The 115343-nt window shown below is 63.6% G+C and carries 97 protein-coding genes, 3 tRNA genes and 2 pseudogenes (1 of these 102 running past the window's edge); 51 read left to right on the top strand and 51 right to left on the bottom strand.

Annotated features, from left to right (window positions below; translation table 11 throughout):
• Positions 1-2151, bottom strand: the 5' portion of a protein-coding gene (ftsH, locus tag ZBI01S_RS06510) for an ATP-dependent zinc metalloprotease FtsH (protein ID WP_066058065.1). 15 nt of this gene lie to the left of the window's left edge; 2151 of the gene's 2166 nt are visible here — the first part of the coding sequence; the start codon lies at positions 2149-2151; the stop codon falls past the left edge of the window.
• A 297-nt stretch (positions 2152-2448) separates the two neighbouring features.
• Here ftsH and ZBI01S_RS06505 point away from each other — a divergent pair, with 297 nt between their 5' ends.
• Positions 2449-3900 (top strand): ribonuclease catalytic domain-containing protein, encoded by a 1452-nt coding sequence (locus ZBI01S_RS06505; RefSeq protein WP_083524579.1) that lies wholly within the window; start codon positions 2449-2451, stop codon positions 3898-3900.
• 36 nt (positions 3901-3936) lie between these two features.
• Here ZBI01S_RS06505 and hpt read toward each other — a convergent pair whose 3' ends face one another.
• The 3 genes from hpt to ZBI01S_RS09845 form a co-directional block, all read right to left on the bottom strand.
• Positions 3937-4563 (bottom strand): hypoxanthine phosphoribosyltransferase, encoded by a 627-nt coding sequence (gene hpt, locus ZBI01S_RS06500; protein WP_066058059.1) that lies wholly within the window; start codon positions 4561-4563, stop codon positions 3937-3939.
• A 205-nt stretch (positions 4564-4768) separates the two neighbouring features.
• Positions 4769-5827, bottom strand: coding sequence for a tRNA lysidine(34) synthetase TilS (tilS, locus tag ZBI01S_RS06495; RefSeq protein ID WP_083524577.1), 1059 nt, complete (start codon positions 5825-5827; stop codon positions 4769-4771).
• A 9-nt stretch (positions 5828-5836) separates the two neighbouring features.
• Complete coding sequence (locus ZBI01S_RS09845) at positions 5837-6001, bottom strand: hypothetical protein (protein WP_159421434.1); 165 nt, start codon at positions 5999-6001, stop codon at positions 5837-5839.
• Between ZBI01S_RS09845 and ppa the strand changes: the two genes are divergently transcribed.
• Positions 6000-6488 carry an inorganic diphosphatase gene (gene ppa, locus ZBI01S_RS06490; RefSeq protein ID WP_066058053.1) on the top strand — a complete coding sequence of 163 codons (489 nt, stop codon included), beginning with the start codon at positions 6000-6002 and terminating at the stop codon, positions 6486-6488. The genes ZBI01S_RS09845 and ppa overlap by 2 nt on opposite strands.
• A 201-nt stretch (positions 6489-6689) precedes the next feature.
• Here ppa and ZBI01S_RS06485 read toward each other — a convergent pair whose 3' ends face one another.
• Complete coding sequence (locus ZBI01S_RS06485) at positions 6690-8072, bottom strand: M23 family metallopeptidase (protein ID WP_159421433.1); 1383 nt, start codon at positions 8070-8072, stop codon at positions 6690-6692.
• 382 nt (positions 8073-8454) lie between these two features.
• Here ZBI01S_RS06485 and ZBI01S_RS06480 point away from each other — a divergent pair.
• The 4 genes from ZBI01S_RS06480 to ZBI01S_RS06465 all read left to right on the top strand — a co-directional run bounded on the left by ZBI01S_RS06480 (position 8455) and on the right by ZBI01S_RS06465 (position 9485).
• Positions 8455-8527: transfer RNA gene (locus tag ZBI01S_RS06480), tRNA-Glu, on the top strand.
• A gap of 54 nt (positions 8528-8581) precedes the next feature.
• Positions 8582-8655, top strand: a tRNA-Asp gene (locus ZBI01S_RS06475).
• A 58-nt stretch (positions 8656-8713) separates the two neighbouring features.
• Positions 8714-8789: transfer RNA gene (locus tag ZBI01S_RS06470), tRNA-Phe, on the top strand.
• Between the two features lie 267 nt (positions 8790-9056).
• A complete protein-coding gene (locus tag ZBI01S_RS06465; protein WP_066058047.1) occupies positions 9057-9485 on the top strand; it encodes an OsmC family protein in 429 nt (142 codons plus the stop codon).
• A gap of 267 nt (positions 9486-9752) precedes the next feature.
• Here ZBI01S_RS06465 and ZBI01S_RS06460 read toward each other — a convergent pair whose 3' ends face one another.
• The 3 genes from ZBI01S_RS06460 to ZBI01S_RS06450 form a co-directional block, all read right to left on the bottom strand.
• On the bottom strand, positions 9753-10466 hold the full coding sequence (locus ZBI01S_RS06460; RefSeq protein ID WP_066058044.1) for a potassium channel family protein: 714 nt from the start codon (positions 10464-10466) through the stop codon (positions 9753-9755).
• Positions 10459-11886 carry a TrkH family potassium uptake protein gene (locus ZBI01S_RS06455; protein ID WP_159421432.1) on the bottom strand — a complete coding sequence of 476 codons (1428 nt, stop codon included), beginning with the start codon at positions 11884-11886 and terminating at the stop codon, positions 10459-10461. The genes ZBI01S_RS06460 and ZBI01S_RS06455 overlap by 8 nt, the downstream gene beginning before the upstream one ends.
• 131 nt (positions 11887-12017) lie before the next feature.
• A complete protein-coding gene (locus ZBI01S_RS06450; RefSeq protein WP_066058039.1) occupies positions 12018-12854 on the bottom strand; it encodes an SDR family oxidoreductase in 837 nt (278 codons plus the stop codon).
• 237 nt (positions 12855-13091) lie between these two features.
• Here ZBI01S_RS06450 and ZBI01S_RS06445 point away from each other — a divergent pair, with 237 nt between their 5' ends.
• Positions 13092-13826, top strand: a complete 735-nt coding sequence (locus tag ZBI01S_RS06445) for a hypothetical protein (protein WP_159421431.1) — start codon at positions 13092-13094, stop codon at positions 13824-13826.
• Positions 13827-13860: 34 nt separating this feature from the next.
• On the opposite strand, the gene ZBI01S_RS06440 is transcribed toward ZBI01S_RS06445, so the two are convergent.
• Positions 13861-14373 carry an MmcQ/YjbR family DNA-binding protein gene (locus ZBI01S_RS06440; protein ID WP_245610561.1) on the bottom strand — a complete coding sequence of 171 codons (513 nt, stop codon included), beginning with the start codon at positions 14371-14373 and terminating at the stop codon, positions 13861-13863.
• Between the two features lie 322 nt (positions 14374-14695).
• Between ZBI01S_RS06440 and ZBI01S_RS06435 the strand changes: the two genes are divergently transcribed.
• The 7 genes from ZBI01S_RS06435 to ZBI01S_RS06405 all read left to right on the top strand — a co-directional run bounded on the left by ZBI01S_RS06435 (position 14696) and on the right by ZBI01S_RS06405 (position 25047).
• A complete protein-coding gene (locus tag ZBI01S_RS06435; RefSeq protein WP_066058034.1) occupies positions 14696-16177 on the top strand; it encodes an amino acid permease in 1482 nt (493 codons plus the stop codon).
• Positions 16178-16396: 219 nt separating this feature from the next.
• Positions 16397-18715, top strand: a complete 2319-nt coding sequence (locus ZBI01S_RS06430) for a hypothetical protein (protein WP_066058031.1) — start codon at positions 16397-16399, stop codon at positions 18713-18715.
• Positions 18716-19172: 457 nt separating this feature from the next.
• Positions 19173-20312, top strand: a complete 1140-nt coding sequence (locus ZBI01S_RS06425; protein WP_066058116.1) for a thiamine pyrophosphate-dependent enzyme — start codon at positions 19173-19175, stop codon at positions 20310-20312.
• 11 nt (positions 20313-20323) lie between these two features.
• Positions 20324-21355 carry an alpha-ketoacid dehydrogenase subunit beta gene (locus ZBI01S_RS06420; protein ID WP_066058112.1) on the top strand — a complete coding sequence of 344 codons (1032 nt, stop codon included), beginning with the start codon at positions 20324-20326 and terminating at the stop codon, positions 21353-21355.
• A gap of 34 nt (positions 21356-21389) precedes the next feature.
• Entirely contained in the window at positions 21390-22838 is a 1449-nt protein-coding gene (locus ZBI01S_RS06415; protein ID WP_066058028.1) for a dihydrolipoamide acetyltransferase family protein, read from the top strand.
• 77 nt (positions 22839-22915) lie between these two features.
• A complete protein-coding gene (locus ZBI01S_RS06410) occupies positions 22916-24163 on the top strand; it encodes an SPFH domain-containing protein (protein ID WP_245610560.1) in 1248 nt (415 codons plus the stop codon).
• 2 nt (positions 24164-24165) lie between these two features.
• Positions 24166-25047, top strand: a complete 882-nt coding sequence (locus tag ZBI01S_RS06405; protein ID WP_066058025.1) for an aspartate dehydrogenase domain-containing protein — start codon at positions 24166-24168, stop codon at positions 25045-25047.
• 154 nt (positions 25048-25201) lie between these two features.
• Here ZBI01S_RS06405 and ZBI01S_RS06400 read toward each other — a convergent pair whose 3' ends face one another.
• Positions 25202-27412, bottom strand: a complete 2211-nt coding sequence (locus ZBI01S_RS06400) for a YhgE/Pip domain-containing protein (RefSeq protein ID WP_066058022.1) — start codon at positions 27410-27412, stop codon at positions 25202-25204.
• The gene (locus tag ZBI01S_RS06395) at positions 27409-28083 is read right to left on the bottom strand and encodes a hypothetical protein (protein ID WP_066058019.1); all 675 of its coding nucleotides are present in this window, start codon (positions 28081-28083) and stop codon (positions 27409-27411) included. Before ZBI01S_RS06395 ends, ZBI01S_RS06400 begins: the two co-directional genes overlap by 4 nt.
• A gap of 231 nt (positions 28084-28314) precedes the next feature.
• Between ZBI01S_RS06395 and ZBI01S_RS06390 the strand changes: the two genes are divergently transcribed.
• From ZBI01S_RS06390 to ZBI01S_RS06375, 4 genes are all read left to right on the top strand, one after another.
• A complete protein-coding gene (locus ZBI01S_RS06390; RefSeq protein ID WP_066058016.1) occupies positions 28315-28887 on the top strand; it encodes a TetR/AcrR family transcriptional regulator in 573 nt (190 codons plus the stop codon).
• Positions 28888-29011: 124 nt separating this feature from the next.
• Positions 29012-29896, top strand: a complete 885-nt coding sequence (locus ZBI01S_RS06385) for a 3-hydroxyacyl-CoA dehydrogenase (RefSeq protein ID WP_066058012.1) — start codon at positions 29012-29014, stop codon at positions 29894-29896.
• A 271-nt stretch (positions 29897-30167) separates the two neighbouring features.
• The gene (locus tag ZBI01S_RS06380) at positions 30168-32426 is read left to right on the top strand and encodes an MMPL family transporter (protein ID WP_083524574.1); all 2259 of its coding nucleotides are present in this window, start codon (positions 30168-30170) and stop codon (positions 32424-32426) included.
• Between the two features lie 156 nt (positions 32427-32582).
• Positions 32583-33734 carry an FUSC family protein gene (locus ZBI01S_RS06375; protein ID WP_066058009.1) on the top strand — a complete coding sequence of 384 codons (1152 nt, stop codon included), beginning with the start codon at positions 32583-32585 and terminating at the stop codon, positions 33732-33734.
• Between the two features lie 197 nt (positions 33735-33931).
• Here ZBI01S_RS06375 and ZBI01S_RS06370 read toward each other — a convergent pair whose 3' ends face one another.
• A complete protein-coding gene (locus ZBI01S_RS06370; RefSeq protein ID WP_066058006.1) occupies positions 33932-35068 on the bottom strand; it encodes an FAD-dependent oxidoreductase in 1137 nt (378 codons plus the stop codon).
• A gap of 420 nt (positions 35069-35488) precedes the next feature.
• On the opposite strand from ZBI01S_RS06370, the pseudogene lipB reads away from it, so the two are divergent.
• Both lipB and lipA read left to right on the top strand, forming a co-directional pair.
• Positions 35489-36094: pseudogene (gene lipB, locus ZBI01S_RS10125) on the top strand (lipoyl(octanoyl) transferase LipB); the annotation flags it as partial.
• A gap of 150 nt (positions 36095-36244) precedes the next feature.
• Positions 36245-37318, top strand: a complete 1074-nt coding sequence (gene lipA, locus ZBI01S_RS06365) for a lipoyl synthase (RefSeq protein WP_066058109.1) — start codon at positions 36245-36247, stop codon at positions 37316-37318.
• Positions 37319-37440: 122 nt separating this feature from the next.
• Here lipA and ZBI01S_RS06360 read toward each other — a convergent pair whose 3' ends face one another.
• Positions 37441-38484 carry an FUSC family protein gene (locus ZBI01S_RS06360; RefSeq protein WP_066058003.1) on the bottom strand — a complete coding sequence of 348 codons (1044 nt, stop codon included), beginning with the start codon at positions 38482-38484 and terminating at the stop codon, positions 37441-37443.
• Between the two features lie 94 nt (positions 38485-38578).
• Here ZBI01S_RS06360 and ZBI01S_RS06355 point away from each other — a divergent pair, with 94 nt between their 5' ends.
• On the top strand, positions 38579-39445 hold the full coding sequence (locus tag ZBI01S_RS06355; protein WP_066058000.1) for an aminotransferase class IV: 867 nt from the start codon (positions 38579-38581) through the stop codon (positions 39443-39445).
• 158 nt (positions 39446-39603) lie between these two features.
• Here the strand turns inward: ZBI01S_RS06355 and ZBI01S_RS06350 are convergent, their stop codons facing one another.
• Positions 39604-42009 carry a DUF7937 domain-containing protein gene (locus ZBI01S_RS06350; protein WP_159421430.1) on the bottom strand — a complete coding sequence of 802 codons (2406 nt, stop codon included), beginning with the start codon at positions 42007-42009 and terminating at the stop codon, positions 39604-39606.
• A gap of 155 nt (positions 42010-42164) precedes the next feature.
• Entirely contained in the window at positions 42165-42296 is a 132-nt protein-coding gene (locus ZBI01S_RS10170; RefSeq protein ID WP_281173238.1) for a hypothetical protein, read from the bottom strand.
• On the opposite strand from ZBI01S_RS10170, the gene ZBI01S_RS06345 reads away from it, so the two are divergent.
• Together ZBI01S_RS06345 and recQ are read left to right on the top strand one after the other, a co-directional pair.
• A complete protein-coding gene (locus tag ZBI01S_RS06345; RefSeq protein ID WP_066057994.1) occupies positions 42295-42594 on the top strand; it encodes a rhodanese-like domain-containing protein in 300 nt (99 codons plus the stop codon). The genes ZBI01S_RS10170 and ZBI01S_RS06345 overlap by 2 nt on opposite strands.
• 136 nt (positions 42595-42730) lie before the next feature.
• Complete coding sequence (gene recQ, locus ZBI01S_RS06340; protein ID WP_066057991.1) at positions 42731-44536, top strand: DNA helicase RecQ; 1806 nt, start codon at positions 42731-42733, stop codon at positions 44534-44536.
• A 56-nt stretch (positions 44537-44592) separates the two neighbouring features.
• Here the strand turns inward: recQ and ZBI01S_RS06335 are convergent, their stop codons facing one another.
• From ZBI01S_RS06335 to ZBI01S_RS06310, 6 genes are all read right to left on the bottom strand, one after another.
• Positions 44593-45006, bottom strand: coding sequence for a hypothetical protein (locus tag ZBI01S_RS06335; protein ID WP_066057988.1), 414 nt, complete (start codon positions 45004-45006; stop codon positions 44593-44595).
• Between the two features lie 90 nt (positions 45007-45096).
• Positions 45097-45969 (bottom strand): KPN_02809 family neutral zinc metallopeptidase, encoded by an 873-nt coding sequence (gene ypfJ, locus ZBI01S_RS06330; protein WP_066057985.1) that lies wholly within the window; start codon positions 45967-45969, stop codon positions 45097-45099.
• Between the two features lie 190 nt (positions 45970-46159).
• Positions 46160-48226 (bottom strand): acyl-CoA dehydrogenase family protein, encoded by a 2067-nt coding sequence (locus ZBI01S_RS06325; protein WP_066058106.1) that lies wholly within the window; start codon positions 48224-48226, stop codon positions 46160-46162.
• Positions 48227-48587: 361 nt separating this feature from the next.
• Positions 48588-49793, bottom strand: coding sequence for an ABC transporter permease (locus ZBI01S_RS06320; RefSeq protein WP_066057983.1), 1206 nt, complete (start codon positions 49791-49793; stop codon positions 48588-48590).
• Between the two features lie 2 nt (positions 49794-49795).
• Entirely contained in the window at positions 49796-50713 is a 918-nt protein-coding gene (locus ZBI01S_RS06315; protein ID WP_066057980.1) for an ABC transporter ATP-binding protein, read from the bottom strand.
• 188 nt (positions 50714-50901) lie between these two features.
• Complete coding sequence (locus ZBI01S_RS06310; protein ID WP_066057977.1) at positions 50902-51303, bottom strand: response regulator; 402 nt, start codon at positions 51301-51303, stop codon at positions 50902-50904.
• 209 nt (positions 51304-51512) lie between these two features.
• On the opposite strand from ZBI01S_RS06310, the gene ZBI01S_RS06305 reads away from it, so the two are divergent.
• Genes ZBI01S_RS06305 through ZBI01S_RS06295 form a run of 3 tightly spaced genes read left to right on the top strand, consistent with a single transcriptional unit; the run spans position 51513 to position 54933 of the window.
• Positions 51513-52211, top strand: coding sequence for an ECF transporter S component (locus ZBI01S_RS06305; RefSeq protein ID WP_159421429.1), 699 nt, complete (start codon positions 51513-51515; stop codon positions 52209-52211).
• Positions 52208-54031, top strand: a complete 1824-nt coding sequence (locus ZBI01S_RS06300) for an ABC transporter ATP-binding protein (RefSeq protein WP_066057972.1) — start codon at positions 52208-52210, stop codon at positions 54029-54031. The genes ZBI01S_RS06305 and ZBI01S_RS06300 overlap by 4 nt, the downstream gene beginning before the upstream one ends.
• Positions 54028-54933 carry an energy-coupling factor transporter transmembrane component T gene (locus ZBI01S_RS06295; RefSeq protein WP_083524573.1) on the top strand — a complete coding sequence of 302 codons (906 nt, stop codon included), beginning with the start codon at positions 54028-54030 and terminating at the stop codon, positions 54931-54933. The genes ZBI01S_RS06300 and ZBI01S_RS06295 overlap by 4 nt, the downstream gene beginning before the upstream one ends.
• 201 nt (positions 54934-55134) lie before the next feature.
• Here ZBI01S_RS06295 and ZBI01S_RS06290 read toward each other — a convergent pair whose 3' ends face one another.
• From ZBI01S_RS06290 to ZBI01S_RS06280, 3 genes are all read right to left on the bottom strand, one after another.
• Positions 55135-57297, bottom strand: coding sequence for a lamin tail domain-containing protein (locus ZBI01S_RS06290; RefSeq protein WP_083524572.1), 2163 nt, complete (start codon positions 57295-57297; stop codon positions 55135-55137).
• A gap of 214 nt (positions 57298-57511) precedes the next feature.
• Positions 57512-59158, bottom strand: coding sequence for a DEAD/DEAH box helicase (locus ZBI01S_RS06285; RefSeq protein ID WP_066057967.1), 1647 nt, complete (start codon positions 59156-59158; stop codon positions 57512-57514).
• A gap of 445 nt (positions 59159-59603) precedes the next feature.
• Positions 59604-62975, bottom strand: a complete 3372-nt coding sequence (locus ZBI01S_RS06280; protein WP_066057964.1) for an efflux RND transporter permease subunit — start codon at positions 62973-62975, stop codon at positions 59604-59606.
• A 105-nt stretch (positions 62976-63080) separates the two neighbouring features.
• Between ZBI01S_RS06280 and ZBI01S_RS06275 the strand changes: the two genes are divergently transcribed.
• From ZBI01S_RS06275 to ZBI01S_RS09840, 3 genes are all read left to right on the top strand, one after another.
• Entirely contained in the window at positions 63081-63377 is a 297-nt protein-coding gene (locus tag ZBI01S_RS06275; RefSeq protein WP_066057962.1) for a hypothetical protein, read from the top strand.
• A gap of 156 nt (positions 63378-63533) precedes the next feature.
• Complete coding sequence (locus tag ZBI01S_RS06270) at positions 63534-64055, top strand: fluoride efflux transporter FluC (RefSeq protein ID WP_066057959.1); 522 nt, start codon at positions 63534-63536, stop codon at positions 64053-64055.
• Complete coding sequence (locus ZBI01S_RS09840) at positions 64052-64441, top strand: fluoride efflux transporter FluC (RefSeq protein ID WP_066057955.1); 390 nt, start codon at positions 64052-64054, stop codon at positions 64439-64441. Before ZBI01S_RS06270 ends, ZBI01S_RS09840 begins: the two co-directional genes overlap by 4 nt.
• 10 nt (positions 64442-64451) lie before the next feature.
• Here ZBI01S_RS09840 and ZBI01S_RS06260 read toward each other — a convergent pair whose 3' ends face one another.
• Together ZBI01S_RS06260 and ZBI01S_RS06255 are read right to left on the bottom strand one after the other, a co-directional pair.
• The gene (locus ZBI01S_RS06260) at positions 64452-64937 is read right to left on the bottom strand and encodes an NUDIX hydrolase (protein ID WP_245610558.1); all 486 of its coding nucleotides are present in this window, start codon (positions 64935-64937) and stop codon (positions 64452-64454) included.
• Positions 64938-64984: 47 nt separating this feature from the next.
• Positions 64985-66133: a flavin-containing monooxygenase gene (locus ZBI01S_RS06255; protein ID WP_066057952.1), complete on the bottom strand. Its 1149-nt coding sequence runs from the start codon at positions 66131-66133 to the stop codon at positions 64985-64987.
• 431 nt (positions 66134-66564) lie between these two features.
• Between ZBI01S_RS06255 and ZBI01S_RS06250 the strand changes: the two genes are divergently transcribed.
• The 3 genes from ZBI01S_RS06250 to ZBI01S_RS06240 all read left to right on the top strand — a co-directional run bounded on the left by ZBI01S_RS06250 (position 66565) and on the right by ZBI01S_RS06240 (position 67842).
• On the top strand, positions 66565-66783 hold the full coding sequence (locus tag ZBI01S_RS06250) for a DUF3073 domain-containing protein (protein WP_066057948.1): 219 nt from the start codon (positions 66565-66567) through the stop codon (positions 66781-66783).
• Between the two features lie 75 nt (positions 66784-66858).
• Positions 66859-67239, top strand: coding sequence for an SdpI family protein (locus ZBI01S_RS06245; RefSeq protein ID WP_066057945.1), 381 nt, complete (start codon positions 66859-66861; stop codon positions 67237-67239).
• Positions 67240-67326: 87 nt separating this feature from the next.
• Positions 67327-67842, top strand: coding sequence for a ferritin (locus ZBI01S_RS06240; RefSeq protein ID WP_066057944.1), 516 nt, complete (start codon positions 67327-67329; stop codon positions 67840-67842).
• A gap of 148 nt (positions 67843-67990) precedes the next feature.
• Here ZBI01S_RS06240 and purM read toward each other — a convergent pair whose 3' ends face one another.
• Together purM and ZBI01S_RS06230 are read right to left on the bottom strand one after the other, a co-directional pair.
• Positions 67991-69094 (bottom strand): phosphoribosylformylglycinamidine cyclo-ligase, encoded by a 1104-nt coding sequence (gene purM, locus ZBI01S_RS06235; protein WP_066057941.1) that lies wholly within the window; start codon positions 69092-69094, stop codon positions 67991-67993.
• A 60-nt stretch (positions 69095-69154) separates the two neighbouring features.
• Positions 69155-69979, bottom strand: coding sequence for a tyrosine-protein phosphatase (locus tag ZBI01S_RS06230; protein WP_159421428.1), 825 nt, complete (start codon positions 69977-69979; stop codon positions 69155-69157).
• A 230-nt stretch (positions 69980-70209) separates the two neighbouring features.
• On the opposite strand from ZBI01S_RS06230, the gene purF reads away from it, so the two are divergent.
• Complete coding sequence (gene purF, locus ZBI01S_RS06225) at positions 70210-71667, top strand: amidophosphoribosyltransferase (protein WP_066057934.1); 1458 nt, start codon at positions 70210-70212, stop codon at positions 71665-71667.
• Positions 71668-71774: 107 nt separating this feature from the next.
• Here purF and ZBI01S_RS06220 read toward each other — a convergent pair whose 3' ends face one another.
• Both ZBI01S_RS06220 and ZBI01S_RS06215 read right to left on the bottom strand, forming a co-directional pair.
• Entirely contained in the window at positions 71775-72185 is a 411-nt protein-coding gene (locus tag ZBI01S_RS06220; RefSeq protein WP_066057931.1) for a hypothetical protein, read from the bottom strand.
• A 198-nt stretch (positions 72186-72383) separates the two neighbouring features.
• On the bottom strand, positions 72384-72836 hold the full coding sequence (locus tag ZBI01S_RS06215; protein WP_066057928.1) for a sterol carrier family protein: 453 nt from the start codon (positions 72834-72836) through the stop codon (positions 72384-72386).
• A 31-nt stretch (positions 72837-72867) separates the two neighbouring features.
• Here ZBI01S_RS06215 and purD point away from each other — a divergent pair, with 31 nt between their 5' ends.
• The gene (gene purD, locus ZBI01S_RS06210; protein WP_066057925.1) at positions 72868-75084 is read left to right on the top strand and encodes a phosphoribosylamine--glycine ligase; all 2217 of its coding nucleotides are present in this window, start codon (positions 72868-72870) and stop codon (positions 75082-75084) included.
• Positions 75085-75336: 252 nt separating this feature from the next.
• Here purD and ZBI01S_RS06205 read toward each other — a convergent pair whose 3' ends face one another.
• Positions 75337-76635 (bottom strand): AI-2E family transporter, encoded by a 1299-nt coding sequence (locus ZBI01S_RS06205; RefSeq protein WP_066057920.1) that lies wholly within the window; start codon positions 76633-76635, stop codon positions 75337-75339.
• A 257-nt stretch (positions 76636-76892) separates the two neighbouring features.
• On the opposite strand from ZBI01S_RS06205, the gene purS reads away from it, so the two are divergent.
• The 5 genes from purS to purL all read left to right on the top strand — a co-directional run bounded on the left by purS (position 76893) and on the right by purL (position 82322).
• Positions 76893-77261 (top strand): phosphoribosylformylglycinamidine synthase subunit PurS, encoded by a 369-nt coding sequence (purS, locus tag ZBI01S_RS06200; protein WP_083524571.1) that lies wholly within the window; start codon positions 76893-76895, stop codon positions 77259-77261.
• 2 nt (positions 77262-77263) lie between these two features.
• Positions 77264-77956 carry a phosphoribosylformylglycinamidine synthase subunit PurQ gene (purQ, locus tag ZBI01S_RS06195; RefSeq protein WP_066057919.1) on the top strand — a complete coding sequence of 231 codons (693 nt, stop codon included), beginning with the start codon at positions 77264-77266 and terminating at the stop codon, positions 77954-77956.
• Between the two features lie 163 nt (positions 77957-78119).
• Positions 78120-79343 (top strand): DMT family transporter, encoded by a 1224-nt coding sequence (locus ZBI01S_RS06190; RefSeq protein WP_066057916.1) that lies wholly within the window; start codon positions 78120-78122, stop codon positions 79341-79343.
• A gap of 55 nt (positions 79344-79398) precedes the next feature.
• The gene (locus tag ZBI01S_RS06185; protein WP_066057913.1) at positions 79399-79857 is read left to right on the top strand and encodes a DUF3817 domain-containing protein; all 459 of its coding nucleotides are present in this window, start codon (positions 79399-79401) and stop codon (positions 79855-79857) included.
• Positions 79858-80018: 161 nt separating this feature from the next.
• Positions 80019-82322 (top strand): phosphoribosylformylglycinamidine synthase subunit PurL, encoded by a 2304-nt coding sequence (purL, locus tag ZBI01S_RS06180; RefSeq protein WP_066057910.1) that lies wholly within the window; start codon positions 80019-80021, stop codon positions 82320-82322.
• 341 nt (positions 82323-82663) lie between these two features.
• Here the strand turns inward: purL and ZBI01S_RS06175 are convergent, their stop codons facing one another.
• The 8 genes from ZBI01S_RS06175 to ZBI01S_RS06140 form a co-directional block, all read right to left on the bottom strand.
• The gene (locus ZBI01S_RS06175) at positions 82664-82867 is read right to left on the bottom strand and encodes an antitoxin VbhA family protein (protein ID WP_066057908.1); all 204 of its coding nucleotides are present in this window, start codon (positions 82865-82867) and stop codon (positions 82664-82666) included.
• A 218-nt stretch (positions 82868-83085) separates the two neighbouring features.
• The gene (locus ZBI01S_RS06170; protein ID WP_066057904.1) at positions 83086-84003 is read right to left on the bottom strand and encodes an AAA family ATPase; all 918 of its coding nucleotides are present in this window, start codon (positions 84001-84003) and stop codon (positions 83086-83088) included.
• Positions 83996-85432: a TnsB C-terminal domain-containing protein gene (locus ZBI01S_RS06165; RefSeq protein ID WP_066057901.1), complete on the bottom strand. Its 1437-nt coding sequence runs from the start codon at positions 85430-85432 to the stop codon at positions 83996-83998. Before ZBI01S_RS06165 ends, ZBI01S_RS06170 begins: the two co-directional genes overlap by 8 nt.
• A gap of 9 nt (positions 85433-85441) precedes the next feature.
• A complete protein-coding gene (locus ZBI01S_RS06160; protein WP_047253623.1) occupies positions 85442-86008 on the bottom strand; it encodes a recombinase family protein in 567 nt (188 codons plus the stop codon).
• A 68-nt stretch (positions 86009-86076) separates the two neighbouring features.
• Entirely contained in the window at positions 86077-86274 is a 198-nt protein-coding gene (locus ZBI01S_RS06155) for a hypothetical protein (protein WP_005053846.1), read from the bottom strand.
• 15 nt (positions 86275-86289) lie between these two features.
• Positions 86290-86610 carry a DMT family transporter gene (locus ZBI01S_RS06150; protein ID WP_066057899.1) on the bottom strand — a complete coding sequence of 107 codons (321 nt, stop codon included), beginning with the start codon at positions 86608-86610 and terminating at the stop codon, positions 86290-86292.
• Positions 86610-86957 carry a DMT family transporter gene (locus ZBI01S_RS06145; protein WP_066057897.1) on the bottom strand — a complete coding sequence of 116 codons (348 nt, stop codon included), beginning with the start codon at positions 86955-86957 and terminating at the stop codon, positions 86610-86612. Before ZBI01S_RS06145 ends, ZBI01S_RS06150 begins: the two co-directional genes overlap by 1 nt.
• A gap of 2 nt (positions 86958-86959) precedes the next feature.
• A complete protein-coding gene (locus tag ZBI01S_RS06140; RefSeq protein ID WP_066057894.1) occupies positions 86960-87490 on the bottom strand; it encodes a TetR/AcrR family transcriptional regulator in 531 nt (176 codons plus the stop codon).
• Between the two features lie 294 nt (positions 87491-87784).
• On the opposite strand from ZBI01S_RS06140, the gene ZBI01S_RS06135 reads away from it, so the two are divergent.
• The 6 genes and pseudogenes from ZBI01S_RS06135 to ZBI01S_RS06115 all read left to right on the top strand — a co-directional run bounded on the left by ZBI01S_RS06135 (position 87785) and on the right by ZBI01S_RS06115 (position 92280).
• Positions 87785-88135: a YciI family protein gene (locus tag ZBI01S_RS06135; protein WP_159421427.1), complete on the top strand. Its 351-nt coding sequence runs from the start codon at positions 87785-87787 to the stop codon at positions 88133-88135.
• Positions 88132-89340 carry a sigma-70 family RNA polymerase sigma factor gene (locus tag ZBI01S_RS06130; RefSeq protein ID WP_110477052.1) on the top strand — a complete coding sequence of 403 codons (1209 nt, stop codon included), beginning with the start codon at positions 88132-88134 and terminating at the stop codon, positions 89338-89340. The genes ZBI01S_RS06135 and ZBI01S_RS06130 overlap by 4 nt, the downstream gene beginning before the upstream one ends.
• 141 nt (positions 89341-89481) lie before the next feature.
• Positions 89482-90081, top strand: a complete 600-nt coding sequence (locus ZBI01S_RS06125) for a recombinase family protein (RefSeq protein WP_066057884.1) — start codon at positions 89482-89484, stop codon at positions 90079-90081.
• A gap of 1 nt (position 90082) precedes the next feature.
• Positions 90083-90253, top strand: a pseudogene (locus ZBI01S_RS10185) (helix-turn-helix domain-containing protein); the annotation flags it as partial.
• 156 nt (positions 90254-90409) lie between these two features.
• Entirely contained in the window at positions 90410-91471 is a 1062-nt protein-coding gene (locus tag ZBI01S_RS06120; RefSeq protein WP_306301614.1) for a TnsB C-terminal domain-containing protein, read from the top strand.
• Positions 91468-92280, top strand: a complete 813-nt coding sequence (locus ZBI01S_RS06115; protein WP_066057879.1) for an AAA family ATPase — start codon at positions 91468-91470, stop codon at positions 92278-92280. The genes ZBI01S_RS06120 and ZBI01S_RS06115 overlap by 4 nt, the downstream gene beginning before the upstream one ends.
• Positions 92281-92381: 101 nt before the next feature.
• Here the strand turns inward: ZBI01S_RS06115 and ZBI01S_RS09565 are convergent, their stop codons facing one another.
• Positions 92382-93131, bottom strand: coding sequence for a formylglycine-generating enzyme family protein (locus ZBI01S_RS09565; protein ID WP_083524570.1), 750 nt, complete (start codon positions 93129-93131; stop codon positions 92382-92384).
• Between the two features lie 197 nt (positions 93132-93328).
• Between ZBI01S_RS09565 and cmtR the strand changes: the two genes are divergently transcribed.
• The gene (cmtR, locus tag ZBI01S_RS09560; protein WP_083524569.1) at positions 93329-93697 is read left to right on the top strand and encodes a Cd(II)/Pb(II)-sensing metalloregulatory transcriptional regulator CmtR; all 369 of its coding nucleotides are present in this window, start codon (positions 93329-93331) and stop codon (positions 93695-93697) included.
• Positions 93694-95634, top strand: coding sequence for a heavy metal translocating P-type ATPase (locus ZBI01S_RS06105; RefSeq protein ID WP_066057873.1), 1941 nt, complete (start codon positions 93694-93696; stop codon positions 95632-95634). The genes cmtR and ZBI01S_RS06105 overlap by 4 nt, the downstream gene beginning before the upstream one ends.
• A gap of 455 nt (positions 95635-96089) precedes the next feature.
• Here ZBI01S_RS06105 and lplAB read toward each other — a convergent pair whose 3' ends face one another.
• The 10 genes from lplAB to ZBI01S_RS06055 all read right to left on the bottom strand — a co-directional run bounded on the left by lplAB (position 96090) and on the right by ZBI01S_RS06055 (position 110018).
• Positions 96090-97142: a lipoate-protein ligase LplAB gene (gene lplAB / locus ZBI01S_RS06100; RefSeq protein ID WP_066057870.1), complete on the bottom strand. Its 1053-nt coding sequence runs from the start codon at positions 97140-97142 to the stop codon at positions 96090-96092.
• Positions 97143-97158: 16 nt separating this feature from the next.
• Positions 97159-98166 (bottom strand): alpha/beta fold hydrolase, encoded by a 1008-nt coding sequence (locus ZBI01S_RS06095; protein WP_066057867.1) that lies wholly within the window; start codon positions 98164-98166, stop codon positions 97159-97161.
• Positions 98167-98168: 2 nt separating this feature from the next.
• On the bottom strand, positions 98169-99407 hold the full coding sequence (gene rocD, locus ZBI01S_RS06090; RefSeq protein ID WP_066057863.1) for an ornithine--oxo-acid transaminase: 1239 nt from the start codon (positions 99405-99407) through the stop codon (positions 98169-98171).
• 217 nt (positions 99408-99624) lie between these two features.
• The gene (locus ZBI01S_RS06085; RefSeq protein ID WP_066058098.1) at positions 99625-100704 is read right to left on the bottom strand and encodes a 2,3-butanediol dehydrogenase; all 1080 of its coding nucleotides are present in this window, start codon (positions 100702-100704) and stop codon (positions 99625-99627) included.
• 385 nt (positions 100705-101089) lie between these two features.
• Positions 101090-105652, bottom strand: a complete 4563-nt coding sequence (locus ZBI01S_RS06080; RefSeq protein WP_066057860.1) for an aldehyde dehydrogenase family protein — start codon at positions 105650-105652, stop codon at positions 101090-101092.
• Between the two features lie 127 nt (positions 105653-105779).
• Positions 105780-106691 carry a uroporphyrinogen-III synthase gene (locus ZBI01S_RS06075; RefSeq protein ID WP_066057857.1) on the bottom strand — a complete coding sequence of 304 codons (912 nt, stop codon included), beginning with the start codon at positions 106689-106691 and terminating at the stop codon, positions 105780-105782.
• A gap of 8 nt (positions 106692-106699) precedes the next feature.
• Positions 106700-106972, bottom strand: a complete 273-nt coding sequence (locus ZBI01S_RS10120) for a DUF3618 domain-containing protein (protein ID WP_066057854.1) — start codon at positions 106970-106972, stop codon at positions 106700-106702.
• Complete coding sequence (locus tag ZBI01S_RS06065) at positions 106965-107498, bottom strand: phage holin family protein (protein ID WP_066057851.1); 534 nt, start codon at positions 107496-107498, stop codon at positions 106965-106967. The genes ZBI01S_RS10120 and ZBI01S_RS06065 overlap by 8 nt, the downstream gene beginning before the upstream one ends.
• A gap of 120 nt (positions 107499-107618) precedes the next feature.
• Positions 107619-107933: a hypothetical protein gene (locus tag ZBI01S_RS06060; RefSeq protein WP_066057848.1), complete on the bottom strand. Its 315-nt coding sequence runs from the start codon at positions 107931-107933 to the stop codon at positions 107619-107621.
• Between the two features lie 114 nt (positions 107934-108047).
• Positions 108048-110018, bottom strand: a complete 1971-nt coding sequence (locus tag ZBI01S_RS06055; RefSeq protein ID WP_066058095.1) for a M13 family metallopeptidase — start codon at positions 110016-110018, stop codon at positions 108048-108050.
• A gap of 405 nt (positions 110019-110423) precedes the next feature.
• Here ZBI01S_RS06055 and ZBI01S_RS06050 point away from each other — a divergent pair, with 405 nt between their 5' ends.
• The 4 genes from ZBI01S_RS06050 to ZBI01S_RS06035 all read left to right on the top strand — a co-directional run bounded on the left by ZBI01S_RS06050 (position 110424) and on the right by ZBI01S_RS06035 (position 114924).
• Positions 110424-111914, top strand: a complete 1491-nt coding sequence (locus ZBI01S_RS06050; RefSeq protein ID WP_245610556.1) for an MATE family efflux transporter — start codon at positions 110424-110426, stop codon at positions 111912-111914.
• 120 nt (positions 111915-112034) lie between these two features.
• A complete protein-coding gene (gene nucS / locus ZBI01S_RS06045) occupies positions 112035-112730 on the top strand; it encodes an endonuclease NucS (RefSeq protein ID WP_066057845.1) in 696 nt (231 codons plus the stop codon).
• Between the two features lie 278 nt (positions 112731-113008).
• Positions 113009-114094, top strand: a complete 1086-nt coding sequence (locus ZBI01S_RS06040; protein WP_066058092.1) for a glycosyltransferase family 4 protein — start codon at positions 113009-113011, stop codon at positions 114092-114094.
• A gap of 56 nt (positions 114095-114150) precedes the next feature.
• Complete coding sequence (locus ZBI01S_RS06035) at positions 114151-114924, top strand: HAD hydrolase-like protein (protein WP_245610555.1); 774 nt, start codon at positions 114151-114153, stop codon at positions 114922-114924.
• A gap of 21 nt (positions 114925-114945) precedes the next feature.
• Here ZBI01S_RS06035 and ZBI01S_RS06030 read toward each other — a convergent pair.
• The coding region (locus ZBI01S_RS06030) for a hypothetical protein (RefSeq protein ID WP_222822372.1) at positions 114946-115343 on the bottom strand (398 nt) is incomplete at its 5' end.

Below are 115343 nucleotides of genomic sequence, written 5' to 3'. Positions count from 1 at the left end.
GTCGCCGTTGAACATTTGTGGCCCGGCAGGCCCGTCGTTGTTCGTGGGCGCATCCGTACCTGGACCATCAGCAGTGGGACCATCAGCAGTCGGGCCGCCAGCAGGATCAGTCGGCAGGCCACGGTTAGGGTCAGCAGGCAGACCAGCCTCTGGACGTCCCAGTCCCGCATCCGGGGTACCGGCACCGTCACCAGGCTGTTCCGGCGTGCCAGCATGCGAAACCGGCGTCTCAACACCACTTGCCGGCAGATGCGGCTTCAACTCAACCGGCGGACGCGAGCTCACCGGACGCTCCGGCGACGACAGCCACTGGCCGCGTTCCGGGAGCTTCTCGATGTCGGCGAAGATCTCGGCAAGGCGGTCGTGACCGATCGTCTCAACCTCGAGCAGCTCGGCAGCAAGACGGTCGAGCACGTCACGGTTCTTGTTGAGCACCCACCACGCTTCCTGCATCGCGTTCTCGAGCAGCGCCAGCACCTCACGGTCCACGACGTGTGCCGTCTCGTTCGAGTACGGCGAGCCCTGCGAACGCGAGTATGGCGAGTCACCCTCGTTGTCGCCAAGCTTGATGGCACCAACGATGTTCGACATACCGTATTCGGTGATCATCTTGCGGGCCGTCTTGGTGGCCTTTTCGATGTCGTTGGATGCGCCGGTGGTCGGGTCGTGGAACACGATCTCTTCGGCGATGCGGCCACCCATGGCGTAGGTGAGCTGGTCGAGCAGCTCGTTGCGAGTGACCGAGTACTTGTCTTCGAGCGGCACGACCATCGTGTAACCGAGTGCCTTACCTCGCGGCAGGATCGTGATCTTCGTTACCGGGTCGGTGTGGCGCAGGGCCGCGGCCGCGATGGCGTGACCGCCCTCGTGGTACGCGGTGATGAGCTTTTCTTGGTCGTTCATGACGCGGCTGCGTCGCTGCGGACCCGCAATAACGCGGTCGATCGCTTCGTCAATCGCACGCGCATCAATGATCTGCGCGTTCATGCGAGCGGTGAGCAGCGCGGCTTCGTTCAGCACGTTGGCGAGGTCAGCACCGGTAAAGCCCGGGGTCTTGCGGGCAACAACCGACAGGTCGACGTCCTTGGCGATCGGCTTGCCCTTGGCGTGCACCTGCAGGATGCGGCGACGACCCTCGAGGTCGGGAGCGTCGACACCCACCTGACGGTCAAAACGTCCGGGACGCAGCAGCGCTGCATCCAGCACATCGGGACGGTTCGTGGCAGCGATCAGGATCACATTGGTGTTGGCGTCGAAGCCGTCCATCTCAACCAGCAGCTGGTTGAGGGTCTGCTCACGCTCATCATTACCGCCACCCATGCCGACGCCACGCTGGCGACCAACAGCATCGATCTCGTCAATGAAGATGATCGCGGGCGCGTTTTGCTTCGCCTGTTCAAAGAGGTCGCGCACACGGCTGGCACCGACACCGACGAACATCTCAACGAAGTCCGAGCCCGAAATCGAGTAGAACGGCACACCGGCTTCACCGGCCACGGCCTTGGCAAGCAGCGTCTTACCGGTACCCGGAGGGCCGTACAGCAGCACACCCTTCGGAATGCGGGCACCGACCTGCTTGAACTTCGCGGGCTCCTTCAAGAAGTCCTTGATTTCGGCGAGTTCTTCGAGCGCCTCGTCGGCACCAGCAACATCGGCGAACGTCACCTGTGGGTCTTCCTTCGAGACCAGCTTGGCGCGCGACTTACCGAACTTCATGACGCCACCGGCGCCACCGCCCTGCATGCCCGAGAGCATGATCCACAGGAAGAATCCGATTAGCACCAGCGGGAAGAGCAGGGTCAGCGCGGTCGACAGCCAGTTTGGTCCCGGTACTTCGTCGTTGAAGTGGCCCGAAATCGCGGCCTTATCGACGGCCTTCACGACCGTGTCAGCACGCGCATCCACAAAGTAGAAGTGCAGGCGCTCGCCGTATTCTTCGTGCGGCTTCTCGAGTTGCACGTTGACGCGGTTGTCGCCGGCGACAATCGTGACGTCCTTGAGCTTTTGATCCTTGACGACGGCGAGGCCCTGCTCGGTCGTCACCTCGGTGTCGCCCTGCTGGTTAATCAGGCTGAACCCAACCGCAATCGCGATCACAGCGAGCAGCACGAGCACAATCGGGCTCTTGAAGAGTTTCTTAACGGTGTTCATGAACGCGAGCTCGCGGCCTTTCGTCGTTCTGCCAAGACTTGCAGCGCGGCCGGTTAGGGCAGCCCCTTGCGGTATGGCAGCAGGATGCATCGGCACTGCAGGCGCGCGCCGCCAGGAACTCGACGCATCCGCAGCGCTTGCGACACCCGAAGCTACTTGCACAACGGGTTCCGCACACGATGCGACTTCGCACACAGTGCAATTCCCGAAATCCTACCGCCGGCCGCTTATAAACGGGCAGGATTCGACCTGGATGCGCTAAGGGCGAACGACGGTAGCGGGCGATAAGCTCAGCCCATGAACTCAGGGGAAATGCACAACGTTCAATCGCTCCGCGAACTCTTTGAACTTCCCGCAGATTTTCCGCCCGCAGTCACCGACGCCGCCGCCAACGCCACCGACCGGTTCGCACGCGATCGCGTCGATGCCCGCGACGTCGAATTCGTGACCATCGACCCACCGGGATCGCTCGATCTCGACCAGGCCGTATGCATCCAGCGCACCGAAACCGGCTACCGCTGCAACTACGCCATCGCCGATGTCGGCGCGTTCGTCGCACCCGGCTCCCCCATCGACCTCGAGGCCAAGCGCCGCGGCCAAACCATCTACCTGCCCGACGGCAACGTGCCGCTGCACCCGCGCATCCTCTCGGAAAACAAAGCGTCACTGGTCGCGGGCGAAGACCGCCCCGCCATCTGGTGGCAGGTCGAGACGGATGCATCGGGTTCGCTCACGCAGGTACGCGTACGTCGCGCAATCGTGCACGTTCGCGAACGCCTCGACTACCCCACCCTGCAACAGCAGCTCGACGCCGGCCAGCCGCTGCACCCCGCAATCGCGCTGCTGCCCGAGTGGGGACACCTGCGCGAACAGCAAGCACACGACGCCGGGGCCATCGAGCTGCAGCTGCCCGAACAAGACCTCGAACTCATCGACGGCGAATGGCAGCTTCGACTCGAGCCACGCACCCAAATTGACGGCTGGAACGCCCAATGTTCGATCGCCACCGGCATCGCCGCCGCGCACATCATGCTCGCCGCAAACGTGGGCCTGCTGCGCACGCTGCCGGCACCGGATGCGGACACGATCGCGACGTTCCGCAAGGTCGCGCGGGCGCTCAGCGTTACCGTCACCGACGACGCGACGCCCGGAACAATTCTCGATTCCCTCGAACCGGGCTCCCCCGAATCGCTCGCACTGAACGCTGCCGCAACGAAGCTCCTGCGCGGCGCCGGATATGAAGCGTTCGACGGTGCACCGCCCGCAACCGCTTGGCATGCCGGGGTCGCCGCCAGCTATGCACACGCAACCGCACCGCTGCGCCGCCTGGCCGACCGCCACGTCAACGAAATCTGCGTCGCCGCATCCGCCGGAGCCTGGGTGCCGCTGCAGCACGAACCCGACAACGCACCGACGCTCGATGCCACGGCCGTACCCGCGAGCATCCGCGCCGAACTCCCCGAACTCGCCGGCATCATGCAAGCCTCAGGCAAGCGCGCGAGCGATGTCGACAACACCGCCATCAACCTCGGCGAAGCGGTCGCGTTGCAGCACCGCGTGGGCGAGACGTTCACCGCTGCGCTACTTCGCCCGGCCGACGGCAACCACGATGCCGAAATCTATGTGATGACCCCGCCGGTCATCGCCCAGTGCGCGGGCGATGTGCCCGCGGGCGAGCTCGTTAAGGTCACGCTCACCGTCGCCGAGCCTGCCAAACAGCGGGTGCGATTCCGTTACCCGGCCAGCTAGTCACCCAACGAGCGGGCACCGGGCCAGCTAAGCGCCCTAGTTATCGTCGCCGAGCCCGGGCGTTACGACCTTGCGAGCCGGTTCAACCGGCCCCGAAATCTCGTCGTCGCTGCCACCAAAGGCCGAGGGCTTCAGCACTACGACATCGGACAGGTTGCGATAGCGCTCATCGTGGTCGAGACCGTAACCGACGACAAACTCGTTCGGCACGTCAAACCCGATGTAGCGCACCGGCACATCCACCTTCAACCGCTCCGGTTTGCGCAGCAGCGTGCAGATCTGCACCGATGCCGCACCGCGCGATTCGAGGTTCTGCTTGAGCCAGCTCAGCGTCAGACCCGAATCAATAATGTCTTCAACGATCAACACGTCGCGGCCGCTGAGGTCGGTGTCGAGGTCCTTCAGAATTCGTACCACACCCGACGAAACCGTGCCCGAACCGTACGACGAAACCGCCATCCAGTCCATTTCGAGGTCGATCTGCAGTTCACGAGCGAGGTCGGATACGACCATCACCGCGCCCTTGAGCACACCGATCAGCAGCGGCTTGCGGCCTTCGTAGTCGCGTTCGATATCACGGGCGAGCTCCGCGATACGGTCCTTAATTTGCTCGGCAGTGAGCAGTACTTCTCGAACATTTTCAGAAATTACACTGGCTCGCACGGCAGTCCTTTCGCCCGGGTGACCCCTCGACCACATCGAGGGCACGGATGCGACACCTCAAGTCGAGTATCAAGCTCGCGCGACCATTTCGGCCGCTTTCGCCGGCACCCATATAGGTGTTCGCAACCTGCATTCAAATGTAACCGCATTTGCCACCAAGAGTCCGCCCATTTGCGCAGAACCTCGGGGATGCGCTCGCGACCGGCTACTCGGCTGCGGTCGCTTCGGGTTCGCTACCGGATGCATCCGGTTCGTCGTCGTGTTCGTCGCGCCCCGCAGCCCCAAAGAACAGGCGCCCTGCGGTGCGCTCCACCCGGATTCCGGGCAGATCGATCGGGCCTTGGCCACGCCACTCGGTCGCAAGTGAGGCGACCGCCATGGTGTGCGCACGCGAAAGCGAGACGCCAAAACCCTGCTCGGCAACGGCGCGGCAGATGCGCTGACGCAGCGCGGCGGGCTGTGTTACGAGACCGCCAACGTCGAGGGTGACGCGACCGTCCGCATCCGTACCAACGATTTCTTGCGCCCATTCGAGCGCGAGTGCATCGAGCGTTTCGGAGTCTTCGCGCAGTGTCGTTGCGGTGCGCGCGAGCGCCTCGGCGATGCCCGGGCCGAGTTCGGATTCGAGCAGCGGCATCACGTTCTTGCGGATGCGGACCCGCTTGTAGCGCTCGTCGTCGTTCATCGGGTCGTGCCAGGCGTCGAGCCCCTGATCGGCACAGGCCTGCTCGGTTTCGCGGCGGCGAATACCCAAAAGCGGGCGGATCAGCGCGTCGTTAACGACCGCCATGCCGTGCAGCGACTTGCCCCCGGAACCGCGGGCAAGGCCCAGCAGCACCGTTTCAGCCTGGTCGTCGAGCGTGTGGCCGAGCAGCACCCACGACGCGTCGAGTTCGTTACGCACGCGGTCGATGGCCGCATAGCGAACGGCACGGGCGGATGCTTCTGGTCCCGCACCGTCGTCGGTCACGTCAACCGTTTCGATCACGACCGGGTCGAGACCGAGTTCACGAGCTTGCGCTGCGGCACGCTGTGCCTGCGCAGCCGATCCCGGCTGCATTTGGTGATCGACGATGACCGCACCCGCGCGCATCCCCGCACGCGGCAGTTCAAACGCTGCCGCTGCAGCCAGCGCCAGCGAGTCAGCACCGCCCGAGAGCGCAACAAGTACCAGGTCGTTCTCGGCCGCAACGCCACGGACGGCGTTACGCACGGCGCGACGAATATCAGCTACCGGTGGAGTCAGTCGAGGTCGATCAGTCACCCCGCCAGCCTAACGGTTTTGCCCGGCTGGCGGCAGGTACTCGCGACCAACGGCACCGCGAACGGCGCCCGCATCCAGCGCCCAAGTTGCTGCACCTATAGGCGCTACGCTAGGGGACGTTGCAGCCACGAGCTGCGCACGCATCCCCGCAATCTGTTTATAAGGAGCACTCATGGGCACCTACGATGTCGTCATCGAGATCCCCCGCGGCAGCCACAACAAGTACGAGGTCGACCACGAAACCGGTCGCGTTTACCTCGACCGCGTGCTGTTCACGCCATTCGTTTACCCGGTTGACTACGGCTACTTCGAAGACACCCTCGCCGACGACGGCGACCCGCTGGACGCACTCGTGCTGCTCGAGTACCCGGTATTCCCGGGCGTAGGCCTCAAGGTCCGCCCCGTTGGTGTGCTGCGCATGGCCGACGAAGCCGGTGGCGACGACAAGATCCTGTGTGTTCCACACAAGGACCCTCGTTTCGCGCACATCCAGGAGCTCGAGGACGTGCCACAGAACACCCGCGACCAGCTCAAGCACTTCTTCGAGCACTACAAGGACCTCGAGCCAGGCAAGTGGGTCAAGGTCGAGGCTTGGGGCACCGCCGCCGAAGCTGACGAGATCATTCAGCGTTCGATCGCCGCGTTCACACCAGCCGAGTAAAACTCACCCCAGCGCAGGTCGAGTATCCGGCCGCATGCGGGTCGCGTAACGGCTAACGCATTCCGGATGCCCGGGGTCGCGCAAGTGCCCCGGGCATTTTCGTGCGCAACCACGCGCATCCGCACGAGATGCGGGGAAGCAAACGGGGGATGCGCATAGCTGCGCATCCCCCGTTACTGCTTGTGCTGTCGTGACCGCGGATTAGTAGTACATGCCGCGGTTGCCCAGCCAGATCAGCGGATCAATCGGAGTACCGCCCTGCTGGATTTCGAAGTGCAGGTGGCAACCGGTCGACGGGCCGGTCGTGCCGGCGTACGCAACGACCTGACCAGCAGAAACGTGTTCGCCCGGGTACGCCGCGAAACCGCCATCAGAGATGTGAGCGTTCATAAATACCGAGCCTTCAGCATCCTCATAGATGAGCATGTTGCCCCAACCATCGAGGTAGCTAGCGAGCGTTACGACGCCGTCGGTAACCGCATAAATTGGTGCCCAACACGTGCCTCCGGGGACGGTCAGGTCAATGCCGGTGTGCATCTTCCAGTAGCCGTAAACCGGGTGGAGTCGCGGGCCGAAGTAGTCGGTGATCCAACCGGCAGGGTCCATTGGATAGGCGTAGGCGCCCGTGGTGACGCTGCTGTCGCCACCGCCGTCACCTGACGGGGCCGGTGGTGCGTATCCGCCGGATGCGGCCGCTTCTTCAGCGGCCTTGCGGGCAGCTTCTTCAGCGGCCTTGCGGGCTTCTTCTGCCCGGCGACGCCGCTCTTCTTCTTGACGCTTGCGCTCTTCTTCGCGCTTGCGTTCGCCCTCTTCGTAGTCGGCCTGAACGACATCGCGGCGCTCCATCAACGGCACGAGCATCGCTTCGAGCTCCGAACCCTTGTTGATCTTCTGGTCGCGCTTTGTCTGCAGGTTCTGCTGCGCGGCAACAGCGGCTTCATATGACGACTGCGCTTCAGCTTCGAGCTGCTCGAGTTCGGCGAGCGCATCTTCGGCCTGCGCCGAAAGCTGGTCAGCGTTGTTTCGGGCGCTCAGCGCCTCTTGGTACACCTCGCCGTTGTGTGTACCCAGCTTTGAAATCGTCGACATGCCACGCAGGAACTGATCGGCGCTTTCTGGCTGCGCGAGTAGCTGCACGGTCGGGTCTGACGGCACGCTGTTCGCCATGGCTGCGGCGTAGGCACCGGCCTCAGTCTCGGCCTCTTCTGCCTTAGCGCGAGCTTCGTCGGCCTGGGTCTGCAGTGTGTGCACCTGCGCGCGTTGTTCAGTCGCGGCACTCTGCGCTGCGGCATAGGTTTGGCCTGCCGCGTCAGCTTCCTTTTCTGCCTGCGCAACCTGCGACTTGAGATCTTCGATCTGCGACTTGATGTCAGCGATCAGCGCGTTCTGTTCGTCAACGTCACCCTGTGCTGCGACGACGTCATCCCAGGTGGCGTAGTCCTCGAGTGGTTTGGCCGAGGCCATCGTGCCAGGAGCGAGGACACCGAATACGAGTGCGCCGGCGACGACCGTCAGCAATCCCGATCGCTTTGGCGCGCGCCGACGGAAAGTCGATCGTGCGCCGCGGTTCGCGGTGGTTGCCATGAACATTCTCGTTTCTGTCGCGGACAGTATTCGTCGCGAAAACCAGGATGTGGATGTCTCGCACACCACTTTGACCACAGTTTTCACATTGATAACTCTGGAAACAGTACCGAGGATGTTGCGATTTTGTAACCCTCTCGCGCGGATTTACCGGCTTTCCCAGCCTTTTTCGTCACGATTGCACCCCACCGAGACGCCGCATTCGCCATTTATTACACACGTGCGCGTGCGCGACACACCGAAGTCGAGATTTCTCATGACCCGGCACTTGCCAGTGTTTTAGCGGGATACGCGGGGTCGCGAAATGTTTTTCGTCATCCGACTTGCGCGGCACCCCGGTTTACACATAAGCTCTTTCCTCGGCGGTTCTACCGTTCAGCTCGGCCCCATCGTCTAGAGGCCTAGGACACCGGCCTTTCACGCCGGCAACACGGGTTCGAATCCCGTTGGGGTCACGGTGGCAACATCGTGGAGAAGCTGATAAGTTAAACCGTCGAATAAATTCATAAGGCCCTGTAGCGCAGTTGGTTAGCGTGCCGCCCTGTCACGGCGGAGGTCGCGGGTTCAAGTCCCGTCAGGGTCGCGAGTGCATCGCCCTCGTCCTCGGATGAGGGCGTTTCGCTCAGTAGCGACAGCTGCTTGGCTCTGTAGCTCAGTTGGTAGAGCGTTCGACTGAAAATCGAAAGGTCACCGGATCGACGCCGGTCGGAGCCACCACCACACCCCTTGCTTAGGCAAGGGGTGTTTTGCGTTTCCGCTGCTGGCTTCGCGCACACCCTCATCCCCGAGCGCACACCACGGCGTCGTTTGACTCATCAATTTCTGCCAAACGCGCACGGAAACGGAGAAACCGCATCGGATTGATGAGCGAAACGACGTCACGCAGCGTCACACGGCGACGCATGCCGAAACACAACTCGCGCTCCCCCGCATCCCGCACCTAACGTCGTCGACCACACCCGAACCACGACGAACGGAGCACACATGTCGACCTACCGAGTAACCGCATCTGCCACGACCCCGACCCAGATTGAAGTTGCGGCCCGCCAGTTTCGGTTCCTTATCGACGAACCGGCCGACCTCGGTGGCAAGGATGCGGCTCCCAACCCGGTCGAGTACTCGCTCGCGGCGCTGCTGGGTTGCTTCAACGTGGTCGTACACCTCGTCGCCCGCGAGCGCGGCGTGACCGTCACGAACTGCAACCTCTCAGCCGAGGGCGACCTTGACCCGGCGAAGGTGCTCGGTCAGCAAACGGATGCGCGCGCCGGCTTCCAGCAGATCCGCCTGCAGGTTGCGCTCGAGACCGACGCTGATGCGGCAACTAACCAGCAGATCATCGACGAAGCCAAGGGCCGCTGCCCGGTTGGCGACAACCTCGCAAACGCGACCCCGCTCAAAATCACCCTGGCCTAGGTACGGCACCGAACGCATCCGAACCGGCCAGACCTGCCAATTCACAAAGCGGCCAATTCACTATGCGGCCAATTCACGGGCCCGCCAATATCGGCCACAACGCACGAGGCCTGCCCGCGTTGTGGCCGATATTGCACGCTATTCGCAGCACAAACTGTGCAAAGCAGGCCTCAACGGCCGGTGGGATGCGGCAGGCCGATGGGGTGCGGCAGGCCAGTGGGATGCGGCAGGCCGGTGGGTGCGGCACGCCGGCCGCGCGCAAGTGCGCTACGCGTCGAGTTCGCTGTCTAGGTCGTCGGTTCGGGGCAGGCGCGCGAAGTTGTCGGCGTTACGCCGGTTGCCGGCCACGAGAATGTGGTCGCCGCGACGCAGCGCCGTTTCGGGCAACGCGATCTGCCAGGGTTCCCCCGGGTGGCGCATGCCGGTAATGTGCACTCCGTAGTTTCGACGCAGCCGCAATTCGCCGATCGGTGTTCCAATCGCAAACTCGGGTGCGAGCTGCTGCGTGATGACAAAGTCACCGGCGAACTCGACATACTCTTCGAGCGTGCCGCGCAAGAGGTGCGCCGTGCGCCGCCCCATATCGGTTTCGGGCTTCACCACGTGAGGGACACCGAGTTGCTTCAGGATCTCGGCGTGCTGGTCGCTCACTGCTTTGGCCCAGATGTTCGGTACCCCGAACTTCCGCAGCAGTCCGGTAACCAAAATGCTCGCTTCGATGCTGCCACCAATCGCGACCACCACGGTTTCAAATTCGTGCACCGAGAGCTTCCGCAGCGTGACTTCCTGGGTAGCGTCGCCCCGAACGACGTGAGTGACGCTGCCGTCCATCGCCTGCACAACATGGTCATCGGGATCGATCCCCAGTACTTCAACACCGTCTTTCATGAGTTCGGTGGCAACTGCGGTACCAAACCGTCCGAGCCCAATGACACACACCGCATCTTGAATACGGATTGTTCCTTGCCGTGAATTACGCAATGATCGGCCTTTCTTCTGGAAGTTCATATGGCAACGGGCGCACTGCCGGCACCAAGGCCGCCGCAATCGTCATTGGCCCAAGTCGGCCAATAAACATCAGCAACGTGATCGCGATCATTGCCACTGGCGGCAGATCGCCCGTGATGCCGGTACTGAGCCCAACGGTGCCCCAGGCACTCGTGACTTCGACCCCCACCTGTTCGATGGTGAACGGGGTGACGACGAGCAGCAATAGGGTGACCGCGACACAGAGCCCGAGGGCGGTAACGCCAATCGCCGCGGCACGGCGAACAACCGCATCGTGGATGCGCTTACCAAAGAGGTGCACGCTGCCGTCGCCTCGGATGACGGCAACGATGGCGGCGGCGATAACCATGAATACGGTGATCTTGATACCGCCGGCGGTTCCGGCAGGGCCGCCACCGATGAACTGCAGCACATCAACGATGAGCAGGGTTTCGGGATGCAGTGCACCGAAATCGATGGAGTTGAACCCGGCCGTTCGAGTCTGTACCGATTGGAAGAACCCGGCGAGCATGCGGGTGCCGAAATCGTATTGGCCAAGCGTTTGCGGGTTGTTCCACTCGAACAACACGAAGGCGCCCATACCGACGAGCAAGAGGATCGGCGTGGCGGTGAGCACCATTTTTGCGCTGATCGAGAGCCGGTTCCATTTGGGGCCAAACTTGAGGATCTGCGCGATGACCGGAAAACCAAGACCACCGATGATGATGCACAGTGCGATCGGCAGGCACACCCAGGGTGAGTCGACGAAGTCGACCAGGTTACCTTCAAAGGTCGAGAAGCCCGCGTTATTAAACGCAGAAACGGCGTGGAATACCGCATCCCAAATCGATGCGACCGGGTCAAGGCCGTGCCCGACGACGAATGCCAGGTAGAGCACCACTGCGGCAACCGCTTCGCAAACCACGACGATGCGGATGATCGACAGCAGCACGGCACGGGCATCATCAAAGTCGACCGTGCGCGATTCCGCAGACGCGATCAAGCGCGATTGCAGTCCGAGTCGGCGCGTCAGGGCGATGCCGACAACCGAAGTGAACGTCATCACCCCCAGGCCTCCCAATTGAATGAGGATGAGGATGACGGCTTGCCCAAATCCGGTCCAGGCCACGTGGGTATCGACGGGTGTAAGCCCGGTTACGGTGATCGCGCTGGTCGCGACGAACACGGCGTGCAGCGGGGATGCGGGAGCAGCATTCGAGCTGATCGGCAGCATCAACGCGAGGCTGCCGGCAGTAATGACGGCGATGAACGCCAGGCAGACGGTTTGGGCGGGACTCCAACGCGGCGTATAGCGGAGGCGCCCGTCGCGCTGACGTCGGGGGCGTTTGGACACATTGAGCGTGCGCAGTGGGGCTCGTCGAGGTGACGGCGAACCGATCAACGGTGTAACCACAGCTCGTGAATCTAGCACCGCATGCAATGCCAAGCGAGTGTTTTTTAACGAAATTTCTGCGCCCGTAAACTCGCCAGTTTGCTAACCATAAACGCAGGCTCTAGCGCGGAAAGCGCAGACCACAACGGCAGCTACTGGGCGCCGCCCATCACCTTGGCGAAGTATTCGCCCACGCGCTCGTCGGCCCACGACCAGGCATCTTCGCCGCGCAGCACGACGTCCGACCCACCGTCGCAATAGATGGTCTGGCCCGCGCAGTGCGAGTTTTCAGCGGATGCGAGCCAAATCAGCAGGCTGGCGATCGATTCCGGTGGCTGGTGGTAGTTCAGCGGCATCGGCACGACCGCATCCACGAACGCACGCGATTCGTCGTTCCCGACGAGGTCGGCGGTCATCGGCGTCAGCACAATTCCCGGCGCGACCGCGTTCAGCGGAATCCCGGCACCTGCCCAATCAGAGGCAATCGACTCGCGACGCACCCAGCGCGAGAGGGCGCGCTTTGAAGATGCGTAGATCAGTCCGCCCGCACGCGGGTCTTGCGCCAGCTGCGCCGCAATATCAAGGGATGCGGGTTCATCGCCGGCAAGCATCGCTTCGGTCAGCGGCGTGTGCTGTGGCTGCAGCGACGACATCGACGAGACGACCACCGCGCGGGGTGCGTCCGATTCAGCCAACGCTGGGCGCACGGCTTCGAGGAATTCAACGGCGCCAAAGTAGTTAACCGCGATCGTGGCGGGCACGGGATGCGAGATACCCGCCGACGCAATAACCGCATCCACCTTGCCACCGGTCATGGCCAGCGCATCGGCCGCGGCCTGCTGGCGGCCCGCGGAAGTGCCAAGATCGCATTCGATTTCGGCGCCGCGAAGGTCAACGCCAACCACGACGTTGCCCTGTTCTCGAAGCTGGTCAGCGGCTGCCTTGCCGATTCCCGATCCGGCCCCGGTGATGATGTAGGTGCGTGACATGCTGGTCCTTTCTGTGGCGTGCAGTCGTGATTGCAACGTGGATGCGTCAGCCCGCATCATCCATGCCGCATCTGAGTCACTTCTGGATACGAAAACGACTGGAGCCCGCCACCGACGCCGCGCCGTGTCAATCAACGGAACCCCTCTTGCCCACCAAGACCGACGTGCCATCATGGACGCACCAACGCGCGATACCGACCATCCGCATCCACCCCACTAACAGCGAAGGCTCGACGCATGCAGCCAAACTCCCCCGCTCCCTTGCAAGGCGCCGGCGCCGAATGGATGCGCGAAACGGTTTGGCATCTGCAACAGCACCGGTTGCCACCCGAGCAGATTCAACGCACTATTTCGTTCGTCGAACACACCTGTGCCACGACGCAGTCTTCCCCACGCATGCAGTTCGGCGCACCCAACGACTTTGCTGCCAAAGTTGCCGGCCGCGACGCGAATATGCCGCCAAGCCGCGGCCACGTGATCGCCGAAGCCCTCGGTGCCACTCACGTGCACTACTTGGGCATCGTGTGCACATTTGTTGGCATCTTCGGCGCGGCCGTGTTTGCGCTAACTGCGCGGTCTCTCATCGAAGGCACCGTTGGCGACACGCTACCTTTCCTACTGTCACCCCTAGTCGCGCTAATTGGCATCCTTGCGTTCGTCATTGGCCTGACCAAGCTGCCCGTGCCCTGGATGCTGGCGCACGCTGGGTGGCTCGTTGCCTTCGGCATGGTCTATTGCATCGGGCTGGTTGTTCTCGCGGCTCTCTGGCATTACGCACCCTTCTCATTGCCAACGACCGCAGTGATGTGGACCGGTGCGGCGTTTGGCGCGGGCAGCAGCATCGCAATGATCATTGCTGGCAGGCGGGCACGCTCGCGCGGACAGAAGCACATGTCTACCGAGTTGATTTCAACGGCGTTGATTCTCCCGTTCCTCGCCGTAATGTTGATGATCCTTCCCGGCTTCGACTAGTAGAACGACTCCACTTCGGCCTAGCCCACCCGACCTACGATCCGCGTGGACCGTCAGCGACGGGACCGTCCGTGCGTGGGTCGTCAGCATCGCGACGACCAAAAGTCGCGGGATCAACCGGCCACTTCGAGCGCGGCACGTTTCGCTCCAACACCAGTAGATACGACCCGGTGATCAGGTCTTCGACGAGCGCTTCATCGAGAACGTTGTCGTCGCCGCCCGGCACCACTGCGACCGTGGGGCTGTCGAAACCGTCGAGCGTGATCCAATGCCGTTTGTTCATGTGATAACCGGGGCTGATCTGCGCAAACGATTCACGCAACACGTCCCCTTCGGGCGGTGACACTTTCACCGTCACGATCGGCCGACCGACCAGTCGAGTTGCAAGCATGAAGACTCGATCGCGCACCTTGTAGACGTCCCAGTCCGGCCCGAATGGATGCGTACAGTCGGCGCCCGGAAGTTCACTCGCGCGGGCTGCCGCGACCGCAAACAGCGCCTCGCCCGACAGCATCGCGCTCGATTCGCCGTGTTCACCACCGGACATCCGCGCACCCACCTCAATCGCATCCACAATCCGCAACGTTCGCCGCAACACACCGAAACTTCGCGCATCCCGCATGCCAACGGTAAAACGAATTAGCTGCGCGACATATACGAATGCCTAAAGTTGCACCGCACTGACCCCCAGCGGCTTGTAGGCAACCAAGAAAACACTTGACACGTTTCAACTCGCTACTAGAGTGAATAGCCGGTCCACCGATGCACCAGATTTCGGGGACCACCCCAATCACAACCGTGATTGTTCCCTACATATTCGCGCAACGCAGCGCCAACATCCGCGCGATGCTGCGCACTAATGGAGCCCCGTGAGTACTGCAAAGTCCTCGCCGACGACGGAGTCGACCGGCGACAAAAAACTCAAGAACCGTCACATCACGATGATCACCCTTGGTGGCATCATCGGCGCCAGCCTCTTCGTTGGCTCCGGCAACGTCATCAAGAGCGTCGGCCCGGCAGCACTGTTGTCGTACGCCATTGGTGGCCTCCTGGTCATCCTTGTGATGCGCATGCTCGGCGAGATGGCTATTGCTCGCCCGGCTGTCGGTTCGTTCATGGAATACGCCCGTCAGGGTGTCGGTCCGTGGGCTGGCTACCTCATCGGTTGGCTCTACTGGTACTTCTGGGTTGGCGTGATCGCCTTCGAGGCAGTCGTCGGCGGCGAAACCCTCAATATGTGGTTCCCGATGATCCCGGAGTGGGTCTTCTCGCTCATCTTCCTGGCGCTCTTTACCGGTGTAAACCTGGCTTCGGTGCGCTCCTTCGGCGAGGTCGAGTTCTGGCTCGCCAGCATCAAGGTCATCACCATCGTGGTCTTCCTCGTGCTCGGTATCCTCTTCGCCTTCGGCCTGTGGCCAGATGCCACCTTCTCAATCGGCAATATCGTCAACCACGGTGGCTTTGCACCGAATGGAGTCTGGCCGATCGTGAGCGGTGTCGCACTGGTGATCTTCTCGTACTTCGGCACCGAAATCGCCGTTATGGCCGCTGCTGAATCTGAGGACCCGAAGGGCGGCGTCACCAAGGCCAGCAACACGGTTATCTGGCGCATTATGCTCTTCTACCTGGGCGCAATCTTCATCATCCTGTCGGTCGTGCCGTGGACCGAGCTGCCAGACCCGGACGAAATCGGCCCGTTCGCGTTCGTCTTCGGCAAGATCTTCGGTGGCCTCTTCGGCCCGGGCGCAACCCAGGTTGCCGCGGGCGTCATGAGCGCCGTCATCCTCACCGCTGTGTTCTCGGTACTCAACTCGGGCCTCTACTCGGCCGCGCGCATGTTCGCGGCACTGTCGGATGAGGGTTTGGCACCGAAGTTCATTGGCTCCCGCGCTAGCAACGGTGTGCCCTGGGTCGCTGTGCTTGCCTCGACCTCGGGCGGCTTCCTTGCCGTGCTCGTCAACTTCCTGTTCCCCGACACCCCGCTGTTCACGTTCATCATGAACTCGGCCGGTCTCGTGGCGCTGTTCGTCTACTTCTTCATCGCACTCACGCAGTGGCGCTTGCGCAGCAAGATGTCGAAGCGCGAAGAAGACGCACTCGAGCTCAAGACCTGGGCACACCCGATCCCAGCAATCCTCGTCATGCTCGGCGTGATCGCAATCGTGGTCATCATGTGCTTCACCGAAGACGGGTTCTTGCAGGTGGTCTCGACCCTCGCATCCGTCGCCGTACTCGTCGCATTCTGGCCAATGGCCCGCCGCAACCTCAAGGCTTCGGGTCGCCTCGACCACAAGTTCCACACCGAAGTGCTGCAGACGGTTGGCGACAACCGCCCGCACGAGGGTCGCTAGCACTTCACTCGTAACGGCCACGCCCGTCACTACCGCATCCGGCTCGGACCGCACCCATGCGTGCATCCGGGCCGGATGCCGTTTCTACGGATGCACCCGCGCACCTGCCTGACAACACTAAATCGTTATCGTTTTGCTTCAGCGCACCCCTGGTTATCCCGTCAGATCTCGTTACGCTGGAAAGGTTGCCAATCAAACCGGGCAACGATTGGAACCCACATGATGCACCGTTCTGCTCACCTCAAGCGTCGCGGTTCTTCCGCCCACGCGCTGGTTATTGCGCTCGTTTGCGCAGCGCTCATGTGTCTCGGATTCCCCGCGCCAGCGGCACAGGCAGCCAATGCCACGGTGCAAAATGATGCCCAGCTCAAGGCAGCAATTCGCACGGCCGGCACGACCCCGTCAACGATTACCATCGATGGCACCTTTGCCGGCGGCGCAGTCGTTCCGGCGGGCGCGGACATCACCTTCGTCGGCATCAATGGCGGCACCCTGCAGCAGGGCGGCGGCAATGTGGCGATCGAGGTGGATGCGGGTGGCAAGGCCACTCTCGGCGCGGGCCTGACGGTGCGTGGTAACGATGCCACGGCCCTCAGCTACGGCCTGATTGATGTCCGGGGCGAATTCACCATGCTTGACGGGGCAACCGTCTCGGGCAGCCAAAATCTGGGTGGCGAGACTGGTGCGATCACCGTCGAAGGCACCGACGCACGTTTCATCATGTCCGGCGGCGCCATCCACGACAACCGCGTTAGCGACGACAGTGTTGAGCGCGCAGCCGGCGGCGTCTATGTCGCCCGGGGCGGAACTGCCGACCTGAACGGCGGCGCCATCTACGAAAACGGCACGTCTGCCTACACCGGCAAGACCGGGCTGGTTGCCGGCGGCGTCTTCGTTAACGCCGGCGGTACCGTGAACGTTGCGGGCACCGAGATCTATCAAAACGACGGCCAGCAGGGCGGCGGCATTGCTGCGTACTCCCTCACCAAGCACAGCCCAGCCACCGTGAACCTGCGCGACAACGCCGTCATCTCCGCCAATCGCGCCACGAACGGCGGCGGTATCGCCGCGCTCGGCAACACGCGCGTCACCATGAGCGGTGGCAGCGTCGATGCCAACGTAACTGGCGGCTCCGGCGCCGGCGTCAGCGTGCAGGATCTTTGCTTTGCCGCCGATGATCGGGGCAATAGCAAGGACGGACAGTGCGCCGAAGCATCCGTAGCGCCAAGTGAATGGGCAGCGTCGTACCCGGCCGAGTTCACCATGACCGGCGGCGAAATCCGCGACAACACCGCATCCACAACCGGCGGCGGTATCAGCATTAGCTCGACCAAGGTGACGCTCAGTGGCGGCTCCATTGCCGGCAACTCAGCGACGCTGCAGGGCGGCGGCGTGTACGTCACCAGCGACAAGTACGGTGCCACCATCAAAAACGCTGTCGTCACCAAGAACGCAGCGGCAACGCAAGGTGGCGGCATTTGGTTGGCACCGAGCGGCACCACCGCGCTGAATGCCTCCGGCGGTGTTGCGATCGGCGAGAACAGTGCCGAGATTGCGGGCGATGACATAGCGGCCGAAAACTACGGAACCGCGTTCCACGGCGAGCTCACGACCGGCCCACGAGCCTACGGTGGCGCCGAAGCGACCTGGTACCAGGATGCATCCACGGCACGGTTCGACCCAGCCACCGCATCGGCCTACCCGCCACAGACGTTCGATACCGCCGTGACTATCCACAGCGAACTCGACGCTGATGGTCTTGCACTGGCTTCAGCCCGAGCATCGCTCACGATCTCAGACAATCACGCCGACCGCGGAGCGGGCATCGCAAGCGCCGGTGATATAACCTTCGGTCGCAACATCGACACCACCCTGACGGTGGCATTGACGTGGCAGGACAACCAGGGCAAACCGCTCGCTACCGCAGCCCAACCAGAATCGGTTGAATTGGAACTCATGCAGGTTGTCGACGGTCAGCCACACCGGGTCGACTCCTTCACGGTCGAGCGCGATAGCGACTGGAAGATTGCGCTGCATGAGTTTCCGGTCCAGGATGCAGCACCGCAGTTTGTCGTGTCCGCACCGACGCTCTCGGGTTACGCAACGTCCGTGACCAAGCTGAGCGGCAGTGATGCCAGTGGCTGGACGCTCGAGGCCACGAGTGCGCCAGCCGCCACGGCGACTGCAACGTCAACGCCGAATGCCGCAAGTCCCGCACCTGCCGAACCCTCCGCATCCGCGCCGGTCGTCTCGGTGCCAGCAACTATGGCCCCCACGAAACAACCGGCAGCAACCGCTACAGCGACACCGGGCGAGTTCGGCACCACGTCACCTTCGTCGCCGACTGCTGAGGTCATCCCGCCCAAGCCCAGCCGCAGCAGCGGCACCAATGACGAGTCCGCGGATGCGGATGGGAATCTCCCTGGCACCGGTGCTGACGTCCTGCCGCTCACGATTGGAGCGGTCGCCGTACTGTGTGCAGGTGTTGGATTATCGAGTTGGCACCAGCGCAGTAGAAGTGAAGACAACATCCGTTGACGACGGGAAAACACTCAGCATTTCGCGTAGAACGGTTTTACGTACACGGTTGACAACCACGCACGGCCTCATGCATTGAGCATGGCCCCGATTGTTTCCCGCCGCTGTTTGTGCAACGCCTAACTCGATCACGTTCCCGGAGACGAGTCCGGACACCGTTACAATTCCGGCGCCGACGGCGCACGGTGACGCCAACTCCTCCACCGACGCCGAGCGCGTCAACGCCACGCGACCGACTCGCATCCACTTCACAGCCGGCAAACCGCACCAACTCTTCGATGAGCTACAACCAAAATCTGAATTCGTTGTCGCCGCCCACCAGGATTGCGCAAGCCCGCGTGCATACACTGGCGAAACCGAACGCAACCCAGGAGACGACCACACGGTGACCGAGCAGTCCTTATCCGGCGTACACCCCGCCGACGCCACCGGCGCAGCAGCGGCAGCCGCAGCCAACATCAGCGAGCCGTTCGATGACGCGACCGTACGCATCCTCTCCCCCGAGGGCACCATCAACGCAACCGCCGCATCCGAGCCCTATCTCGACCGCATCCGGCAAGCGCCCGACGAACTGTGGCAAACCGCGTTCCGCAATATGACCCTCGCCCGCGCGTTTGACCGCGAAGGCACGAACTTGCAGCGACAGGGACAGCTCGCACTCTATGTACCTGCCGAGGGCCAAGAAGGTGCCCAGGTCGGCTCGGCCCTCGCTGCCCGACCGCAAGATACGCTCTTCCCCTCGTATCGCGAACACGCTGTCGGCCTCACCCGCGGCCTCGACCTCGTCAACGTCCTCGCACTCTTGCGCGGTTGCACCAACGCCGGTTGGGATCCGGCGACAACCCAGGGCTTCCGCAACTACGTGCTGGTGATCGCCTCGCAAACCCTGCACGCCACCGGCTACGCGATGGGCCAACGCTTCGACGGCAACGTCGGCACCGGCGACCTCGAACGCGACGAAGCCACCATCGTCTACTTCGGCGATGGCGCCACCAGCCAGGGTGACTGCAACGAAGCGCTCGTCTTCGCCAAGAGCTTCGCCACCCCGCAGGTGTTCTTCTTGCAGAACAATCAGTGGGCAATTTCGGTACCGGTTCGCATGCAATCACCGGTACCGCTCTACCGTCGCGCACACGGTTTCGGGATGCCCGGGGTACAGATCGACGGCAACGATGTGATGGCAAGTTTCGCCGTCACCGGCCACTATCTTGACGAAGCCCGGGCCGGTAATGGCCCGGCCTTCATCGAGGCGCTGACCTACCGCATCGGCCCGCACACCACCAGCGACGATCCCACCAAGTACCGCCAGCGCGAAGAAGAAGCGTTCTGGCGCGCGCGCTGCCCGATTGCGCGCCTCGAGGCGTATCTGCGAGCGCAGGGCGAAGACGCCGCATTCTTCGATGATCTGCAAGTAGAAGCCGCCGATTTCGCCGCCGACCTGCGACGCCGCACGCTTGCGCTGCCAGAGCCACAACCGCTCGACATGTTCGCGCACGCCTACGCCACGCCGAACGCCACGATCGACCAGCAGCGTGCGGAGTTCGTCGAGTTCGAGAACTCATTCCAGAACGACACCACCAGCGGAGGCCAGGCATGAGCGCACACGACATGAACCCGGCCACGGAACCGGCAGCCACCGCCACGGCTGCGGTGCCGGCGGCATCCACCGAAACCCTGCCCATGGCGAAGGCACTCAACCGCGCGCTTCGCGACGCCATGACCGAAAACGACCGCTTGATCTGCCTCGGCGAAGACATCGGCGCCCTCGGCGGTGTCTTCCGCATTACCGAGCATCTGCAGCGAGACTTTGGCCCGCAGCGAGTCATCGACACGCCACTGGCCGAATCGGGCTTTATCGGCGCGGCCATCGGCTTGGCCATGCGTGGCTACCGCCCCGTATGCGAGGTGCAATTCGACGGCTTCGTGTACCCGGGATTCGACCAGATCACCTCGCAGCTCGCAAAGATGCCGGCACGCACGGGCGGACGTGTGCGCCTGCCAGTCGTCATCCGCATCCCCTACGGCGGTCACATTGGCGCGGTGGAACACCACCAGGAAAGCCCAGAGGCGTACTTCGCGCACACGGGCGGGCTGCGCGTGATCGCGCCCTCAACCCCGAACGATGCCTACTGGATGCTGCGGCAAGCGATCGAATGCGATGACCCGGTGATCTTCATGGAGCCGAAGGGACGCTATTGGCCGAAAGGTGAAGTCGATTTCACGGCACCCGCCGGCGGCATGGATACCGCCCGCGTCGCGCGCATCGGCACCGACGCGACGCTCATCGGCTGGGGCGCGCAAACCAGCATGAACCTGCAGGCCGCCCAGCTTGCCCAAGAAGAGGGCCGCTCGCTCGAAGTCATCGATGTGCGCGGACTCTCGCCGGTCGATTGGCAGCCGCTGGTTGACTCGGTGAACAAGACCGGCCGCGCGATCGTCGCCCAAGAGGCACCCGGACACGTCTCGCTCGGCAGCGAGATCGCCGCGCAGCTCACCGAACGCTGCTTCTTCTCGCTCGAGGCACCGGTCATGCGCGTGGCGGCCTACGATGTGCCGTTCCCACCGGCACGACTGGAACGTCACTACCTGCCCGATGTTGACCGCATCCTCGACACCGTCGACCGTGCATTCGCGTACTAGCCTCGCCTGATTTACCCCGTACCTAGGAGATTTCGTGACCGCATTCAACCTGCCGGACGTCGGCGAAGGCCTCACCGAAGCCACCATTGTGCAATGGCGCGTAGCCGTGGGCGACACCGTGGCGGTCAACGATGTGCTCGTCGAGATCGAAACCGCTAAGTCGCTCGTGGAACTGTCGAGCCCCTTCGCTGGCACTGTCACCGAGCTGTGCGTAGCCGAGGGCGAAGAAATCGAGGTGGGCACCCGCATCCTCGAAGTTGCCGAAACGGCCGGTGCCGATTCCGGCGCGGCAAGCGATTCCCCCTCGAGCAGTGCGGATGCGACTACGCAGGCATCCGAGTCGGGTGGCGCAAACCTTGTTGGTTACGGCACGGTCGGCGCACCCAGTTCGCGTCGCAGCAAGCGCCGTGCAGCATCGGCACCGCAGTCGACCCCAGCAGCCGCGGCAACACCCCAGGCACCAAACTGCGCGGCCAAACCAGCGGCAGCGGTCTCGGCTCCGGCGGCACCACCCGCATCCACGGCACCTGCTGCACCGAGCGCGCACACCACCGACCGCCAACGCGTCATCGAGGGCCAGGCGCAGATGCCCGCCGGTACCGGTAGTGCCAGTGTCACCGGGCTGCCGGTGCTCGCAAAGCCACCGATTCGCAAGCTCGCCAAAGACCTCGGCGTCGACCTCAACCGCGTACAGCCCTCGGGCAAGTCCGGCGAGATTACGCGTCAGGATGTCGTGCTGCACGCCGAACAGGCCCGCGTCTTCCACAACATCGAAACCCCCGAATGGGGCGACCAACGCGAAGAACGCCACCGCGTTACCGGCGTGCGCAAGCAAATCGCGCAGAACATGGTGCGGTCGATGTTCACTGCACCGCACGTCACGCTCTTCGTCGACGTCGACGCGACGCGCACGATGGAATACGTGAAGCGCCTAAAGGCCTCGCCCGACTACGCCGACACCAAGATCTCGCCGCTGCTGATCGTGGCGAAGGCGGTGATCTGGGCAATCCGTCGCAATCCGACCACGAATGCCACCTGGACCGACGAGGAATACATCGTCAAGAACTACGTGAACCTCGGTATTGCCGCGGCCACCCCGCGAGGCCTGCTCGTACCCAATATCAAGGATGCGCACACACTGTCGATGCGGCAGCTCGCGAAGGCGCTCGAAACGCTGACGATCACCGCGCGCGAGGGGAAGACCACACCGACTGACCAGCAGCAGGGCACGTTCACCATCACGAACGTTGGCGTATTCGGTGTCGACACCGGCACGCCAGTACTGATGCCGGGTGAAGTCGGCATCCTCGCGTTCGGTGCCGTGCGACCAAAGCCGTGGGTCGTCAACGGCGAAGTGCAGGTGCGTCAGGTAACCACCGTGGCCGCATCCTTCGACCACCGCCTCGTCGACGGTGACGTCGCGTCGCGCTTCGTTGCCGACGTCGCCACCATTCTCGAAGAGCCCGCGCTGCTGCTCGACTAGCGCGCTCCACGCGTGCGAGCCAGGCTGTGCGTTTCCTTGGCTTCTTAGACTGATACGCAAACGAGAAAGCAGGCGTGATGAATAACTATCCAGGCACTCCGCAGCAGCCGAACTCCCAGCAGGGTCAGCCAGCACATGGTCAGCCAGCGCAGGGTCACCCCGTACCTGGCCAGCCGGTACCGGGCCAACAAGCGCCCCAGTACGCGCGCGGCCAGCAACCGGCACCAACGCACCGACCGCAATCGGGCATGCCGCCACAGCAGGCCCAGCCACGCCCACACGCACAGCAGCGGCCGCCCCAGCCACCGGCAGCCCAGCCGGCTGCGCCGTCGCCAAATCACGAACCGAACGACAAGCACGCGCTCAACATCCGCGAGCGCCGCGCGCTGTCGATGAACGGCTTTCTCGCCCTCCTACTGCTCGGTGCGGTGTTCATCTACGGCCTGATGTGCATCGTTCAGGGTGCCTCGGGCGTCGACTTCGACACCGACTCCCCCGGCCCAGAATTTGCGCTCGGTGTGCTGCTATCGATCGTGTCGTTCATCCTGATGATGAGCTGCCTGACGATTGTGTCGCCCGGTAGCAGCAAGGTCGTGCAGTTCTTTGGCTCGTATGTGGGCACGATTCGTGCGCAGGGCTTGCGCCTGACGATCCCGTTCTCGAGCCGAAAGTCGGTATCGGTGAAGGTTCGCAACTTCGAGACGAACGTGCTCAAGGTCAATGACGCCGACGGTAACCCGATCAATATCGCGGCAATTATCGTGTGGCGCGTGACCGACACCGCCAAGGCCGTGTTCGCCGTCGAGAACTTCGAACAGTTCGTTGCCACCCAGTCCGAGGCGGCGCTGCGCCACGTCACCGGCAAGTACCCGTATGACTCAACCGAGCCCGACCAGGTTACGCTGCTCGATTCGACGGCCGAGGTCTCCGACCAGATCGCGTCCGAAGTTTCCAGCCGCATCCAGCTCGCCGGTCTTGAGGTTGTCGAAGCGCGCATCTCGGCGCTCTCGTACGCTCCCGAAATCGCCCCCGCAATGCTGCAGCGTCAGCAGGCCGCCGCGGTGATCGCCGCTCGCGAGCGCATCGTGCAGGGTGCGGTTTCGATCGTGCAGGATGCGCTCGGTCAGCTCGAGCAGGACGGCATGACCCACATCACACCAGAGCGCCGCGTCGACATCATTTCGAACATGCTCGTCGTACTGACGTCGGAGACCCGCGTCACGCCGGTCATCAACACCAGCGCCGGGGTTGGCTCGTCTGAATCCCACGCATCATCACAGACAAATTCGGCGCTGCTTGAGCAGCTGCGCAAGTTGGAGGGTTAATCATGCAGACCACACGATCCCGCCCGGTCAAGGTGGCGTTTCTCGGTCACGGCACCATCGCAAACGATTGCAAGCGATTCCTTGCCAATGACCTCGCCCGCGGCGACATCGAGATCATCGGTGCAATCGTGCGTGATCCGGCCAAGTACGAGGCCGATCAGGTTTCGTATCCGATCCAGGATGCATCCGCCCTCGACGAACTGTGTGCGGCGGCAGACATCGTGGTTGAGTGCGCCGGTGTGCCCGCAGCCAGCGAGCTCGGCCCGCGCGTGATTGCTTCGGGCACCGCGCTGCTGCTGTCGAGCGTTGGTTCGCTCGCAACCGCCGAGGTGCTCGAAGCGCTGCTTGCCGGCCCCGGTGAACTTGTCGTCACCAACGGTGCCATTGGCGGGTTTGATGCGCTCGGTTCGGCCGCGCAGGCCGGTGGTATCGACACGATTTCGATCCGCACCTCGAAGCTCGCGAGCGCACTCGTGCGCCCGTGGATGACCGATGACCAGCGTGCCGAGCTCGAAGCGTTGCAGCCCGAACAGGAGCCGATCGAGTTGCTGCACGGCAACCCGGCCGAGGCCATTGCAAAGTTTCCGGCCAATGTGAACATTGCCGTGGCGCTCGCCTGGGCAACCCGCGACTATGTGCCGGCAGATGCGGATGTTGCCGCTCGCGTCGCATCGATGCAGCACTCGCTCGAGCGGGTGCAGGTGCGCATTCTCGCCGATGCCTCGGCGACGCTCAGCTCGCACGAGATTCGCTGCTCGGGCACTGCCGGCGAATACGTGTTCCACTTTCAGAACGCGCCGTCGAAGTCGAATCCGCGCACGAGCGGGTTCACTGCCATGTCGGTGACGCGCGATCTGCGCAATTGGTGCAACGGCAGCCGCTAACGCAGCCAGGCCCCAACTAGAAGGGTTGGGCTACAAGACAGCCAAACGGTCGCTCGAATGCACGTCATTCGGGCGACCGTTTCGCAATTGCCGTAGCAACCGCATCCACCGCAGTTGCCGTCACAGCTGGGCAGCTGGGCATTGGCACAGTTCGCTAGTGGATTACCGGCTCTCGCAAGTCACGCAGCGAGCGGTTATCGCTCTTCTTCATGATGCCGAGCCAGGTCACCAGCAGGGCAACACCCAGCAGCGTCAGCAGCATGCCGACCTGGTGCCACATCACGCCCATATCGCCACCGTAGATCGCCTGCCGCAGCGCGGTGATCGTCCAGCTCATCGGCAAGTAGTCGTGAATGGCCACGATGAATGGCGGTGCGCTTTCGATCGGGAAGGTACCGCCGGCACCACTCACCTGCAGCACGAGCAGCAGCAGGCCGATGAACTGGCCGGTGCTATCGAGCCAGGTGCGCAGGGCTTGGAACAGCGCGGCAAACGTCACCGAGCTGGTCACCAGCACCAGCCAGACAAGCCACGGACGCTCCATGTGCAGTCCAACTGGTCCCGACAGCACGAGCATGAGCACGCTCATCTCGATGAATCCGATTAGGGCGGGCACCATCCAGCCGGCAATCGCGACCGGGAGCGGGTTGCGCATGGCCGTCACGGCACGCTTCGAGAACGGGTTGACGATCATGAAGATCGTGAAGACGCCGAGCCAGGCCGAAAGGCTCAGGAAGAACGGCGCGACACCCTCGCCGTAGCCGGCGGCGGTCGTGAACGCGTCCTTCGACATCACCACCGGTGACCCGAGGGTTGCCGCTTGATCGGCGCGCAGCGACTCTCCCGCATTCGGGAACTTCTCGGCGCCCTCGGCAAGCTTGTCACGAATGGCTTCGGCACCGTCGACGGCGGCCGGCAGCTTGCCCGCAAACTCGTCAAGCTTCGACGCGAGCAGCGCCGTGTTTTCGTCGATTTCGCGGATGCCGTCGGTGAGTTTCGGGGCGGCTTCGGTCAGTTGCCCGGTTCCGTCGGCGAGCTGGTGAGCGCCGTCGTTGAGTCGCGTGATGCCGCCTGCCAGCTGGTCGGCACCGTCTGCGAGACGGTTCGCACCGGCAGCTGCTTGACCCACCGCATCCACCAACTGGTTGGCGCTGCCCGCGAGCGCGTTCGCGCCGTCAGCAACCTGCTGGGCGCCATCGGCGAGCTGGTCGATGCTGTTGAGGCTGTCGTTGACCTTGGTTTTCGCTTCGTCGATGCGGGCGCCGAGCCCGTTGTCGAGGGCGGTTTGGGCTTCGTCGAGCACAGCGTCGACGGTGGCGGGGTCGAGTCCGCGAGCGAGCAGGGCTTCTCGCAGGTCGGCGGCCACCGCGTCCTTCGAACCGTCGAGCGAGGCGAGATCATCGCGGATTCGGTCGGCGACATCGGCGATCTTCACGTTGCCGTCGGCAACCTGCTGGGCGCCATCGGCGAGCTTTTGGGCGCCGTCGGGTAGCGCCGAGACCTTGCTATTGAGTTCGCCCAAACCGTCATTCAGCTCGGATGCACCGGTGGCAAGTTGGTCCGCACCGTTCTGCGCGCTGGCGGTACCGTCGGCAAGCTGCGTCGCACCATCGTGGAGTCGCGTGGCTTGGTTCGGCAGTTCGGCCGTCTCGCTGCGCAGGCGGCTGGTGCCTTCATTGTGGAGCTTGTTCGCACCTTCGGCGAGCTGGCTCGCACCGTCGGTAGCCTTGCCGAGCTTGTCGGCGAGCTGGCTAACGGCATCGGCACCGCGGGTGAACCCGTCGTGCGCGCTGGTGAGTCCAAAGAGCAGTTTCTGTGCGGCTTCTTCGCCGATCCGCGACGAGATCTTACCGATAAGTTCGTCGGCGACCTTCTTCGCGATATCGGTACCGAGGTAGTTGTTCGCGTCGTTCGTGATGACGTCGAAGGCCGCGGTCGTCGGGGTTTCGGTAACGGCGCTGGTGAGGTTTTCTGAGAAGTTGTCGGGGAACGACACGGCGAAGTAGTAGTCGCCGCGTTCGACGCCGGCGCGGGCGGTGTCTTCGTTGACCAGTTGCCAGCCGAGCTTGCCGTCGTTGAGGAGTTCCTGGGCAACTTCGTTACCGAGGTTGGTGAACGTGCCGTCGATCATCGCGCCATCGTCATTGACGACGAGTGCAGCGGGTACGGTGTCGAGGTGGCCCTGCGGATCTTTGTTCGTCCACAGGTAGACGCCGGCGTAGAGCAGGGGTACCGACATGAGCGCGACCAGCGCAAGCACGTTGAACGGTCGCGAGAAGATGCGCACGAGTTCGCTGCGCACCAGCTGCAAGAAGCTCGTGCTGCGAATGAACTGCGCCAGGCGGTCGTGAGATTTCGGATTCATGATTGGGCTCCGAGCCCGGTGTCCGGGCGTAGTTGTGCGTCGGGTTCAGGCGCGAGGTGGATGCGGTCACTTGCGTCGGTTTGTTCGCGCAGGAGTTCTTCGGCCGCGGTCGTACCGGTGATGCAGAGCACACCGATCCCGCGGGCGGCAACGGCCTGGCCGTAGGCGTAGATTTCGTGGGCCGAGCCGCCGTGGCGGTCGGGAGTGGTGAACACGACCGCTTCAATACCGGGGCGCAGCAGCGCCATTTCGGTCAGGGCAATCAGGCGCACCATTGGTGGCAGTTCGATCATGGGCCAGTCGGCGTACTCGCTGATGTCGTGGCGATCGAGAAAGCGGCGGATGCGCGCGGGGGTCGCGACGCGCCCGACGTAGGTGTATTCCTCGGCCAAGGTGCTGCGCAGCGCTACGTATTCGTCGGGAGCGCTGATCGATGGGGCGTCGATGATGGCGACTCGGGACTTGAGCTTGCGGCGTGCGGGACGACCGTTGTAGCGGATGACTCCGCGGCTGGGACGCATTTGTCCGCCGGCGATCAGTGCGAGCACGACCGGCGCCTGGTCAGTTGGGCAGGCCTGCACGGTGACTTTTCCGGTTTCGATGCGGAGGTTGGTGGTGGGCAGGATCGGGCGCCGGCCGCCGACTTCGATGTGTTCGAGTGCGATCTGCACGATGCTTCCCTCCGTTCGTGTACGTGTACTTAGCCGTATGGGCTGGTCAAGACTGCAATCGTATTCTAAACTGACCAGTCAGTGCAATAATCCAAATGGTGGAATACTCCGGGCGCAATCACCCGAGCACCACCATCCACGATTCACCCACCCGACCCCATCCAGCAGGACCCGCATCCAACCCACCGATGCCCGCATCGAGCCCCAGATCACGACCAAAGGACGAACCCAGTGGCACGACCGAACCGCTCCCGCGAACTCATCTTCTCGGCCGCCGTTGAGCTCGCGGCAAACCAGGGCATCTCGGCGACAACGATGGATGCGATCGCCGAGCAAGCCGGTGTGGCAAAGGGCAGCCTGTACTACAACTTCGCGAGCAAAGACGAGCTGTACTCTGCCGTCTTCGCCAATATGCGAGAACAGCTCCTCGAGGCGCTGGCGCAGGCGCGAACGGCCACCGATGATGCCCACACCCCCGCCGCCCGGGCCATCCACGCCATCGTCGGTGCCTTCTTCGAAAACCCGAATGCCGCACGCTTGGCTATCGTCGAACTCATCCGCACCGACCGCGCGTGGGCCGACGATGCCCGATCGCTGCGCACCACGCTCGTTGCCGAGTTCGCGGAGGCCATCCGCGCCACCAAACCCGATCTTGCTCGCGACTTCGACGTGGATGCGGCCGCCGTCGCGCTCCTGGGTGCCGTGCTCATGTCCTCGCTCGACAGCATCGCGTTCCGCACCGACACCTCGAAAGCAACGCTGATCGCATCCATCGAACACCTCGCCCGCCACTGGCTGGCGTAACCAGACTCGGCGCCAACGGACGCTGAGCTACGTGACACCTTCGCCACGCAGGATGAACCTGCGGGCGCAGCTGCCACCCCACCACCCACACCGTCCTGATTCCAGGGCACCAAGGAGGAATCCCATGTCAACCCGATTCAAGAACATCACTGTGCTCGGCACCGGTGTACTCGGCTCACAGATCATTTTCCAGACCGCCTACTCCGGCTTCGATGTCGTTGCCTACGACGTCGCCGACGACGCGATCGCCAAGCTTCCAGCCCGTTGGGAACAGCTCTCGGGTTACTACACCCACGACCTCGGTTCGACTCCCGAGCAGCTCTCGGCTGCGGTAGGCCGCATCCGCGCCACCACCGACCTCGCTGACGCCGTCAAGGATGCCGACCTCGTGATCGAAGCCGTGCCCGAAAGCATCGCCATCAAGCACGACACGTACACGAAGCTCTCGCAGCTGGCTCCCGAAAAGACCGTCTTCGCATCGAACTCGTCGACGCTGCTGCTCAGCGACATGGTGAGCGCGGTAAACCGCCCCGAGAAGTTCGTTGCACTGCACTTTGCGAACAACATCTGGCGCCAGAACATCGCCGAGGTCATGGGCCACGAAGGCACCGACCCCGAGGTCTACGAGGAGCTCGTACGCTTCGCCGAAGCAATCGGCATGGAACCAATCCGCGTGCTCAAGGAACAGCCGGGCTACGTGCTCAACTCGCTGCTCGTACCGCTCCTGAACTCGGCTGCGGGTCTGCTCATTAAGGGTGTCGCCGACTACAAGACGATCGACTTCACCTGGCGCAAGGCCACCGGCGCACCACTGGGCCCATTCATGATCTTCGACATCGTCGGCATGATGACCCCGTACCACCTCGCCATGGCGCGTGCCGAAAACGACCCCGGCCAGGCCGCTTGGGCGAACTACCTCAAGGAAAACTTCATCGACCAGGGCAAGCTCGGTCGTGCCACCGGTGAAGGTTTCTACAAGTACGACGCTGACGGCAACATCGTCGGCTAATTCCGGATGCGGCACCCGGCGCGACGGTTCTTGTAATCGCGCACCGGATGCATCCCCCGCACCTACGGCGGCGGTATCGGGTGTTCTGCCCGGTACCGCCGCCGTACTCATGCCCTCGCGCGAATGACCGCACTCATGGCACGTTGACGGCCGAGGCATAGAATGGAATGAGCCATTGACCTTGTCTCAGGTCCGCTGATTTGGGCCGCTCAGATCACCCAACTCACCGGCGCACGCTGCGCAGTGGCGCGGAGGTTGGGGGCTACTAATCATGTCGGAACAGACGTCCAAGACCCGAAGTACGTCGTACTGGGCGCGCATCATTATTCCCGCGCTGGTGATTCTGCTGTGGCTGGTCACCGGCGCTCTCGGTGGCACGATGTTCGGCCGCGTCGACGAGGTCGCAAAGAACGACCAGACGGCGTATCTGCCCGAACGTTCCGATGCCCTCGCGGTGCAACACCTGCTCGGTGAGTTCAACGGCACCGACTCCATCCCCGCCGTCGTGATCTACACGAGCGACGCCGCCATCGATCAGGCAGACGCCGCGGCGGTTGCAAGCCACCTCGACGCGATCAACATCGATGGCGTCTCCCCCACGTCGATGCCGATCATGCCGTCTGAAGACGGCAAAGCGCTGCAGTCCATCGTGCTCGTCGACAGCGACGCTAAAGTCGCCGATGTCGTGAGCGAGCTCAGCGACTACGTGCAAGCCGACGTTCCCGAGGGGATGCAGGCGTACGTGACCGGGCCCGCCGGGTTTGCTGCCGGTATCGCGCAAGGCCTCGCATCCATCGACGGACTGCTACTGGTCGTTGCCCTCGCGGCCGTGCTGCTCATCCTGCTGGTGGTCTACCGCTCGGCGCTGCTGCCGATTGTGGTGCTCTCGACGAGTATGTTTGCGCTGTGCGTGGCACTGCTCGTGGTCTGGTGGCTGGCGAAGGCCGAGATCGTCACGCTCAGCGGGCAGACCCAGGGCATTCTGTTCATTCTGGTGATCGGGGCCACCACCGACTACTCGCTGCTGTATGTCGCGCGTTTCCGCGAAGCGCTGCGCAGGACGCGCAATATTCGCGAAGCGACCACGAGCGCTTGGAAGGGTGCGCTTGAACCGATCGTCGCATCCGGAGGCACGGTCATCGCCGGTCTTCTGTGCCTGCTGCTGAGCGACCTGAAATCGAACTCGACGCTCGGGCCGGTCACCGCGATCGGCATTGTGTTCGCCATGATCGCCGCGTTGACGCTGCTGCCCGCCGCGCTGCAATTGCTCGGCCGCGCCGCGTTCTGGCCGGTGATCCCCAAGTTTGAACCCGAGGTGGTCGAAGCCGAACACGGCATGCCCACTCGCGGGCTGTGGGCGCGCATTGCCCGCACCGTGCAGATTCGCCCCCGCGTGATCTGGGTAGCGGTGACCCTCGTGCTGCTCATCGGTTCGTTCGGTGTGCTGCAGTTGCGCGCCCACGGTGTGCCGCAGAGCGAGATGGTGACCGGCGAGAACGAGGCTCGCGACGGCCAGATCGCGCTCGGTGAACACTTCCCCGGTGGTTCCGGCAGCCCCGTCTATGTGGTGACCGAAGAGGGCAAGCTCGTCGAAGTCGCACAGAAACTCCTCGCACACGATGGCGTTGACCAGCTCACCGCCGCCTCGAGTGAATCCCCCGCCGGTGTCGTTCCAGTTACCGAAGACGGCCCAGCACCGCTGGATCCACGTATGCCCGACGTGCCACCGCTGACGGTTGTCGACGGCCAAGTGTTGATTCAGGCGACGCTCACTGACCCGGCCGACTCGGATGCCGCATCCCAAACCGTGCGGGACATCACCGCCGAACTCGGCGACACCGCGATGGTTGGCGGCGTGACCGCGACTTCGATTGCGACGACCGATGCGGCCGTGCACGACAGCTACCTGATCATTCCGGTGATTCTCGGCGTGATCATGCTGATTCTGATGGCACTGCTGCGCTCGATACTGGCACCGATCTTGCTGATCGCGACTACCGTGTTGTCGTTCGGCACCGCGCTCGGTGTCTCGGCGCTGGTGTTTAACCACGTATTTGGGTTCTCTGGCTCGGACCCCGCGGTGCCGCTGTACGCATTTGTGTTCTTGGTGGCGCTCGGCATCGACTACAACATCTTCTTGATGACGCGAGTGCGCGAAGAAGCCAAGGAGCACGGCACCCGATCGGGCATTTTGCGCGGACTGGTGATTACCGGTGGTGTGATTACCTCGGCCGGTATCGTGCTCGCTTCGACGTTCGCCGCGCTCTCGGTGGTGCCGGTACTGTTCCTGCTGCAGGTGGCGTTTATCGTTGCCTTCGGTGTGCTGCTCGACACGTTCGTGGTGCGCTCGCTGCTGGTACCTGCGCTCGGCTACGACATTGGCCCGGCGATCTGGTGGCCTTCGCCACTGGCGAAGAAGCCCGACGGCGCGCTGCCAGTGCTCGATGCTGATGCGCCTGATGCTGCCGCAGCCGCAGAGGCTCCCGCCGCAGAGGCGTTCACCGGCGCTGAGTCGAGCAAGACACCGTAATCACTGCCGCACACTCAGAAATCTGCCCCCCTTGTGGGTGGGCCGGAGCCGATCGTTGCTCCGGACCCGCTCACCGGGGGCAAATTTCTTACGGCACCTTTTGGGGACACGGCGAGCACCACCGCGCATGAAACAATTGCGCAGAAAGGAGCGCCGTTGTCGCAGCACACCGAAGCCGCAGGTCCCGCATCCACGCCCGCAACACCCGTCCAGGATTCCCCGTCTCCCGGCGGCACTCCCCCAACGGCACTCGCGAACCGACCGCGCCTGTTCGAAGGCCTGGCGCTCTTTGATGCCTCGCGACTGACCTACGAGGCTGCGGTGCGCGCATCCCTCGGCAACTTCTTGCCGCTGATCACGCTCTACTCACTGGGCCGCATCGACCTCGGCATCTACGCCGCGTTCGCCGCGTTCACGGCGATTTACGGACGCAGCGAACCGTATCGTTCGCGATGGCTGTCGGTCGCAACCGTCGCGGTAACGTGCATCCTGTGCATCATTGCTGGGTCAGCCGTGCAGCTGCTCGGCGCGCCCCTGTGGTTGATGCTCGCCGGTGCCGCGCTCGTCACCGTCATCACGCTGCCCATGAGTTTCGGGATGCAGTGGATTCCGAAGGGCTCGATCTTCTTTCTGTTTGCGTTCCTTGCCTGCGCGAACTATCCGGTGCCCGAAGAAGGACTCGGCCTGGTTGCCATCGTGGCGATTGCCAGTGGTCTGACCAGCTGGTGCATTGTCATGTCGGGCAAGCTGCTGCGGCTGGTGCCGCGCATCGACGCTCGCTTGCGTCCACTGCCTCATGAGCCGGTGCGATCGCTCTCGAGCGCGCTCGCACCCGATGTGCTGCGGCTCACGGCGGCGGCGCTGCTGGGCATGACGGTCGCGGGTGTGGTGGCCTGGTCGCTGAACTTTGCCACGCACCAGTATTGGGCCATGCTCACCGTGGCCGCCATCTTCTCGACACCGAGCGCGATGGTTTCGTTCGAACGCACGATGCACCGGCTCGCGGGCACGCTCGCGGGTGTGGGATGCGCGGCGGCACTGTTCGGCGGCAACCCACCGACGCTCTACGTCATCATTGCCTGCGCGCTGTGCCAGTTCATCGTTGAGGTGATTATTAGCCACCACTACGGTGTCGCGCTCACCTTCATCACGCCGCTCGCGATCGGCGCTTCAAATCTCAATCTCACCTCGGATTGGGAGACGCTGTTTGTGGACCGCTCACGCGAAACGCTGATCGGCGCTGCCTGCGCCGTTGCGATCATTGTGGCCGTGCGCTGGCGGATGCTTCGGCGCGGCGACCTGGCCTAGCACCGCGCAGGCATTGCGCTGAGCAAGCTGGCAGTTCCAGGTCGTCGCCGCGTGCCGCGACTCATCAATACGCCCAATTTCGACACGTTTTCGATGCAAACACCCGGTTCTGATGAGTCGCAGCACACCCGACCACGCGACAGACCCGACTCCGCGGCACCTCACAGCGGAAGCGCGCAGACCCGAAAACGATGCCGTTACTCGACGACCCAGCCGGGGAAACGCGTCAGCGAAAACGCGCGCGGCAACTCGGCTTCGTCGTGCAGAATCTTCGCCACGAGCTCACCGATGGCGTTGCACATCTTGAAGCCCTTGCCCGAAAACGCGCTCGCGACAAACACCCGCTGTCCAGCGTCGAGCCAGTCGAGGATGAACATGCGGTCGATCGCGTACAGCTCCGGGTACACCGCGGTGCGCACCGGTACGGGATGCACATCCTGCAGCACGCGCGTAATGGTCGCTTCGCAGTCGCGCAGGTCGTCGAGCGTTGCCTGCCCGTCGTAGGCGATGCCGTCGAACTCCGCGTCGCGCGGCTCGGTGAGACCCGAGACCTTCACGTGCAGGCCGTCGAGCGTCGGCGCCCCGTAGGCGTGGAAGCCATCGCCCTCACGAATAAACACGGGCATCTCGGTTGCACGGAAGTCTTCGGGAGCGTCGGGCTGGAACCAGGTCATGACCTGCAACCGTGGGCGAGTGTACGGCGCAAGCTGCGGCAGGATGTCCGTTGTGCGGGCACCAGCGGCGACCACCACGCGGTCAACTTCCCAACTATTGCCGTCTTCGGCCCGAATCGTCACACCGTCTTGGTGCGGGATGACTTCGGTCACGGTGGCTTCGATGTGTTGCGCACCGAGGGCCTCGGCCCGGTCGAACGCATCTCGCACGACCAGGTCGGTGCGCACGAAACCGCCGCAGGGGTCGTAGTAGCCAACGTCACCCTCGCAGCTGGTGAACTGTGGGAAACGCCTGTGGAGTTCGTCACCTCGCAACACTTCGTGTTCGATGTTGAACTCGTTGGCGTAGGCCTCGAGATCGCGGGCGTAGTCGCTGTCCTCGGGTACGAGCGCGAGCGCACCGCATTCGCGAAACGCGGTCGGCAGACGCTTATCGAGTTCGCGCCAGAGTTCGTAGGCGCGTTCGATGAGGTGGTAGTACGCGCCGCCTTCGCGGTACAGGCGCCGGAAGAGCCTGGTGTCACCGCCTACGGCCGAGAGGTCATTTGCGACTCCGAAGGCTTCAAAGCCGACGACCTCATAACCTCGCTGTTGCAGTTCTAGCGCGGTAAACGCTCCGACGGATCCGAGGCCAATTACCCCGACCCTCTTGCCAGACATGGAATTTCTCTCCTACGTGCGCTGCAGTTGCGCGAACACGAACCAAGTCTCGCGCGTTGAAATGACGTCCTGCTGCACACTTCTTCGGTACCTCCATTTTTCCATGGATTTTCCACGAAGGTCCTGGACTCCCCGCGATGGGCTCGGACTCCCTTTGATGGTTCAGGCAACACGCGGATGCACGCTGCTCGCTTCGTGCCCAGCACACCAGCAGCCGCATGCGGCCGAAATAGGTAACACTGCATCCGAACGCCATTGTTCAAACTGCAGTGTTGCTGCCACCGTAACAACTTGAAAAAATGAACACCATTTGCCAGTTGTTTGGCGCGCTGACGAGCCGCGCGACGGGTACCGCATCCGTCTCGCACCGCGGCGCCAATCCGATCAGGCGCTCATCTCAACGTCAGTACAATCTGCGTCATGCGTCTGTGCAATTTGTTGAGCGAAGGTCCTAAGGATTTTGCTGAAGTCCTGCAATTTCAGCGCGACACACACGACCAGGTGCATCGCTCGCAACAGCACGACACCATCATTTCGGTCGAACACGAGCCCACGTTCACGACGGGTGTGCGCACCAAACCCGAGCACATTCCCGAAACCGTTGCGCCGGTCGTTCCCGTCGATCGCGGCGGCTCGGTCACCTATCACGGCCCCGGGCAGCTCGTGGTTTACCCCATCGTGCAGCTGCAGCCACCGAAAGACGTGATCGCGCTCACCCGGGCGCTCGAACAGGCCGTCATCGACATGCTTGCCGAAGATTACGGCATCGAATCCACCCGCGTCGACGACCGCTCCGGCGTCTGGATTGTGCGCCCAGGCGAGCAGGATCGAAAGATCTGCGCCATCGGCCTGCGCGTTGCCAGAGACACCACCATGCACGGCATCGCGCTCAACGTCACCACCGACCTCAGCTGGTTCGACCAGATCGTCCCCTGCGGTATCGACGACGCCTCGGTCGCTTCGATGGCGCAGCTCGGGGTGGATGCATCCCTCGAAGCGGTTAATGCGCGGCTCATCCCTCGCATCGACGCACTGCTGCAACCGCTTCGCAAGCCCGAGCGCGTCGCCGATGACACCTTGCCTGCGGTACGGGATGCATCCGCATCCGTTCGCCCGCAACGCACCGGTACCGCAGCCGCAACCGGCACCGAACGCGGTACCGCCCGCGCAACCGCGCTGCCCGCATCCGGCCGACCGCCCCGCCGCCCCGAGCCCGAAACCCGCAAGCTGCTGCGCATCGAAGCCGCCAACGCGCAGGTGCCGATCGAGCAGAAACCCGAGTGGATTCGCACCACCGCGGTTGCCGGCAAGGAATACCAAGACATGCGCGGCCTCGTGCAGGGCAAGTCGCTGCACACGGTGTGCGAAGAAGCCGGCTGCCCGAACATTTACGAGTGCTGGGAAGACCGCGAAGCGACGTTCCTGATCGGTGGCGACCAGTGCACCCGCCGCTGCGATTTCTGCATGATTGCCACCGGCAAGCCCACGTCGTATGACCGGGATGAACCGCGTCGCGTGGCCGAATCGGTGCGCGAGTTGCAGCTGCGCTACGCGACCGTGACCGGTGTCGCCCGCGATGACCTGCCCGATGGCGCCGCCTGGCTCTACGCCGAAACCTGCCGCCAGATTCACGCGCTCAACCCCGACACCGGCGTTGAGCTACTTGTCGACGACTTCCGCGGCTCCGCCTCGGCCTTCGACGAGGTCTACGCCGCCGCACCCGAGGTGTTCGCGCACAACCTCGAGACGGTACCGCGCATCTTCAAGCAGATTCGTCCGGCGTTCCGGTACGACCGCTCGCTGGATGCGCTGCGTCGCGCATCCGAGGCGGGGCTGGTGACCAAGTCCAACCTGATTCTGGGCATGGGCGAGACTCGCGAAGAGATCGAATCGGCCATGCGCGACCTCGTTGACGCGAAGGTCGACATCCTCACGCTCACGCAGTACCTGCGGCCCTCAAAGTTGCACCACCCGATCGACCGTTGGGTGAAGCCCGAGGAGTTCGTCGAGCTGCGCGACCTCGGCGAGCAGCTCGGTTTTGCCGCAGTGATGGCCGGTCCACTGGTGCGCTCGTCGTACCGCGCCGGCAAGTTGTGGGCACAGGCGATGCGTGCGAAGGGCCGCGAGCTGCCCGAACACCTGGCGCATTTGGCGACTGGTGCTCCGGCTCGTCAAGAAGCCAGCAGCGTACTGGCACGGATGCAGCAGCTCGCGCCGACCGCATCCGCAACCATTGCCCAGACAACGTAGTCGCCGCTCCGAATCTCCAAACCGGTGCAGATTTCCGGGGTCAGGGGTGGATACCACCTCGGGCTCGCTGCAGGTGCACCACTTTGGAGATGCACCCCAACGCAACCAGGTATTCCGGGCCGTTAGGCGTCGACGTCGAGTTCAGCCAGCCGTTCGTGGATGCGGCGCAGGTCTTCCATGAGCGATCCGATGAGAATCCAACGGCGACCGCTCGGCGTGCGGAGCTCAAGCGGTGCCGTCAGTGCCGGGATCGCTGAGGTCATCGGCGTCGGATCGATTTCGGCCAGGTGCACCAGCAGCCGCACATCGTGTGCGGCCCGCCGCAGCTGGTCGGTGATGTCGTGCACCATCGGCTCGCGGCAGAGTTCGTCGTCGTAGTGATCGAAGAACGCGCGAGTCATGCCGATGACTTCGGTGGCCATGCCACGCAGGCGATCATCGAGCACGCGCTCAATTTCTTGTAGCTGCGGTTCGTGTTTCGCCGCCCAGAGGTTCATCGAGAGCGATTCGCGCGCGGTCGTAATCGCGGATTGCGCCGACGTCACCATCGGCCGCAGCAGCCGAACCTCAATCAGCAGGCCCTGCAATTGCCCGGGCGTTTGTGTGGATTCCAAGGCGTCCGCGAGCCGCACGAGCGATTCGGCGATTTCACCGCCGAGCATTGCCACGCGTTCGCGAGCCGGTTCAACCTTCACCGGCGGTACCAGCAGCAGGTTTACGCCGAACGCGACCAGCGAACCAATCGCGGTCTCGACCACGCGCGTGACCGCAAACTCCCAACTCCCCGCGCCCATCGCGATCGCCAGCATGGCGCTAATTACCAGCTGGTTCGTCATGCCCACGCTGAGTTTCGCCATCCAGCTCACTGCCACCGCGACGGCAATGATCAGCAGCACCAGCCAGTTCGAAACCGGCAGCACCTGTGCCATGACCGATGCCAAGAGCACACCGGCAACGACGCCGAGGCTTCGCTCCACACCCTTGGCAAACGACTGATTGACGCTCGGTGCCACGATCAGCAGTGCCGCGATCGCCGCGAAGATCGGCATATCGATGCGCAAGATGAGCACGCACAGCGCCCACGACAGCCCGATCGCGATCAGGGTCTTAGCTGCTTGGATGAGCGGCACGCGACTGTTGGCAACAAACGCTGAGGTGATCCGCATGCATTCAGGGTACTTCGGCGGATGCGCCCGGTCGCGCGGGGTTCGCCACCGGCGTTAGCCGTTCGCTCACGTTCCACGGGCGTAGGCTTACAACATGACCACTGCACGACCGGTTCAGATGATTGCACTGCTCGATGGGTCGCTCGTCGACCCGGACGTTCCGCTGCTTCGCGCCGATGATCTCGGCGTTGTGCGCGGCGATGGCGTGTTCGATGTGGCGTTCTGCAGCCACGGCGAGGTGCCAAATCTTGAGGCGCACCTCGACCGTCTCGAAGCATCCGCCCATATTCTCGGCCTGCCGAAGCCCGATCGCGCCGGTTACGCGCGTGCGGTGACGGCGCTTACGGATGCGTGGGATTGGGATGCGAACCCCGAGGCGATCGTGCGCATGGTCGAGACCCGTGGTTCGGAACTCGGCGGCGAGCCCACCTGCTGGGCGATGATGATGCCGCTGGCCGAGTCGATCTATCGCGACCGCCACGAGGGCGTGCGCGTGCTCATCCTTGACCGCGGTTACGAGGCCGAAGAAACGGTCGACCTGCCCTGGTTGCTTCCGGGCGCCAAGAGCCTGTCGTACGGCATCAATATGGCGGCGCAGCGCTGGGCGTTAAACCACGGCGCCGATGACGCACTGTTCGTCACGCCCAACGGTCACCTGCTCGAAGGCCCGACTTCGACGCTGCTGCTCGACCTCGACGGCAAGCTGCAGACGCCGCAGCAGGACGGCATTTTGGCGTCGACGACGCTGCGCCGGTTGATGGATGCGGGTGCTCCCGAAGGCATTACCGTCACGTTTGCCGAGCTCCACCGCGAGGTCCTCGATCGCGTCGACGGCGCCTGGCTGATTTCGTCCGGTCGCCTGCTCGCACCGATTACTTCGGTGGACGGCAAGGCGATCCCGCGTTCGCCAATGCACGCAACGCTTGCGCGCCTGCTGAAGGTGCCTGCACCACGCAACTAGCCGCATCCGGCTGCGGCCGGGTCACCCCGCCATTGCGAAAACATACGAGCGTTCTGCGCTCCGGTCGCGTCTACGACCGGAGCAGACTTCCGCAACTTGTGCGGTGAAACACAAGATGGGGCGGACTGTATCCCAGTCCGCCCCATTCTCGTTGTGCGCTAGTTGACGTGTCCGCGGCTGCGCAGGTACGCCATGACCGTCGGGTCATTGGTGGCTGCGAGCCAGTCGAGCAGGTCCTTGTCGGCGCCCTGTGCCGAGGCCAGGTACGGCCACAGCTCACGGTGCTCCTTCATCGCCGAGAGCTCCGCTGCCGGAGTGTTCGGGTCGAGGGCCTTGCGCGCCATGGCGGCGAGGTCGGGTGCGCCCGCGTCAGCCTGCGGTGCTGCCTCGGCTGCCGGTTCCGGCTGTGCGGCCGGCTGTGCGGATGCAGCTGGCTGTTCCGAGGCCGGTGCTGCAGCTGGTTCAGGCTGTGCAGCAGGTTGTGCGGATGCGGCCGGCTGCGCGGGTGCTTCAGCGGCGGCAGGTGCCTGCTGCTGCAGGAAGCTCGGCTGGTCGCCGGGCAGTTGTTGCGGCTGGCCGTACGGTGCGGCGGCCTGGGCCTCAGGAGCCTGGACTGCCGAAGATGGGGCTTCAGATGCCTGGGCTACCGGGGCCTGCGGCTGACCGTACTGCGTCTGCTGACCGTACTGGGCTTGCTGGCCGTACTGGGCTTGCTGATCCGGCTGACCGTAGCCCTGCGGTGCGGGGTTACCGTGGCTCGGGTGGTCCTGATGCATCTGCGCACCGTTGTAGCCCGGTGCGAACTGCTGCTGCTGCGGCTGGCCGTAGCCAGGCTGACCGTAACCAGGCTGACCGAAACCAGGCTGGCCGTAGCCGGGCTGGCCGTAGCCGGGCTGACCTTTGCCGACGCCCTGAAGCTTCATCGCCGTGCCGGTCGCTGCAAAGTGTGCCTTCATCTGCGGCACCAGCATGACCGCAGCGAGCACAACGAGTGGGAAGAGTACGAAGAAGCCCATGATGTGCATACCAGTGAGGGTGGATGCGAGCGTCATGTTATAGAGGCCGATATCACCCTGCAAAATGATCGCGAAAATCATGACGACAATGCCCAGTGCGGCCATCGCTCCCAACAAGATCACCAGCAGCTGCTGGCTCACCACTGGAGTTTGCTGACCCGAGTTGCCCTTGACCTTGAGCCACGCGAAGATTGCGCCACCGGCGATGGCCAGCAGCAGCACCATGGTGATGATCGTCATCGTGATCGTGCCGCCCTCCATCTTTACGCGGTCACTGATCGGAATGAGTACCGAAATTCCAGCCAGTGCGGAGAGCACTGCGAGCACTGCCGTGACCAGCATCGCGAGTCCAGTTGCGTGGAACCAGTGAGCAGTCGCATCCATTGGCTTGGCCGCACGCTGCATTTCGGGACTCAGTGCAACGGCACCGAGACCGGCGAACATCACGAACGCACCTGGCGTGACGCCCATGAGGAGGAACACGAGAATGTGCAGCGATTCCAGACCGGTCTTCGAAAGGCCGAGACCGAACATGCCGTCGAGCACCCAGGCCAGCAGGATGGCAAGCCCGAGTCCAACCGAAACCAGTCGTGCCGGTTCCGAGCCGAGCAGGAACATAACGGCGAGGGCAATCAGGGCGACGGCGACCAGCACACGCATGAAGATGCCAGTGATTGGTCCGGCAAAGTTGGCGCTCATCATGCCGCCACCGCCCATGTCACCAGTCTGAACAAACATGGCGATGACGCCGATCACGACCAGCAATGCAGCGATGCCGGCGTAGGCAAATCCGAGGCCTCTAACGATCGTTGCAGCGAGACGTGCCGTTGGCGACTGGGGGCCACCCAAGGCGCCGAGCTCGTAGTCACGGGTCTGTGCGTTGATGGCAATCGTGACCAGCGCGACCGCAACACCGCCGCCGAGTCCGGCGAAGTCTGGCGTGTCGAAGATGTCGCTGAACGCAAACACCAGTTCAAAGATCACGTACACGATGACGCTAATGAGCAGCGGCGCCTGCGTGGCGACGCGCACGAGATACACGGTTGCCGGCGGCAGCGGCAGCATGCCGAACCGGGCGAGCAACTGCATAATGCCACCACCTGCGGCGACGATGAGGCAGAACACCGCGCCAAGCACGGTGGCCGAGATGCTCACGCGACCGCCCGTGTTCCAAACCATCATGAGCGCGAGCAGCGGCAGCACAGCACCCGCAATGTCTCGTGCCCAGTCAAGCCACGACGACTTCACGGCCTGACGCTGCGGCGCGGGCTGACCAAACTGCTGCTGGCCGAACTGGCCCTGCTGCGGCTGACCGAACTGGTTCTGACCCTGGTTCTGGTTCTGACCAAACTGCTGCTGACCGTACTGCTGCTGACCCGTCGATGCCTGGCCCATCGGCTGCTGACCGAACTGCTGCTGGTTCTGCTGCTGCGCGAACTGCTGCTGGTCAGCTTGCCCGTACTGCTGCGGTTGGCCGAATTGCTGCGGCTGCCCAGACTGCTCGGGAGCACCCGAGTATCCGGGAGCATTAGCGAAGTTGTCCGTCATATTGTGAGGCTCCTTCTTCAGCGACGGCCAAGCCACCGCGTGTTCGAACGACGTCGTGTAGTTACGAAACGCAACCGACCGCATCCACCCCGAAGTTACCGGCAATACGCACCAGTACCGTGCGGATGCGCGCAGCCACGCACGTCCCTTCGAGGTTATCGGGCGAAGGAAACGTTTTTGGCTTCTGCGGCGCGATCGGCCAAAAATCCGACGAGCGAGCGACCCGCATCCGGCAGCGTCGACCGTTCCCGAGGTTTTTCCGGCCAGCGTTCGTACGATGTGTTCATGAAGACCATCACTGTTCAAGAACTCGGCCAGCTCGGCGAAAACATCACGCTCATCGACGTGCGTGAACCCGACGAGATCGCTGAAGTGCGCGTACCGTTCGCAAAGGTGATCCCGCTGAGCGAGTTCGCTGACCGTGTCGATGAAGTACCGACCGAAGGCGCCTACATCATGTGTCACGCCGGTGGCCGCTCGGCACGCACGGTTACTTTCCTGGAGCAGCGCGGCATCGACGCCACGAACGTTGACGGCGGCATTGCCGCCTGGGAGGCCGCCGGCCTTCCCGTCGAACGCGGCTAAACCGCATCCGCACCGTTCTCCCCCCCGGCCCGACGCACACCGTTGCCGCGGGCTGCCGCCATCGTACGCGCCACCCGGCTTGGTGCGGCGCGACCACCCAAGCTTGACGCTCGCGTAACGAACTAGGCTCGTGCCCATGGCAACTGCGCAGGAACTACTCGAACGCGTTTGGGGATACCCCGAGTTTCGTGGGCAGCAAGCCGAGATCGTGCAGACCCTGATCGACGGTCAGGATGCGCTGGTGCTGATGCCCACCGGTGGCGGCAAGTCGCTCTGCTACCAAGTTCCGGCCCTCGCCCGCGAAGGCACCGCCATCGTCATCTCGCCACTCATCGCGCTGATGCAAGACCAGGTTGCCGCGCTCGAACAACTCGGCGTGCGCGCCGCGTACCTGAACTCGACCCTGCAGCCCGAGGAACGCGCATCCGTCGAACAGCGCTTTGTGCAGGGAAAACTCGACCTGCTGTACCTCGCGCCCGAGCGACTGCGCGCATCCACGCCCCTGCTACAGCGCGGGCACATCTCGATGTTTGCCATCGATGAAGCCCACTGCGTGAGCCAGTGGGGCCACGACTTTCGACCGGACTACCTCGAGCTGAGCGCCCTGCCCGAGTTGTGGCCGAAGGTGCCACGCATCGCGCTCACCGCCACCGCCACCATCGCCACCCGGCAAGAAATCGCGCAGCGACTGCAGCTCGAGAACGCCCGCACGTTCGTGTCGAGTTTCGACCGGCCGAACATCCAGTACCGCATTGTGCCAAAGCAGCGGGCGCGCGAATCGCTACTGTCGTTCATCCGCGCCGAACACGACGGCGACGCCGGCATCGTGTATTGCCTCTCGCGCAAATCGACCGAGCAGACCGCCGAGTTCCTGCGCAATAACGGCATCGACGCCCTCGCCTATCACGCCGGTATGCCCGCCGAACAGCGCGCCAACCATCAGGCACGATTCCTGCGCGAAGAGGGCCTCGTCATGTGCGCCACCATCGCCTTCGGCATGGGCATCGACAAGCCCGATGTGCGATTCGTCGCCCACCTCGACCTACCGAAATCGGTCGAAGGCTACTACCAAGAAACCGGACGCGCGGGACGCGACGGGCTCCCATCCACCGCCTGGCTGGCCTACGGCCTACAGGACGTGGTGCTGCAGCGCCGCATGATTTTCGAGGGCGATGCGAGCGAGCAATACAAGTGGCAGCAGTCGCGGCATCTGGATGCGATGCTCGCGCTGTGCGAGCACGCGGGCTGTCGACGGCAGCAGATTTTGCAGTACTTCGGTGAAGATGCACCCGACCGTTGCGGCAATTGCGACAACTGCCTGCAGCCACCCGAGACGTGGAACGCGACGGTCGCGGCACAGAAACTCTGTTCGTCGATCGTGCGGCTCGAGCGGGCGGGCAACCAAACCTATGGCGCCGGGCACCACATCGACATCTTGCTTGGGCGCACGAATGAGCGGGTGACGCGGATGCGGCACCACGAGTTGCCGACGTTTGGGATCGGTAATGACATGGCTGAGTCGGAGTGGCGGAGCACGATTCGCCAATTACTGGCACTGCACATCGTCGAAGCCGTCGGCGAATACGGTGTGCTCGTGCTTGGCGAACATGCCCCGGCGGTGCTTCGCGGCGAACGCGAACTGCGACTGCGGAAGGATGCCCGCGGCCAGCGTGCCTCGGCACCGAAGCGGCGCGCATCCGAAATCGAATCATCGCTGCAGCCCGATCAGTTGCGCCGTTTTGAACAACTGCGGTCGTGGCGACGCGAAGCTGCCGATGAACAGGGCGTGCCGGTGTATGTGGTGTTCTCGAACGCGACGCTGCAGCAGATGGCGGTCGAGCGACCGTCAACGCTCAGCGAACTTGCCGAGATCTCCGGAGTTGGCCGCGCGAAACTCGAACAGTACGGCGACGAAGTGCTCGCGGTACTTGCCGAGCGGTAATTGCGTGCGGCACAGCGCGGGCTGGCAGCTGCCGGCTAGTTGTCGAGCGCTACCAACTAGTTGACGAGCTCGGAAATCAGGAACCCGAGCATGACCAGGCCGACGATGGTCAGCAGCGCACCGGCCGATACGAGCGCTACGGAACGACGACGCTCACGGTCGTACAGACGCCGGTCAGATGCTTCGCGGTCAATTTCCGGCACCTCCGCCGAAACCGACGACATCGAGGTGTCGTCCATCCACTGGGGTGCGTCTTCAAACGACGCCGCAATGTCGCCATTGGTCGGATCCATGGTGTTCCCAACCGTGCCCGAGTAGCTCGGGGCTCCCGCAGCCTGACGCTCACGACGGTTGCGAAGCAGGTAGACCCCGCCCATGGCAGCCAAAATGATTCCCCCAACACAGATCACGAGCGCGACCATGATGGCGACACCAATCATTCCAGCAGTCATCGTGGCGGTTAGCATCATCCATCCTTCGTCGTACCGGAATGTGCCCAAACGCGGTGCAGCATGGTGTCAATACTAGGCAGTCGCCGGTGTTTGGCGGCGAACTCGGGGTTACAGCTGGTTTGCCGGAACGCTAAACGAGTCGCACTGTTCCACGCCGCCTTCGTAGCCGCGCATCAACCAAGTGGTGCGCTGCTTACTGGTGCCGTGCGTGAACTTCTCGGGCTGAACTTCCATGCCCTGCTGTTCCATGATCGTGTCGTCACCGATCGACTGTGCGGCCGAGATCGTCGATTCGATCTCTTGGCGCGTCGGTGGCTTCATGATCTGGTTACCGTTTGCATCCGTTGCTTCGGATGCGCCGCGCATCCAGGCACCGGCGTAGCAGTCAGCCTGCAGTTCGAGACGGACCAGCCCGCCGGCCGGACCCGCATCCTGCTGCTTGTCGGGCGTCAATGTGCCCGAGAGGTTCTGAATGTGGTGACCCCACTCGTGCGCTACGACATACATCTCAGCCAGCGGGCCGCCCTCGGCGCCGAAGCGCTCAACGAGGATGTCGAAGAAGTCGGTGTCCATGTAGATGCCGGTGTCTGGCGGGCAGTAGAACGGGCCGATTGCGTTCGAAGCAGTGCCGCAGGCGCTGCCGGTCTGGCCGCTGTAGATCACGACGCCCGGATCACGGTACTCGCGTACGCCAACTTTCTGGGCTTCTTTGGCCCAGAACTGTTCGAGCGTTACGGCGGCGCCTTCAATACGGCAGTCGCGGTTCTGGTTCGCTTCGGCACCGGTGCAAACGAGGTTTTCTTCCTCTTGTTGGCCACCCGGAGCCGCCCCGAACATCTGCGTGATGTCAACGCCAAGAAGCTGCGTCGACAGCAGGCCCAGCAGCACGGCTACGAGACCGCCACCGCCGATCGCTGCGCCGCGTCCGGTGCGCTTGCGCACATTGCCGGAGTCGAACTGTGAACCTTCATTGAACGTCATGCCACTAACCTAGCCGAGCATTCCGCCGGATTGCCGATTTCATTGCCAAAGCTTTATGTGGCTGCGTGCCAAGTGATTTCCCCGGATGAAATTGTTGCCGCACAGCGGGTCCGAACCGGATATATCGATGGACTCGCTGTGCAGCAACAATTCCTGCCCGGCACCCCCAGCCGAGGTGCTGCCAGCACCGCTAGCGGCGCTTTGGCCGCGGCTCGGGCTTTGGCATCTGCCCGCTCGCGCGCAGCTGTTCGTAGTGCGCGTGCGCTTCGTCTTGCCACTGCTGTTCGGCACCGGATGCGATGACCGCGCGCAGGTGCTCGGGACCGTACCCAAACGCATCCACGAGTTGCTGTGCCAGCGGACGCAATCGCGAAACCAGCCGGTCGATATACGACCCGACCAGCCGCGCACGCTTGACGGTGAGCCGACCCGAGAGTAGGTACCAGTCGAGGTCGCGGTTGATGAGCCCAAGCCCGTACAGGTCCCGCAACCAGCACATGACCTTATGGTCATCGGTAGTGGCGTCGAACGATTCGAGCTTGCGGGTGAATGCCTCCCACTGGATGAGTTCGGCGTAGCAGCGCGCGGCGCGGATCAGGCGGTCCTGCTGCGAGTTCAGAGCATCGGCGCGCTCGGCCGGGGTCTTCTTGACGAAGCGCGCGAGGTAGGTGCCGATCTCCGCGATCTCATCTTCGACGCGCGCCGCGAGCAGCGCCCGCTGATTGTCGGGTTCGCGCAGCCAGCCGACCGAGCGGGCGGGGTTGCCGAGGTCGGTAGCTAGACCGCCCAGGCGGGCAAGGCCGATCTCGCGGAAGGCGCGGGCTGCGGTCTGCGTGACGACCATGCGGGCGGTTTCGCGCGCATCCGCATCCTTGAATTTCGCTGCGAAATCATCGAGCAGTCGCTTACCGACCAACTGCAACAGCACGTTGTTGTCACCCTCGAACGTCGTGTAGACGTCGAGGTCGTGGTGCAGCCCAACGATGCGGTTCTCGGCCAGGAACCCGGCGCCACCGCAGGCTTCGCGAACTTCTTGCAGCGTGTCCATGCCCTGCCAGGTCGAGAGTGGCTTGAGCGCCGCGGCCAGGGTTTCGAGGTCGGAGCGACGCTCGGGGGTGTCGTGTTCGCCAGAAAACACCGCGTCGAATTCGCGCAGCAACTCGTCGTGCGCGAAGGTCGCCGCATAGGCGGTGGCGATGCGGGGAATCAGTCGGTGCTGGTGGCGGGTGTAGTCGAGCAGCACCGTTTCGCGGCCGCTCTTGGCGTTATCGAACTGGCGGCGCTGGTTCGCATACGTGACACCGATCGACAGCGCCGCTTTCTGCGCAACGGTCGCGGCCCCATCCAACGACACTCGCCCCTGCACCAGGGTGCCGGTCATCACGAAGAACCGACGACCGGGTGACTCGATCGGCGAGGTGTAGGTACCGGCGGCATCGACGTCGCCATAGCGGTTGAGCAAGTGGTCGCGCGGGATACGGACGTGGTCGAAGTGCAGGCGACCGTTGTCGATACCGTTCAGGCCACCCTTGACACCATCGTCTTCGCCGCCGATACCCGGGAGGAATTCCCCGTTTTCGTCGCGAATCGGTACGTAGAACGCGTGCACGCCGTGGTTCATCCCGCGGGTGATGAGCTGCGCGAACACGACCGCGGCGGTGCCGTCCTTGGCAGCATTGCCGAGGTAGTCCTTCCATGCCAGGCGGAAGGGCGTGTTGATGACCCACTCTTCGGTGTGCTCGTCATAGGTCGCAGTCGTAGCGAGCCCCGCGACATTCGAACCGTGACCCGATTCGGTCATGGCGAAGGCACCGGGGACCTCAACCGATAGCGCACCGGGCAACCAGCGGCGGTGATGCGTTTCGGTACCGAGATGCAAGATCGCGGATGCGAACAGGCCGAATTGCACGCCCGATTTGATTTGCAGGCTCGGGTCGGCCAAGAACAGTTCCTGGAACACCGCCAGGTTCGCGCCGTTGTCGGCCGCGCCGCCGAATTCTTCGGGGAACGCGAGCAGCGGGGTGCCTACGCTGACGAGATCACGCAACTGTGCGAGGACACGTTCGCGGTGCGCCTCGCAGCCGAGCGTATCGTCGCGCCAGAAGCGCGAATCGGCAGCGATGTTCCGGCCACGCATCGTGGCATCGGGCCACGAGCCCATCAGCGCGTAGGCGATCTGGCTGTTGTTGATGGCCGCGGTCTTCGGATCCGCGTCAAGCTCCACATCGTCGAGACGGGTGGAGGCGTCAGTGACCATGACGTCGCTGTCCGGTACTGACGAGTCGGGGACGTGTTCCAGGCGGTGTTGCTCGACAGCTCCGTCGGCACGAACCGATTCTGGGGTCGTTTCTTGATTCAAAGCGCCATTGCTCATGCCGGCAATCTAAGAAACCCGACGAGCCCCGTCGAGCGATCTGCGCATCCACTACAACCGCAAGATCGAGCACGGGCCAATTCTCGGAGGCTTGCTACAAACCGACCCGGCGCGAACCTACCAATGCATATAAGGATGCCGCTTCATCAGCTCTGGAAACGCCAACGGCCGTCGGGCGCCACAACCGGGCAGAATCTTCTGCACGGTCACAGCAGCCGACGGCCGCCAGACAGCTAATGGGTCGCTACGACTTGATCGCTTCGATGATCTTGACGCGGCCGGTACGCAGCAGCGAGTTCCGGTACATCCGGCCCGCCAGCATGGTCAGCAGCGCAGCCGAAACCACCAGGATCGCGAGCGCCACGATCGGTTCCCACCACTGGGCGTCACCGAACAGCACTCGCACCGGCATTGCTACCGGCGACGAAATCGGCAGGTAGCTGAGCCAGGTCATGACCGTCGGGTTCGAGGCACCAAGGAACGTACCCATGTACGGCACCATCAGCAGGTAGACGATCGGCGCGGTCGCGCTCGCAACATCTTCTGGTCGACTGAGCGTCGCGCTCACCCCCGCGTACATGGCTGCGTAGAGCATGTAGCCGAAGACCGTCAGCAGAATGTACCAGCCGGCAGCGGGCAGCAGCATCATGGCAAATTCTTGCGCGCCCGAGGCGAACAATGCGACGAGCAGCACCACGGCAATCAGCAGCAACTGACCCACCGCCAGAATGGTGCCCGCGATGATCTTGCCCGCGAGAATCGTGTTCGCCGAAACCGTCGAAACAAGCAGCTCAACGATGCGCGAGGCTTTCTCTTCGACGATCGACTGCGAAAGCCGCTGCGTCGACATGATCAGTGCGCTGAAGAACATCACACCAAAGCCCATGCCGAGCCACATGCGCGCCATGGGATCGAATCCGCTGTTGTCAGGCTGCTGTGCCAAGGCCGTGTTCGGTGCCACGGTGAGCGAACCAACAATTTCGTTCTTGACGTCATCCAGACCAATCACGGTGAGCGGAACTTGCGCATTGAGCGTCGCCGCCTCACCCGACTGTGCATACAGTTCAAGCCCATTGGTTTCTTCGGTGAGGAGCACGACGGCGTCGACATCACCGTCCTTGAGCTGCGTAAGCGCCGATTCGGGCGATTCAACCTTCTTGAATTCAAACGGCAGCTCGTCAGCGCCCGGAAGGCCCTTGATGTCGAGCGTCGTGGCAACTGTATGGTCGTTGCTTTGCCCAGCCAGGCCGCTAAAGAACTCGCCGATGAACTTCTGACCGAATACCACCAGCAGAATCAGCACGACTGATGAAATGGTGCTCCAGATGAATGCCTTCGAGCGCACGGTGCTGAGCAGTTCGCGCTCAGCAATGAGCTGGATGCCCTTCGACACCGAAACGACCGTCGCGTCGCTCTTCGGGGTCGTTGCGGGAGTGGTCGTAGTAGTCATGACTAGCGCACCTCACGGAAGATCTGAACGAGCGGCGTCAGCTCGCGCTGGAATACGGATACCTCGCCGTGCGCGAGCGCTTCGCGGAGCACGTCTTGTGCGCGCTTGGCGCCTGCAGCTTCGGCGGCATCGTCATCAAGCGTCGGGTCAAGCTGGATGCGGATGACCTGTTCACCGTTCTCGCTCGCGACGAGTTCGACGTCGGTCATGCCCTCGAGCCATCCGAGCTGCTGCGCACCGATGCGGTACAGCCCGCGCGAGTGGTGACGCTGGAGTTCTTCGCGCGTGCCCGTGGCACGGATCTTGCCGTCCGCGATGATGACGAGGTCGTCGCTCAGTCGTTCAACCACGTCGAGCTGGTGCGACGAGAACAGGACTGGCACACCGCGGTCCGCGACTTCGCGCAGCACACCGAGCACCGCATCCACCGCAACCGGGTCGAGACCCGAGAACGGCTCGTCGAGAATCAAGAACTCGGGGTTGTGCACCAGCGAAACGCAGATCTGTGCGCGCTGCTGGTTACCCAGCGACAGCGACTCGAGCAGGTCGTCCTTGCGTTCGCTCAGCCCCACAACTTCGAGGAGCTCGTCGGTGCGGCGGCCCGCTTCGGCCTTCTCGACACCGTGCAGGCGAGCAAAGTAGATGATCTGCTCGCGCACCTTCATCTTGGGGTACAGGCCGCGTTCTTCGGGCATGTAGCCGAATCGGGCACGGTCCTGATCCGTCACGGGCTTGCCGTTGAGCAGCGTGACGCCTTCGGTCGGGTGAATCAGGCCGAGAATGGCGCGCATCGTCGTGGTCTTACCGGCACCGTTCGCACCAACAAACCCCGTAAGACGACCGGGCTTGATGTCGAACGTCACGCCGTCAAGGACCTGCCGATCGCCGTACCAGTGGCTAATGCCTTGGATCTGCAGCAATTGAGAGTCTCTCTGTTGTCGGATCGTGGACGGTGGAAAATGCGGCGTATAAACCGATTTCACTCGGAGTCTACACACCCAGTGAAACCCGAAATTGACCCGGCGGCGTCGCGAGTGAATCGTTTAGACATGCCGGCAAGGGTTATACGCCCCGTGCCGATGCACGGTTACCGCGCGAATATGCCGGCTTAACTCGCCGCGCGCATGCTGCGGCGCACCGAATGCCCAACCTGACGAATCGTCTCGATGATTTCTTCTGGTGGCGCGTACTTCGACAGCACCCGAACGCCGTCACTGATGCGCAGCGAATCTACGAGCGGCGCATCCTTTCGGCCCGTCAACAACACGATGTACGGCGCTGGTTCCCGCAGTTCGCGGATGGTCGCGGTAACGTCACGGGCGTCGCCGTCAGTCAGACGCACCGATAGGCACAGCACGTCGGGACGGTGCCTGGCAACGAGCGTCGGCGCATCTGCGAGTGACGCGCCCTGAGCGACGATGCGAATGTCCTCGACTGCCGAAATAATCAGCGAAAACCCCTCGCGAACCAGCGGCTGGGGCTCAACCATGACGACAGTCGTTTGCTGCAACGAAACCTCCGTTACTGGACGAACGTCGTCCTACTTTCGGGTGAAACCTATCGGCGGCGAGTAACGAGTTGTTAGCGAAACGGGAAACCCACGGTGCACAATATGCATTTTCAATCGGATGCGGTGTCTCGCGTTCCGCGTAATTCCACCGTTGATCGCCGGTTTCCAATAGAGCGTGGGCAGCGTTCGCGACTACACTTGCAGGTATCGTGACGTCGCATATCCCGCCCCAAGAACCGTCCAGCGCACCGGCCGCTGCCGCTCGGCTCGAACGCGGTCGACCGCTCAGCACCCGGCTGCTGATGACCTGCGCGGCCATTGGTGTAGCCGGAGGCGTGCTCTTCACCGCCCACGCACTGATCGGCGGCATCGCCGTCAACACGGTGCCGTTCGTATACGGCCTGACGATGGGTATCTATTTCTTGCCGGGCACGCTCGCCCAGGCAATGTTCCGTCGCCCCGGCGTTGCGATGCTGACTTCGGCCCTCGCCGGATTGGTCTCGGCACCGTTTCAGCCGATCCTATTCATGGCGTTTGTGGTGAGCTTGGCCGTTGGCGCGATGCAAGAGGTGCCGTTTGCCGTCGCCCGGTATCGCGTTTGGAAACCGTGGCTCTTCGCCGTTGCCGCCATCGTCCAGGGGCTGCTCGTCTCCGGCGCCGCATTCGGCATCCTGCGCGGTGAGCAGTTCACGCCGCTTGCCGCAGGAATCATCGTTGGCGCGTTCATCATTTCGCCGCCGATGTTTACCGCCGTGGCGCTCTGGTTGGCACGGGCACTCGATCGTGCCGGCGTCGCTCGCGGTCTGACCGACACAGAAACCGACGCGACGACCGACGATTGGGACGACGGCGCTGACGCGACAACCGACGGCGCGCTGCCAGAACCACCGCAGCCAACCGGACGATGACCGCATCCACCCCCAAACCACAGCACAACGCGCCACGGCCCAACGCACCCCAGCCCAACGCATTACGGCCGAACGAACGCGGTCTGCGCGTTAGCGAACTCAGTGTGAAGCACCGCGGCGCGGCCGCCGCAGCTCCAGTGCGAGCCTCATTCTCGGTACAGCCCGGCGAAGCGCTGCTGATCATGGGGCCGAGCGGCTGCGGCAAATCGACACTCGCGATGGCCTGCACCGGGCTTATCCCCAAGGCGATCTGGGCGCAAACTCGCGGTGACGTCACCCTCAGCGGTGCGCCACTCGCCGAGCTTGACGTGCCGCACGCGGCGCAGCACGTCGCGCTGGTAATGCAGGATGCGGACGCGCAGATTGTGGCCGGTACCGTCTACGACGAAGTCGCGTTCGCACCCGAAAACTTTGGGCATCCGGTTGCTGAAATCGAGGCCCGCGTTGCTCGGGCCCTGCGCGCAACCGGGCTTTGGGAACGGCGCGATGACGCCCCCGAGACGCTTTCGGGCGGCCAGCGACAGCGCCTGGCGATTGCCGGCGCACTCGCACAGGGTGCCGAAGTGCTGATCTTGGACGAACCCACCGCCAACCTCGACCCGGCATCCACCGCCGCGGTCTATGACGTGCTCGCCGAACTGCTTGCCACCGGCGACGTGGCGATCGTGCTGGTGGAGCACAATGTCGACCAGGCGCTGCGCATTGCAGACCGCGTGCTGGTGCTCGACCGTGACGGCCGTATGGCCGCGCACGGCACCCCGCAGCAGGTGTTTACCGAGCAGGTTGCGCTGCTGCGCGAACTTGGCGTGTGGCTGCCGGTTGCCACCGAATCGGCGCTGGTGCTGCAAGACGCCGGTTGGCTGGCAGCGGATGCGCAGCTCCCGGTTCACGGCGACCAGTTGCGCACGCTTTTGGGCGCAGCTGCGGCCTCGATCACCGCGGGGCTCCCCTCGATGCCCCGTACCGAACCTGTGGCACCTGCTGCCGACTGCCCCGCCATCGAGGTGCGTTCGCTGACGGTGCGCACCGGCAACCGCACGCGCCTCGACAACGTCTCGCTGCGCATCCCACCGGCCTCGCTCACCGCCGTGGTCGGCCCGAACGGTGCGGGCAAAACCACGCTACTGCAGGCGATCGCGGGCATTACTCCGCCGCCGCGCGGCACGGTGCAGCTCGAGGGGCAGGATGCAGCCACGTTGCGTCCACGCGCGCTTCGCGAACGCCTCGGGTTCGTGTTCCAGAACCCCGAGCACCAGTTCCTCACCGACACGGTGCGCGACGAGCTTGCCATCGAGCTGCGCGCACAGCGACTCGACCGCGCCGAGATCCAGGCCCGCGTCGACGCGTCCCTCGACCGGTTTGATCTGCGCGAACTGGCCGATGCGCATCCGTTTACCCTCAGCGGCGGCCAGAAGCGACGCCTCTCGGTTGCTGCCGCGCTGATCTCGGGCGCCCGCATCCTGGTGCTCGACGAACCGACCTTTGGGCAGGATCGCGCGCGAGCCGCCGAGCTCGTGGCCATGCTGCACGAACTGGTCGACGATGGCACCACCGTCATCCTCGCCACGCACGATCTGCAGCTCGTGGCCGACCACTGCGACCGCGTCGTTGCCATCTCCGACGGCCGCATCATTGCCGACGGCGCCACGGGCACGGTGCTGCGATCGCCAGAGTTCGCGCGCCTTGGCATCGGCCTGCCGCCACTGGCCGAATGCCTGGCCGACGCTACTCCCGCGGTGCTGCGTGAGGTGACGCGTATGTCAGCATTGCGCGCGCTCGTTGGCGCCCCGCCCGCGGGTAGGTCGGGTGGTCGCGCATGATCCGCGAACCGGTAACGCCGAAGCTCAACGCCGCCGAACTCCGCACCGAGCTCAGCACCGAACTCAGCACCGCCGAGCGCGATGCCGCAATCGCCCGCATCGACGCTCGCCTCGACCGCGCAACGCAAGCCGAAGCCTTCGCGCTGCGCTTGCCGTTCCTGCACCGAGTGCATCCCTTCACCAAACTTGTGATGGTCATTCCGGTGCTGGTGGCGCTGTGCTTCGTGCACAATCACGCCATTCCGGCCGCCATTATTGGCATTACCCTGCTGCTCGTGCTCGTAGGGTCGCGGATGCGCTGGCGACAGCGGCTGCTGCTATTGGTACTGGCCCCGCTGCTGGTTGCGATTCTGGCCGTCACCCTTGGCGTGTGGATTCGCCCCGAGCTCGTGGCGAATTCGCCCGAGCTGCTGCGCATTGGCGATTGGCGCTTTTATGCGGGTGCGCTCGCTGAGGGCGCGGCCACGGGGCTTCGCCTCGTGGCGCTCGTGGCGGTGTCGTTCTTGGGCGGCTCAACGACCTCAGGCGGTGACCTGATTCGCGCGATGGTGCAGCACCTGCACCTGCCGTACCGACTTGGCTATGCGGGGCTGGCGGCGTTCCGCTTCGTGCCGCGCTTCCGCACCGAGCTCGCCACGATTCGACAGGCGCAGCGCGCCCGCGGCATCGGGTTCGGACGCGGACCAATCGGCTGGGTACGCAGCCAGCTGGCGACGCTGGTACCGCTACTGGCCGCATCCCTTCGCCATGCGGATCGAGTGGCGTTGGCGATGGATGTGCGCGGGTTCGGTTTTGCGCCCACGCGCACGGAACGCGTTCGCTTGCGTGCCACGTGGCTGGATGCGGTCGTTGCGCTGGGCTATTTGGCCGCGTGTGCCGCCGCGCTGGTGTTGCTCGGTTAATTCCCGTGCCGAGTTGCGGGGTGCCCGGCTGCACACGTGCAGTACGGGCCTGATGCCGCACCAAACGGGCGCGACAGCAACTGGTCTCACACCGTTGCGCTGGTACCGCACCTGCCTGCGCCCCGCATCCGTACGGGTGCCCCATGCCCGGAAAGCAACTGGCCCCCGCCGAAGCGAGGGTCAGTGTGCGTTGCTACCGAACTAGGCGGTTGGGTCGGCGTCGGCTGCGTTGCCTGCCGGGGTGTCGCCTGCCGGAGTGTCGTCGCTCAGATCGTCTTCGTCGTCCTGGCGACCGCGACGGCTGAGCAAGAACAGGCCACCACCGATCACCACGATGGCACCAGCAACAACCAGCATCCAGGTGAGGTTGTCGGCACCGGTCTCGGCCAGGCCTTCGGCAGTGTTCGAGTCGCCTGCTTCTGCGGCTGCAGGTTCGGCGGATGCGGTCGATACTGCAGGTGTCGACTCAACCGGGTTTTCGACCGGAGCCGCGGCGATTTCGCAAGGTACGGCGCCGAGCTTCAGCGCGCCAACCTTGACGCCATCTTCGAACCAGTAGGCCGGGCGGTTGCCGTCGATGCACTGATCGACCGGAACCGTGGCGAAACCTTCGTTGTTGAGCTTCGTCATACTCGCGCTACCGGCGTACTGCTTGACTGCCGGGGTTGCCTCGCCGTTGAAGGTGAGTGCGGCCATGCGGCCCTCGAAGCCGTTGTCGGCCACGACCCAGAGCTGATTGGTGAGGTGGTCGTAGTCGAGCGCCATGGCGCCGCCAAGTCCCGGGTCGATGTCAGCGACGAGTGCTGCGGTGCCATCGGCGTTGAGGGCAAAGGCGTATACGTGACCGTTGGCTTCGAGTGCAACGAAGAACAGACCGTCAGCGGTTGCCTCGGGGTAGGTGGCCGGGTCGTATGCGGCGCCGGTGTTGGCGTCAACAAGCTTGCCAGCGAGAACGTCGTTCGAAACCCACTCGACGGCTTCAATACCGGTGTTGGCTTCAACCGCAGGCAGCTGCGCGGTGAGGTCCCATTCAGCTACGGCGGGCAGGTCGGGACCGGCGGCGTTTGGGTCAACGCGCAGGATCGTGTTCATGTTCACGTCCTTGGCGGCATTGTCGCGCTCGGAGGCGGCGTAGACCATGCCTTGGCCATCGAGCGTGATGCCCTCGGTGTCGGGACCCTTTGCATCCGGGTTGCCCGCATCCTTCGCAAACTGGATGCGCTTGCCCGATTCCCAGCCTTCGGCAGGGGTTACGGTGCCGTCGTCGTTGACGACGAGCTTCCAGAACGTGCCGGTGCCGTTGTCAATCGCCCACAGGTGGCCGTCGGCGTAGTCGAGACCCGAGGAATCTTCGAGGAACATCGGGGTTTCGTCGATAACGGTGATGTCGTCGCCGAGTTCGGGCAGCGGGTCGGTGTTTGGTGCGGGGATCTTTGCAACGCAAACGTTCGCGGCGCCGAGCGTCGGGGTACCGATCTTCCACTTGCCGATGCCGTCTTCGCAGCGCGAGAGCGTCGCATCCGCTTCGCTGCCGTTGTACGAGGCGTGTTCGGTCCAGCTGAATTCGTCGATGACGAGGTCGGTTTCGGTCTCGATGAGGCGCATCGAGTCGCCGCTACCGATGCCGATTGCCGACTCGAACGTGCCGTCGACCCACTGGCCTTCCTGGAACACCTGGCCGGCCGACTTGCTGTCAACCACGAGGAACGCGTCGGGTTCGATGACGGTGCCGGCGGGGAAGCGCCAGCGGTGGTCGTTCGAGTTGTCGCGCAGTTCCGCGCCGGTGAGGTCGATCGACGTGGTGCCCTTGTTGTAGAGCTCAACGGCATCGGCGGGAGCCGAGTCGATCTCGTTGAGCACGACGCCGTCGAGGCTCGAAACCGGCGCGGCCGTGTTGGCTTCACCCTTGGTCGATACGGTCGGCACGATTTCGCCGGTGGCGGGGTCGATGCCGATGGTGTCGGCGGCGTGGCCGACCCACGCGAGCTCGTCTACGAGCGTGCCGTCTGGCGTGTAGAAGCGAACGGTGTCCTCTTTGCCGAGGCCGAAGTCGAAGTGACCGTTACCGGCCTTGTCGAGCTCGTCAAATACAAGGAAGCCGCCGGCCTCGATCGTGGTGCCGTCGGGAATGACGTAGGTGTGCGCATCGTCGTTGTCGCGCAGAATGTAACCGCTGAGGTCAACCGCTTCGGCGCCAGTGTTGTGCAGCTCGATCCAGTCACCGGGTGTGCCACCGTTGGACTCGGCCTCATTGATCTGCACCGTGCCACTCACCGGGGCGGCGAAGGCTGGGGCGGCGAATACGAATCCGCCGCTGAGTAGGGCGGCGGCGCCAACGGCTGCCGTCAATCCGCGAAGTCGCATGCTCGAGTCTCCTTGATATGTAACGAGTCGCTGACAAGACAATCTGAGTCGCCTGCACCAGACCTTACGGACAGGTTAACCAGAGGCAAACTTCAGCATCGGTGGGGATGCTGTGGGCGAACGCCCGTGCGTCGGTGCCGGTTTCGTTTGCTGAGTGGCCTGGTGCTTGGCGCTCCTGGTGCCTGACCGTTTCTGGTGCTTGGCGCTCCCGGTTCTAGCGACCGAACTCATCCAGTTCGGTACCGCCCGGGCTGGCCGGAATCATCGGCACATCACCGAGCTCCGCCAACTCGAGCAGGTCCTGCATCCGCTCGCGGCGCGACGGTGCAACGAGCGTCACCACGGTGCCCGGCTCCCCCGCGCGCCCGGTGCGACCGGCGCGGTGCAGATACGTCTTGAACTTGTCTGGCGGATCCGCCTGCACGACCAGGCGAACATTCGGCACGTGCAATCCGCGCGCGGCCATGTCGGTAGCGACAAGCACCTGCACCTTGCCGGTGGCGAACTTCTGCAGGTTCGCGGTGCGCTTGTCTTGCGACAGGTCACCGTGCAGCGGAATCGAGCGCACCTCGTGTTCCTTCAACGCTTCCACCATGCGTTCCACACCGAGTTTGGTGCGCATGAAGATCAGTACAAGGCCCGGGGTGCGAGCGAGGTGCGCGGTGATCGCGTCCTTGTCGTCGCGCACCACGATGTAGACGCGGTGGTCGATCGTGGGCATATCGTCTTCGATTTCGTACGCGACCGGGCTGGGCAGGTAACGGTCGACGACCTGCCGCACATCCGCATCCAGCGTTGCCGAAAACAGCAGGCGCTGACCGGTATTGCGGGTGCGATCGAGCAGGCGCTCGACCTGGTCGATGAAGCCCATGGCACTCATCTCGTCGGCTTCGTCGAGCACGGTGATGATCACGTGGCTGAGGTCGAGGTAGCCGCGCTGGGCGAGGTCTTCGCAGCGGCCGGGGGTGCCGATCACGATGTCGACGCCGCGTTCGAGGGCGATGAGCTGGTTCTTGTGCGGCACGCCACCGTAGAGCTGCGCGGTGTAGAGTCCGAGCGCGTGGGCCATGGGGCGGATCGTCTTATCGATCTGCACGGCGAGTTCGCGGGTTGGAGCCAGGATCAGTGCGCCCGGTGCGCGGCCTTCCTGCTGGGCGCGGCTGCCGCGCATTAGGAACAGTCGCTGCACGAGCGCGGCGCCGAATGCGATGGTCTTGCCCGAGCCGGTGCGGCCGCGGCCGAGGACGTTGCGGCCGGCAAGGGTGTCGGGAATCGTCGCGACTTGAATCGGGTACGGCTGTTCGGCACCCAAGCCCGCGAGCGCTTCCACGAGTCGCGGGTCGAGTCCAAGGTCGGCAAAGGTGACGCCGTCAACGGCTTCGGCGCTGATCTTGGTGGTGTTCAGGCGTGCGGGTGCGGTTTCGGCATATTGCTTGTGTTCGGGCTTGGCATTGCGGATATTGGCGGTTCGCGCACCGGCCGGTGATGCACCGCCACGTGCCTGCGCACCCCGCCCGTTCCCGGCATGGTTCCGTTCGGCACGCACGCCGCGAGCCGCCTCGCCCCGGCCGGTGCCGCGCTTGGCGTTCGCCGCCCGCCGGTCGGCGTTCGAACCGCGACCCGGGTTGTCAGCTCGCCCACGCGCGCCGCCGCGACCACGGGCTTCCGCCCCGCTGGCGTGTGCGCGACCGCCGCCGGCGCGCTCGCCGCGTGCGTCCTCACTGCGTCCCTGCTGTCCGTCGCCGCCTGCGCTACCGGACTTGCCCCGGCGAGCGCCGGGCCCGAGGCGTTCAAGCTTGCCACCGCGTTTCTTAGAAGGCACGTAGTTGCCCGGTGCCTTGTATCCGCGTGATCTCGCCATGTCTCTTGTTCCCCTCGCCGAGTGAGCGCAAGCGCGCTCGCTACGGCAATAAGCCTACGAGATGGGGGCCGAGCGGCTGCCAAACGCGACGCTGCAGCAACGGCTACGAATCAACATCACAAATAACTTGCTCAAAATCGCGCTTATGTTGCGCTCACAGCACTATGACGACGATTTTGAGCACGTTAATCGCCGCGGTGCCTTGCTCTGGTAATCGCCCTTGGTAGGCACACCCCTAGCCTTGCTCGCGCGATCAGCTGGGTCGATCAGCAGCCCCAGGAAATCTCCATAGTGGTGCAATATTCAGCCCTCGGAGGTGCACAGCACCCCGGCCGCCGCTGAGCTGCACCATGTTGGAGCTCCGAGCTCCGCGTCCGGGCTCCGCACCAGGACCGCGCTGCAGGGAGCGGCGAGACTGCAGGGAGCGGCGAGTCCGGACACCGCGCTACTCAGTCATGCCCGCCTTCACCAATTGCGCTTCAACCCGAGCCTCGCGGCGCGCAGCACGACGCGCCAGGCGACGTTCCACCACCAAGTACAGCGACGGCAGCACGATCAGCGTCAGCACCGTCGACGAGAGCAGACCGCCGATCACCACGATCGCCATCGGCTGCGAGATCACGCCACCGTGGCCGGTGATGCCGGTCGCCATCGGCGTCAGCGCCAGAATCGTCGCGAGCGCCGTCATCACAATCGGGCGCACGCGTCGACTCGCACCGGCAAAGGTGGCGTCGCGCACATCCAGACCGTGAGCGCGGTACTGGTTCACCAGGTCGACCAGCACGATCGCATTGGTGACCACGACGCCGATCAGCATCAGCACACCGATGAGCGAGGCGACACCGAGCGGCACGCCCGAAACGACCTGCATGATGATCGCGCCGGTTGCCGCAAACGGTACCGAGATCATCAGCAGCAGTGGCTGCAGCAGACTCTTGAGCGTCGCGACCATCACGATATAGGTGATGAGCATGGCCGCGAGCAGCGCGTAGCCGAGCTGGGTGAAGGCGCTGCGCTGGTCGGCGGCGCTACCGCCCATCGACGCGCGAGCACCGTCGGCGAAGTCGACATCATCGAGCGCGGCTTCGACCTTGCTGCCGAGTTCGCCGAGGTTTTCGTTGTCGCTCACGACGGTGAGTTCGGTGATGAGCGTGCCCGATTCAGCGGTGAGCTGCGCCGGGCCGTCCTTCGTCTCGACCGTCGCGACCTCAGACAGCGGCACCATCTGCATCCCGGCCTGAATTTCAAGGTTGCGCAACTCGTCAACGCTTGCCGGCGCATCCCCCTCACCCACGAAGTACATCTGCAGCGAGGTTCCCTGAATCATGACGCTGCCAATCGGCACCGGCTGCAGCGCCTGGGCAACCTGTCCCGCGATCATGCCTTCTGAGAGCCCGAGCTGCGCCGCCTTTTCGGGGTCGATGTCGAGGCTCACGAACGGGCGGGTCTCGTCGAGCGAGCTCGTGACCTGCTTAACGTCGTCGAGTGTCTCGAGCTTCTCGGTGGCGAGGGCTTCGGCCGCACGCAGCTGGTCCATCGTCGCGGCTTCGACGCGCACGGTCAGGTCGGAATCAAACTGGCCGCCCTGCGCCACGGCGACTTCGCCGAGTTCTTCGTGCTTGGCGATTTCGTCGAGCAGCTGTTTCTGCACCGCGTCGGGGTCGACCACATCGTTCGTGGTGATCGACCAGCGGATCATCGGCCCGGCCGACGCGAACATGGCCATCGACGGGTCGCTGCCGAAGCTCGACTGCGCGATCTCGATGCCGTCGGTCTGCTCAATGATGTCTTCGACGCCCTTGGCCGCATCCGTCATCGTTTCGAGGGATGCGCCAGGGGTCACTTTTTGCATCAGGTTGAACGTGGTCTGACCAAACGCGCCGAGGAAGTTCGTCTGCATGAGCGGTGCGAGCGCACCGGTACCAACCAGCACGAGCACCGCACCAACGAGCACGAGCGCGGACTTTGCGAGCGCGCCCTTGAGGATCGGTTCGTACAGGCGCTGCAGCCAGTTTCGAGCTTCGCGCTCGGGCGCGGGTTCGAGCTCGCGCGGTTGTTCGGTTTCGGTGTCGGCGGATGCACTTGCACCCGTCGCGGCCGCAACCGTTTCGTCGGTCTCGGCAACCGCATCCGTCTCGTCAACGGTGCCCGTCGCATCCGCCGTATCAGATGCAACCGCCGCGTGCTTGCCCGCCTTGACCTTGCTGCGACCCAAGAACCAGTACGCGAGCACCGGCACGATCGTGAGCGCCACGAACAGCGATGCCAGCAGCGCGATCGAATTCGTCAGCGCAAACGGACGGAACAGCTCGCCGGTGATGTCGCCCACGAACACGACCGGCAAGAACACGGCCACCGTCGCGAGCGTCGATGCCGTAATCGCGGTCGCGACCTCGCGCACGGCCTCGGCAATGACCTGCTTGCGTTCGCCGCCGCGCAGGGATGCGGTTGGGTTGAGTTCCAGGTGCCGGCGAATGTTCTCGACCACCACGATCGAGTCGTCGACCACGCGACCGATCGCGATCGTCAGCGCCGCGAGCGTGAGCATGTTCAGCGAGTAATCCAAGAAGAACAGCGCGATGAACGTCACCAGCAGCGACACCGGAATCGAAATCGCGGTGATGAGCGTGGCGCGGAACGACAGCAGGAACACGAAAATCACCAGCACGGCGAAGCCGAGCCCGAGTAGACCTTCTTGCACGAGCGTGTCGATCGACTGCGTAATGAACGGGGCCTGGTCGGTAACGACGCGCACCTGCACGCCGTCGCCGAGCGCATCCTCAATCGCGGGAATCTGCTCGCGCACCAGCTCCGACACCTCGACCGTGTTCGCCGAGGGGCGCTTGGTGATCGAGAGCGTCAGCGAGTCTTCGCCGTTGACGCGCGAGAACGACTGCGCGGGCTGCAGGTCTTGTTTAATGTCCGCGACGTCGCCGAGGGTGACGATGCCGGATGCGGTGCCGCCAGTTTCCGGGGCGGCTTCGGTGCCCTGCGCTGCTGGGTCCTGCGCTGCTGGGTCTTGGGCTGCTGGGTCTTGGGTCGCGCCACCCTGGGCGCCGCCACCCTGGCCAGCCGAACCGCCACCGACGATCGGCAACTTCGCCAGGTCCTCAGCCGAGTTCAGCACCTGGCCGGTCTCGACCGTCAGCGCATCCTTGCCTTCTTTGAGCTGGCCCGCGGGGATCAGCACACCCGCGTTCTCAAGCGTGTCCGTCACATCCTGCGGCGAGACACCCTTAGCGAGCAGATCATCGTTACGCAGCGTGATCGCAATGCGCTCCTTGCGGTCACCGAAGACATCGGCGCTGCGAACACCGTCGAGCGCACGCAGATCACCGAGCGTTTGTTCGCGCAGGCGCGTCGCGTTCTCGGTCGGATCACCACCGGTCACCGCAAGCTGCAGCACCGGGAAATCATCGATCGACCCCGAAAGCACATTCCACTCGGCGTCATCTGGCAGCTGCGCGTCGATGCGGTTAATGGCCTGCTGCATCCGCTGCTCGGCGTAGACGAGGTCGGTACCGAACTCGAACTCGGCCACCACGATCGAGCTGCTCGCACTCGAGGTCGTTGTCGTCGCCTCGAGCCCCTGCAGTCCCTGCAGCGCGCTCTCAACCTTCGACGACACATCCTTGTCGACAATCTCGGGCGATGCACCCGGGTACGTGGTGATGACCGAAACCCGCGGCAGTGAGATCGAGGGCAGCAGTTCTTGCTTCATCCCCGCCATTGTCAGAGCACCAAAGAGCGCGATGGTAAGAGTCACCAGCGCGATGAGTGCGCGGTTGCCGAGACTGAGGTTTGCAAGCTTGCCCATACAAGCAATCCTGCCATCCAGAAGTAACCAGCCAGGCGTTCCGCCAGCGCGATAGATTGGCCAGGCAGCGGGCGGACGCGCTCGCCACCACAGAACGGAGCCACTATGCCAGGTGCAGAATTCTCAGTTTCGGTACCGGATGCATCCGGTCGCGAATCGCGAGTGCGCATGGTTCGCGCGCGGTTCCGTGCCGGTCGTGGTGGCCCTGCGGCCTGGCAGGTCGAGCGGCCCGAGCATTTGGACTGGACCGCTACCCCGAAGCTGCGGCGGCTCGAGACCGCGGATGACGCTACCGAAGCCGCCGTGCCGGCCGCCGATCCTGCCGACCGCCCTGCATCCGAGCGCGGCACGCAGCCCGAACCCAGCACCCCGGCCCGGCCAAACACCACCCGCCTCGCCTAAGCCTGCCCCAGTTCCAGGCCCAGCGCCGCCCCAGCACCAGAAATTTGTTGCACATATGCCTCGGCAACCCCATATACGGCTTGCCTGCCTGCATATGCAACAAATTTCCAACGCACGCCAAAGGCCGCGTGCGGCCGCACTAGCTAGACTGCGAACGTGACCCACAACCCGACCGCCCCCACGGCGCGCACCCCGCTGCCGCGCCTGCTGCGCAATGCCGGGCTCGTGTTTTTGGGCGGGATGTTCGGGGTTGGGATGCGCGTGGGATTGATCCCGTTCAACGACACGACGTGGCTCAGCGCCACGCTCATCATGAACGCCATCGGTGCCTTTGCCCTCGGCGCGGTCGTCGCCATGGCGCTGCGCAATCTCATCGCGCCCGAACTGCGACTGCTGATCGGTACCGGCGCCATCGGCGGTTTCACCAGCTATTCGGCGCTCTACGCCGATGTCTGGTGGCGCACGCAGGAGCTCCCACTCACCTGGCTGGTGATTGCCATCGTGTCCGTCGCCACCGGCCCGTTCTTCGCCTACTTCGGCTGGCGGCTGGGCGCGCTCGACACCGGAACCACCGCGGCAGCGGCCGACAACCCCGCAACTGGCACCACCGCATCCGCCACCGGAACCGGCACGGGTTCGAGCACAGCAACCGGCACCACAACGGAGCCGCAACAGTGATCCCGTACAGCATTGCTTGGTGGGCGCTCATCGTGGCGCTTGGCGGTCTCGGCGCCGCAAGCCGCTACATCGTCGACACACTGCTGCGCGAACGCGCAAGCACTCCGCCGGCGCTCGCCACCGCCAGCATCAACGCGCTCGGTGCGATCGGTATCGGCATTTTCAGCCAGTTCGCGTTCCAGCAGGGCGTGCAGATCGGCCCAAACGCCTTCACCCTCGGCTTCCTCGGCGGATTCACCACGTACAGCACCGCCATGGTCGACACCCTGCAGCTCTGGCAGCGCGGGCGTCGCGCGGCCGCAATCGGCAACACGCTCGGCCAATTTGTGGGATGCTTCGCCCTCGCGCTGGCGGCGTTCGCGGTCACCGGCGCGCTCACGAATTAGCCGCGACTAGCTACCGCGCAAGCAGCGCCGGGAAAACCTGCGTCGCCAGCAGCGGCGCAATGTCTGCATGCTCCTGGCTCGGATCGGTCCACCGAACTTCAGCGATCTCGGCGGCAGGTTCCGGCAACCCTTCCCGCAAGCATTTCGGATCCGCCGAGTGCACGAACACCGTGCTCGTCACGCGGTGCCCGGCCTCGTTCGCGGCCGCCGCATGAAACACGCCGAGTTGCCACAACTGCGCCGCATCCACCCGCATCCGCAGCTCTTCTTCGACTTCGCGCACGGCGGTCTCGATTGGTGTCTCGCCGGCTTCGGGCTTGCCACCGGGCAGCATGAAGCGGTCGGTGCCGCGCTTACGCACGGTCAGCACGCGGCCTTCGGCGTCGCGAAACACGATGGCGGCAACCACGATCGTGCGCGGGTCGCTCGCGGCAGGTTCAGTCGCCTCAGGCGCAGTGGCAGCGGATGCGTCAGGTCCAGTCAGCGGTTCAGTCACGGTACCTGACGGTAGCCGCCCAAACTGCACCGCACATCCAGCCCGACCTAGTGGTCGGACTCGAGCAGCTCGATCGCATCCTCGCCGATGTTCATCGCCTCGTTGAGCGCGTCGGCCACGTGCATGCCGGGCGAGTACCCGAGGAACGCCACGCGCTCGTTCCGGCGCGACCAACCGGCCGCATCCACCTTGAGCGCGCTACCCGGATCGCGCAGTTTCAACGGTGCGAGATGGCGGGATGCGTGGCGACCGCCGGTTGCCCAAATCACGGCATCGACCGGCTCGCGCTGACCCGAGGCAAACTCGACACCGTGCGCGGTGAACCGGCTGATCGCCCCGAGCGAGTGCAGCAGTCCGCGCCGCCGCGCCTCGAAAATCTCGCGCGTGACCGGAATGCCGCGCACCGAGACATCGCTCGGCAGGTACTTGCCGCGCGACGCCATGCGCTGCACGCGACGAAGCTTCGCATCCGACACCTCACCGACCGTGAGCCGCGGGCGCGGTGCCAGCGAAAGCTTCGGCAGCTCGTGAAAGTCGGGTTCGCGACGGGTCGACCACAGCGTGTCGATGCCAACGCGTTCAAGCTGCAGCAGCAACTCGACCGCAACCCGACCGCCGCCGACCACGAGCACGCGCTTGCCCGCGAGCTCATCAAGGGTGTTGAGCCGGTAAGCGTGGTGCGTCGTGCCGGTGAACTCACCGAGGCCCGCATAGGCCGGAATAAACGGCCGCGACCAGGTCGTCGTGGCATTAATGAGCACCCGCGCGGTGAGCGCACCCGAAGTGTGGCTGAGCCGGTTGTTGTACTCGATGCGGAACAGGTTGTTGCGACGGCTCGTGCGCACTGCGGTGCCGCGAACACCGTGCGCAACAAAGAGGTCGTACGCGTTTTCGTACATGCGCCAGGCATAGGGAACGGCGTCGCGCGCGGGCTGGTTCTGGTCGAGCGAATGGAAACTGACGCCCAGTTCATCCTGACCGGGAAGATCGATCAACTCGCCCTGCTTGAGCGCGCGACCGAGCGTGAGGAACTCCCATCCCTGCTGCCAATAGCCGCCGGGACCGCGGTGACTGTCGATGACCACGAAGTCTTTGAGCGGGGTGAGGCCGAGCGCGCGCAGCGAATAGGCGGCGGTGAGGCCGGAACCACCGGCGCCGATCACCGCGATGTCAATTGGCTGCGTGGTCGTGAGCATTGACAGTCCTTTCGTGCGTCGGCGATAGCGGCGTTGCTGGGCGCTCGATCCATTATCCGTCGCGCACCGGCATTCATTTTCGGGGATGCGGATGCGGGGTTGCTGGGTTTGGTACCGGAACGACTGGGTTTCGCCACAGGGCGCCCAGAAATTTGTTGCAAATACGCCCCGGCACGTGCATATACGGCTTGCTTGCCCATATATGCAACAAATTTCCAACGGCCTGGATGCGCGTGGTGCTGCGCCGATGATTACCACGCGCACACGCGTGGTGCAGCGCCAATATTTCCCACGCGCGAGCGCGTGGTGCTGTGCCAATAATTACCACGCGCCAGCGCGTGGTAAAGTGATTGCCACTGATTTAATCTTGGACATCTGGTGCGCGGTTGAGCATTCGACCGGCACCTTAGCTATTGAGGGGGTTACGCAATATGGGGCGTGGCCGTCAGAAGGCGAAGCACACCAAGGTCGCTCGGGAGTTGAAGTACAACATCCCCGAGACTGACTACGAGAAGCTGCAGCGCGAGCTCCAAAGCAAGCGCGATGCCGCTGCGGAAGCTGACGAAATTTCGAAGTGGTCGGAATACCTCGACGACCCGTATAACGGGTCGGACGACGACAACGACGACTACCAGCTCCGACGCGCGTAACTAACCGCATCCGCGAGCAGCAATCTGCCCGCGAGCCACACTGCTGAGCACGAGCATCGCGAGGAACGAGGACCCGTGGCACTCAACCCACCCGGAATCGCCATCGCAATCGTGCTCGGCCTCTTGCTGCTCGTGGGCAATTTGCTTGCCATATTCGCAACCCGAATGGCCGCAACCGGGCGCATGGACCGCGCCAGCATGGGCGGCATTCGCACCTCATCCACCCGACTCTCCGACGCCACCTGGGAAGCCGCCCACCGCGCCGCACTCCCCTGGGTCTACGTCCTCAACGGCATCGGCGCCGTCGGCGGCGTCGCCACCATGTGCCTCGGCCTCACCGTCATGCCGTTCCTCATCAGCTGCGGCATTTCAGTCGCTTGCACGGCCGCCGGGGCCATCGCCCAGCTTGTCGTCGGTGAGCGCGCCGCATCCCGCGTCGCCGAACAAGCGCAGTAGTCGCACCGCACCGCGAGCACCGCATCCACAAGCACCGCATCCACAAGCACTGAGCACCCTCACAACCGCGCTCGCTAGCGTGAGGGCATGAAGCTCACTGGAAAACTCGAATCCGCATTCAACGACCAGGTCACCCTCGAAACGGTCGCGGCGCTCACCTATGAGCAGCTCGCCATCGATATGGAGGCCATCGACCTGCCCGGTATCGCCTCGTGGTTCCGCGCCCAGGCCGACGAAGAGCGCGTGCACGCTGGCAAGTTCATCGCGCACATGCTCGATCGGGATGCGCACCCTCGCTACGGCAATATGACCGTCGAGGCCGAGACGGTTACGACCGTGCTCGCCGCATTCGAAGCCTCGCTCGCACACGAACAGAAGGTATCCGAAGCTATCCGCGGTCTCTACAAGATCGCGCAAGCTGAAGGCGACATTGATTCGCTGCCGCTGCTGCACTGGTTCATCAGCGAGCAGCTCGAAGAAGAAGCCACCGTGGGCGAGATCATCGGCCGCGTCAAGCTCATTGGCGAAGACGGCACCGGCCTGCTCAAGCTCGACCAAGAACTCGGCTCGCGTCCGGGCGGCGAACTGCCAGCTGCCGAATAACCGGCACCGCGCATCCAACGCACGGGCAAACACCCGCCCAAACCCGAACGAAGCGGCTCGCAGATGCGGGCCGCTTCGTCGTTGTTACCGGATGCGCGATTCGCGCGTTGGGTGCGTGAGGTCGCCAGGTCGCCAGGTCGCTAGTTCGCTAGTTCGCGTAGCTGCCAACCAGGCGCACGGCACCGCCGTCAACGCCCTTAGCGCCCTGCTCGAAGCCAGCGAAGTCGCGCTCGGCCATCGATACCGAACCGGCGAGCCAGGCGTCGTGACCCTCTGCGCGGCAGGCAGCCATCACGGCATCTGCAGCTGCCGCATCCACGACAACGAACATGCCGATGCCAAGGTTCCAAGTGCCCTCAACCGATTCGAGCGATGCGCCCGCGAGGTCGGTGAGTACGCGGAAGACGGGCAATGGCGACCACAGCGCGCGGTCGAGCTCAACCCAGGCGCCCTTTGGCAGTACGCGCGCGAGGTTCGCGGCGATACCGCCACCAGTGACGTGCGACATGGCGTGGATCTTGCCGTCGAGTTCGGGCAGGTTCAGCACGCGAACGAGCTCGCCGGTGTAGAGACGGGTTGGTTCGAGCAGCGCTTCGCCCCAGCTGGTGCCGAAGTCGTCGGCGAACTGTGCGTAGTCGATGCCCTTGTCGGCCAGGATGCGGCGCACGAGCGAGTAACCGTTCGAGTGCAGACCGGATGCGGCCAGCGCGATGATGGCGTCGCCGTCCTTGACGCGGTCGGCGCCCAGCACGCGATCGGCTTCGACAACACCGGTTGCGGCACCGGCGACGTCGTAGTCGTCTGGTCCGAGCAGACCCGGGTGTTCCGCGGTTTCGCCACCGGTGAGTGCGGTGCCGGTTGCGGCGCAGGCGCGGGCGATACCTTCGACGATTGCGGCGATGCGCTCGGGCACCACGCGGCCGCAGGCGATGTAGTCGGTCATGAACATCGGTTCGGCGCCGACCACGACGATGTCGTCAACGACCATGCCCACGAGGTCCTGGCCGATAGTGTCGTGCTTGTCGATTGCCTGGGCGATAGCCACCTTGGTGCCGACACCGTCGGTCGAGGTTGCCAGCAGCGGACGACGCATCTTCAGCATCTTCGAGGCATCGAACATGCCCGCGAATCCGCCCACGCCACCAAGAACCTCGGGGCCGTGCGTTGCCTGTACCGCCTGCTTCATCAGCTCGACGGCGCGGTCACCCGCGCGCGTGTCTACACCGGCCGATGCGTAAAGATCGTCGCTCATGCCGTCAAGCGTATCGGGTTCTGCTGCGTCGAGCAGGATGCGCGTGATCGCTCCGCAGCACTACGGCACGAGCCGCGCACGCAACGTGCGAATCTCGCCGTCGCTGAGCCCCGCATCCCGCAACACCTGCGCCACATCAACCGCGTCGAGCTGTTCGGCAACCGCCGACTCGAGCGTGTGTCCCTGTTCGGCGAGAATCGCGTCGATGTTCGCCGCCTGATTCGGATAGTCGAGCCGCGCAAAGAACGGTGCGAGCTCCCCCGCACTCAGGGCATAGTCGGATGCGATGGCATCGGCGCGCACACCCGCGAGCGCCAGCAGCGCAAAGGTGACCAGGCCGGTGCGGTCGCGGCCGACGGCGCAGTGGTAGAGCACACCGCCCGGTGCCGCGGCGATGACGCGCAGTGCGGCGACCACGCGTTCGGGGTGTTCGCGCAGCACGGGAGCGAAAAAACGCGGGGTGCCCAAGCGGCCTTCGGCGCGCATCCGCTGCCAGAACTCGACGCGGTCGGGGTTGTCGAGCGGCACGCGCACGCCAAATACGCCCTCGGGTAGGTCGGCTTCGCGGGTGGGTGGCACACGATGCGCGTTGGCCGCTTCGTCTTCGGGGCTGCGGGGTACGGGATGCGTTTCAAAATCGTTTCGTAGGTCGACGACGGTCCCCACGCCCGCCTGCGCCATGTCGCGCAGGCCTGCTGGTGTGGCGAAGCGCAGATCGGCCGAGCGCACGTAGCCACCGAATCGGGTGGTGCCACCGCCCGTCAGCGGCAGCCCGCCGAGATCGCGCGCGTTGTAGAAACCGTGCCACAGCACGCGACGTGTACCGTGCGCATCCGGGGCCGCAGGTGCGCCTGGTGCTGTGCCATTCGACTCGAAATCAACCATGCGTTCCATGGTGGCGCGAACGGGTTACGGCAAGACGAGCGGTGCGCGCTGCAGCCACCAACGCGCGCAGCCCGGCCCCGCGCGCTCAGCCTCGCGCACGCCACCCCGTCCATCCAGCAGCAAATCGAAAATACGTCTCGGCAAGCGGCCCGCGCGGTGGCAGAATAGAGGGATGTACTGCGCAGCTCGTTCTGCTGCGCCCGCGCCTCTACGTAAGGAAGCACCCCACTTTGTGCGGCATCGTCGGTCACGTCTCAACTTCTCCCGTTAACCAGCAGGTGTACGACTCGCTGCTTCTGCTGCAGCACCGCGGTCAGGACTCGACCGGTATCGCCACCGCCGAGGGCAAGTTCCTGCACATGGTGAAGGCCAAGGGCCAGGTGCGCGAGGCGTACCGCACCCGCGACATGCGCTCGCTCGCCGGTAACGTCGGCCTCGGCCACGTGCGTTACGCCACGAGCGGCTCGGCCAAGCGCGAAGACGAGGTGCAGCCGTTCTACGTGAACGCCCCGTACGGTCTCGTGCTGGTGCACAACGGTAACCTCACGAACACGCGCGAGCTCACCGACGAGCTCTTCCGCATCGACCGCCGACACCTGAACTCGTCGAGCGACACCGAGATTCTGCTCAACGTGCTCGCCAACGCGCTGCAGGACTCGATCCACGGCAGCGAACTCACCACCGACGAGATTTTTGACGCTGTTGCCACGCTGCACAACCGCGTTGAGGGCTCGTACGCGGCGATCACGCTGATTGCCGGATACGGGTTGCTCGCTTTCCGCGACCCGTACGGTATCCGTCCGCTGGTGCTCGGCCGCCGCGTGGATGAGAACGGTCGCGAAGAGTGGGTCGTGGCTTCGGAATCGCTCGTGCTCGATTCGGGCGGATACGACATCGTGCGTGACGTGCGCCCGGGTGAAGCGATCTTCATTTCGTATGCCGGCGAGATGTCGTCGAAGCAGGTTGTGGAGACCAAGGCGCTGGCACCGTGCTCATTCGAGTACGTCTACCTCGCCCGACCCGACTCGGTGCTTGATGGTATTTCGGTGTACGACACCCGTCTGCGCATGGGCGAGAAGCTCGCGCGCCGCGTCGTCGAAGAAATCTCGCTGGACGAGATTGACGTCGTGATGCCGATTCCAGACTCGGCACGTCCGGCCGCGATGCAACTCGCGCAGGTGCTCAACGCGCCGTACCGCGAGGGCTTCTACAAGAACCGCTACATCGGCCGCACGTTCATCATGCCCGGCCAGAAGGTGCGCAAGAAGTCGGTGCGCCAGAAGCTCAACGCGCTGCCGCGTGAGTTTGCGGGCAAGAACGTGCTGCTGATCGACGACTCGATCGTGCGCGGCACGACCTCGAAGGAGATCGTCGAGATGGCCCGCGCCGCCGGTGCCAAGAAGGTGTTCTTCGCTTCGGCCGCTCCCCCGGTTCGGTACCCGCACGTCTACGGCATCAACATGCCTACGCGCGGCGAGCTGATCGCATCCGGCCGCACGATCGAAGAGGTGAGCTCGGTGATCGGTGCCGACAAGGTGATTTTCTCGACGGTCGAGGACCTCTTCGAGTCGATTACGGCGGGCTCGGACATCACGCAGCTCGACATGTCCTGCTTCACCGGTGAGTGCGTCACCGGCACGGTGACGCCCGAATATCTGGCGTGGCTCGAGACGAACCACACGAGCTAGAACTCCCGAGGGGTGAGACGCCCCGTTGGAAATTTGTTGCGAATAGGGACCGGCACGCTGATATACGGTGTGCCGGTGCCTATTTGCAACAGCATTCTGAACGTCCCTTAGCGGTCGGCTTTCTGCAGCTCGATTTCGCGCTTGTTGCGGCCGATCACAAACTCGATAATCGCGCCGATGCCGATGAACACGATCGCCGACACTGCCGTGACGAACACCAGCAAAAAGCCGAGCACCTGGCCGCGACTGAAGTCCGGGTGCGGCGGGAATGCGTAGGTGAGCACGATCGCGAGCACCACGCCCACGACCACACCGAGCGCCAAGAATCCGCGCATGTTCACGCCGCGGCGAACCGTGGCGGTGGCGTGTTCGGGGAATGCCACCGGTGCCGGTGCGGTTGCGGTCTCGTTGGCGGATTCCGTTGCGGCCGACTCGGATGCGGCTGCCGCGTTGTCCGCTACATATGGCGAGGCCTGGGGGTCAGATTGGCCGGATGCGGCCCCTTGCGCGTTTTCCATACCGCCCATTCTCGCATCCGGTCGCGTTTTCGAACATCGCACCCGCATCCCGGGCGCCTCGCGACCAACTGCTGCTACCTAACCGTCAACATCTGTTGCCTCTGACGACCTTCACGACAAATATTGCTTCGAAGCCGCTGTGGGGCAACAAATTTTGCGGCAACGCCGATGCCACCAAGTCAGGCGAGCGAGTCTCGCCTAGCGAAGCCGGTCGCGCTCAGCTAGGCCGAGCACCGGCACCAGCCCGGTCAGATCAGCGCGCACGCCCGAAGCCTGCACGCGCCCGTCGCCCGCGCTGCGTGCCGCATCCCACGACATCTCGCCAACGGCAAGCGCGAGCCAGGTCGCCGCATCCATCTCAATAACGTTCGGCGGCGTACCGCGCGTGTGCCCTGGCCCTTCGACGCACTGCACCGCGCCAAACGGCGGCACTCGCACCTCAACCGACTTACCCGGGGCAAGGTCGGTAAGCCGCTGCAGCGTGTACCGAACTGCGGTGGCGAGGGTTGCTCGTGGCAAGCGCGCGGTCGGCGATGCGGCAGCCGCACCCGTTTCGGCGGTACGGAGTTCATCGGATTCGAATTCGCGCGTCGCCTGCCACCATGCCGAAAGCGCGGCGATTCCTGCGGCATCGTCGATCCGGACTCGCATGTTTACCTCCTCGGTTCGGTAACCTGTCCTGGTGAAGATTCTGGTACTTGGTTCAGGCGCGCGCGAACACGCCATCGTGCACTCGCTCGCTCAAGAGAATGCACATCAGCTCGTCGTCGCCCCGGGTAACACCGGCATTGCGCGCGAAGCCGAACGGATTCGCATCGATCAATCCAACCCCGATCTCATTGCCGAGTTCGTTAAGGATGAGGCTATCGACTTGGTCGTGATCGGCCCGGAGGCGCCGCTCGTTGCGGGCGTTGCCGACGCCGTGCGCGAGCTCGGTATGCCGGTATTCGGCCCGTCGAAGGCCGCTGCGCAGCTCGAAGGCTCGAAGACGTTCGCGAAGGATGTCATGCAGCGTGCTGGTGTGCCAACCGGTCGTGCCGTGCGCCTCACCGACCTCGCCGAAGTTGCCGCGACCCTCGACCAGTACGGTGCGCCGTACGTCATCAAGGCCGACGGACTCGCATCCGGCAAGGGTGTCATCGTTACCGAAGAACGCGACGCCGCCCTGCGTCACGCCGAAGTGTGGCTGCCACACGGTCCCGTGCTGGTTGAGGAGTTCCTCGATGGCCAAGAGGTATCGCTGTTCTGCATCACCGACGGCGAGACCGTTCGCGCACTGCCACCGGCACAGGACTTCAAGCGACTCAACAACAACGACGCCGGCCCCAACACCGGCGGCATGGGCGCGTACACCCCGGTTCCGTTCCTGATCGACCAGTTCGGTGGCGAGCGCGAGTTCATGCGCACCATTGAGCGCGAGGTTGCGCAACCGATCGTCGACACCATGCGTGCCGACGGCGTCCCGTTCCAGGGTCTGCTCTACTGCGGCCTGATCGTGAACCACAGCGCCATTCGCGTCATCGAATTCAACGCCCGTTTCGGCGACCCCGAAACCCAGGTCGTGCTGCAGCGCCTGACCGAGCCGCTCTCGGAACTGCTGCTCGCATCCGCCAACGGCACCCTCGACCAGCACGCACCCGAACTGTCGCTCAACGACAAGTCGTTCGTCACGGTTGTGCTCGCTTCGGAGGGCTACCCCGAGCAGGTGCGTTCGGGCCGTGAAATCACCGGGCTCGAGGATGCTGAAGCTACTGGCGCGCTGGTGCTGCACGCCGCGACAGCCGAGAACGACGGTGTGGTGACCGCAACCGGTGGCCGCGTACTCAACGTGGTGGCCGGTGCCGAATCGCTGCAGGAAGCGCGACGCAACGCGTACACCGCGATGGACCGCATCCGTCTCGAAGGCGGCCAGTTCCGCACCGACATCGCCCAGGCCGGTGCCGCACTGCAGGACGTCATCCGTGCCCGCACGGGTGCCATGGCTGCAGTTGCCGAGGCTGCCCCGGCTCCGGCGGTAGTTCAGGATGCACCGGCGCAGCTTGACGGTTGGCGTCACGTGTACTCGGGCAAGGTTCGCGAGATTTACGAGTCGGATGCCGACGCATCGGCGCTGCTCGTAGTGGCCAGCAACCGTGTTTCGGCCTTTGACCACCTGCTCGAGCCGGAGATTCCCGGCAAGGGGGCCATGCTGAACGAACTCAGCCGGTTCTGGTTCAGCCAGCTTCCGGTTGCCAACCACCTGCGCGAAGACGCGGGCTGGGATGCGGCGCTCTCGCCTGAGCTTGCGGCTCGCGCCATGCGCGTGGCCAAGCTCGAGATGTACCCGATTGAGTGCGTGGTGCGCGGCTACCTGACCGGTTCGGGCTTCGCCGAGTACGAGCGCACCGGCGCGATCTGCGGTGTGCCGCTGCCTGCCGGAATGCAGGACGGCGACCGCCTGCCGGCACCGATCTACACGCCTGCATACAAGGCGCCGCAAGGTGAGCACGACGAGAACATCACCTATGAGCAGACCGTTGAACTGGTTGGCGAGCAGGTTGCCGCTCGCCTGCGCGACGTCTCGCTGCGCCTGTTCACCGCGGCCAGCACGATTGCTGCCGAGCGCGGCCTGGTGCTCGCCGACACGAAGTTTGAGTTCGGTCACGAGCTGGGCAGCGACGAGGTTGTGCTCGCCGATGAGGTGCTCACCTCGGACTCGTCGCGCTTCTGGGATGCGGCCAGCTACCGCGACGAATCGCTGCCACTGAACGAGCGCCTGGCGTCGTTTGACAAGCAGATCGTGCGTAACTGGCTCAAGGCCAACTGGAACGGTGAGGGTGTGCCACCGGTACTGCCAGCATCGATCGTGGCGCAGACGCAGGCTCGCTACCGCGAGCTCATCGATCGCCTGACGCGCTAGTTCGCTGAGCCTGGCGGGCTGGAACACCACGCGCCAAGCCGCACGCCAAACACGCAGCGGGCCAAATAAACCTAGGGCGGGGACATCACTTGATGTCCCCGCCCTTCGTTTTCCCGGCTGACCCGCGCCCGAACGTGCCGCGACTCATCATTTGGGGCGAAAACCGCCGCATCCGCGCCGATTCACCGCAATTTGATGAGCGGCAGCACGCACCTAAGCGTTTGCGGCGTCGGCCTAGCTAGCAGCGTCTGGCTAAGCGTCGGCAGTCTTCGCGCCCGACTCGGCGCCAACCGTTGTGTCACCACCCGCATCCCGATCAGCATCGGCAACCCCGTCGCCGTCAGCATCACGCTCAAGTTCCGGCAGCGTCTCGTTCCATGCCTTCACCAGCGCCCAGACGATCGCCATCAGCGGCACCGAAAGCAGCGTGCCGATAATGCCGCCGAGCACGGTTCCGGTCATCAGCGCGAGCAGCACCACCAGCTCGTGCAGCTTCAGCGAGCGCCCAAGCACCACCGGCTGCAGCAGGTTGCCCTCAAGCTGGTTCACCACCAGCACGATGACCGCCACGATGACCGCCTCGGTCGGGCCGTTCGTGACCAGCGTCACCGCCGCCGCGATCACGCCCGCAAGCGTTGCGCCCACCACCGGGATGAACGCCAAGATAAACACCACGACCGACAGCGGCAGCGCCAGCGGCACCCCAACGATGAACAGGCCGATGCCGATGAACACCGCATCCACGAGCGCCACGATCACGGTGCCACGCACGTAGCCACCCATCACGGCCACGGCTCGCACACCCATGAGCTCAGCGCGGCGGTGCTGGGCGGCACGAAGCGGGCGAATCACAAACGACCACAGCGTCGGACCGTCCTTCGTAAAGAAGAACAGCACCACCAAGAACAACACCAGGCTGGTAACGAACGAGCCGAACGCGCTCAGCCCCGAGGCGATGCCCGAGCTCACCGAACCGAAGCTGATGTTCTTCGCGCCATCCTGAATCGCGGTCAACGCCTGTCCCATGGCTTCGTCGTTGATCGGGAATTGCGGAAAGGTCTTGTTCCAACCGGCCACGAGCTGCCCGACGCCCTCGGTCGTGGTGCGCACGAGCTCATCCCACTGCATCCGCACCTGCTCGACAACCAGCCAAATCAACCCGCCGAACACGACGACTGCGCCAACAAACACGATCACGGTCGACAGCGTGCGCGGCAGTCCCCGGCGCCCAAGCCACGCGATCACGGGTGCGATGGCCGAGGCGATAATCAGCGCCAGCAGCACCGGGATCACGATGATCGACACCTGCAGCAGACCCCAAATCACCAGGCCACCGAGCAGCAGCAAGATCACGGCCTGCAGCGCCCGGGTTGCGGCGACGCCAAACGCATCGGTCCACAGCTCACCGAGGCGGTTCGGCAGCGGGATGCGGCCTTGCACTTCGGCGTCCCGTTGCAGTTCTGCGTGGCTCGGCGGGCGTTCGGTGGATGCGGTGGGTACCGCAGCGTCGGTCGTTGCGTTGGTTCTGGTGGATTCGGATGCGTGCGTCATGCAGTCCTCATTAATGTCCGCGGATACAGCGGTCGGTCGGGCTGGGGCGCACCTGGTGGCGCGCAGTTCTGGCGCTAAACGTAACCGGTTGCCCTGAACGCGAACGAGCACACCGCATCCGGAACACCGAATTGCGCCGCGAATTGCAACGCGAAACCGGGCAGCAAACATCGGCGGCAAACACGGTGGCACCGCTGCCCTGCGGTGACCGTTAGGATTGACTGCGTACGTCTACGTTTCAGTGACAGGAGTCTCGGATGCCGAAAATCGTCGTCGAGGTAATGCCCAAGCGCGAACTACTCGACCCAGCAGGTAAGGCTGTTCAGCGCTCGCTCGCTGCCGCCGGAAACCCTCACATCACCGATGTTCGCATCGGCAAGCGATTCGAGATCACCAGCGAGGCCGAAGTCACCGCCGAGCTAATGGAAGAAATTGCCGCCATCGCCGACGACCTGCTCTCGAACGGCGTGATCGAAGACGTCATCTCGATCGAGGTCGTTGACGAGGTCGAGATCGACCCGGCCGACACCGAAACGGTTACCGACGACGGCTTCCTGCCCACCGGCGCCGCTAACGACGCACAGGCCGTCGCCAACGAAACAGCCAACGCAGGCGAGCAGGCATAGCCGTGCGCGTTGGAGTTGTTACTTTCCCCGGTTCGCTCGACGACCGTGACGCACAGCGCGCGATCACGCTCGCGGGTGGCGAAGCGGTTGCCCTTTGGCACGCCGACCACGACCTGCAGGGCGTCGACGCGGTAGTGCTGCCCGGCGGCTTTAGCTACGGCGACTACCTGCGCTGCGGTGCCATCGCCTCTCACGCACCGATCATGGCCGAAATCAAAGCAGCTGCTGGCAAGGGTCTGCCCGTGCTCGGTATCTGCAACGGTTTCCAGATGCTCGTCGAATCCCACCTGCTGCCAGGTGGTCTGATTCGCAACGACCACGGCCGTTTCATCTGCCGCGACCAGCGTCTGCGCGTCGAAAACACTGACACCCCGTGGACCCGCGGCTACGAAACCAACGAAGAAATCATCATCCCGCTCAAGAACGGTGAGGGCGGCTTCATCGCCGACGACGAGACGCTCAAGCGCATCGAAGGCGAAGGCCTCGTCACCTTCCGCTACCTCGACGTCAACCCGAACGGTTCGATGAACGACATTGCGGGTCTGCGCAACGAAGCTGGCAATGTTGTTGGTCTCATGCCGCACCCTGAGCACGCCGTTGAGCGCGGCTACGGCCCCGACAACGACGAGCGGATGCGTTCGGGTATCGACGGTCTGCCAATGTTCGCGGGACTCATTCAGCAGCTCGTTTCGTAATTCGTTCGGCCACGTCGCCGAGCGTTTGACATTGCGACATATGACCGCCAGTGGGTACTCCCCTGGCGGTCATATTCGTTCGATAGGTTTGCAGGCATCACCTTGCGGCCAGCGCCGCGGTGCCTGCCAACGTTCAGCCGCTTAATTCGTCGCAGGAGGTCGCATGCGCGAGTGGGACGAGCCCGATCGCTCACACTGGGCAAAACCTCGCGAGCGTCAGCGCGACCACGTTGAGCGCATCAACACCACCGCCATTGGCATGCCGATCGAACCGGCACCCGACGCCGGCGAGCTGCTGCGCGCGATCCCGCCCATCGCATCCACCACGACGCTGATTACGACGTCGCTCACTGCCGAAGAAGCGCATCAGCTGCGCGAGGCGGGGCGGCCGGTTCCGAAAGACATTTTCGGGTTCCTAAATAAGGTGGATGCGCGCCTGGTCGCGTTGATCGGGTCGTTCACGGTTGGGTTTAGCCCGGTATTTATTCGGATGGCCGGGGAAAATACCGCGACCTCGGTGCTGTTCCGCTTTGGGCTCGCGCTGGTTCCGCTGCTGTTCTTGGCGATCTGGGAGCGGCGCCTGAACGGTCCAATGCCGCGCCGGACGCTGCTGCTGCACCTGCTCGGTGGCGTGTTCTTTGGCCTGGATGTGGGCCTGTGGACGCAGGGCGTGATGCTCGCGGGCGCGGGTATTGCGACGGTCGCCGGTAATTTGCAGGTGATTATCGTGCCGCTGATTGCGCTGGTGATTTTCCGCGAGAAGCTCTCGGTGGCGTTCATTGCGGCGATCCCGATCATGCTCACGGGGGTGCTGCTGCTCAGCGGCATTATCGAGAGCGGCGACCTGACCGGCGATGTGTTTATCGGGGTGCTGCTGGCGGTTGCCGGCGGATTTGCGTACTCGGTGTACATCCTGATTCTTGGCCGTGCGCGGGCTGCCGGACACGCGTCGACGCAGGTGTTCTTGGCGACGCTGTCGACCACGATTGTGGGCACGAGCGTCTCAACCGCGTTCGGTGCGCCGAACCTGACGCCACCGATGACGGCGGTGTTGATTCTCGCGGCGACGGCCTTGCTCGGTCAGGTTATTGGCTGGATTGCGACTTCGAATGCCCTGGCCCGACTTGATTCGGCTACCGGCTCGATGCTGCTGCTGATGCAGCCGCTGATTGCGATCATGGCCGGTCTGATCCTGTTGAACGAGCAGATTTCGCTCTTGCAGTGGGTGGGCGTCATCGCAATCATCGCGACGGTGATGTTCATTTCGTTGGCGAGCACTTCGGGTGAGCGGCGCAAGCGGCGGCGGTTCAAGCGGATGCGGGCACACGCGAACCGCACGATCCGCACGTCGAGCGGGCCCTCCGCATCCGGCCGCAAACCGAGCTAGGCACGGCCGGGGCCGAGCACCCCGCGGTGAATACCCCAGCGGTATCCTGGAAGACATGACTCCCGCGCGCCTGCTCCGTACCGCCTCGATTGCCGAAGCCATTACCTGGGCGCTGTTGCTGGTGGCGATGGGGTTCAAGTACCTCTGGGCGCCCGAGATCGGTACGCCGCTGGTGGCGTTTGCCGGAGCCGCGCACGGAACCGTATTCCTCTCGTACCTGTTTTCGGGTGTCGTGATTTCGGCGCACTACCGCTGGCCGCTATGGGCCGTAGTGTGCGGTGGCTTGGCGTCGATTCCGCCGTTCATGACGCTCGCCTATGACTGGTGGATGCACAAGAAGGGGATGCTCGCCGGTGGCTGGGACGACGAGGTCACCGTGACCTGGACTCCCGCTCCGCTGGTCGCGCGCATGGGCGGAGTCGTCCCCTGGGCGCGCCGCCACCCAATCACGCTGAGTGTGATCGCGTTCGTGGTGTTCGTCGTGATCTTTGTGCCCGCGCTCACCCGCGGCTAGTCGCGGCCGGTCGCATCCCGTAGCGGATGCACGTGCACGTGACCGGATGCATCCGGTACCGAACACGGCGAACGTGTACCCCGCGCATCCCCGGTACCCCGCGCATCCCGGTAGACTGACCGCAGACCTTCCGATGTGCCCCCTCAAGTCAGGAGCCCGAGTTGCACGACATTCTCGACACCGTCGAACACGCTGAGCAAACCCCCGAGAAGTCGCAGCCGTTCGAGGCGCTCGGTCTGAAAGCCGACGAGTATGCCAAGATCCGCGAGATTCTGGGCCGCCGCCCAACGTCGGGTGAGCTCGCCATGTACTCGGTGATGTGGTCGGAGCACTGTTCGTACAAGTCGTCGAAGAAGTACCTGCGCGAATTCGGCAAGAAGGTTACCGATGACATGCGCGAGCACCTGCTCGTGGGCATGGGCGAGAACGCCGGTGTGATCGACCTCGGTGACAACTGGGCCGTGACCTTCAAGGTTGAGTCGCACAACCACCCGAGCTACATCGAGCCGTTCCAGGGCGCCGCGACCGGCGTTGGCGGTATCGTTCGCGACATTATTTCGATGGGTGCCCGCCCCGTTGCGGTCATGGATGCGCTGCGTTTCGGTGACATCGACGAGGCCGACACCTCGCGCGTCGTGAACGGCGTTGTCGGCGGTATCTCGTTCTACGGCAACTGCCTTGGCCTGCCGAACATCGGTGGCGAGACCTGGTTCGACAAGACCTACCAGGTGAACCCGCTCGTGAACGCGCTGGCTGTTGGTGTGCTGAAGCACGACGACCTGCACCTGGCGAACGCTCGCGGTGCCGGCAACAAGGTTGTGCTCTTTGGTGCGCGCACCGGTGGTGACGGGATTGGTGGCGCCTCGATTCTTGCGTCGGACACGTTCGATGAGGGCGGCCCAACCAAGCGTCCTGCCGTGCAGGTTGGCGACCCGTTCGCCGAGAAGGTACTGATCGAGTGCTGCCTCGAGCTGTTCGCGAACGACGCCGTTGAGGGTATTCAGGACCTCGGTGCCGCCGGTATTTCGTGCGCCACCTCGGAGCTCGCGGCGGCCGGTGACGGGGGTATGCACATCGACCTCGACTCGGTGCTGCTGCGCGACTCGACGCTGACTGCCGAAGAGATTCTGATGTCGGAATCGCAGGAACGCATGATGGCGATTGTTCGCCCTGAGAAGCTCGAAGCGTTCCTCGCGGTCACCGAAAAGTGGCAGGTTGAGACCTCGGTGCTCGGCGAAGTGAACGACTCGGGTCGCCTGACGATTGACTGGCGCGGTGGCCGCATCGTTGATGTTGACCCACGCACCGTCGCCGTTGACTCGCCCGTTTACGACCGCCCGGTTGCGTACCCGGCTTGGCTCGACGCGCTGCAGGCTGACCGTGCCGAGGCGCTTGCCCGCCCGCAGACCGGTGACGAACTGCGCGACCAGTTCATGCGCATCCTGTCGTCGCCGAATGCGGCCGACCCGTCGTGGATCACCGACCAGTACGACCGCTACGTGCTCGGTAACACCGCGTTTGCATACCCCGAAGACTCGGGCGTGATTCGTGTGGATGAAGCTACCGGCATGGGTGTGGCGGTGTCGCTGGATGCGAATGGTCGCTACTCGCAGCTCGACCCGCGTGCGGGTGCGCAGCTCGCGCTGGCCGAAGCATTCCGTAACGTCGCTACGACCGGTGCCGTGCCGATGGCGGTTTCGGACTGCCTGAACTTTGGTTCGCCAGAGAACCCCGAGGTGATGTGGCAGTTCAAGGAGGCCGTTGAGGGTCTCGCTGACGCTTGCCTCGAGCTGAAGGTGCCGGTGACCGGCGGTAACGTGTCGTTCTACAACCAGACCGGTGATGTGCCGATTCACCCGTCGCCAGTGGTTGCCGTGCTCGGTCGTTTCGACAATGTTGCACGCCGCGTGGCCGGTGCGTGGCAAGACGAGGGCGACAACCTCTACCTGCTCGGCACCACCGCCGAAGAGCTTTCGGGCTCGATGTGGGCTGATGTGATTCACGGTCACCTCGGTGGTCTGCCGCCGAAGGTTGACCTCGCTGGTGAAGCTGCGCTGGCTGGTCTGATGCTCGGTGCTTCGCAGCAGGGTCTGCTGAACGCTGCCCACGACCTTTCTGAGGGTGGTCTGGCGCTGGCGCTGGCCGAGATGTCGCGTTACGGCATCGGTGCGCGCATCGTGCTTGATGAGCTGTGCGAGCGTGACGGTGTGGATGCCGCTACCGCACTGTTCTCGGAATCGACCGCTCGCATCCTGGTCGCGGTACCGCGCGAAGAAGACGTGAAGTTCACGTACATGTGCGAGGCCCGAAACTTCCCGGTGTTGCGCATCGGCGTGACCGACGGTGATGTGCTGGACGTGCAGGGACAGTTTGCGGTGCCGGTTTCGGAGCTTGCCGCTGCTCGCGCAGAGACGCTGCCGAAGCGATTCGGTGAGTTGGTGCGCGATTCGGGCAAGCTCGACTAGTTCGGTGTTGCCCACGGCTCACTGAGCCCGGCAGTTATCAGTTATTGAGTTCGCTGTGTGGCCCGCGATTGTGCGGGCCACACGTGGTTTTCCGTGGGTTCGCACCCATGACAGCCGCTGGGTCACTATCAACGCCAGCAACACAGCCACCACTGCAGGGAGAATAGTCGTTCCGCGCGGGAGTAATGAAACCCACGCTCAGGCCTGCGAGGCTTACACCCGAACAGAAATCCCAACGTGCCAAGCGTGAGTACAACGTACGTCGGAAGCTTAGTTGGGAGAGTTGAACAGAAATCCCAACGGGATGAAGTAATCATCCCAGGCACCGAACTGGTGTGCCCTCATGAACGCAACACGTGCTCGACTGTGGCGCGGTCATACTCAGCTTCGCTAATCTCGCCCCGTACGTAGCGCTCCAACAGATCAACCAGCACTGGATCGGTCATCGTCTGACCGGCCGCACCAAGTACACCATGAACAAAATCAAGGGTGCGCTGGGTGTCCGGCGGCGCCGTATCCGGCTTCACTTGCGCTTTAGGCATCATGGCCTCCTTGTCTCGTGTTAGCTCCAATTTACTTGGCGGTGCATAAACGATCGAGGTTCAGTTTTGAACCGATTAGGTTTTGAGCCGGGGTTTTGAGCCGGGGTTTTGAGCCGGGGTTTTGAGCCGGGGTTTTGAGCCGGGGTTTTGAGCCGGGCTACCCGGCTCAAATTGCGGTCGGGTGTGACTTGCGCCGGTAAATGTCGTGTTTCCCGCGTCGCTTATCGTCCGATGAGGAGTGCTTCCTGGGCGGCGTCGACGGCCTCAGGGATGAGGCGCGTCTGCTTGTTGATCTCGAGTATGCGGTTGATCTGGGTGACGAGCCGGTCGGCGAGACGGAAGTTTCCATTGGTGGCGCGGACGATCGCGGCGAGAGCAGCGGTGTGCGCGAGACCGGAGTCGTCTGGGTCGGGGTCCGGGAGACGCTGCGCGACAACGGCCGTGAGCTCGTCACTGCGTAGCGCCCGGTACTCGTGAGCGAAGCCAATGCGGCTGTAGAGCTGGGGGTATCGGGCGAGCCGTTTCTCGATGCCGGGCATGCCGATGAGGATGACGCCCATCCGGTGGCGGTCGTAAAAGTCGCGGACTTGTTCGAGGCCAGCGGTTTTGAGTCGGTCGGCTTCGTCGATGATGAGCAGTTCGGTGTTCCCACTGTGTTGAGACTCCACGTGCACGAAAGGATCAACGTGCCCGTGCTGGGTATAGTCGATGGCCCAGGAGATCTGCTGGCATGCCCGGGGCAAGCCTTGATCGATCTGCTTGATGGTCGCGGCGACGGTGGGCGTGAAGAACGCCGTGCGACTTCGTTGCACCGCTTCGGGCACAGGTGGCAGTGCGCCTTCGCCGCGGGAAAGCGGGTACCACTGCTCCCACTCGTCAGTGCCTGCGTAGTTGCGGGCGGAGCGTGTCTTCCCAACGCCGGGCGGTCCGTAGCAGAGGCCGATGTAGCGGTGTGATCGGACGGTGTCCGCAAACTCTGTGAACCGTCGGTACTCACGGGTAGTCACGAATGCGGCCAAGCTGTCCGCGTGGGGCGGGGGTGCATCGGTGAACTCGTCGAAATGGCCGTTGAGGAATCGGCGTCCGTCATCGTCAGGCGTGAAGAGAAGAGACCGGGGTTTGCTGTCTGCGTCAGTCACTGGCGTAGGTCCTCAATCCGTGTCGTGCGCGAGGTATCGCGGCCTGGACAGGTGGGTTGCCGAAGGCCGTTGCAATATCAGGTTGGTGGCGAGTGTCTTCGGGGAGGGAGTCTGCGTGAGTCGTGAGCTCCCGGAGTTGCTGTTTCAGGGTGCGACGTCGCGTGTTCCTCGCAGTTTGTAGATCCGCGAAGGAAACAGTCTCCGAGGAGCGTTCGGGGGCAATTGCGCGGCAGAGGAATGCGTTGTCGTGGAAGATTCGTACTTCCCCGAGGTCACGTGGGTCGTACCGCACCGTGACGTCTTCCCCGACGTACGCGGCGAGGACTGGGGAGAAGTATCGGGTGGATGCGAAACGGATCCCGTCACGTTGCACACGGCGGGTTGTCGCTGCGGTGAGTAGAAGCAGATCGATGTCTTCCGGGCGGGCGGGTGTTCGAGGGATGAAACTGTCGCTGCGCCATCGCTCGTGCGGGGCAGCACCCGTCGATGAGTGGATGCGTTCGTTGTATTCGTCGACGATGAATCGCTCGAGAACGTCATCGAGCTGGTGCAAGGTCCACGTTGGCTCGGTGATGGGCGATCCACCGGTGCCGTGCGGGATGAAGCCGGGCAGGTGCGGCAGCAGCTCGGTCGTGATCGTTCGGTAGAACCGTTCGATCTTGCCGCGCCCCTGCGGGACGCCGATCCGTGAGTGAATCAACCGCACGTGCACGTCGAGACAGACGTGTTCGATTCTGGTCGAGGTGAAGTCGGATCCGTGGTCGCTGTAGAGGATGTCCGGGAGGCCCGACACCACCCACTTCGGGTTTCGTTTCCGAGTAATGGCCTGGTGGAAAGCCAATGCGGAATGCTCGGCCGTGGGTGCTGAGACGCTGACCGCGTAGCCCGCGATCGCTCGTGAGTAGTCGTCGAGCACGATCGTGAGCCAGGGACGGACAGGCTGTTGCCGGTCATCTAGGATCATCACATCGAGCAGAGTGTGGTCCATCTGCCACTGTTCATTCGGCGCAGAGGTTGTGCGGCGGTAGACCAGCTCGAACTTGTCTCGATAGGCCGCGTCCCCGCCGTCCGCGAGAGCGGTCAGGCCCGGGTCGAGCGCGTGCACGATTTCGCGGACCGTGGTGTACCCCGGGACGGATAGTCCTCGGCCCCTGGCGATATCACCGATGCGGCGGTGGATATACGCGATCGTCGGCGCGGGTCGCCGCACAGCAAGCGCCTCAATCGCCTTCACCAGCTCGGCGTCGATGCGCCTCGAACCCTTATCGCTGCGAGGTGCCCGTGAGAGCTGTCCCGTTTCCATCCGGGCTGCCCAGCGTTGCAGGGTCCGTACGGCAACGCCGGAGTGTTCCGCAATGCGCGTCCACGGCACCCCGTCCTGGTGTTGGCGCACAAGCTCGGCTTTCTGCCGGTCGCTGAGGTGCGCCATGATTCCTCGTTAGGCCCGCTCGACGTGCTCGGCCAAGTGCCGGTAGATCGTGGGCCGGGACACTCCGAACGTGTCGGCAATCTCTTGGACGGTGTGGCCGCCCTCGTCGTACATCGCCCGGGCCTGCCGGATCTTCGTCGGCGTCATCTTGAACTTCGGGCCGCCCTTCCGGCCCCGGGCGCGGGCGGCCGCGAGGCCGTCGTGGGTGCGTTCGACGATGAGGTCGTGTTCGAACTCCGCGATCGCAGCGAGCATGTGGAAGAACAGGCGACCTCCCGGCGTCGTCGTGTCGATGCCCTGCGAGAGTGCCTTCAAACCGACCCCGCGCTGTTGCAATTCGTCCGCGACCTGTTTGAGGTTTCTCACCGACCGGCCGAGCCGGTCAAGTTTCGTCACGACGAGCGAGTCCCCCTCGCGCAGATATCCGAGGGCTTCCGTCAGTGCCGGCCGTTTCGCCAGGGTGCCGGATGCGTGCTCGACGAAAATCTTGTCGCAGCCCGCCGCATTGAGCGCATCCGTTTGGCCGTCGGGATTCTGGTCTCGGGTTGAGACTCGGGCGTAACCGATCGTGGCCATGCCTCAGTGTAACGTGAACGCCGCTTGTTTTACATAGGCGGCCGCGGTGATGACCCCGGCCGACCGCACTAGTCCAATGGGCGGGAGGCGTTGCGCAGCTCGTCGACGACTTCGCGATGCTGTGGGTGTACGAACAGGATGAGGGCCTGGCCGTGCGTGCTCAGAAGATGACTGTCGACGGTGATTGCGTCCACGAATCGGATGTCGACGGCAGGATCTTCCAGGAGGGCGCGGCGAATTGCCGCGAGGGTGCGAGCGACGGTCATGGCCGTGTCGGCAGGCTAGTGGGCCGCGCCGAGTTCGACGAGGAGGACGCCGCCGATGATGAGGGCGATGCCGAGCGCCATGACCCAGGTGAAGGGCTCTTTGAACAGGAACTTGCTGGCCACGGCGGTGAGGGCGACGCCGGAGGCGGCCCAGATGCCGTAGGCAACACCGATGCCGAGCCCGAGGGCAAGGACTTGGGTGAGGAAGAAGAACGCGCCGAGGTAGCCCACGACGACGGCGATGTAGAACAGTTTCCGGCCGTCGGTTGCGAGGCGCAGGGAGAGTGCCGCGCCGACTTCGAGGACGATCGCGAGGATGAGGAAGAGCCAGACCATCAGATGCTCGCCTCCCTCTTGCGCTGCGCCGCTTGCGATCCGAGTTCGACGGTGAGAACACCGCCGATGATCAACGCCAGGCCGAGGATCATCACGCCGGTCAAGGGCTGTCCAAACAGGAGTGCGGCCAGCAGTGCGGTCAACGCGACGCCCATCGCGCCCCAGATCCCGTATGCAACCCCGAGGGCCATCCCCTCGCGTAGAACGAGCGCGAGAAGCGTGAACGCGCCGACGTAGCCGATCGCGACCAGGATGTACCAGGCCGGGTGGTCCTGGCCGGCTTGGAGGGCGAGAGAGCCGGCGACTTCACTGATGATCGCGCCGGCAAGCAGGAGCCATTTCTTCATAGTCAGTCCTTCAGGAGGTTGTGGGCGAAGGCGCGGAGCTGCGCCAGGTCGCCGGGGGTAGGGGGGGAGACGTTGGCGGCTTCGGCAAGCCACCCGCCGTCGGCCAGAAGGCGGGCGGCGAGCAACCGGGTGCGTTCGGCCGGGGCGACGTCATCAGGCACGACAAGCCAGGGCGCGAGACGTTCGGCCCAGCGTTGCGTGAGCGAGCGGCGCAGCTTCGGATCACTCATCGCCATCAGGTCGGTTTCATCGAACCCCCCGGACAGTGACCAGTCGACGTACGCGCCGATGCGCGCGGCCGGCGCCGCGCCCTCCGGTGACGACCCGAGGCGTGCGACCAGCGCCTCTTCCCAGCGGTCCAAAACGGAGTCCACCAGGGCGAGCATGAGGGCTTCCTTCGTGGGGAAGTGATACATCACCCCCGGCTTGGTCAGCCCCACACTCCGGGCCACGGAATCCAGAGACACCGCCCGCCCCTCGTCGAGCTGAGAGAAGGCGGCCGCCAGGATCGCGGGGCGAGGATCGGTGCGCATGAGTGTAGGTTACCATCCGGAAGGTAACCAGGCCATCCAGCAGATTGCCGGCGCATAGGTTCATCACCGCGAGCCGAGTAGGCCGAAAACGATCGATTCCGGCACGAGCACCGACGGTGTGAATGTTGGTGGTGTTTGGCGGTTATTGTTCTGCGCTCAATGGCATCTATGAAGGTTGCAGTTCGGGGGTACGACTGAAAGATGTCTGAGTTGTTCTTGGAGTGGTGTCGATTTCGTTGATGCTCCTACGTCACTATGGTGATGGCGTGCGTACGCCATCGAGAGGAGACAAACATGAAGTACATGCTGCTACTGACGGGCGATGGCGATGTTCCGGCCTGGGACGGGCTGAACGAGGCTGAACAGGTTGCGCTCATGGAACGATTCGAGCAGTTCGGGAGTGAGTGCGCCGCGCGTGGCGTCGAGATCCTCGCAGGCGAAGCTCTCCAGAACGGGGAAGCAGCCACCACTGTGCGCAGATCGGGGGGCAAACGGGTGATCTCTGAAGGACCATATGCTACCGCGTACGAGGGGTTAGGCGGCTTCTACCTCGTTGAAACTCCGAACCTGGACTTGTTGCTCGAAGTATCGGACGTTCTGCCGCCGTATGACATGGAGATGCGGCCTGTCGACTCGATGGGATGAGGTTGCATAACCCGGACGACGCGGTAGCGGCGCTGGTACGTGAGCACTGGGCGTCGCTACTGCGCTCCCTCATCGTGTTCTCCGGGCGGGTGGATCTCGCGGAGGACGCGCTTTCCAATGCTTGCGAGCGCGCACTGGGTGCGTGGAAGAAACAGATGCCAGCCCATCCTGTCGCCTGGATTCGTCGCACTGCGCAGCGCGTGCTGATCGATGAGTTGCGTCGTGAACAAGCGTTGGCACGACGGCGGCACTTGGTCGTGGCCGAGGAATCAATCGAGGCCGCCGAGAAAGCGCCCAGCATGATTGACGATCGAGTTGAAATGCTCTGGCTTGCCTGCCACCCCGCGTTGGGGAGCGAATCTCGACCAATTTTGGCGCTGCGTTTCGTGCTGGGCCTGTCTACCGAGCGGATCGCACGTATGTTTCTCGTGAGCACATCGACCATGGCGGCGCGCATCACCCGCGCCAAGAAGCGTGCAACACTGGCGGGGTTCGCCCTGACGTCTTCACGTGACTACCCAGAAAGGTCCGACGACGTCGCTCGCGCACTCTCAGTTGCGTACACGGCAGCCTACTTTGCCAACGACAAGGCGACCGGCGACCTTGTATCGCTGGTGCAGCAGACGGCCTGGAACTACCCGCAGCCCGCGCTCAGTGCACTCGATGTACTTGTTTCACTGACCCATGCTCGTCGCGCAGCCCGCATCGATACCAGCGGGCGTCTACTCACCCTGGCCGAACAGGACCGTTCCCTCTGGCGCTCGGACGAGACGACAGCGGCGCTACGCCGCTACACAGCATTGGCTCCCAGCGCAGGGTATGCGGAGGAACTTCGAGCGTACGCCACGATCGAGGCGGCACACTCATTAGCCCCCGATATTGAACGCACGAACTGGGGCCTCATCGAAGCTGCACACGATCGCCTCGCCCAGTTGGGCGATTCGCCGCTGGACCGACTGGAAGAGGCCGCGGGGCGGGCAGCTGCCGGGCGGTCCGTCGCCATCGCCGAAGTAGACAGGTTGCGCAGCGAGCTGCCGAACCATCACCGTGTACTGGTTCTCGGAGCCCATATACTCCGCCAAGAAGGCGATGATCCGGGTGCCGACGATCTCCTCGGACGAGCCATCGACATGTGCGAGTACGAACACGAGCGGCACGCCCTGCGCCATCTCCTCAGCAACGCCAGTCGTGTCGAAATTCTATAGCTAAACAAGACACCTGACTCTGTCTTTTGGCACATCCGGCCAAGCTCACGAATTCGCGACCCGTATTGTCTCAATAACTCATCTCGCCAGAAATTGTCTTGCCAGTAACCAGGCACGGGGTTTACGAGTCATACTGGTGACATGAGGTCGTTGGGGTACACGCGGGTGAGCACGAATAGTCAGGATGCTCGGCTTCAACATGATGCGCTCACCGGGGCAGGAGTGGAGGCACGTGACGTGTTCTCCGATGTGACATCAGGCTCCCGTACGGCAATCCAACGACCCGGGATGAAGAAGCTTCTCGAGTATGCGGCAGAAGGCGACACCGTAGTGGTGTGGCGCATCGACAGACTCGGCCGATCCTTGATCGACGTGCTGAGTACAGTGAACCTTTTGCGGGAGCGCGGAGTGAAGGTGCGCTCCATTTCTGACGGGATAGACCCGGAAACGTCCTCAGGTCGAATGATGCTTGGAATGCTCGCGACTTTGGCTGAGTACGAGCGGGAACTCATCACTGAACGGGTGAATGCGGGGATAGCCGCGGCCAAGCAGTCGGGAACGAAGTTCGGCCGACCTCCCGTGAATCCATCCATGATCAAAGAGAAACTCGGGATCGTGCAAGAAGCGCGTGCAAAGGGTCGTACGGCAGAAGAAGCGGCACGACTTGTGGGATGGTCGAGAGCCACCCTGTATCGACACCAACGCGCTGCGGAAGCGAAAGTAGCAGCTCACCGGGTGTGACATGGATGCGCTAGCGCGGTGGCGAATTCTGCGGCTCCATGTTGAGGACGCAATCCCGCTCACCACGCTGGCACGAGAGACCAACGTCGGCGAAAGAACTCTTCAGCGATGGAAACGTCTCTACCTCGACGGGGGCATCGATGCACTACATGATGAGCCCAGAAGCGATCGCGGAACGCGGCGAACACAGCAGGAACTCATCACCCTTGTCGAGCGACTAGCACTCACTCGCCCGAGGCCGTCGATCGCGACGCTACATCGGCTTGCGTGCGCCGAGGCCGGACGCAACAGCTTCGCGCGTCCGAGTTATTCCACGATTCGTTCGATCGTGCAGAGCCTTGATCCCGGACTCGTCACACTCGCGCTCGAAGGGCCGGCCTCGTACCGCGACAAGTACGAGCTCGTGTTCCGGCGACGAGCCGAACACCCCAACGCGACCTGGCAGGCCGACCACACTCAACTCGACATTCTCATACGAGGGGCTCATGGGCGCCCTGAACGACCCTGGTTGACGATCATCCTCGATGACTACTCACGAGCGATCTGTGGGTACACAGTGTTTGTGGGCTCCCCGTCTGCAATCAACACCGCCCTTGCGCTACGGCAAGCGATCTGGCGCAAAAGTGACCCCACTTGGGCCATGTGCGGAATTCCGGAAGTCCTCCACGTCGATCACGGCAGCGACTTCACGAGCCTCCATCTGGAACACACATCTATTGCGCTCAAGATCCGAGTGATCTACTCAAGCGTTGGCAGGCCGCAAGGGCGTGGAAAGGTGGAGCGGTTCTTCGGCACGATTAACACCGAACTCCTCCCGCATCTACCCGGCAAGCTCACAAAGGGCTCACCCGCACCAAAACCAGCACTCACGTTCGCAGAGCTCGATCATGCGATTGGCAATTTCGTTGCAGCATACAACGACCGAGTGCACAGCGAACTTGGCACCAGCCCCAAGTCCGCATGGATCGGCAACGGTTGGATGCCCCGCCTCCCCGACAACCTCGAACAACTGGACGGGCTTCTACTCACCGTGCCGAAAAGCCGAGTAGTTCAGCGAGACGGAATCCACTTCCAAGGCCAGCGCTACGTCGCACCGACGCTCGCACCCTTCGTGGGACGCAGCATCACAATCAGATACGACCCCAGAGATCTCTCCGAAATTCGCGTGTACGACCACGACACCTACATTTGCGTCGCCGTCGACGAAAGTCACCCCAATCAAAGGCTCAGCCTCCGAGACATCGAGACAGCTCGCCGGGCACGCCGCCGACAGCTCCGCAAAGAGATAAACGAACGAGTTCCCCGTGCGGCCCCTCGCGACGAAATCCCTGCAGAGCCTCCCGGAACCCGCCGAGTCAAACTTCGGACATACGAAGAGGACGAATCATGAGCCGCGACTTCATCATCACAAAAGAACACCGCCGCTTCAAAGAGTTTGCGAACGCCGTCCGCAAAGAACGCACTATTGGAATCTGTCAAGGAGATGCCGGAGTGGGGAAAACTCAGTCTGGTCGGCGCTACGCCCGGTGGGACTTGCTCGAACCATTCCTGGTTGAGTGGGGACCGCGCACCGACGGAGATGCTGCGCGCTACGCAGCAGCATCTCGTTCCCGCACACTGTTCTACACACCCTCCGTACTTCCAAAGCCAGCCCAACTCATCCAGGAGATTGACCACCTGCAGGGGCGGCTCGGCATTTGCATCGACGAGCACCTCCGAGAAATTGGCAAGATCACGAGCCCGTTAATGCGGGGCAACCCACGAGACTTGGTGGAACTGCTCATCGTTGACGAGGCAGAACGACTCAACTCAACCGCACTCGAGATACTTCGCGACCGCCATGACCGCCAGCAGATCGCAGTTGTTTTCATAGGGATGCCCGGCATCGACAAGCGATTTCGGCACTATCCGCAGCTCTACAGCCGAATCGGATTCTCTCATCGCTACCGCAACCTTGCCCGCGACGAGCTCCTGTTCGTTCTCACCCGTCAATGGAAGGTGTTGGGACGCACGCTCGACCCCGAGGAGTTTACGGACGCCCAAGCAATCGCTTGTATCGAGCGCATCACCCGAGGCAACTTTCGCCTTCTCGAACGGCTCTTCCCTCAGATCGGGCGAGTGCTAAGGATCAACGACCTTGAAACCATCACTGATGACGTCATCGAAGCCGCTGCCAGCACGCTCGTGATCGGCGCATGAAACCGCCACCTACTTCTGCAATTTATCCGCCAAACGGCGCAGACAGTCACACTAGCCGAGGAGTGAATCGACTGACTCATGAACGGTCGTTTGTGATGTGTCTAATTCAGCGGCGTCCACCCCACGGGTAGCGGGCCGCCGAGCATCGCACGCTGACGGTCGTCACGCTCCGACCACCCCTGCCCGCCATCGGCGGCCTCGCTCCGAGACACAGCTCCGCGAGCAACACGAAAGCCAACATCGTCCACGATGGCGTCGGGGGCATTTCCTCGGCGGACACCCACCCGGCAACTCCACTGTGGGTCTGCCCAGCCGCCACCTTTGAGGAGTCTGTAGTCGCCGTACCGTGCAGGGTCTAGACGGTCCCAGCACCACTCCCAAACGTTGCCGAGCGTGTCGAATAGTCCATAGGCGTTCGCGTCTTTGCTTCCAGAGGGCTGTGGACCAGTCGTGCCGTCCTCTTCTGTCCAAGCAATCTGGTTCAGCGGACCGTAGCGGGGCCCTGCAGAACCACCCATGCTGCCGTGAACCCACTCTGCTTCGGTGGGTAGTCGATAACCTTCGGACTGCGGATTCCAATGGACAGTGTCGCTGTCGATGAGGTATGCAGGCTGTAACCCCTCATGCTCAGACGCACTATTGCACCACGCAATAGCCTCTCGCCAGGTCACACCGGTCGCGGGAAAAGAGTGACCGTCTGGAGTGGTTTCTGTGATCCGCCCAGCCAAGAAATCGGTCGCGCTAACAGCAACGGTGCTCAACCAGAAAGAGACGAGGGCGACGTGCCTCTCGGTCCCTCGTCGAGCGTCTGCGAGACAAACCAGACCACTAGGGATATGAGAGAACTGCACAGAACGAGGCTATGCCAGGTCTTCATTCGATTCCAAGCAATGCCGGCAGACGTTGGCTACGACAAGAAACGATCTGAGAATCACGACATTTACTGGCGCGAGTCACAGCGGTCGGGGTGCAGCGCACTCGATGCGGTTCAGAAACGACCGATTTTGAGCGGTGCCACTAATACATCAAGTGCTGTACAGTACATCGTATGATGAACATTGAATCACGGATCGATGCGATGAACCGGCTTGGCCGCGCCATGGCCGACCCCACCCGGTCACGCATCCTCCTGTCCTTGCTGCACGAACCCGGATACCCAGCGGAACTTGCCCAGGCCCTGGGATTGAGCCGCGCCAACGTTTCCAACCATTTGACCTGCCTGCGCGGCTGCGGAATTGTCGTGGCGAAAATGGAAGGCCGCAAAACCCGGTACGAAATCACCGATCCTCACCTCACCACCGCCCTGAGCGCCCTGGTTGACGTGACGTTGGCCGTCGATGATGAAGTACCTTGCCTGGACCCTTCCTGCCCTGACTGCGCCACCAGCGCCGATCGAGAACACGAGGAGCAAGCATGAGTTCCGCCTGCGGTTGCGATTCACCGGAACCCACCGAAGAATTCGAAGAGGAACTGCCCTGGTGGCGGGATTGGCACGTGCTCGTCCCCATAGCCTCAGGCGTTTTCTTCCTCGCCGGGCTCGTCCTTGAATGGAGCACCCACGGCGAAAGCGCCGCCATCGTGACCTTGGCGCTGTTTTGGATCGGCCTGCTGCTGGGCGCTTTTACCTTTGCTCCCGGCGCCCTGCGAAACCTGTTCACGAAACGGAAACTCGGCATTGGGCTGCTGATGACCATCAGCGCCACCGGTGCGGTCATCCTCGGATATATCGAAGAAGCCGCAGCCCTGGCATTCCTGTATTCCATTGCCGAAGCCCTGGAAGACAAAGCCATGGACAGGGCACGCTCGGGCCTGCGCTCTTTGTTGAAGCTCGTCCCGGAAACGGCCACCGTCATCCGTGACGACGCACCGGTCGTGGTCAGTGCAGCAGAGATCAAGATTGGCGATGCCCTGCGCGTGAAGCCTGGTGAACGCTTGGCAACCGATGGCGTGGTCAGCCAAGGATCAAGCAGCTTGGACACCTCCGCTATCACGGGGGAATCAATCCCCGTCGAAGTAACCGTAGGTGACCAGGTTGCTGCTGGTTCCATCAATTCATCCGGCGCGCTAGTGGTCACTGCAACGGCAAACGGCACGGACAACTCCCTGACCACGTTGGTGAGCCTGGTCGAGCAAGCCCAGTCGGAACGTGGCGAACGGGCACGGCTCGCTGACCGCATTGCCCGCCCGCTGGTTCCCGGTGTCATCGTCCTGGCCGTACTGGTTGCTGTGCTTGGAGCGATCTTCGGCGATCCCGTAACCTGGATCACCCGCGCACTGATCGTGCTGGTCGCAGCCTCGCCTTGCGCGATGGCCATCGCCGTTCCTGTCACCGTTGTTTCCGCCATCGGAGCTGCCAGCAAGTTCGGTGTCATCATCAAAAGCGGAGCAGCCTTCGAACGGCTTGGTTCCCTGCGCCGCATCGCGGTAGATAAAACTGGAACACTCACACGCAATCAGCCAATGGTCACGCAAGTCCAGACCGTTTATGATTCGACTCGCGAAGAGGTGCTCGCCGTTGCTGCCGCCCTGGAACAGCACAGCACCCACCCTCTAGCTACGGCCATCACCGCAGCAGTACCCGCGATCCCGGAGGCATCGGCGGTTAACGAAGAGCCAGGACACGGCATTACCGGCGTCCTGGATGGTGTTCAGGTCGGGGTCGGCAGTCCTCGATGGATTGCCCCAGGATCGCTTGCTTCCGCTGTTGAATCCATGGAGGCCTCCGGGCAAACCTGCGTCATGGTCACCCGTGCAGAGCAGGTCATTGGCGTCATCGGCGTGCGCGATGAACTACGCCCTGAAGCCGCCGAGGCAATTCGAGACCTGCATAACCAGGGAATCGACGTGGTGATGCTCACCGGCGATAACTCCCGTACTGCCCACGCGCTGGCTTCAATCGCCGGTATAGACACCGTTCATGCCGAACTGCGACCTGAAGACAAGGCCCGTGAAATCGCTTCGTCGGTGCAACAGGTTCCTACAGGGATGATCGGTGACGGGATCAACGATGCCCCTGCCTTGGCTAGCGCTACCGTGGGAATTGCGATGGGCGCTACCGGTGCCGATGCCGCCATAGAATCAGCCGACGTAGCCTTCACCGGCCATGACTTGAGACTGATCCCGCAAGCCTTGTCCCATGCCCGACGGGGCCGAGCGATCATGAATCAGAACATCGTCCTGTCAATGGCGATCATCGTTGTCCTGCTGCCCTTGGCTATTACCGGAGTGCTTGGATTAGCCGCGGTAGTGCTGGTCCACGAGGTCGCAGAAGTCATCGTGATTGCCAACGGCCTTCGTGCTGCCCGTATCCACCGCAAGCAGCTCACCCAGCAGCCGGGCAACGTCCTGCACTAGCGCTGGCTTCGTTGCCGTTGAAGGCGGGGCACTATTTCCACCGGGAAATTAGCGCCCCGCCTTCAACCATCTAAAACCAAAGTGGGTGGTGCTGTGCGATGCGCCATTTTTAACGGTGATAAACCGCCAATTGAAACTAACAGTCATACGCCGGGGATTCCTGGTTCTTGGTTATCTGGTCAAAAACGACCGTTAATGGGCCGCCATTTTTCTATGCGCAGCCTATGAGCTTAAATGCATCATCCTCGGTCGTGGCGGGTTAGTGTGCCCAGTGGGCAACTGATTGGTTGAGCTTGCTGAAGCTTAGTTGGGAGAGTTGAACAGAAATCCCACATTTGAGGCTAGGCATATGACAACTCATAATGATTGCGCACATACCATTTACTACCTATTGGCCAGTTATAGATATTCAATGGAATTAACCCTAGATCAAACTGCCTTGTGAGAAAGCAAACCTACGGCACCCGATACACCCACTCCGGGTTCGTGAACTTCGATTTCACAAGCTCAGCCGCACGCTCAAGCTCAGCCGGGGTCAATGCATCCCGCTCGCCACCGTGTAACTCAACAAACTTCGCCTCGAGCGCATCAAGAATCTCTGCACGTGGCAAACCCGTCTGTGATTTCAACGGCGACACCCGCTTCTTCGCCGAACGGTGCCCCTTATCGCTCATCTTCTCGCGCCCAATGCGCAGCACCTCGAGCATCCGGTCGGCATCAATGTCATACGACAATGTCGCGTGATGCAGCACCGCACCCGAACCGAGCCGCTTTTGCGCGGCCCCACCGATCTTGCCCTCGGGCGAAGTGATGTCGTTCAACGGCTCATACCGCGCATTAATGCCAATCCCCTGCAGCGCATCGAGCACCCACGCGTCCAAAAACGCATACGACTCAGCAAACGACATGCCCGCCACCAACTCACCCGGCAAATACAGCGAGTACGTCACGATCGAGCCGGCCTCCATAAACATGGCACCGCCACCCGAAATCCGACGCAACACCTGCACGCCATAGCGAGCCGCCGCATCCACATCGACCTCGTTCTTCACCGACTGAAACGAGCCGATAATCGCCGCCGACTCGTTCCACTCCCAGAACCGCAACGTCGGCGCACGCCGCCCCGCCGCGACCTCTTCGGTCAGCACCTGGTCGAGCGCCACCTGCATCGCCGCGGGCAGCGGCTCGTGGCGAATAATCTGCCAATCGTATTCGCGCCAGTCACGCGCGCCGGTAATCGCGCGGCGCACCGCCACCGCGACCGCCTCGGGCGAAAACCCGAGCAGTTGCGCATCCGCGGGCAGCGCGCGGCGCACCGCTTCGGCAAGTTCGTCGTGGGTGGATGCGAGGGGCATCCCGTTGAGTGCGGCATTGATCGCTTCGAGCGCGTCGTCAGGTTCCAAGAAGAAGTCGCCAGCGACGCGCACCTGCGAGCACCGCGCATCCGCATCCGCCTCGAAATCGACGACGACCAGCTTGCCGCCGGGCACCTTGTATTCACCGTGCATCGGATGCGGCCCCTTTCTACTTTGCGCGTGTTTCGGCAGGTGCCGCGGCAGTCTCGGCCACCGCATTCGGGGCCGCCGCATTCCCGGCCTCGGGGGACACAAACCGCCAGTTCAACCAATCGATCAGCTCGGCCGTCGCCCGATCGCGGTCGAGGTCGTTCAACACTTCGTGACGCGAACCGGGCATGATACGCAGCGTGACGTTCCGCATCCGGTACAGCTTGCGCATCACCCAGTCGAGCGCCCGCGCACCCCTACCCCAGTAGCCCATCGGGTCTTCGTCGCCCACAAGAATGTAGACGGGTACCTCGGCCGCGCGACCGCAGCGAGGCAGCGGCAGGCGGGTCGCTAGGTGAATTGCGTGCCGAGGCTGGAACACCACCGACTTCGTCACGTCAAAGCCGTACAGGTCATCGTTCAAGCGCTTGATCTCGGTCTCGTCGCGCGAGATCCAGTCCATGCGGTGCGGCTTCGCAATCCCCAGATCATTCCAGTGATCGTTGTACTCGCCCACGTTGATGAACCCCGGGAACGCGAGCGACGAACCCGAAAACACGATCGCATCCGCAAACCGCGGACGCCACGCAAACAACTGCTGCGCCATCAGCGAGCCCCACGAGTGCGAAAACTCGACAAACGGCAGCTGCGGGTGACGCTCCTTCGCCCACGAAATCACATCGTGCACCACCCGACGCGCGCCCGGCATCCCCACCGGACCAAGCTGCCCCAGTCCATAGTTGCGCACACCAGTGCGCCCGTGGCCGAGCTGATCGTGACCGATCACCACATACCCGGCCGCGGTCAGCTCGCGAATGAACCGCTGATACCGCCGCACGTGCTCACCGACACCGTGCGAAATGTGCACGAGCGCATTCGCGCGCTGCCCCGGGGCAAGCTGCGGCAACCACTCGTACACGTGCACGTAATCACCGTGCAGCTGCAGGATGTGTTCGGTGTAGTCGACCTCGATGCCGTCAACGGTCGTATCTTGGCCGGGCGTGTAGAAGCGGTCCGCGACACCCATGGTTACGCTGCCGCCTCCCAACGGGCGTTGATGACCTCGGTGAACGCGCGCAGCAGCATGTCGATCTCTTCGCGGCCGATGATCATGGCCGGGGCAAGGCGCACGGTCACGCCGTGCGTGTCCTTGGCGAGCACGCCCTTCGCGAGCAGGTCGACGCAAACGTCCTTAGCTGTACCGATCTTCGGGTCGATGTCGACACCCATCCAGACGCCGGCGCCGCGCACTGCGGTCACACCGCGGCCGATCAGCGCCTCAAGACCTTCGCGAAGCACCGGATGCAGCTGCTGGCAGTTTTCCTGCAGCTTTCCGGTGGCGAGTTCCTCGCACACTGCCGTACCGACGGCAGCGGCGAGCGGGTTACCGCCGAACGTCGAGCCGTGGGTTCCCGGCTCGAGCACGCCCAACACGTCCTCGTTACCAATGACGGCCGATACCGGCAGGATGCCCCCGCCAAGCGCCTTCGCGGTCACGATGAGGTCGGGCTCGATGCCCTCGGCCTGGAAGCGGAACGTGGTACCCGTGCGGCCCATACCGGTCTGGACCTCATCGCAGATCATCAACACGTTGCGCTCTGCCGTGAGCTCGCGCACCTGCTTGAGGTAGCCCGCATCCGGAACAATAATGCCGGCCTCGCCCTGGATCGGTTCGAGGATGACGGCAACGGTTTCGTCGTCGATGGCGTCGCGCAGGGCGTCAATGTCGTTGAACGGCACCAGCGAGAATCCGGGAGTGAAGGGACCGTAGTCGGCGGTTGCGACCGGGTCGTCACTCAGCGAGATGAGCGTGGTGGTGCGGCCGTGGAAGTTGCCCTCCATGCCGATGATCTTGCCCGCGCCCTGCGGCAGACCCTTGACGCGCACGCCCCACTTGCGGGCGATCTTGAGCGCGGTTTCGTTGGCTTCGGCACCGGTGTTCATGAACAGCGCCATGTCCTTGCCGGCGAGCTTGGTGAGCGCCTCGGCGAAGTCACCGATGCCTTCGGCATAAACCGCGCGCGAGGTGAGCGACAGCTTGCTCATCTGGTCGCGCATGACGTCGATGAACTTGCCGTAGCCGTGGCCGAAGGTTGCAGCCGAGTAGGCGGTGAGGCAGTCGAGGTAGCGGTTGCCGTCTACATCCGTGACCCACACGCCTTCGCCCGAAGTCAGTACCAGGTCGAGCGGCGCGTAGTTATGCGCCGTGTAGCGGTTGACCTTGTCGATTTCGAGTTGGGCGTTCGGTGAGATCTCGGATGCAGTCATGCATTCGATCTTAGTTCGCGTCGGTTTGGCAGGCTGATTGTGCTGCGGCACACTCGTCGCTGCTGAAATCTGCCCCGCACAGGGGGTCAGAACGCATATTTGGCCCATCAGTGCTGGCAGGGGGCAAATTTCTTGGTTTACCGGACGACAAGCGCGCCGCCGCACCCAAAACGGGAACGACGGCGCGAGAGTTGGCGGCATCAATGCCGCAGCGAGCCTAGAGCCCGGCGCCCGAAGGCGAAACCAGGATCTTCACCGCGGTTTCGTTGCGATTGATCAAGGTGTCAAAGCCTTCGTCTACCAGCCCGTCGAGGCCGATCTTGCCAGTGATGAACGGCTCGAGGTTCACCTTGCCCTCTTCGACCATCTTGATGGTCTCTGGGTGGTTGTTTACATACGCGATTGTGCCGCGCAGGTCGATTTCCTTCATCACGAGCTTGTGCATGTCGAAGTCCGAGCGCTTGCTCCAAATCGAGATCACGACGATCACGCCGGTCGGGCGCACTGCATCCATCAGCGTGTCGAGTACAACCTGCACCGACGTTGCCTCAAATGCGACATCCGCACCCTTGCCGTCGCGGCTGAGCTTGCGAACCTCAGCGACGACATCCGTCTCGCGGGGGTCAAACGCGTAGTCGGCGACACCGGTTTCGAGTGCCTTCTCGCGACGCAACGGGCTGAGCTCTGACATCACCACAGTAACGCCCTTCGCCTTCAACACGGCAGCAGTAAGCAGGCCGATCGGACCAGCGCCACCGATAATCGCAAGGTCGCCTTCCTTGACGTCCGAACGCTCGACAGCGTGTGCACCAACCGTCAACGGCTCAATAAGTGCGGCCTGGTCGAGCGGCACCTTCTTGTCGATCTTGTGTGCCCAGCGAGCCTTCACCACGATCTTTTCACCAAGGCCACCGCCGCCACCACCGAGGCCGATGAAGTTCATGTCCTTCGAGAGGTGGTAGTCCTTGCTGTCGGCGCCAGTGTCGACGTCGTCCGAGATGATGTACGGCTCAACGACCACGTGGTCACCAACGGCGAGTCCTTCGACGCCTTCGCCGACTTCATACACGACACCCGACATTTCGTGGCCGAGCGTCAGCGGTGCCGACTCACCCGAAATCGGGTGTGGATGGTTGTGCGGCGGGATGAACAACGGACCCTCAAGGTATTCGTGCAAGTCGGTGCCGCAGATGCCGCACCAGGCAACGTCAATGCCGACGGTGCCGGGAACCACGGTAGGGGCATCCACCTCTTCGATGCGGATGTCCTTGTTGTCGTAATAGCGTGCAGCCTTCATACCCATCTCCAATACCTAGTGGTGGAATAACTCCCTCAAGTCTCGGCAATCAAGATCAACGGGCACACATGTTGGTAGTGAAACAATTAGAAGCTACGCATAAATATGTGTAATGCGCGCATACTTCGGCCTGCTTGTGCTCGACTTTGCCCGGCAAGATTTGTTGCCTGTGGGCGCCTCCGAAGCAACTATTTCGATGAAGGCGCTATGTGGCAACAATTCTTGCCACGGTCAGTCCAACAAACGCAGCCAGTCACCGCGACCCCGTTGGAATCCTGTTGCATATACGGGTAGGCGGCCCGTATATGGGCTTGCTGCCCCGTATATGCAACAAATTTCCCGAGGCCCCGGAGCACACAAGTGCGCAGCTCACCCAACGCAGCGACTACTTGCCGAGCAGGCTCGCATCCGGGTCGACAATCGTCTCGTGCGGGAACAGCGAGAACACGCGCTCATCGACGTTGCCGTGGCGGTGCGCGGTAATCGAGATCGACTGCTCGCGCAGGAACGGCAACATCTCCACCAGCCCCGCAAGCGTCACGTCATCCGAGAACAGCGCGATGTCGACCGCGTTCTTGAGCGCGCTCTGCACCGCCTTGCGCGAACCACCGAGCAACCGCATCCGCGGCGCCTCACGCAGTCCCTCGCTCCGCAGCCGTGCCAAGAACTCGTCATCCGACTCGATCCGTACCGATGCCTGACGCTGCTCGAGCTCGCGAGCCAAACCGGTCGGCAGTTCCCAAGCGCTCGAGATCATGATCGGCGCGCGGGCCGCCACCGCAGCCACCAGCACCTGGCCGAGTTCGTCGGCCTTCGCATCCGATGAGAAGCGGATGAGGCAGGGCGCGGGTCGATAGCGGAACAGGTTGCGTTCGATGCGCAGGTTACTGATGTCGGTGACCTCACCGAACGTCTCGTTCCAGGCGATCTGGCAGCTGAGCGCGGTGCGACGCACCCGCTCGAACTCTTCAAACTTCAGCCCACCTTGCAGCGCCTCAATCAGGCGCGAGATCGGTGTCTCAAGCCCCCGCAGGTGCAACGTGTTCGACTGTTCGTGCTCGTCGGCACGCCAGCGCCCCAGGTGCATGAGCGAGTTCGGACCACCGGTCTTGAGCTTCGTGCCGATCATCGAGCGGTTCCAGCCGCCGATCGGCTGCTGCTGGACGCGCATGCCGATTACGTCGCGGTTGACGTACAGGTTGCCGGCTTCAACGCCCTGCACCCACTCGGCGATTTCGGCGCGGTCGAGTGAGAACAGGCTGGCGCCGAGCCCGCAGTCAAGGTCGTTCTGCAACTCGATCGCCTCGCGCAGGGTGCGCACCGTAATGAGGTTCACGACCGGCACCATGGCGTCGTTGGTAAGCACCGTCGATTCGCGGGTCAGGCCAACGCGAATACCGGCGGTCCACAGGCGTCCGGTGTCGTCGACACTTCGGGGTTCGAGAATCCACCGCTCCCCCTCGGCAAGCGAGGTGAGCTGTTCCATCGCCTTGGGGTCGGCGCGCGAAACGAGCGGTCCCGCATCCACCACCGGGTCAGACGGGTAACCGACGCGCTTGGATGCGAGGGCATCGGCAAGCTGTTCGGTGAATCGTTCGCTGCGTCCCGCGGCGCCCACGAGGATGACCACCGACGGCCGCAATGGGTTCTGCCCGCCCGACGAGATCACGCTGGTGGCGATATCGCGCGCGGCCAGGTCGTAGTCGGCAGCCGGGGTCACGATGGCCGATGACTTGCCACCGGATGCACCGATCATCGGTAGATCGCTGCGCCACGCGAGAAAGTGCGCGGCGGTGTCATAGTGGCCCTGCATGAGCACACGCTCGACGCGCTCATCGACGATGAGCTCGCGCGCAAGCTGGTCTTCGCTCAAACGCTGGTGGTCATTACCGGCGAGCTGCACGAGGTCGCCCGGCAGGTCGGTTGCCCACAGCACGCGCGCGAAGATCGCCGCCGTGCGTTCGCTGCGCGGGGCCGGCACCAAGATCGCCGCGCTACCGGCCGCGAGCGCCGAAAGCAGCCCGTTGGCGACCGACGAAACCGGCGGCACCCAACCGGGAATCACCAGCGTGATGCGCACCGGGTCGAACGAGGCGCCCTGCATGCGGTCAAGCTGCCGGGCGAGGTGCGCGTAATAGTTGGCGAGGTCGACGCAGCGGCTTACATCGCTGTCGACTTCGGCGAACGTCAGGCAGGTTTCGCTCATGGCAACTTCGATGAGTCGCGCACGGTTCGCGTCGATCGCCTTGGCCAGCTGTTCGAGCTGCGCGGCACGTTCCCAACCCGAGGTTTCGCGCCACGAGGTGCCGGCGGCGTTGGCACGCTCGATGATTTCGGTGACCTGTTCGATGGACTGCAGGTGGTGTGATGCAGCTTCGTCGATGCCAAGCTGGCTGCGAGCACTGCGGCGCTGAATCGCGCGCGCCCAGTCACGAATCTCCGGCAGTGTTGGGTCGCTATCGGGCGTGTTGCGGAAGGTGTTGCGCAGGATTCGCCCGCGGCGAAGTCCCAATACGACTTCCGTCAGGTTTGGTGCAGCGCCGGTGTCGGCCGGGTTTTCGCGCTGCGCTTGCGTGTCGTAGGCGCGAGGTGCAGCGCCGGGTTCGGGATGCCCGCTAGTTTCGTCTACCGTGTCAGTTTCACCAGCCAGTTCGAAACCGGATGCACCGCCGTCGCGTTTTCCGAGGACGGTCGTGTTCGCGTTCGCGCGTGCGGCGTCAGCCGCACTGAGTTCAGTGCCGGATGCGGCCGATTCGGCACGTCTTGCACCGTTCGTGCCCTCGCGGCTCGCGTCGTTTGCGGCCTCGTCGTCAAAGAGTCCGTCTGGAAAGAGTTCGAGCTCGATCGCCGCGGTAATGCCGGGGGCGTCCTCGGGCGCGACTCGAGACTGCGTGCGCATCTTGCCTGCCGGGAGCTGGTGCATCCGCGAAATTGCGCTGAGCAGACGTTCTTGCTGTGGGCCGTACCCGTCGTGGGCGGCAACGGGCTGCAGTACCGCATCGGCACCGGCTGGGTCGGCGGCAGTTCCGGGGCCGGCGGGGGTTCCAGGAGTAATTCCCGCAATGGCCGTACCCTGTGCCCGCGCGATCGCGGTCACTTCAGCAAGCTGCGCAAGGCGTTCCTGTTCGCCCCAAGCGGCTCGTTGAATAAGCGTGCGCGCGTAGCCGACGGCGGGGCGGAAGTCATCACCGGGCAGTTGCGCGATGCGCACGCTCGGCTGCGCGCCGATCTCACCGATGCGGCGCAGCGTTGCGTCATCGACGCCGTTGGGCACGATGACCGAGACCGGAACAAGTGCGCGACGCTGCGCCGCGAGACTGGCCGCGAGCACCGCATCCATCGCTGGCGCAAAGTCGAGTTCGAGTTCGAGCACGCCGTGGTGCTCGGTGCCGAGCACCGTGTCGATGCAGCGCACCATGTTCGCGTCGACGTCGGCGTCGTCAACGAACGTGGCAATCTTCCATTCGTGCCGGCGCGCATCCACGCGTTCGACACCGCGATCGGTCATGCGAAAGAGGCTGATGCGCAGCGGCTGTCCGCCCTCTTCGCGGTGCATGTGGGCGCTACCGGCCACTCGGCGAATGAGCGACGAACATTCGGGCAGGTCAACCGGCAGGGCGACTCCGAGTAGCGAGCCATGCATCCCGTCGATCTTCATGGCCCGCATGCAGGTTTCGACCACAGCTTCGGCATCGCGCGAGCAGGTGGCGCGCACCATCAGGCGCACCGGCGCTCCGGCCTGCGGTGGCCGCGCTTGGCGGGCGACCATGGCGAGTTCGGCGAGCTGCATCGCGGTGCGTTCACAGGCGCCAATAAAGTCCCAGGCGCTGCCGTTGGGCACCAGGTCGCGCCAGGTGAGTTCGACTTCGTGCACGTCTGCGCGCGACACGAGCGTCCGCATCCGTTCGCGCAATTGGTGCACGCCGTGGTCGCCAAGTACGGCATCGGTGAGCGGGGTGACACGGACCGATGCGCCAAGTTCGGTCGCGGCGGCAGCGGCCTTCGTCAGTGCCTCGTCACCGCCGGTGATGATGGCGCTGCCGAAGAGTCGGCGCGCCGCCCGGCGCACAGCAGGTACCGCAACAAACGGCACGCCGGGACCGGCAAATGCGCCGATCTGGAAGCCCCGTCGGGCACGCGAACTCAGGGTTTCGGGGATGCGGTCGGCAAGGTCGCTGAGACCGAATCCAGAGGCGAGCAGATCGTCGGGGCGCAGCACGTCATCGACAAGGCCGAGCATGAACGCCTCGCCGCCCTCGCTGCGCATGGCGAGGTTGAGCTCGCTGTCGGCGTCGAGCTTCGCGCGGCGGCGCGCGTTAGGTTCGGCTTGCTTGGCACGTTCGATTTCGTAGCGCGCGGCGCAGTCTTCGCGCCACCACTTGCCGAGCATCTCGAGCGCGGGCGATGCGGCGTGGTCAATGGCGATTGGTTCGCCGGATGCGACCCCAACTGCACCGAGTTCGTCACGCTGGCCGTCGGGCCCAGTCCCGGCCGCCGGCATTCCCCAATCGTTGGCATTCACACCAGGGCTCGGCTGGGCGCCGGGGCCCTGCTGGTGAGCGTCAACCGCGGGCGATGCCGCAACAACTCCGGCACCGGCATCCTCACCGGCCACATTCCGAGTCGCGAGCGCGTCATCCCACTGGGGCACGCGCCACTGCAGGTCCTCGGCACTCACCGCGACCATGCCTGCCTGCTGTGCGGGTACCGCATCCGGGCCAGTAACCGCCAGATCGCTGCCAGCCGCAACGTCCGCATCCGGCTGCGCGCGCTTGCGCTGCAGGATAGAACGAACCAGGTCGGCACGCTCAACGCGGCGTGCCCGAACCTGCTCGATTTCCCGTCCGCCAGGCTGCGATTCGTGATCGGCGCGTGCGAATCGGCGGTCCGCGGGACCGGCAGAATCGGCGGCGTTACCCGGTTGCATCGGGGGAAGCTGTGGTGCCATGTCGCGAGTGTAGCGCCGGGGCACCTACCAGCAGGTGATCGACTCGGCGGGTGCCGATGTCACCGCCAGAATCTCGATCATTTCTGTGGATGCGAACGCAAATCGGGTGCGAACGCGCCGCATCGCCTTACGGCAGGTCGATCAGCCCGGTGTTCGGTCGTTCTTCGTCGACTGCGGGAATGTCCTCGCGGCGCACTTCTAGCCCGCGTTCCTCGGCCTCAAGTTCCATCAGCTCGCGCAGGTCAATGGCGGAGGTTTCGGCCAGCGGTTCACCGGCTGCCGCCCACTCGAGCCCGTCGAGCAGCGACGCGACCGAACGCTGGCGCGCAACCACGTCGATCCGCAGCCCCTGGGCGCGCGCATCTTTCGTGGTCCGCGGCCCGATTGCGGCCAAGAGAATGTCATCTGGAATCGGCGCGAACTGCTTCATCAGCTGTTCAGCGACCGAACCCGAAGTCACCAGCGCCGCCTTGATGCGACTGTGGTGCATGTCGTAGCGAATCGACTCGGCCGCTGGCACGCCAACGCTGCGATACGCAACTACCGAATCGACCTTGTGCCCGCGGCGCCAGAGGCCACGCGCGAAGTCGGGTTTCGAGGCCTCAGAGCGTAGCCAGAGCACACGAATCTTCGGCATACGGCGACCGCTTTCGGGCCATTCCACGAGCAGACCCTTGGCCGAGTTGTCGTGCGAAGGCGCAAAGTCCACGCGGTAGCCAGCGGCAATGAGGGCGGATGCGGTGGTTTCGCCGGCGGCGACGATACGGGTGGTCGGCGGTACCTGCACGTTCATTGAGTGCATGACGTCGACCGCAGTGGCGCTCGTGACCGCGAGCCAGTCGTATTCACCGTGGGCCAAGCGCGCGAGCGAATCCATGAGCAGCGGCGCGTCTTGCGGTGCCGGGCTCGCGAAGTTGATGAGCGGCGCGATGATTGGAAACGCCCCGCGCGCGCGAACGGCTTCGGCAACGTCGTTGCCGAATGAACCCCCGCGCGGCACGAGGATCTTCCATCCACGCAACGGGGCGTTGGATGACACGAGATGCCCTAGCGACCGCGGCGACCGAGCATGATCATGCCGGCCACGATGCCCACAACTCCGGCCGCGGCAGCGCCAAGCAGGCCGTAAACCTTGGTTGGGTTCTCTTCTTTTGCAGCCACGAACTGCTGCTTGCGTTCGCTGCTCCATTCACCAAAGCGAGCTGGAACATCGAGCTTGTACTCGAGGGCATTGAGTGTTTCGGCAAGTTCGCGACGGGTTACCTGAATGTCGCGGCGCAGTTCAGCCGAGCTGCGCTTTGCTTGTGCTTCGTTACTCATAACGACCGAGCCCCTTTACAGCGTTCAGATCCTGACGCACCGATTCCAGCGTGCGTTCGGGCTTGATGCCCTGCATCTTCTTAAACATAACGATGGCGACGATCGCCGCAATAATCATCAGCACCAGCAAGGCGCCGGCGACGATGAGCGCCGAGAGCCAGGGTGCGAACCACGAGTTCAAGCCGAGAATGGCAAAGGTGATCAGCACGGCCCACAGCGTCAGGCCAAAGAACGCCACGACGCCGAACAGCGCGGCGCCGGTGCCGCCCTTGATGGCCTTGGAGGTGAGCTCCTGCTTGGCCTGCTCCATCTCGTCTTGCGCGAGCTTCATTGCCAGCTGCGGCACGCTGCTGACGAGCTTGGCGAGCGGCTTGCGCGACTTCGGGTTGAATTTGCCGAACCGCATCGGTTCTTCAGCGTTCGGAAACGGACCGCGCTTGGGGTCTGGTTTGTCGTACGCACTCACGTGAATGGTCCCTTCGAGGCGGATGAATTCGGTGGCGATTCGCGCGGATGCGCGCCGCATGTTCGTTGCCGATTGGTCGCAATAGCGAAATCGTGCCCGCAGTTCGAGCCTAGTCGGCCTGGCGCCTACGTGTCAGGCGCGCCTGGGCGTCAGGCGGCTACCGCGGTCGGCGAACAGGAATTAGTTGGCCGGGCGCTCGACGGTGCCGCTCGGCTGCGAGGCTGCCGCACGCTTGCGCTTGTTTGCGCCCATGACCTGGCTCACCAGTCCCGAAGCGACGGTACCGGCGCCGCGGAATGTGCCCTCAACAGCCTTGGGTACGTAGCGATCAACAAGCCCCTGCGCCTTGTTGACCTGCTGCTGTACCGGCTTGGATTCCCAAACCTTGCTGGCCTGCGCGGCGATCTGTTCGTAACGCTCGCGTCCGGCGCGAGCACCAAGGACGTAACCAGCAGCAGCACCAACGAGCAGTGCGAACTTGTTTGCGGTCTTCATGGCGTACCTTTCCGTTGCGGAATATGTATGTCGTTGCCTAGGTGATTCGCCTCTAGGCTAACGGCCGCAGATGGGCGCAACCCTTGGGATCACGCCCATCCACTCAGCTAGTTGTTACCAAATCTCAACACGCGCGCTCTCGTCGAGCCACAGCGCATCCGATTCGGTGACGTCAAACGCCTCGTAGAACGGCTCGAGGTTGCGCACGATCTGGTTGCAGCGGAACTCGGACGGGCTGTGCGGGTCAACCGCAAGCAGCATCTTCATGTATTCGGGGCGACGCTGTTCGCGCCAAGCCTGCGCCCACGAGAGAAAGAACCGCTTCGCGGCGCTGACACCGTCGATTTCATGCGCCGCGAGCTGGTCGGCACCGCCGATGTGCAGCAGGTATGCCTTCCACGCAATCCCGAGCCCGCCGAGGTCACCGATGTTCTCGCCAATGGTGAGCTCGCCGTTCACCTTCTCGCCGTCGACACCCTCGGGCGACAGTGCACTGTATTGGTCGATGAGCGACTTCGTGTGCTTCTCGAACGCGGCGCGGTCAGCTTCGGTCCACCAGTCTTCGAGCAGGCCGTCGCCGTCGTACTTCGAGCCCTGGTCGTCAAAGCCGTGTCCGATTTCGTGGCCGATAACGGCACCGATCGCACCGTAGTTTGCCGCCGCATCCCGGTTTTCATCAAAGAACGGCAGTTGCAGGATGGCCGCGGGGAACGCGATCTCGTTCGTGGTCGGCATGTAGTAGGCGTTCACGGTCTGCGGCGTCATCAGCCACAGGTCTTTGTCGACCGGCTGGCCGACGCGCGCATAGTGGCGGTCGGCTTCGACCTTGGCCGAGCGGCGAGCGTTGCCCACGACGTCATCGCGCGACACCTCGAGTGCCGAGTAGTCGAGCCACTTCTCGGGGTAACCGATCTTTGGGTAGAACTTCTCGAGCTTCGCGAGCGCGCGCTTCTTGGTGTCCTCACCCATCCACGAAAGCTGGGTGATCGACTCGCGGTATGCCGCCACGAGATCCGCGACCAGCGCATCCATCTTCGCCTTGGCCTCGGGCTTGAAGTGCTTGGCGACGTACGCCTCGCCCACGACCTCACCGAGCATGCCTTCGACGTAGCCGATGGCGCGCTTCCAGCGAGCGCGCTGTTCTGGCACGCCGGTAAGAACAGTGCCGAAGAACGCAAAATTCGCCGCCGAAATCTCGGGGGTCAGCAGCGCCGCGTTGCCGACGATGATGCGCCAGGCCAACCAGTTGCGCCACTGGTCGAGGTGTTCGTCGTTGAGCATCGACGCCACACCGGTGATGTAGCTCGGCTCGCAGACCACGAGGCGCTCGAACACGCCCTCGGGTGCCTGCTGTGCGGCCAGCCACCCGCGCATATTGCGGTCGCCGAACGGCTCGAGGAACGCATCCAGCGACATCGGGTTGTAGGTGAGGTCGGCCTCGCGGGTCTTCACGACATCCCAGTGGTGGGATGCGATCGCCGTTTCGAGCGCCATGATCGCCGCCGCGCGGGTGGCAACGTCGTCGAGGCCGACGAGCGTGAGCATCCGCTCGAGGTGGGCCACGAACTGTTCGCGGATCGGCGCGTACTGTTCCTCGCGGTAGTACGACTCGTCGGGCAGGCTCAGACCCGATTGGGTGACGTAGAGCGCGTTGATTGCGGGGTTGCCAGCGTCTGGGCTGACGTACATGCCCAGGAATCCGCCGCCACCGCGCTGCTCGTGCTGGCCGAGCAGTTCGAGCAGGTCGTCGATGGATGCGGCGCTCAGGGCCGCTTGTACGTCAGCGTCGATCGGGGTGGTACCGAGTTCGCGCAGGCGGTCTTCGTTCATGAATGCGGCGTAGGCATCATTGGCCTTGCGCAGCGGGGAACCTTCGGGAGCTTCGTGCTCGAGAATCTCGCGCACGGCGAGTTCGGCCTCGTCGACGAGCATATGGAACGAGCCATAGCTGCTCTTGTCGGCCGGGATCTCGGTGTTCGCAATCCAGGGACCGTTGACGTGACGAAAGAGGTCGTCTTGCGGTCGAATCTGCTGGTCAAAGGACTCGTAGTCGATTCCTGCGGGCAACGATGCGTCAGAAGTCATGCGCACCAGCGTAACCACATGCGCGTGGATGCCCGCCGATCACAGGGAACCTGTGGCCGGTCCTCGACCGACAGCGCCGCAATATCCGGATGCCCGCCGATCACGTGGAACCTGCGCTGCAGACGAACCGGGCATCGGAAACGTGCCCTGTGCATCCTGCGCCCATCGGCAGCCCACTGGCAGCCCACTCAAGTCGGCCTCAACATGCACCCCACCACACGCTTGTGGCCGACTTTGCACAGTAAACGCGTCCCGAAGTGGGCAAAGTAGGCCACAACGCGAAGTCTGCGGGGCGGCCGGGCAGCGTGGCGGCCGGGCCGGGCGTGCGGCAGTGCGGGGCGCAACGTTACGTCAACAACAGGCCGGCACTTTCCCAGCAGACTCACAGCGTGCGACAATTGCCACGTGACCACAGACCAAGGTGTCGCCACCCGCAGTACCTCCCGACGCATCCTGGCCCTCGCCATTCCCGCCCTCGGGGCACTGGTTGCGCAACCGATTTTCGTGGCCACTGACACCGCCATGGTCGGACACCTCGGTGAGACGGTCCTCGCCGGCCTGTCGATTGGGTCGATGTGCATCACGACGCTCGTCGGGCTGATGATCTTCTTGGCCTACACCACGACCCCGGTCGTCGCCCGCCGTCTGGGTGCCGGTAACCGTGCCGACGCCATCCGCGCCGGTATCGACGGGATGTGGCTGGCACTGTACTGCGCCGTGGCACTGCTGCTGGTTGGCCTGGTCGCCGCCGGCCCCGTGATCTCAACCATGACCGACGACCCGTTCGTCGCATCCGCCGCCATGAGCTACCTCACGATCTCGCTGTGGGGACTGCCGGGCATGCTCGTCTCGATCGCGGCCACCGGACTGCTGCGCGGCCTGCAAGACACCCGCACGCCGCTGGTCGTCTCGCTCTGCGGCGCCGTGGCGAACATCGGTTTCAACTACGTCTTTATCTTCGGACTGCAGCTCGGCATCGCCGGATCCGCGCTCGGCACCGCGGTCGTCGAAACACTGATGGCCTGCGTCTACGCCGCGATCGCCCTCAAGGCCGCGGGCGAAGAACACGTCTCGCTCTCCCCCGGCATCGGCAACCCAACCGAGCAGCTGCGCGCATCCACCTACATGCTGCTGCGCACACTGACCCTGCGCATCGCCCTCGTGGCGACCGTGTGGGCTGCCGGACAGCTCGGCACCACCACGCTCGCGACCTTCCAAATCGCGTTCACCATCTTTAACCTGCTCGCATTTGCCCTCGATGCGCTGGCGATCGCCGCGCAGGCAATGATCGGGCACGACCTCGGCGAACGGGATGGCGTCGGCGCCGCAACTGACAGCACCGCTGCGGTTGACGAAGCCGAACGACGAGTGCGCTCGCTCGTTATGCAGCTCAGCGTTTGGGGTCTCGGGTTCGGCTTGGCGCTCGGTGCGCTGCTGCTCGCGGTTTCGCCGTGGCTCGGATCGTGGTTTACCAACGACCCGAAGGTGCAGGCACTCTCGGGAATCGTGCTCTTCGTGGTGGCGCTGCCGATGCCGATTGCCGGCCTGGTGTTCGTGCTTGACGGCGTGCTGATTGGCGCAGCCGACAACGCTTACCTGGCGCTGAGCGGCGTGGTCAACCTTGCCGTGTTCGGCGGTGCGCTGGCGCTGGCCATGTCGATGGACATGGAGCAAGACAGCAAAGCACCGCTGGTTTGGCTCGCGTTTGGTGGCGCAATGATGTGCTCGCGCGCGATCACGCTCGGGGTTCGGGCACTGGGTTCGCGGTGGATGCAGCTTGCCCCGGTAAGTGCGCCGGTCGCTATTGCGTCGGCTCGCGCATCCGTCGCCCAGCCGCCCCGCGAGGCAGCCCAGGACTCCCCCGCCGCACCGCGCCGCGTCGACGCCAGCCGCTAGCGGCAGCTGCGCGAGCGACCGCATCCCTGCGGAACTGCCGACCGCATCCGACTGCCTTCGCTGCACCGCATTCTTGGCGCGGCGCACAGCTGGCCGGATGCATCCCGGTACCCTTTGGGGGTGCGTCTTGTCATTGCTCGTTGCTCGGTCGACTACGTCGGCCGTCTCACCGCCCACCTGCCCGAAGCCACCCGCCTGCTGATCCACAAGGCCGATGGCTCGCTGCTCGTGCACAGCGACGGCGGCAGCTACAAGCCACTCAACTGGATGAGCCCGCCGGCGACATTCGAAGTCGCTGAGCTGAGCGAAGAACAGCAGCTGGCCGGCGTTGTCGAGTGCTGGGAGGTCAAGCACCGCAAGTCGGGCGACACCCTGCGCGTCAACATCTTCGAGTTCGTTTCGGACTCGCACCACGAACTCGGCGTCGACCCCGGGCTCACGAAGGACGGCGTCGAAGCCCACCTGCAAGAGCTGCTCGCCGCGCAGATCGAGCGCCTCGGCGATGGCCACACGCTGGTGCGCCGCGAGCACATGACCGCAATCGGCCCGGTTGACATTCTGGCACGGGATGCGGAGGGTGCCGCCGTTGCCGTTGAGATCAAGCGTCGTGGCGAGATCGACGGTGTGGAACAGCTCACCCGCTACCTCGAGCTGATGAACCGCGACCCGCTGCTGGCCCCCGTGCAGGGTGTGTTCGCGGCACAGGAGATCAAGCCACAGGCTCGGACGCTCGCCGAAGACCGCGGCATCCGCTGCCTGGTGCTCGACTACGACGACATGCGCGGCGAAGAATCCGGCGAACTTCGCCTCTTCTAGCCCCGTCCGCACCTCGGACCCCATCGCAGCCCGGCCCAGCCGCTGCCAACCGCATCCCGGCTCGTCCGGCTTGGCCGCAGCCAACCGCATCCGCCTTGATGACTCGTTTACTCGATTGAACGGGCAATACGTCCTCCAAACGGACAAAACGAGTCACGAAAGCCGGCGACAACCCAAGTCACGGCGAATGCTCGCTGCGCCCGGGCTCGGGCTCGGGCTCGGCGCTACTCCCCGGTTCGGTACGCCGGATGCACGGCCCGGTTCGGTAGGGTGTGCCCGTGCGATTCTTCTTTGACGCGCGGTACATCCGCACCGACTTTCACGACGGCATCAGCCGCTATTCGGCGCAACTTGCCCAGGCAATCCACGCGCAGCACCCCGATGAGGTGACCTTCCTCATCCACGACCGCGCCCAGCTCGCGCACCTGCCCGAAGATGCGCGCTGGCTGCTGCTGCACTCGAACGAGTCTCCGCTCGAGCCGATCGCGGCGCTGCGCCTCAACAAGTACCGCCCTGATGTCGTGTTCTCGCCGTTGCAGACCATCGGCACTACCGGCCGCAACTACATCGCGATCAACACGCTCCACGATCTCATCTACCACCGTCACCCCAAGCCGCCGGGTCACCTCAACCCGCTGCTGCGCCTTGGCTGGCGCGCCTACCACCTCACCTACGTGCCGCAGCGTATGGCGCTCAACGGCGCCGATCTGATCGCCACGGTCTCCGAAACCACCAAGCAGCAGATCATCGAGCACAACCTCACGCGCAACGACATCGTGGTGGTGCCGAACGCGCCGAACAACCTGGCCGAGCATCTCGACGCGAACGCGACACCCGGTGCATCCGCCCCGAAGAACATCGTCTACATGGGCGCGTTCTTGCCTTACAAGAATGTCGAGACGCTGATCCGCGGCATGGGGTTTCTGCCGGGGCGCACGCTGCACCTGCTCAGCCGCATCCAGCCCGCCCGCAAGCGTGAGCTTGAGGCGCTGGTTCCCGCTGGCGCGCAGGTGGTGTTCCACGAGGGCGTGAGCGATGCCGAATATGCGCGATTGTTGGCAAGGGATGCGGTGCTCGCGACCGCTTCGCTCGATGAGGGGTATGGTCTACCCGTGGCCGAGTCGCTTGCGCTCGGTGTGCCGGCGGTGATTAGCGATATGCCGATCTTCCACGAAGTTGCCGGTGCTGGCGCGAAATATTTCGACCCGCACAATCCGCGCGACTTTGCCGAGGGCGTGATGGCGCTCGACGACGATGCCGAACGTGCTGCGGTGCGTGCTGCAGGTTTGGCGCACATCGGCCGATTTAGCTGGGAGCGTTCCGCGGCGACGCTGTGGGATGCGGCCCTCAACCAGATGGGATAACCCGTCCCGTATTCGTACTTGTCCGCGGGCACATGCCCGAGATTGCTTTGAACACTATGACCAATATTGATGACACCCCGTCGGTCGACGTGGTGATTACCGAACCTCCCCACCCCACGCAGCCACCGGCTCGCACGGCAACTGCGCGACCGATGCCGCTCGGCGACGGGCTACCGCCGTTCACGACGGTGCTGTGGGATTTGGACGGCACGATTAGTGATTCGGCCGCGGGAATTGTGGCGGCCATGCGGGCGACGTTTGATACGTTCCGGATGCCGATTCCGGATGACGCGACGCTGCTGAGCTATGTGGGCCCGCCGATTATTGATTCGTTCCGCGAGCAGGGCTTGGATGACGCGATTGAGATCACGCACGCGCTGCAAACCTACCGCGAGATCTACGAAGAGCACGGACTGCTGCAGTCCCCCGCGTTTGAGGGCGTTGGCGAGATCATCGCCGAGCTGCATGCGCGTGGTGTGCACCAATCGACCGCGACGAGCAAGCCCGAGACCGCGGCGTCGAAGGTGCTCGAGCACTATGGCTTGGCACAGTATTTTGACTTCATTACTGGTGCGAGTGCGGATGAATCGCGGTCGGCAAAGGCGGATGTGGTCGCTGAGGCGTTGGCGCGTTTGCGCAGTGCGTATGCGGATTTGTCACGCACGATCATGATCGGTGACCGCCACTATGACGTCACCGGGTCGGCTGCCAACGGCGTGCCCGCGATCTACGTGACCTGGGGCTACGGCAAGGTTGGCGAGGATGAAGGCGCCGTTGCGGTTGCGACGACCGCGGCTGAGCTGCGCGAACTGCTGGGGCTGCCTGCCTAGCAGTTGGCGCCAATTGGTGAGCTAGAGCTTGTCGCCGCGCTCGTAGGGAGGTTCTGGCATGAAGCAAGGACTAACGGCAGAAACGTTAAGTGTGATTTCGCCCGTATCTGCGCTCTCATTAACGCCAACTGAAACTGTGAAGTTGTCCTGAGCAAACCAACGCCTACGACTTGAGGGGTCGCCTTCATGTCCTTCCTGGGCTGTCCACCCCTGTTCATTCGAAAGCGCAGACGCCAGCTCTTCCTTCAACTGTTCTACATCGGTATCGGGTTTTATAAACACAGCAAACCCTCCGTCATAGTAGACGGATTCATCATTCACCTCAGCTTGAGCCCCAGGGAACATGGGTTGACATGTCAACAGCGTGTTCTGCAAGTCCCCAATCTTTGGTAGAGACTCGCTACTCGAATCAATGACGG

This window comes from [Zimmermannella] bifida NBRC 103089, assembly GCF_001570925.1.
Classification (GTDB): domain Bacteria; phylum Actinomycetota; class Actinomycetes; order Actinomycetales; family Microbacteriaceae; genus Gulosibacter; species Gulosibacter bifidus.
Note: the sequence above shows the minus strand (reverse complement) of the source record. Positions and strands in the feature narration are given on the sequence as shown.

Bases quoted from the DNA above. Each gene is read 5' to 3' on its own strand.
- ZBI01S_RS06505 (WP_083524579.1), top strand. From the start codon at position 2,449: ATGAACTCAGGGGAAATGCACAACGTTCAATCGCTCCGCGAACTCTTT.
- ppa (WP_066058053.1), top strand. From the start codon at position 6,000: ATGGGCACCTACGATGTCGTCATCGAGATCCCCCGCGGCAGCCACAAC.
- ZBI01S_RS09845 (WP_159421434.1), bottom strand. From the start codon at position 6,001: ATGAGTGCTCCTTATAAACAGATTGCGGGGATGCGTGCGCAGCTCGTG.
- ZBI01S_RS06485 (WP_159421433.1), bottom strand. From the start codon at position 8,072: ATGGCAACCACCGCGAACCGCGGCGCACGATCGACTTTCCGTCGGCGC.
- ZBI01S_RS06465 (WP_066058047.1), top strand. From the start codon at position 9,057: ATGTCGACCTACCGAGTAACCGCATCTGCCACGACCCCGACCCAGATT.
- ZBI01S_RS06450 (WP_066058039.1), bottom strand. From the start codon at position 12,854: ATGTCACGCACCTACATCATCACCGGGGCCGGATCGGGAATCGGCAAG.
- ZBI01S_RS06445 (WP_159421431.1), top strand. From the start codon at position 13,092: ATGCAGCCAAACTCCCCCGCTCCCTTGCAAGGCGCCGGCGCCGAATGG.
- ZBI01S_RS06440 (WP_245610561.1), bottom strand. From the start codon at position 14,373: ATGTCCGGTGGTGAACACGGCGAATCGAGCGCGATGCTGTCGGGCGAG.
- ZBI01S_RS06430 (WP_066058031.1), top strand. From the start codon at position 16,397: ATGATGCACCGTTCTGCTCACCTCAAGCGTCGCGGTTCTTCCGCCCAC.
- ZBI01S_RS06420 (WP_066058112.1), top strand. From the start codon at position 20,324: ATGAACCCGGCCACGGAACCGGCAGCCACCGCCACGGCTGCGGTGCCG.
- ZBI01S_RS06410 (WP_245610560.1), top strand. From the start codon at position 22,916: ATGAATAACTATCCAGGCACTCCGCAGCAGCCGAACTCCCAGCAGGGT.
- ZBI01S_RS06405 (WP_066058025.1), top strand. From the start codon at position 24,166: ATGCAGACCACACGATCCCGCCCGGTCAAGGTGGCGTTTCTCGGTCAC.
- ZBI01S_RS06400 (WP_066058022.1), bottom strand. From the start codon at position 27,412: ATGAATCCGAAATCTCACGACCGCCTGGCGCAGTTCATTCGCAGCACG.
- ZBI01S_RS06385 (WP_066058012.1), top strand. From the start codon at position 29,012: ATGTCAACCCGATTCAAGAACATCACTGTGCTCGGCACCGGTGTACTC.
- ZBI01S_RS06380 (WP_083524574.1), top strand. From the start codon at position 30,168: ATGTCGGAACAGACGTCCAAGACCCGAAGTACGTCGTACTGGGCGCGC.
- ZBI01S_RS06370 (WP_066058006.1), bottom strand. From the start codon at position 35,068: ATGTCTGGCAAGAGGGTCGGGGTAATTGGCCTCGGATCCGTCGGAGCG.
- ZBI01S_RS06360 (WP_066058003.1), bottom strand. From the start codon at position 38,484: ATGCGGATCACCTCAGCGTTTGTTGCCAACAGTCGCGTGCCGCTCATC.
- ZBI01S_RS06355 (WP_066058000.1), top strand. From the start codon at position 38,579: ATGACCACTGCACGACCGGTTCAGATGATTGCACTGCTCGATGGGTCG.
- ZBI01S_RS06350 (WP_159421430.1), bottom strand. From the start codon at position 42,009: ATGACGGACAACTTCGCTAATGCTCCCGGATACTCGGGTGCTCCCGAG.
- ZBI01S_RS06345 (WP_066057994.1), top strand. From the start codon at position 42,295: ATGAAGACCATCACTGTTCAAGAACTCGGCCAGCTCGGCGAAAACATC.
- ZBI01S_RS10170 (WP_281173238.1), bottom strand. From the start codon at position 42,296: ATGAACACATCGTACGAACGCTGGCCGGAAAAACCTCGGGAACGGTCG.
- recQ (WP_066057991.1), top strand. From the start codon at position 42,731: ATGGCAACTGCGCAGGAACTACTCGAACGCGTTTGGGGATACCCCGAG.
- ZBI01S_RS06335 (WP_066057988.1), bottom strand. From the start codon at position 45,006: ATGATGCTAACCGCCACGATGACTGCTGGAATGATTGGTGTCGCCATC.
- ypfJ (WP_066057985.1), bottom strand. From the start codon at position 45,969: ATGACGTTCAATGAAGGTTCACAGTTCGACTCCGGCAATGTGCGCAAG.
- ZBI01S_RS06325 (WP_066058106.1), bottom strand. From the start codon at position 48,226: ATGGTCACTGACGCCTCCACCCGTCTCGACGATGTGGAGCTTGACGCG.
- ZBI01S_RS06320 (WP_066057983.1), bottom strand. From the start codon at position 49,793: ATGACTACTACGACCACTCCCGCAACGACCCCGAAGAGCGACGCGACG.
- ZBI01S_RS06300 (WP_066057972.1), top strand. From the start codon at position 52,208: ATGACCGCATCCACCCCCAAACCACAGCACAACGCGCCACGGCCCAAC.
- ZBI01S_RS06295 (WP_083524573.1), top strand. From the start codon at position 54,028: ATGATCCGCGAACCGGTAACGCCGAAGCTCAACGCCGCCGAACTCCGC.
- ZBI01S_RS06290 (WP_083524572.1), bottom strand. From the start codon at position 57,297: ATGCGACTTCGCGGATTGACGGCAGCCGTTGGCGCCGCCGCCCTACTC.
- ZBI01S_RS06285 (WP_066057967.1), bottom strand. From the start codon at position 59,158: ATGGCGAGATCACGCGGATACAAGGCACCGGGCAACTACGTGCCTTCT.
- ZBI01S_RS06280 (WP_066057964.1), bottom strand. From the start codon at position 62,975: ATGGGCAAGCTTGCAAACCTCAGTCTCGGCAACCGCGCACTCATCGCG.
- ZBI01S_RS06275 (WP_066057962.1), top strand. From the start codon at position 63,081: ATGCCAGGTGCAGAATTCTCAGTTTCGGTACCGGATGCATCCGGTCGC.
- ZBI01S_RS06255 (WP_066057952.1), bottom strand. From the start codon at position 66,133: ATGCTCACGACCACGCAGCCAATTGACATCGCGGTGATCGGCGCCGGT.
- ZBI01S_RS06250 (WP_066057948.1), top strand. From the start codon at position 66,565: ATGGGGCGTGGCCGTCAGAAGGCGAAGCACACCAAGGTCGCTCGGGAG.
- ZBI01S_RS06240 (WP_066057944.1), top strand. From the start codon at position 67,327: ATGAAGCTCACTGGAAAACTCGAATCCGCATTCAACGACCAGGTCACC.
- purM (WP_066057941.1), bottom strand. From the start codon at position 69,094: ATGAGCGACGATCTTTACGCATCGGCCGGTGTAGACACGCGCGCGGGT.
- ZBI01S_RS06230 (WP_159421428.1), bottom strand. From the start codon at position 69,979: ATGGTTGATTTCGAGTCGAATGGCACAGCACCAGGCGCACCTGCGGCC.
- ZBI01S_RS06220 (WP_066057931.1), bottom strand. From the start codon at position 72,185: ATGGAAAACGCGCAAGGGGCCGCATCCGGCCAATCTGACCCCCAGGCC.
- ZBI01S_RS06215 (WP_066057928.1), bottom strand. From the start codon at position 72,836: ATGCGAGTCCGGATCGACGATGCCGCAGGAATCGCCGCGCTTTCGGCA.
- ZBI01S_RS06205 (WP_066057920.1), bottom strand. From the start codon at position 76,635: ATGACGCACGCATCCGAATCCACCAGAACCAACGCAACGACCGACGCT.
- purS (WP_083524571.1), top strand. From the start codon at position 76,893: ATGCCGAAAATCGTCGTCGAGGTAATGCCCAAGCGCGAACTACTCGAC.
- ZBI01S_RS06190 (WP_066057916.1), top strand. From the start codon at position 78,120: ATGCGCGAGTGGGACGAGCCCGATCGCTCACACTGGGCAAAACCTCGC.
- ZBI01S_RS06185 (WP_066057913.1), top strand. From the start codon at position 79,399: ATGACTCCCGCGCGCCTGCTCCGTACCGCCTCGATTGCCGAAGCCATT.
- ZBI01S_RS06175 (WP_066057908.1), bottom strand. From the start codon at position 82,867: ATGATGCCTAAAGCGCAAGTGAAGCCGGATACGGCGCCGCCGGACACC.
- ZBI01S_RS06165 (WP_066057901.1), bottom strand. From the start codon at position 85,432: ATGGCGCACCTCAGCGACCGGCAGAAAGCCGAGCTTGTGCGCCAACAC.
- ZBI01S_RS06160 (WP_047253623.1), bottom strand. From the start codon at position 86,008: ATGGCCACGATCGGTTACGCCCGAGTCTCAACCCGAGACCAGAATCCC.
- ZBI01S_RS06155 (WP_005053846.1), bottom strand. From the start codon at position 86,274: ATGACCGTCGCTCGCACCCTCGCGGCAATTCGCCGCGCCCTCCTGGAA.
- ZBI01S_RS06150 (WP_066057899.1), bottom strand. From the start codon at position 86,610: ATGGTCTGGCTCTTCCTCATCCTCGCGATCGTCCTCGAAGTCGGCGCG.
- ZBI01S_RS06145 (WP_066057897.1), bottom strand. From the start codon at position 86,957: ATGAAGAAATGGCTCCTGCTTGCCGGCGCGATCATCAGTGAAGTCGCC.
- ZBI01S_RS06140 (WP_066057894.1), bottom strand. From the start codon at position 87,490: ATGCGCACCGATCCTCGCCCCGCGATCCTGGCGGCCGCCTTCTCTCAG.
- ZBI01S_RS06135 (WP_159421427.1), top strand. From the start codon at position 87,785: ATGAAGTACATGCTGCTACTGACGGGCGATGGCGATGTTCCGGCCTGG.
- ZBI01S_RS06130 (WP_110477052.1), top strand. From the start codon at position 88,132: ATGAGGTTGCATAACCCGGACGACGCGGTAGCGGCGCTGGTACGTGAG.
- ZBI01S_RS06125 (WP_066057884.1), top strand. From the start codon at position 89,482: ATGAGGTCGTTGGGGTACACGCGGGTGAGCACGAATAGTCAGGATGCT.
- ZBI01S_RS06115 (WP_066057879.1), top strand. From the start codon at position 91,468: ATGAGCCGCGACTTCATCATCACAAAAGAACACCGCCGCTTCAAAGAG.
- cmtR (WP_083524569.1), top strand. From the start codon at position 93,329: ATGATGAACATTGAATCACGGATCGATGCGATGAACCGGCTTGGCCGC.
- ZBI01S_RS06105 (WP_066057873.1), top strand. From the start codon at position 93,694: ATGAGTTCCGCCTGCGGTTGCGATTCACCGGAACCCACCGAAGAATTC.
- lplAB (WP_066057870.1), bottom strand. From the start codon at position 97,142: ATGCACGGTGAATACAAGGTGCCCGGCGGCAAGCTGGTCGTCGTCGAT.
- ZBI01S_RS06095 (WP_066057867.1), bottom strand. From the start codon at position 98,166: ATGGGTGTCGCGGACCGCTTCTACACGCCCGGCCAAGATACGACCGTT.
- rocD (WP_066057863.1), bottom strand. From the start codon at position 99,407: ATGACTGCATCCGAGATCTCACCGAACGCCCAACTCGAAATCGACAAG.
- ZBI01S_RS06085 (WP_066058098.1), bottom strand. From the start codon at position 100,704: ATGAAGGCTGCACGCTATTACGACAACAAGGACATCCGCATCGAAGAG.
- ZBI01S_RS06080 (WP_066057860.1), bottom strand. From the start codon at position 105,652: ATGGCACCACAGCTTCCCCCGATGCAACCGGGTAACGCCGCCGATTCT.
- ZBI01S_RS10120 (WP_066057854.1), bottom strand. From the start codon at position 106,972: ATGAGTAACGAAGCACAAGCAAAGCGCAGCTCGGCTGAACTGCGCCGC.
- ZBI01S_RS06065 (WP_066057851.1), bottom strand. From the start codon at position 107,498: ATGCGGCGCGCATCCGCGCGAATCGCCACCGAATTCATCCGCCTCGAA.
- ZBI01S_RS06060 (WP_066057848.1), bottom strand. From the start codon at position 107,933: ATGAAGACCGCAAACAAGTTCGCACTGCTCGTTGGTGCTGCTGCTGGT.
- ZBI01S_RS06055 (WP_066058095.1), bottom strand. From the start codon at position 110,018: ATGACTTCTGACGCATCGTTGCCCGCAGGAATCGACTACGAGTCCTTT.
- ZBI01S_RS06035 (WP_245610555.1), top strand. From the start codon at position 114,151: ATGACCAATATTGATGACACCCCGTCGGTCGACGTGGTGATTACCGAA.